Annotated in this window: 108 protein-coding genes, 1 tRNA gene and 5 pseudogenes (1 of these 114 cut by a window edge); 38 read left to right on the forward strand and 76 right to left on the reverse strand. The window is 72.0% G+C overall.

Features of this window, described 5'->3' with window-relative positions; all coding sequences use genetic code 11:
- The 4 genes and pseudogenes from HHL19_RS33910 to HHL19_RS36920 all read right to left on the reverse strand — a co-directional run.
- Window positions 1-199: pseudogene (locus HHL19_RS33910) on the reverse strand (MFS transporter); the annotation flags it as partial.
- Between the two features lie 153 nt (window positions 200-352).
- On the reverse strand, window positions 353-1,432 hold the full coding sequence (locus HHL19_RS33915) for a ParB N-terminal domain-containing protein (RefSeq protein WP_169094242.1): 1,080 nt from the start codon (window positions 1,430-1,432) through the stop codon (window positions 353-355).
- A gap of 198 nt (window positions 1,433-1,630) precedes the next feature.
- Entirely contained in the window at window positions 1,631-2,536 is a 906-nt protein-coding gene (galU, locus tag HHL19_RS33920; protein ID WP_169094243.1) for a UTP--glucose-1-phosphate uridylyltransferase GalU, read from the reverse strand.
- A gap of 305 nt (window positions 2,537-2,841) precedes the next feature.
- Window positions 2,842-3,507, reverse strand: a complete 666-nt coding sequence (locus HHL19_RS36920) for a TetR/AcrR family transcriptional regulator (RefSeq protein ID WP_206325969.1) — start codon at window positions 3,505-3,507, stop codon at window positions 2,842-2,844.
- A gap of 376 nt (window positions 3,508-3,883) precedes the next feature.
- On the opposite strand from HHL19_RS36920, the gene HHL19_RS33930 reads away from it, so the two are divergent.
- Window positions 3,884-5,080 (forward strand): transposase, encoded by a 1,197-nt coding sequence (locus tag HHL19_RS33930; RefSeq protein ID WP_240982047.1) that lies wholly within the window; start codon window positions 3,884-3,886, stop codon window positions 5,078-5,080.
- Window positions 5,081-5,117: 37 nt separating this feature from the next.
- Here the strand turns inward: HHL19_RS33930 and HHL19_RS33935 are convergent, their stop codons facing one another.
- Together HHL19_RS33935 and HHL19_RS33940 are read right to left on the reverse strand one after the other, a co-directional pair.
- Window positions 5,118-6,500: a phosphomannomutase/phosphoglucomutase gene (locus HHL19_RS33935; protein WP_346768558.1), complete on the reverse strand. Its 1,383-nt coding sequence runs from the start codon at window positions 6,498-6,500 to the stop codon at window positions 5,118-5,120.
- A gap of 92 nt (window positions 6,501-6,592) precedes the next feature.
- Window positions 6,593-7,270 carry a ScbR family autoregulator-binding transcription factor gene (locus tag HHL19_RS33940; protein ID WP_169094244.1) on the reverse strand — a complete coding sequence of 226 codons (678 nt, stop codon included), beginning with the start codon at window positions 7,268-7,270 and terminating at the stop codon, window positions 6,593-6,595.
- A 101-nt stretch (window positions 7,271-7,371) separates the two neighbouring features.
- Between HHL19_RS33940 and HHL19_RS33945 the strand changes: the two genes are divergently transcribed.
- Window positions 7,372-8,304 carry a ScbA/BarX family gamma-butyrolactone biosynthesis protein gene (locus HHL19_RS33945; RefSeq protein WP_169094245.1) on the forward strand — a complete coding sequence of 311 codons (933 nt, stop codon included), beginning with the start codon at window positions 7,372-7,374 and terminating at the stop codon, window positions 8,302-8,304.
- Window positions 8,305-8,372: 68 nt separating this feature from the next.
- A tRNA-Arg gene (locus tag HHL19_RS33950) sits at window positions 8,373-8,445 on the forward strand.
- Window positions 8,446-8,516: 71 nt separating this feature from the next.
- On the opposite strand, the gene HHL19_RS33955 is transcribed toward HHL19_RS33950, so the two are convergent.
- The 12 genes from HHL19_RS33955 to HHL19_RS34005 all read right to left on the reverse strand — a co-directional run bounded on the left by HHL19_RS33955 (window position 8,517) and on the right by HHL19_RS34005 (window position 15,292).
- Window positions 8,517-9,512 (reverse strand): tyrosine-type recombinase/integrase, encoded by a 996-nt coding sequence (locus HHL19_RS33955; RefSeq protein ID WP_346768566.1) that lies wholly within the window; start codon window positions 9,510-9,512, stop codon window positions 8,517-8,519.
- Entirely contained in the window at window positions 9,509-9,661 is a 153-nt protein-coding gene (locus tag HHL19_RS38630; protein ID WP_346768569.1) for a hypothetical protein, read from the reverse strand. The genes HHL19_RS33955 and HHL19_RS38630 overlap by 4 nt, the downstream gene beginning before the upstream one ends.
- On the reverse strand, window positions 9,661-9,864 hold the full coding sequence (locus HHL19_RS33960) for a helix-turn-helix domain-containing protein (RefSeq protein ID WP_169094246.1): 204 nt from the start codon (window positions 9,862-9,864) through the stop codon (window positions 9,661-9,663). Before HHL19_RS33960 ends, HHL19_RS38630 begins: the two co-directional genes overlap by 1 nt.
- A 2-nt stretch (window positions 9,865-9,866) precedes the next feature.
- Window positions 9,867-11,270 carry a replication initiator protein RepSA gene (repSA, locus tag HHL19_RS33965; RefSeq protein WP_169094247.1) on the reverse strand — a complete coding sequence of 468 codons (1,404 nt, stop codon included), beginning with the start codon at window positions 11,268-11,270 and terminating at the stop codon, window positions 9,867-9,869.
- Between the two features lie 5 nt (window positions 11,271-11,275).
- A complete protein-coding gene (locus HHL19_RS33970; protein WP_169094239.1) occupies window positions 11,276-11,455 on the reverse strand; it encodes a hypothetical protein in 180 nt (59 codons plus the stop codon).
- 91 nt (window positions 11,456-11,546) lie between these two features.
- The gene (locus HHL19_RS33975) at window positions 11,547-12,095 is read right to left on the reverse strand and encodes a GGDEF domain-containing protein (protein ID WP_169094248.1); all 549 of its coding nucleotides are present in this window, start codon (window positions 12,093-12,095) and stop codon (window positions 11,547-11,549) included.
- Between the two features lie 5 nt (window positions 12,096-12,100).
- Window positions 12,101-12,418 (reverse strand): SpdD-like protein, encoded by a 318-nt coding sequence (locus HHL19_RS33980; protein WP_169094249.1) that lies wholly within the window; start codon window positions 12,416-12,418, stop codon window positions 12,101-12,103.
- Window positions 12,419-12,430: 12 nt separating this feature from the next.
- Complete coding sequence (locus HHL19_RS33985) at window positions 12,431-12,586, reverse strand: hypothetical protein (protein WP_169094250.1); 156 nt, start codon at window positions 12,584-12,586, stop codon at window positions 12,431-12,433.
- 19 nt (window positions 12,587-12,605) lie between these two features.
- The gene (locus HHL19_RS33990) at window positions 12,606-12,794 is read right to left on the reverse strand and encodes a mobile element transfer protein (RefSeq protein ID WP_169094251.1); all 189 of its coding nucleotides are present in this window, start codon (window positions 12,792-12,794) and stop codon (window positions 12,606-12,608) included.
- A gap of 21 nt (window positions 12,795-12,815) precedes the next feature.
- On the reverse strand, window positions 12,816-13,517 hold the full coding sequence (locus HHL19_RS33995; RefSeq protein WP_169094252.1) for a DUF2637 domain-containing protein: 702 nt from the start codon (window positions 13,515-13,517) through the stop codon (window positions 12,816-12,818).
- Between the two features lie 78 nt (window positions 13,518-13,595).
- Complete coding sequence (locus HHL19_RS34000; protein WP_169094253.1) at window positions 13,596-14,957, reverse strand: FtsK/SpoIIIE domain-containing protein; 1,362 nt, start codon at window positions 14,955-14,957, stop codon at window positions 13,596-13,598.
- Window positions 14,958-14,959: 2 nt separating this feature from the next.
- Window positions 14,960-15,292 carry a hypothetical protein gene (locus tag HHL19_RS34005; protein ID WP_169094254.1) on the reverse strand — a complete coding sequence of 111 codons (333 nt, stop codon included), beginning with the start codon at window positions 15,290-15,292 and terminating at the stop codon, window positions 14,960-14,962.
- Between the two features lie 152 nt (window positions 15,293-15,444).
- Here HHL19_RS34005 and HHL19_RS34010 point away from each other — a divergent pair, with 152 nt between their 5' ends.
- Together HHL19_RS34010 and HHL19_RS34015 are read left to right on the forward strand one after the other, a co-directional pair.
- The gene (locus HHL19_RS34010; RefSeq protein WP_169094255.1) at window positions 15,445-16,239 is read left to right on the forward strand and encodes a GntR family transcriptional regulator; all 795 of its coding nucleotides are present in this window, start codon (window positions 15,445-15,447) and stop codon (window positions 16,237-16,239) included.
- On the forward strand, window positions 16,236-16,919 hold the full coding sequence (locus HHL19_RS34015; RefSeq protein ID WP_169094256.1) for a YdcF family protein: 684 nt from the start codon (window positions 16,236-16,238) through the stop codon (window positions 16,917-16,919). Before HHL19_RS34010 ends, HHL19_RS34015 begins: the two co-directional genes overlap by 4 nt.
- Here HHL19_RS34015 and HHL19_RS37925 read toward each other — a convergent pair.
- The 9 genes from HHL19_RS37925 to HHL19_RS34060 form a co-directional block, all read right to left on the reverse strand.
- Entirely contained in the window at window positions 16,892-17,431 is a 540-nt protein-coding gene (locus HHL19_RS37925; protein WP_240982048.1) for a nuclease-related domain-containing protein, read from the reverse strand. The two genes, HHL19_RS34015 and HHL19_RS37925, sit on opposite strands and share 28 nt — an antisense overlap.
- 1,024 nt (window positions 17,432-18,455) lie before the next feature.
- Window positions 18,456-18,698, reverse strand: a complete 243-nt coding sequence (locus HHL19_RS34025; RefSeq protein ID WP_169094258.1) for a hypothetical protein — start codon at window positions 18,696-18,698, stop codon at window positions 18,456-18,458.
- Window positions 18,695-19,453: a RelA/SpoT domain-containing protein gene (locus HHL19_RS34030; protein ID WP_169094259.1), complete on the reverse strand. Its 759-nt coding sequence runs from the start codon at window positions 19,451-19,453 to the stop codon at window positions 18,695-18,697. Before HHL19_RS34030 ends, HHL19_RS34025 begins: the two co-directional genes overlap by 4 nt.
- Window positions 19,454-19,619: 166 nt before the next feature.
- The gene (locus HHL19_RS34035; protein WP_240982049.1) at window positions 19,620-20,486 is read right to left on the reverse strand and encodes a hypothetical protein; all 867 of its coding nucleotides are present in this window, start codon (window positions 20,484-20,486) and stop codon (window positions 19,620-19,622) included.
- A gap of 1,007 nt (window positions 20,487-21,493) precedes the next feature.
- On the reverse strand, window positions 21,494-22,453 hold the full coding sequence (locus HHL19_RS34040) for a D-2-hydroxyacid dehydrogenase family protein (protein ID WP_169094260.1): 960 nt from the start codon (window positions 22,451-22,453) through the stop codon (window positions 21,494-21,496).
- Between the two features lies 1 nt (window position 22,454).
- Window positions 22,455-23,087 (reverse strand): hypothetical protein, encoded by a 633-nt coding sequence (locus tag HHL19_RS34045; RefSeq protein WP_169094261.1) that lies wholly within the window; start codon window positions 23,085-23,087, stop codon window positions 22,455-22,457.
- A gap of 125 nt (window positions 23,088-23,212) precedes the next feature.
- Entirely contained in the window at window positions 23,213-23,956 is a 744-nt protein-coding gene (gene lepB, locus HHL19_RS34050; RefSeq protein WP_206325826.1) for a signal peptidase I, read from the reverse strand.
- A gap of 122 nt (window positions 23,957-24,078) precedes the next feature.
- The gene (locus HHL19_RS34055) at window positions 24,079-25,767 is read right to left on the reverse strand and encodes an MFS transporter (protein ID WP_169094362.1); all 1,689 of its coding nucleotides are present in this window, start codon (window positions 25,765-25,767) and stop codon (window positions 24,079-24,081) included.
- Between the two features lie 456 nt (window positions 25,768-26,223).
- Window positions 26,224-28,560, reverse strand: a complete 2,337-nt coding sequence (locus HHL19_RS34060) for a serine hydrolase (RefSeq protein ID WP_169094363.1) — start codon at window positions 28,558-28,560, stop codon at window positions 26,224-26,226.
- Window positions 28,561-28,743: 183 nt separating this feature from the next.
- Here HHL19_RS34060 and HHL19_RS34065 point away from each other — a divergent pair, with 183 nt between their 5' ends.
- From HHL19_RS34065 to HHL19_RS34075, 3 genes are all read left to right on the forward strand, one after another.
- Entirely contained in the window at window positions 28,744-29,442 is a 699-nt protein-coding gene (locus HHL19_RS34065) for a GPP34 family phosphoprotein (protein ID WP_169094262.1), read from the forward strand.
- Between the two features lie 228 nt (window positions 29,443-29,670).
- Window positions 29,671-30,531, forward strand: coding sequence for a Scr1 family TA system antitoxin-like transcriptional regulator (locus HHL19_RS34070; protein ID WP_169094263.1), 861 nt, complete (start codon window positions 29,671-29,673; stop codon window positions 30,529-30,531).
- A 284-nt stretch (window positions 30,532-30,815) separates the two neighbouring features.
- Window positions 30,816-31,016: a DUF397 domain-containing protein gene (locus HHL19_RS34075; RefSeq protein WP_169094264.1), complete on the forward strand. Its 201-nt coding sequence runs from the start codon at window positions 30,816-30,818 to the stop codon at window positions 31,014-31,016.
- Window positions 31,017-31,113: 97 nt separating this feature from the next.
- On the opposite strand, the gene HHL19_RS34080 is transcribed toward HHL19_RS34075, so the two are convergent.
- The gene (locus tag HHL19_RS34080) at window positions 31,114-31,941 is read right to left on the reverse strand and encodes a hypothetical protein (RefSeq protein ID WP_346768560.1); all 828 of its coding nucleotides are present in this window, start codon (window positions 31,939-31,941) and stop codon (window positions 31,114-31,116) included.
- An 83-nt stretch (window positions 31,942-32,024) separates the two neighbouring features.
- Here HHL19_RS34080 and HHL19_RS34085 point away from each other — a divergent pair, with 83 nt between their 5' ends.
- A complete protein-coding gene (locus HHL19_RS34085) occupies window positions 32,025-32,813 on the forward strand; it encodes an SDR family oxidoreductase (protein WP_169094364.1) in 789 nt (262 codons plus the stop codon).
- Window positions 32,814-32,823: 10 nt separating this feature from the next.
- Here HHL19_RS34085 and HHL19_RS34090 read toward each other — a convergent pair whose 3' ends face one another.
- From HHL19_RS34090 to HHL19_RS34100, 3 genes are all read right to left on the reverse strand, one after another.
- Window positions 32,824-33,918 carry an ADP-ribosylglycohydrolase family protein gene (locus tag HHL19_RS34090; RefSeq protein WP_169094266.1) on the reverse strand — a complete coding sequence of 365 codons (1,095 nt, stop codon included), beginning with the start codon at window positions 33,916-33,918 and terminating at the stop codon, window positions 32,824-32,826.
- A gap of 141 nt (window positions 33,919-34,059) precedes the next feature.
- Complete coding sequence (locus HHL19_RS34095) at window positions 34,060-36,690, reverse strand: bifunctional FO biosynthesis protein CofGH (protein WP_169094267.1); 2,631 nt, start codon at window positions 36,688-36,690, stop codon at window positions 34,060-34,062.
- Between the two features lie 53 nt (window positions 36,691-36,743).
- Window positions 36,744-37,577, reverse strand: coding sequence for a TIGR03619 family F420-dependent LLM class oxidoreductase (locus HHL19_RS34100; RefSeq protein ID WP_169094268.1), 834 nt, complete (start codon window positions 37,575-37,577; stop codon window positions 36,744-36,746).
- A 91-nt stretch (window positions 37,578-37,668) separates the two neighbouring features.
- On the opposite strand from HHL19_RS34100, the gene HHL19_RS34105 reads away from it, so the two are divergent.
- The 3 genes from HHL19_RS34105 (at window position 37,669) to HHL19_RS34115 (ending at window position 40,801) form a co-directional block, all read left to right on the forward strand.
- Window positions 37,669-38,424: a GNAT family N-acetyltransferase gene (locus HHL19_RS34105; RefSeq protein ID WP_169094269.1), complete on the forward strand. Its 756-nt coding sequence runs from the start codon at window positions 37,669-37,671 to the stop codon at window positions 38,422-38,424.
- A gap of 232 nt (window positions 38,425-38,656) precedes the next feature.
- Window positions 38,657-40,456 (forward strand): FG-GAP-like repeat-containing protein, encoded by a 1,800-nt coding sequence (locus HHL19_RS34110; RefSeq protein ID WP_169094270.1) that lies wholly within the window; start codon window positions 38,657-38,659, stop codon window positions 40,454-40,456.
- A gap of 129 nt (window positions 40,457-40,585) precedes the next feature.
- A complete protein-coding gene (locus HHL19_RS34115; protein ID WP_169094271.1) occupies window positions 40,586-40,801 on the forward strand; it encodes a hypothetical protein in 216 nt (71 codons plus the stop codon).
- Window positions 40,802-40,922: 121 nt separating this feature from the next.
- Here the strand turns inward: HHL19_RS34115 and HHL19_RS34120 are convergent, their stop codons facing one another.
- The 7 genes from HHL19_RS34120 to HHL19_RS34150 all read right to left on the reverse strand — a co-directional run bounded on the left by HHL19_RS34120 (window position 40,923) and on the right by HHL19_RS34150 (window position 49,731).
- Window positions 40,923-41,114 carry a hypothetical protein gene (locus HHL19_RS34120; RefSeq protein ID WP_169094240.1) on the reverse strand — a complete coding sequence of 64 codons (192 nt, stop codon included), beginning with the start codon at window positions 41,112-41,114 and terminating at the stop codon, window positions 40,923-40,925.
- Window positions 41,115-41,319: 205 nt separating this feature from the next.
- Window positions 41,320-42,885, reverse strand: a complete 1,566-nt coding sequence (locus tag HHL19_RS34125; RefSeq protein ID WP_169094272.1) for an APC family permease — start codon at window positions 42,883-42,885, stop codon at window positions 41,320-41,322.
- A 292-nt stretch (window positions 42,886-43,177) separates the two neighbouring features.
- Window positions 43,178-44,635 carry an aldehyde dehydrogenase family protein gene (locus tag HHL19_RS34130; protein WP_169094273.1) on the reverse strand — a complete coding sequence of 486 codons (1,458 nt, stop codon included), beginning with the start codon at window positions 44,633-44,635 and terminating at the stop codon, window positions 43,178-43,180.
- Entirely contained in the window at window positions 44,632-46,359 is a 1,728-nt protein-coding gene (locus HHL19_RS34135) for a D-aminoacylase (RefSeq protein ID WP_169094274.1), read from the reverse strand. The genes HHL19_RS34130 and HHL19_RS34135 overlap by 4 nt, the downstream gene beginning before the upstream one ends.
- A gap of 432 nt (window positions 46,360-46,791) precedes the next feature.
- The gene (locus HHL19_RS34140) at window positions 46,792-47,916 is read right to left on the reverse strand and encodes an LLM class flavin-dependent oxidoreductase (RefSeq protein WP_169094275.1); all 1,125 of its coding nucleotides are present in this window, start codon (window positions 47,914-47,916) and stop codon (window positions 46,792-46,794) included.
- 120 nt (window positions 47,917-48,036) lie between these two features.
- Window positions 48,037-48,798 (reverse strand): SDR family NAD(P)-dependent oxidoreductase, encoded by a 762-nt coding sequence (locus HHL19_RS34145; protein ID WP_169094276.1) that lies wholly within the window; start codon window positions 48,796-48,798, stop codon window positions 48,037-48,039.
- Between the two features lie 15 nt (window positions 48,799-48,813).
- A complete protein-coding gene (locus HHL19_RS34150) occupies window positions 48,814-49,731 on the reverse strand; it encodes a TIGR03619 family F420-dependent LLM class oxidoreductase (protein WP_169094365.1) in 918 nt (305 codons plus the stop codon).
- A gap of 251 nt (window positions 49,732-49,982) precedes the next feature.
- On the opposite strand from HHL19_RS34150, the gene HHL19_RS34155 reads away from it, so the two are divergent.
- Window positions 49,983-50,288 (forward strand): hypothetical protein, encoded by a 306-nt coding sequence (locus tag HHL19_RS34155; protein WP_169094277.1) that lies wholly within the window; start codon window positions 49,983-49,985, stop codon window positions 50,286-50,288.
- Window positions 50,285-50,602, forward strand: coding sequence for a type II toxin-antitoxin system PemK/MazF family toxin (locus HHL19_RS34160; protein WP_169094278.1), 318 nt, complete (start codon window positions 50,285-50,287; stop codon window positions 50,600-50,602). The genes HHL19_RS34155 and HHL19_RS34160 overlap by 4 nt, the downstream gene beginning before the upstream one ends.
- Before the next feature lie 53 nt (window positions 50,603-50,655).
- Here the strand turns inward: HHL19_RS34160 and HHL19_RS34165 are convergent, their stop codons facing one another.
- Window positions 50,656-51,882 (reverse strand): amidohydrolase family protein, encoded by a 1,227-nt coding sequence (locus tag HHL19_RS34165; RefSeq protein WP_169094279.1) that lies wholly within the window; start codon window positions 51,880-51,882, stop codon window positions 50,656-50,658.
- Window positions 51,883-52,369: 487 nt separating this feature from the next.
- Between HHL19_RS34165 and HHL19_RS34170 the strand changes: the two genes are divergently transcribed.
- Together HHL19_RS34170 and HHL19_RS34175 are read left to right on the forward strand one after the other, a co-directional pair.
- Window positions 52,370-55,240, forward strand: a complete 2,871-nt coding sequence (locus tag HHL19_RS34170) for a BTAD domain-containing putative transcriptional regulator (RefSeq protein ID WP_346768567.1) — start codon at window positions 52,370-52,372, stop codon at window positions 55,238-55,240.
- 220 nt (window positions 55,241-55,460) lie between these two features.
- Complete coding sequence (locus HHL19_RS34175; RefSeq protein WP_169094281.1) at window positions 55,461-55,670, forward strand: hypothetical protein; 210 nt, start codon at window positions 55,461-55,463, stop codon at window positions 55,668-55,670.
- Window positions 55,671-55,924: 254 nt separating this feature from the next.
- Here HHL19_RS34175 and HHL19_RS37930 read toward each other — a convergent pair.
- Window positions 55,925-56,047, reverse strand: a pseudogene (locus tag HHL19_RS37930) (hydroxymethylbilane synthase); the annotation flags it as partial.
- A 14-nt stretch (window positions 56,048-56,061) separates the two neighbouring features.
- Entirely contained in the window at window positions 56,062-56,514 is a 453-nt protein-coding gene (locus tag HHL19_RS34180; RefSeq protein ID WP_346768561.1) for a class I SAM-dependent methyltransferase, read from the reverse strand.
- 311 nt (window positions 56,515-56,825) lie between these two features.
- Here HHL19_RS34180 and HHL19_RS34185 point away from each other — a divergent pair.
- Window positions 56,826-57,053: pseudogene (locus HHL19_RS34185) on the forward strand (IS5/IS1182 family transposase); the annotation flags it as partial.
- A 54-nt stretch (window positions 57,054-57,107) separates the two neighbouring features.
- Here HHL19_RS34185 and HHL19_RS34190 read toward each other — a convergent pair.
- From HHL19_RS34190 to HHL19_RS34200, 3 genes are all read right to left on the reverse strand, one after another.
- Window positions 57,108-57,368, reverse strand: a complete 261-nt coding sequence (locus HHL19_RS34190; RefSeq protein ID WP_169094282.1) for a hypothetical protein — start codon at window positions 57,366-57,368, stop codon at window positions 57,108-57,110.
- A 458-nt stretch (window positions 57,369-57,826) separates the two neighbouring features.
- Window positions 57,827-58,048: a hypothetical protein gene (locus HHL19_RS34195; RefSeq protein WP_169094283.1), complete on the reverse strand. Its 222-nt coding sequence runs from the start codon at window positions 58,046-58,048 to the stop codon at window positions 57,827-57,829.
- 813 nt (window positions 58,049-58,861) lie between these two features.
- Complete coding sequence (locus HHL19_RS34200) at window positions 58,862-59,320, reverse strand: hypothetical protein (RefSeq protein ID WP_169094284.1); 459 nt, start codon at window positions 59,318-59,320, stop codon at window positions 58,862-58,864.
- 281 nt (window positions 59,321-59,601) lie between these two features.
- Between HHL19_RS34200 and HHL19_RS34205 the strand changes: the two are divergent.
- A pseudogene (locus HHL19_RS34205) lies at window positions 59,602-60,261 on the forward strand (LuxR C-terminal-related transcriptional regulator); the annotation flags it as partial.
- Here the strand turns inward: HHL19_RS34205 and HHL19_RS37935 are convergent.
- Together HHL19_RS37935 and HHL19_RS34215 are read right to left on the reverse strand one after the other, a co-directional pair.
- Window positions 60,251-61,714 (reverse strand): HAMP domain-containing sensor histidine kinase, encoded by a 1,464-nt coding sequence (locus HHL19_RS37935; RefSeq protein WP_346768562.1) that lies wholly within the window; start codon window positions 61,712-61,714, stop codon window positions 60,251-60,253. The pseudogene HHL19_RS34205 and the gene HHL19_RS37935 sit on opposite strands and share 11 nt — an antisense overlap.
- Window positions 61,715-61,745: 31 nt before the next feature.
- Window positions 61,746-62,420 (reverse strand): response regulator transcription factor, encoded by a 675-nt coding sequence (locus tag HHL19_RS34215; RefSeq protein WP_169094286.1) that lies wholly within the window; start codon window positions 62,418-62,420, stop codon window positions 61,746-61,748.
- A 96-nt stretch (window positions 62,421-62,516) separates the two neighbouring features.
- Between HHL19_RS34215 and HHL19_RS34220 the strand changes: the two genes are divergently transcribed.
- A complete protein-coding gene (locus HHL19_RS34220; RefSeq protein WP_169094287.1) occupies window positions 62,517-63,917 on the forward strand; it encodes a DUF2079 domain-containing protein in 1,401 nt (466 codons plus the stop codon).
- A 6-nt stretch (window positions 63,918-63,923) separates the two neighbouring features.
- Here the strand turns inward: HHL19_RS34220 and HHL19_RS34225 are convergent, their stop codons facing one another.
- Window positions 63,924-64,601, reverse strand: coding sequence for a hypothetical protein (locus HHL19_RS34225; protein ID WP_169094288.1), 678 nt, complete (start codon window positions 64,599-64,601; stop codon window positions 63,924-63,926).
- 132 nt (window positions 64,602-64,733) lie between these two features.
- The gene (locus HHL19_RS34230; protein ID WP_169094368.1) at window positions 64,734-66,284 is read right to left on the reverse strand and encodes a FadD3 family acyl-CoA ligase; all 1,551 of its coding nucleotides are present in this window, start codon (window positions 66,282-66,284) and stop codon (window positions 64,734-64,736) included.
- 113 nt (window positions 66,285-66,397) lie between these two features.
- Here HHL19_RS34230 and HHL19_RS34235 point away from each other — a divergent pair, with 113 nt between their 5' ends.
- Genes HHL19_RS34235 through HHL19_RS34245 form a run of 3 tightly spaced genes read left to right on the forward strand, consistent with a single transcriptional unit; the run spans window position 66,398 to window position 68,758 of the window.
- Entirely contained in the window at window positions 66,398-67,540 is a 1,143-nt protein-coding gene (locus HHL19_RS34235; RefSeq protein ID WP_169094289.1) for a lipid-transfer protein, read from the forward strand.
- Window positions 67,541-67,544: 4 nt separating this feature from the next.
- Window positions 67,545-67,970, forward strand: coding sequence for an OB-fold domain-containing protein (locus HHL19_RS34240; RefSeq protein ID WP_169094290.1), 426 nt, complete (start codon window positions 67,545-67,547; stop codon window positions 67,968-67,970).
- Window positions 67,967-68,758, forward strand: coding sequence for an enoyl-CoA hydratase/isomerase family protein (locus HHL19_RS34245; protein WP_169094291.1), 792 nt, complete (start codon window positions 67,967-67,969; stop codon window positions 68,756-68,758). Before HHL19_RS34240 ends, HHL19_RS34245 begins: the two co-directional genes overlap by 4 nt.
- Here HHL19_RS34245 and HHL19_RS34250 read toward each other — a convergent pair.
- The gene (locus tag HHL19_RS34250; RefSeq protein WP_346768563.1) at window positions 68,724-69,350 is read right to left on the reverse strand and encodes a hypothetical protein; all 627 of its coding nucleotides are present in this window, start codon (window positions 69,348-69,350) and stop codon (window positions 68,724-68,726) included. The two genes, HHL19_RS34245 and HHL19_RS34250, sit on opposite strands and share 35 nt — an antisense overlap.
- 135 nt (window positions 69,351-69,485) lie before the next feature.
- On the opposite strand from HHL19_RS34250, the gene HHL19_RS34255 reads away from it, so the two are divergent.
- On the forward strand, window positions 69,486-70,118 hold the full coding sequence (locus HHL19_RS34255) for a hypothetical protein (RefSeq protein ID WP_169094292.1): 633 nt from the start codon (window positions 69,486-69,488) through the stop codon (window positions 70,116-70,118).
- Here the strand turns inward: HHL19_RS34255 and HHL19_RS34260 are convergent.
- Both HHL19_RS34260 and HHL19_RS34265 read right to left on the reverse strand, forming a co-directional pair.
- The gene (locus HHL19_RS34260; protein WP_169094293.1) at window positions 70,115-72,487 is read right to left on the reverse strand and encodes a PQQ-binding-like beta-propeller repeat protein; all 2,373 of its coding nucleotides are present in this window, start codon (window positions 72,485-72,487) and stop codon (window positions 70,115-70,117) included. The two genes, HHL19_RS34255 and HHL19_RS34260, sit on opposite strands and share 4 nt — an antisense overlap.
- Before the next feature lie 125 nt (window positions 72,488-72,612).
- Window positions 72,613-73,503, reverse strand: a complete 891-nt coding sequence (locus HHL19_RS34265) for a VOC family protein (RefSeq protein WP_169094294.1) — start codon at window positions 73,501-73,503, stop codon at window positions 72,613-72,615.
- Between the two features lie 187 nt (window positions 73,504-73,690).
- Between HHL19_RS34265 and HHL19_RS34270 the strand changes: the two genes are divergently transcribed.
- Window positions 73,691-74,338 carry a TetR family transcriptional regulator gene (locus HHL19_RS34270; RefSeq protein WP_169094295.1) on the forward strand — a complete coding sequence of 216 codons (648 nt, stop codon included), beginning with the start codon at window positions 73,691-73,693 and terminating at the stop codon, window positions 74,336-74,338.
- Window positions 74,339-74,496: 158 nt separating this feature from the next.
- On the opposite strand, the gene HHL19_RS34275 is transcribed toward HHL19_RS34270, so the two are convergent.
- Together HHL19_RS34275 and HHL19_RS34280 are read right to left on the reverse strand one after the other, a co-directional pair.
- Window positions 74,497-74,982, reverse strand: a complete 486-nt coding sequence (locus tag HHL19_RS34275; RefSeq protein WP_169094296.1) for a nitroreductase/quinone reductase family protein — start codon at window positions 74,980-74,982, stop codon at window positions 74,497-74,499.
- The gene (locus tag HHL19_RS34280; protein WP_169094297.1) at window positions 74,982-76,064 is read right to left on the reverse strand and encodes an acyl-CoA dehydrogenase family protein; all 1,083 of its coding nucleotides are present in this window, start codon (window positions 76,062-76,064) and stop codon (window positions 74,982-74,984) included. The genes HHL19_RS34275 and HHL19_RS34280 overlap by 1 nt, the downstream gene beginning before the upstream one ends.
- Before the next feature lie 105 nt (window positions 76,065-76,169).
- Here HHL19_RS34280 and HHL19_RS34285 point away from each other — a divergent pair, with 105 nt between their 5' ends.
- On the forward strand, window positions 76,170-77,357 hold the full coding sequence (locus tag HHL19_RS34285) for an acetyl-CoA acetyltransferase (RefSeq protein ID WP_169094298.1): 1,188 nt from the start codon (window positions 76,170-76,172) through the stop codon (window positions 77,355-77,357).
- A gap of 24 nt (window positions 77,358-77,381) precedes the next feature.
- Window positions 77,382-78,044 (forward strand): pyridoxal 5'-phosphate synthase, encoded by a 663-nt coding sequence (locus HHL19_RS34290; RefSeq protein ID WP_169094299.1) that lies wholly within the window; start codon window positions 77,382-77,384, stop codon window positions 78,042-78,044.
- Between the two features lie 19 nt (window positions 78,045-78,063).
- Here HHL19_RS34290 and HHL19_RS34295 read toward each other — a convergent pair whose 3' ends face one another.
- The 5 genes from HHL19_RS34295 to HHL19_RS34315 form a co-directional block, all read right to left on the reverse strand.
- On the reverse strand, window positions 78,064-79,851 hold the full coding sequence (locus tag HHL19_RS34295; RefSeq protein ID WP_346768568.1) for an AMP-dependent synthetase/ligase: 1,788 nt from the start codon (window positions 79,849-79,851) through the stop codon (window positions 78,064-78,066).
- Window positions 79,852-80,091: 240 nt separating this feature from the next.
- The gene (locus HHL19_RS34300) at window positions 80,092-80,709 is read right to left on the reverse strand and encodes a TetR/AcrR family transcriptional regulator (RefSeq protein WP_169094371.1); all 618 of its coding nucleotides are present in this window, start codon (window positions 80,707-80,709) and stop codon (window positions 80,092-80,094) included.
- A gap of 130 nt (window positions 80,710-80,839) precedes the next feature.
- Complete coding sequence (locus tag HHL19_RS34305) at window positions 80,840-82,165, reverse strand: dicarboxylate/amino acid:cation symporter (RefSeq protein ID WP_169094300.1); 1,326 nt, start codon at window positions 82,163-82,165, stop codon at window positions 80,840-80,842.
- 348 nt (window positions 82,166-82,513) lie between these two features.
- Entirely contained in the window at window positions 82,514-83,053 is a 540-nt protein-coding gene (locus tag HHL19_RS34310; RefSeq protein ID WP_169094301.1) for a UTRA domain-containing protein, read from the reverse strand.
- Between the two features lie 12 nt (window positions 83,054-83,065).
- A complete protein-coding gene (locus tag HHL19_RS34315; RefSeq protein WP_169094302.1) occupies window positions 83,066-83,332 on the reverse strand; it encodes a DUF4229 domain-containing protein in 267 nt (88 codons plus the stop codon).
- A gap of 189 nt (window positions 83,333-83,521) precedes the next feature.
- Between HHL19_RS34315 and HHL19_RS34320 the strand changes: the two genes are divergently transcribed.
- Complete coding sequence (locus HHL19_RS34320; protein ID WP_169094303.1) at window positions 83,522-84,055, forward strand: GNAT family N-acetyltransferase; 534 nt, start codon at window positions 83,522-83,524, stop codon at window positions 84,053-84,055.
- A gap of 117 nt (window positions 84,056-84,172) precedes the next feature.
- Window positions 84,173-85,036 carry an AraC family transcriptional regulator gene (locus HHL19_RS34325; protein ID WP_169094304.1) on the forward strand — a complete coding sequence of 288 codons (864 nt, stop codon included), beginning with the start codon at window positions 84,173-84,175 and terminating at the stop codon, window positions 85,034-85,036.
- Between the two features lie 112 nt (window positions 85,037-85,148).
- On the opposite strand, the gene mqnE is transcribed toward HHL19_RS34325, so the two are convergent.
- From mqnE to HHL19_RS34340, 3 genes are all read right to left on the reverse strand, one after another.
- Window positions 85,149-86,312, reverse strand: a complete 1,164-nt coding sequence (gene mqnE / locus HHL19_RS34330; RefSeq protein WP_169094372.1) for an aminofutalosine synthase MqnE — start codon at window positions 86,310-86,312, stop codon at window positions 85,149-85,151.
- A gap of 50 nt (window positions 86,313-86,362) precedes the next feature.
- A complete protein-coding gene (locus HHL19_RS34335; protein ID WP_169094305.1) occupies window positions 86,363-86,818 on the reverse strand; it encodes an Lrp/AsnC family transcriptional regulator in 456 nt (151 codons plus the stop codon).
- 277 nt (window positions 86,819-87,095) lie between these two features.
- Window positions 87,096-87,794, reverse strand: coding sequence for a UbiX family flavin prenyltransferase (locus HHL19_RS34340; RefSeq protein ID WP_169094306.1), 699 nt, complete (start codon window positions 87,792-87,794; stop codon window positions 87,096-87,098).
- A 95-nt stretch (window positions 87,795-87,889) separates the two neighbouring features.
- Here HHL19_RS34340 and HHL19_RS34345 point away from each other — a divergent pair, with 95 nt between their 5' ends.
- A complete protein-coding gene (locus tag HHL19_RS34345; protein WP_169094307.1) occupies window positions 87,890-88,516 on the forward strand; it encodes a rhomboid family intramembrane serine protease in 627 nt (208 codons plus the stop codon).
- A 12-nt stretch (window positions 88,517-88,528) separates the two neighbouring features.
- On the opposite strand, the gene mqnP is transcribed toward HHL19_RS34345, so the two are convergent.
- Window positions 88,529-89,431: a menaquinone biosynthesis prenyltransferase MqnP gene (gene mqnP / locus HHL19_RS34350; RefSeq protein ID WP_169094308.1), complete on the reverse strand. Its 903-nt coding sequence runs from the start codon at window positions 89,429-89,431 to the stop codon at window positions 88,529-88,531.
- On the reverse strand, window positions 89,431-90,888 hold the full coding sequence (locus HHL19_RS34355; RefSeq protein WP_169094309.1) for a menaquinone biosynthesis decarboxylase: 1,458 nt from the start codon (window positions 90,886-90,888) through the stop codon (window positions 89,431-89,433). The genes mqnP and HHL19_RS34355 overlap by 1 nt, the downstream gene beginning before the upstream one ends.
- Window positions 90,889-90,978: 90 nt before the next feature.
- On the opposite strand from HHL19_RS34355, the gene HHL19_RS34360 reads away from it, so the two are divergent.
- Together HHL19_RS34360 and HHL19_RS34365 are read left to right on the forward strand one after the other, a co-directional pair.
- Window positions 90,979-91,389, forward strand: coding sequence for a PLD nuclease N-terminal domain-containing protein (locus HHL19_RS34360; protein ID WP_169094310.1), 411 nt, complete (start codon window positions 90,979-90,981; stop codon window positions 91,387-91,389).
- The gene (locus tag HHL19_RS34365; protein ID WP_169094311.1) at window positions 91,389-92,276 is read left to right on the forward strand and encodes a LysR family transcriptional regulator; all 888 of its coding nucleotides are present in this window, start codon (window positions 91,389-91,391) and stop codon (window positions 92,274-92,276) included. The genes HHL19_RS34360 and HHL19_RS34365 overlap by 1 nt, the downstream gene beginning before the upstream one ends.
- On the opposite strand, the gene HHL19_RS34370 is transcribed toward HHL19_RS34365, so the two are convergent.
- The 3 genes from HHL19_RS34370 to HHL19_RS34380 form a co-directional block, all read right to left on the reverse strand.
- Window positions 92,188-93,108: a DMT family transporter gene (locus tag HHL19_RS34370; RefSeq protein ID WP_169094312.1), complete on the reverse strand. Its 921-nt coding sequence runs from the start codon at window positions 93,106-93,108 to the stop codon at window positions 92,188-92,190. The genes HHL19_RS34365 and HHL19_RS34370 overlap by 89 nt on opposite strands.
- 131 nt (window positions 93,109-93,239) lie before the next feature.
- The gene (locus HHL19_RS34375; protein ID WP_169094313.1) at window positions 93,240-94,358 is read right to left on the reverse strand and encodes a hypothetical protein; all 1,119 of its coding nucleotides are present in this window, start codon (window positions 94,356-94,358) and stop codon (window positions 93,240-93,242) included.
- 47 nt (window positions 94,359-94,405) lie between these two features.
- Entirely contained in the window at window positions 94,406-95,593 is a 1,188-nt protein-coding gene (locus tag HHL19_RS34380) for a hypothetical protein (protein WP_169094314.1), read from the reverse strand.
- Window positions 95,594-95,736: 143 nt separating this feature from the next.
- Here HHL19_RS34380 and HHL19_RS34385 point away from each other — a divergent pair, with 143 nt between their 5' ends.
- Window positions 95,737-96,360: an NAD(P)H-dependent oxidoreductase gene (locus HHL19_RS34385; RefSeq protein WP_169094315.1), complete on the forward strand. Its 624-nt coding sequence runs from the start codon at window positions 95,737-95,739 to the stop codon at window positions 96,358-96,360.
- A 59-nt stretch (window positions 96,361-96,419) separates the two neighbouring features.
- Here the strand turns inward: HHL19_RS34385 and HHL19_RS34390 are convergent, their stop codons facing one another.
- On the reverse strand, window positions 96,420-96,737 hold the full coding sequence (locus tag HHL19_RS34390; RefSeq protein WP_346768564.1) for a hypothetical protein: 318 nt from the start codon (window positions 96,735-96,737) through the stop codon (window positions 96,420-96,422).
- 23 nt (window positions 96,738-96,760) lie between these two features.
- Complete coding sequence (locus tag HHL19_RS34395; RefSeq protein WP_169094241.1) at window positions 96,761-96,919, reverse strand: hypothetical protein; 159 nt, start codon at window positions 96,917-96,919, stop codon at window positions 96,761-96,763.
- Window positions 96,920-97,118: 199 nt separating this feature from the next.
- Between HHL19_RS34395 and HHL19_RS37940 the strand changes: the two are divergent.
- From HHL19_RS37940 to HHL19_RS34420, 5 genes and pseudogenes are all read left to right on the forward strand, one after another.
- Window positions 97,119-97,292: pseudogene (locus tag HHL19_RS37940) on the forward strand (winged helix-turn-helix domain-containing protein); the annotation flags it as partial.
- A 78-nt stretch (window positions 97,293-97,370) separates the two neighbouring features.
- Window positions 97,371-97,823 carry a nucleoside deaminase gene (locus HHL19_RS34405; RefSeq protein ID WP_169094373.1) on the forward strand — a complete coding sequence of 151 codons (453 nt, stop codon included), beginning with the start codon at window positions 97,371-97,373 and terminating at the stop codon, window positions 97,821-97,823.
- Window positions 97,816-98,724: an isopenicillin N synthase family oxygenase gene (locus HHL19_RS34410; protein WP_169094317.1), complete on the forward strand. Its 909-nt coding sequence runs from the start codon at window positions 97,816-97,818 to the stop codon at window positions 98,722-98,724. The genes HHL19_RS34405 and HHL19_RS34410 overlap by 8 nt, the downstream gene beginning before the upstream one ends.
- 105 nt (window positions 98,725-98,829) lie before the next feature.
- Window positions 98,830-100,890 (forward strand): hypothetical protein, encoded by a 2,061-nt coding sequence (locus HHL19_RS34415; RefSeq protein ID WP_169094318.1) that lies wholly within the window; start codon window positions 98,830-98,832, stop codon window positions 100,888-100,890.
- A 4-nt stretch (window positions 100,891-100,894) separates the two neighbouring features.
- Window positions 100,895-102,427 (forward strand): hypothetical protein, encoded by a 1,533-nt coding sequence (locus HHL19_RS34420; RefSeq protein WP_169094319.1) that lies wholly within the window; start codon window positions 100,895-100,897, stop codon window positions 102,425-102,427.
- Window positions 102,428-102,439: 12 nt separating this feature from the next.
- Here the strand turns inward: HHL19_RS34420 and HHL19_RS34425 are convergent, their stop codons facing one another.
- From HHL19_RS34425 to hemL, 8 genes are all read right to left on the reverse strand, one after another.
- The gene (locus HHL19_RS34425; protein ID WP_169094320.1) at window positions 102,440-102,967 is read right to left on the reverse strand and encodes an SRPBCC family protein; all 528 of its coding nucleotides are present in this window, start codon (window positions 102,965-102,967) and stop codon (window positions 102,440-102,442) included.
- A 53-nt stretch (window positions 102,968-103,020) separates the two neighbouring features.
- Window positions 103,021-104,097 (reverse strand): c-type cytochrome biogenesis protein CcsB, encoded by a 1,077-nt coding sequence (gene ccsB, locus HHL19_RS34430; protein WP_169094321.1) that lies wholly within the window; start codon window positions 104,095-104,097, stop codon window positions 103,021-103,023.
- Window positions 104,094-105,800: a cytochrome c biogenesis protein ResB gene (locus HHL19_RS34435; RefSeq protein WP_240982056.1), complete on the reverse strand. Its 1,707-nt coding sequence runs from the start codon at window positions 105,798-105,800 to the stop codon at window positions 104,094-104,096. Before HHL19_RS34435 ends, ccsB begins: the two co-directional genes overlap by 4 nt.
- Window positions 105,801-105,818: 18 nt before the next feature.
- Entirely contained in the window at window positions 105,819-106,556 is a 738-nt protein-coding gene (locus tag HHL19_RS34440; protein ID WP_169094323.1) for a cytochrome c biogenesis protein CcdA, read from the reverse strand.
- 4 nt (window positions 106,557-106,560) lie between these two features.
- A complete protein-coding gene (locus tag HHL19_RS34445; protein WP_169094324.1) occupies window positions 106,561-107,175 on the reverse strand; it encodes a TlpA disulfide reductase family protein in 615 nt (204 codons plus the stop codon).
- 77 nt (window positions 107,176-107,252) lie between these two features.
- Entirely contained in the window at window positions 107,253-108,509 is a 1,257-nt protein-coding gene (locus HHL19_RS34450; protein ID WP_169094325.1) for a hypothetical protein, read from the reverse strand.
- Between the two features lie 206 nt (window positions 108,510-108,715).
- Window positions 108,716-109,417 carry a histidine phosphatase family protein gene (locus HHL19_RS34455; RefSeq protein ID WP_169094326.1) on the reverse strand — a complete coding sequence of 234 codons (702 nt, stop codon included), beginning with the start codon at window positions 109,415-109,417 and terminating at the stop codon, window positions 108,716-108,718.
- Window positions 109,414-110,721, reverse strand: coding sequence for a glutamate-1-semialdehyde 2,1-aminomutase (hemL, locus tag HHL19_RS34460; RefSeq protein WP_346768565.1), 1,308 nt, complete (start codon window positions 110,719-110,721; stop codon window positions 109,414-109,416). The genes HHL19_RS34455 and hemL overlap by 4 nt, the downstream gene beginning before the upstream one ends.
- Before the next feature lie 266 nt (window positions 110,722-110,987).
- Between hemL and HHL19_RS34465 the strand changes: the two genes are divergently transcribed.
- Window positions 110,988-111,550: the 5' portion of a hypothetical protein gene (locus HHL19_RS34465; RefSeq protein ID WP_169094327.1), read on the forward strand. It continues 37 nt past the right edge of the window; the window shows 563 of its 600 coding nt (coding positions 1-563); its start codon is at window positions 110,988-110,990; its stop codon lies off the right edge, out of view.

Genomic DNA, 111,550 nt, shown 5'->3' on the forward strand with positions numbered 1-111,550 from the left:
CGAGGCCTTCGCCGATGACGGGCAGGGCGACGTTGAGGATGGAGAAGTCCACCGCGAGCATGAACTGCGCGACGAGCAGGACGACCAGGACGAGCTTGAGCCGGCCGTCCAGCCTCTCCGGTACCGGCCCACCGGCCGCACCACCACTCGCCGACGCGCTCGCACCCGAACCCGGACGCGCACTCTCGACAACCGACATGACCAACCAGTCCTTTCACACGAACACGGAGAAGCAGGGGATGGGGGGAACGGGGAACGTGGGGGGGGTGAGGGGGTGAGGGGGTGAGGGGGTGAGGGGGTGAGGGGGTGAGGGGGTGAGGGGTAACTCGGGGTGGTGCGGCGCGCGTTCAGTTCAGGCGGAGGACTCGGCGGAGCCCCGGCGGCGGAGCTCGTCCGACAGTTCCTGCCAGACCTGTGCGCACTGGGCGGCTGCGGCGGCCGCCGTCTCTGCGCGGTACGGGGGGACCGCGGCGACGATCCGTTCCCGCTGGCGCAGGGCGCTGACCTGGAGGTCCAGCATCCGCAGCAGGAGCCGGCCCGCCTCGCTGAGGCGGAGCAGGGGGTCCTTGCAGAGGGCGGGCACCAGGGCGGCGAGCCGCTGGCCGGCACCGCCGTCGGACGTACTGGACGAGCCGGTTGCCCTGCCCGTCGATCCGGGTCCACCGGATCCACCGGATCCACCGGGTACGCCGGACAGGCCGCCGCTCGCGTCGTGGAGCGGGGGGCGGGCGCGGCGCTGGCCGGCGGGCACGGGGTCGGCGCCTTCGCCGATCCGGCGCCGGACGTCCCGTACGGTCGACGGGGCGATGCCGGCCGCGCGGGCGATCTCCCGGAGCGACGCCTGGGGGTGGTCGGCGAGGAGCCGGGCCGCGGCCTCCCGGCCGCGTGCCGGGTCCAGGGGCCGGATGCGGCCGTCGCGGCCGATCCTGCCGTCCACCGCTGTCGGCCCGGTCGCCCGGACGCGCAGTGCGGCGACGGTCCGAGCGGACAGCCCGGTGCGGTCGGCCAGGAAGCGGTCGGACCAGTCCGGGTGGGTCCGGAGGATCCGCAGGGCGGCGGTGGTGCGCTCCCTGCGGGTGAGGGGGCGTCCGTGGCGGATGTTGGCCTCCACGGAGAGGACGAAGGCGTCCTCGGCGCTGCCGTCGAAGAACACGACGTCGACGGTGTGCTGCCCGCGGAGCCGTGCGGCGCGCAGCCGGTGGGTGCCGTCGATGACCCGCATGGTGGCGCGGTGGACGAGGAGCGGCCGGTAGGGACCTTCGGCGGTGGCCAGGGTGCGTGCGTACTCCTCGTCGAGTCCGACGGTCCGCGGCGAGTCGGCGGTCCGCAGGGTCGCGGTCGGCACCCTGACCACCGCGCCGGCGGCGTCGGCGATCGGGGTGGTGCGCGCGAGGGGGGTGGGGAGCTTTCTGAGGTTCAGGTTCAGGTTCATGGGTTCACCTCCTTCCGGGAGTGGCCCGGGCGCCGGGTTCGTTCGGCGTATCCAGAAGGACAGTAAGTAACTACCGTTCGGTAACCTGCATCGGGCGCGGGCTCCCGGCGCGACTCTGGCAACTCACCGCCACGGGGCGGCCGGTGGTGGGCGACCGCGGGTCTTGCGCAGTCGCCCACCACCGGAACAACGTGCCGGTCAGACACCCACGAGCTCCTGGGCGCCGACGAAGTCCCGCAGCCAGGACCGGAATCCGGGCCCGAGGTCGTCGCGCTCGCAGGCGAGACGGACGGTGGCCTGGAGGTACTCGGCGCGGTCGCCGGTGTCGTAACGGCGGCCGCCGAAGACGACGCCGTGCACGGGCCGGCCGCGCTCGACGAGCCCGCGCAGCGCGTCGGTCAGCTGGATCTCGCCGCCCCGCCCCGGACGGGTGCGGCGCAGCTCGGCGAAGATCTCCGGGTCGAGCAGATAGCGCCCGATCACGGCGAGGTTGCTGGGCGCGGTGCCGGGGGCGGGCTTCTCCACCAGGTCGGTGACGCGGACGCCGTCGCTGCCGGCCAGGGGGCGTACGGCGGCGCATCCGTACTGGTGGATGCGGTCGGGCCCGACCTCCATGAGGGCCACGACGCTGCCGCCGTGGCGCTCGCGGACCTCGGTCATCCGGGCGAGGAGGGGGTCGCGGGGGTCGATGAGGTCGTCGGCCAGGAGCACGGCGAAGGGCTCGTCGCCGACGTGCGGGGCGGCGCACAGGACGGCGTGCCCGAGGCCGAGCGGGTCACGCTGGCGCACGTAGTGGATGTCGGCCAGTTCGGTGGAGGCGCAGACGCTGTCCAGCTTGTCCTGGTCGCCCCGGCGGGCCAGGGCCTCCTCCAACTCGTGGTTGCGGTCGAAGTGGTCCTCCAGGGCCCGCTTGTTGCGGCCGGTGACCATGAGGATGTCCGGCATGCCGGCGGCGACCGCCTCCTCGACGACGTACTGGATGGCGGGCTTGTCGACGACCGGCAGCATCTCCTTCGGCGTGGCCTTGGTGACCGGCAGGAACCGGGTGCCGAGACCGGCCGCGGGAATGACCGCCTTGGTGATGGGGGAAGGTGTGTTCGACATGGTGGCGAGGCTAGGGAATCAGGCCCGGAAAAAGCACTTCCCGCCGTTCCCCCGGACCCCACTTCGGCATTTCGTCAAAGTCGCCCCGGCCGCCGTGAGTCGAATTCCGTAAATGCGGTACGAGGCATTCCGGGCATTCCGATGGCGTTTCCCGCGCTCATACGCAAAGCCCCGACCGCGATAGAGCGACGGCCGGGGCGGGGTACGGGTCGGGGGTACGGGTCGGGGTATGGGGCGGGCGGGCGAGGCCCAGGGAGGCAGGGGGTCCGGGGGCCAGGGGGTCCGGGGGGCCAGGGGGCAGGGGGTCAGGGACCGGCCTGCGGCGGGACGGACGGCGCCCGACCGCCGCCGTACGGGACGGTGGCCCGGAGCTCGCCGTGCGGGCCGGCTGCGTGGGGTTCCGCGTACGGCTCCGCGACCACCCCCCGGCAGACGAGCCGCCACAGCTCGCGCAGCTCCTCCAGCGCGCGGCCGGGCAGGGCGGTGGGCCGCCGCCGGACGCGCCAGGCGGTGCCGGACAGCAGGTGACAGGCGAGCCCGGCGACCGGGCGGGGCTCGACGCCCGGCGCCAGCTCCCCCCTCGCGGCGGCCTGTTCGAGTAACGCCTGGAAGGACGGGAGCCAGGCGCCGCACCACGACGGCCCCGGCCGCCCGCCCTCCTGGCCGAGCCGGATCGCGGCCCGGACGGCCGCCTCGCGCTCGACGAGCGCGCCGAGGGAGAGCAGCAGGACGGAGGCGGCGTCGACCGCCCGGCCGCCGCGCCGCGCGGCATCGCCGGCGACGCCCCGGGTCAGGGCCGTTCCGCGCTGCACCACGGCGGCGGCGAGATCGGCCTTCGCCTCGAAATGGAAGGTGACCGCACCCACGGAAATGCCCGCGCGCCGACTCAACCGGGAGAACGAGGTCCCCTCGTAACCGTGCAGGTCGAATTCGACCGCGGCCGCGGAGAGGAGCTGCTGGCGGGTGCGCACGGCGCGCGTTTGTTTCACCACGTATTCATCACTGCTTCATCACTGCCATTCGGATCGTCACTGCCCCGCCGATACGCGTCGATACACGCGTCGACCACGTCGGCGCGCGTCGTCGCGCGCCGTCCCCGAAGGGTCAGCGGCACCGCAGCCTGCCCGCACGCGCACCCCGACGCGAGGGCTACTTGGCGAAGACGTCACCCACCCCGGGTGCTCCGCCGGGCGCCCTCCCCCAACCTGCCCAAGTCGCCCCTCGAAGACCAGAGGAACACTCGAAAAAAAACGATCGTTCTGTATTCTGCAAGGACGGATCGATCGACGGACCGATGGATCCCGCCCGGCCGACGCACCCGTCGGCCGTTACCGAGGAGGCGGAGAGATGACGGCACTGACCCTGCCCCTGGCTCCCAGAGCAGCCACGGAGAGGCCGCACAAGGAGTTACCCCAGCCCACGCCCGAGCCCACGCCCGAGCCCACGTCCCGGCCCACGACCCGGCCCACGCCACTACCCACCGACGACCTGGCCCTGACCGGCTTCACCGAGCGGCTCTTCGGCCATCTGTCCCGCGCCGACCAGCGGCGCTGGGCGCGGGTCTACCTCCAGGGGCTGCTGACCGCACCCGGCAAGAAGTCCGTACGGGAGCTCGCCGCCTCGGTCACGGACTCCCCCACCGCGTACCAGTCGCTCCAGCAGTTCATCAACGCGAGCCCCTGGGAGTGGGAGCCCGCCCGCCGCGAGCTCCTGCGCTGGGTCGGCGAGCGCCACACCCCCGCCGCCTGGACCGTGGGGCAGGCGGTCCTGCCCAAGCGCGGCTCCCACTCCGTCGGCGTGCACCGCCGGTTCGACCCGGCCGCCGGACGGACCCTCAACTGCCAGCTCGGCCTCGGGATCTTCGCCTGCCTCGACGAGACCACCGGCATCCCGGTCGACTGGCGGCTGCTGCTCCCGGAGGCCTGGGTCACCGACGCCGACCGGCGCCGCCGCGCCCGGATAGACCCCGCGACCTCCTACCGCTCCCCCGCCTCGCTGATCCTGGACCTCGCGGACGCCGTCCGGGACGCGCCCCGCGCACCCCTGGTCGCGGACCTGAGCCGGACCGCGCGGGCGGGAGAGCTGGTCGCCGCGCTGGCGTCCCGCGGCTGGGACCTGCTCGTCGCCGTCCCGCCGACGCTCACGCTCACCCCCGCCGGCCTCCCCACCGGCACCGAACTCACGGCCGCCGGCGTCGCCACCCTCGGCCGGCTACGCCACCCCCAGGCGATGCGGGTCCACTCGACCCTCGTCCGCCTCCCCGACCTTCCGCAGCCCTGCCGTCTGTTCAGCCAGCGCCGCAACGGCCCCTTCTGGCTCACGACCCTCACCCGCCACCGGATGGACGACCTCCTCCACCTGACCCTCCACCAGGGCGCACCCGCCGCGACGACCCGCCGCCTCGCCGACGCGTACGGCCTCCTGGACTTCGAGGGGCGCTCGTACCCCGGCTGGCACCACCACATGACGCTGGTCTCGGCGGCGTACGCCTACGACGTCGCCCCCGTGCCCGTGCGCCGCCACCGCCTCCCCGGCGCGGCATGACCGCCACGGCCGGGAAGGCGCGCCGGGAGCTCCGGGATCAGGCCCGGAGCAGGGCGAGGACCTCGTCGCGGACCTTGCCCATGATCACGGCGTCCCGCGCCTCGACGTTGAGGCGGAGGAGGGGTTCGGTGTTGGAGGCGCGGAGGTTGAACCACCAGTCGGCCGAGGTGACGGTGAGACCGTCGAGCTCGTCGAGGACGACGCCGTCCTCGCCCTCGTACGCGGCCTTGATCTCGGCGGCCTTGGCGGTCTGGTCGGCGACGGTGGAGTTGATCTCGCCGGAGCCGGCGTACCGGTCGTACGAGGCGACCAGCTCCGACAGCGGCCCCTCCTGGCCTCCGAGGGCGGCGAGCACGTGGAGGGCGGCGAGCATGCCCGTATCGGCGTTCCAGAAGTCCTTGAAGTAGTAGTGCGCCGAGTGCTCGCCGCCGAAGACCGCCCCGGTCTTCGCCATCTCCTCCTTGATGAAGGAGTGGCCGACGCGGGTGCGGACGGGCACGCCGCCGTTCTCGCGGACGACCTCGGGGACCGACCAGGAGGTGATCAGGTTGTGGATGACTGTCCCACCGGGATGCTTGGCGAGTTCGCGGGCGGCGACGAGGGCGGTGATCGCGGAGGGGGAGACGGGCTCGCCTCGCTCGTCGACGACGAAGCACCGGTCGGCGTCCCCGTCGAAGGCGAGACCGAGGTCGGCACCCTCCGCCCGGACACGGGCCTGGAGGTCGACGATGTTCTTCGGGTCGAGGGGGTTCGCCTCGTGGTTCGGGAAGGTGCCGTCGAGCTCGAAGTACATCGGAACGGTGTCCAGCGGGAGGCCGTCGAAGACGGTGGGGACGGTGTGGCCGCCCATGCCGTTGCCGGCGTCGACGACGACCTTGAGGGGGCGGATCGCGGTGAGGTCGACGAGCGCCTTGAGGTGGGCGGCGTAGTCGGCGAGGGTGTCCCGCTCGGTGACGGTCCCGGGCGTGGCGGCGGCCTCGGGGGCACCCTCCACGAGCCAGCGCTCCGCGAGGGCGCGGATGTCGGAGAGGCCGGTGTCCTGCCCGACGGGCGCGGCGCCGGCACGGCACATCTTGATGCCGTTGTACCGGGCCGGATTGTGCGAGGCGGTGAACATCGCACCGGGCAGACCCAGACTCCCGGAGGCGAAGTACAACTGATCGGTGGAACACAGCCCGATGAGGGTGACGTCGGCGCCGAGGCGGGCGGCACCGCGGGCGAAGGCGTCGGAGAGGCCGGGCGAGGAGGGGCGCATGTCGTGGCCGACGACGATGGCGTCGGCCTCGGTGACGCGGACGAAGGCGGCGCCGAAGAGCCCGGCGACCTCCTCGTCCCACTGGTCGGGCACGATCCCGCGGACGTCGTACGCCTTCACGATCGCGGCCAGCGAGACAGCGGGGGACGGCAAGACCTTCGACACGTCGAGCTCCTTCAGGCGGAGGGGAGGGACGCCGCCGGACGCTACCCGCGCTTCCATCCCACCCGCCCGCAGACCGCCGATTCACACGACGGCTATGGCACCTCGACGCCCTGAACGCCCTCGTCCACCCCCAACTCCGCCCCCGCATCAGGCAGATCGAACCGCAGCGAGTCCCGGATCTCGGGCACGGCCACTGCGGGCAGCAGGTAGCGCCACAGGGAGACGACCCGCTGGGGCAGGTCGCGGCGCTCGGACGACACCTGGGAGAACAGCTGCGCACCGGTGAAGGAGCTCACGAGCACCCAGGCGAAGTCCTCGTCGTCGAGCCCGGGCAGGAGCTCGCCCCTGGCGCGGGCGAACCGCAGTTGCTGCCGGAACTCCAGCACCCAGGCCTGGTACGCCACATCGTCACGCAGCCCGAACTCGCCCTGCTCGACGGCGAGTCGGACCCCGGCGCGGAGCAGCGGATTGCGCCGCAGCTCGACGGCCAGGTACAGGGTGATGTCGATGAGCCGCTGAAGCCCGTCCTCCCCCTTGGGGAAGTCGAGGCCCTCTCCCTGGCTGACCATCACGGAGTAGGCGAGCTCCTCCTTGGAGCCGAAGTGGAAGTACATGCCCCCCTGGGTGACGCCGGCCCGCTTCATGATCTTGCTGATGCTGGCCCCGCTGAACCCGAACTCGTCGAACACCTCGGCCGCGGCGCGCAGGATCACCGCCCTGGTCTGCACCGCCCTCGGTTGCGGCGTCCTCTGTCGGTTCCGATCTGCCACCGTCCCGCTCCCCTCTCGACAAAAAAAACGAACATCCTCTATTTTAGAGCGTGTGCCCGGTCAGGGCCATCCACACTGCGCACGACACCTGGGGGAATCCGATGACTCCATACGTCGACCACACCGCCACCGTGAACCACGCGGGTCTGAGCAGCGCGTTACCGAGGGAGTACGTGCACAAGAGCGCGCACTCCGAAGTCCTCCTCACCGGCTGGAAGACGGAAGGTCCCGACACCTTCACCGTCACCGCCCAGTGGCCCCGCACCCACGCGTTCTACGCGCCCACCGACGGCCGCCACGACCCGCTGCTGCTCGCCGAGACCGTCCGCCAGGCCGTCCCGCTGCTGAGCCACGTCGCCTACGACGTGCCCTTCGGCCACCGCCAGATCTGGAACACCTTCTCCTTCACGCTCGACCCCGACGCCCTCGCCGTCGGCGCCACCCCGGCCGAGGTCGACATGCACGTCCGGTGCACCGACGTCACCCGCCGCGCCCGCCGCCTGCACGGCCTCACGATGCACGTCGAGCTCACCCGCGACGGCACCCCCCTCGGCACCGCCCAGGCCGCCTTCACCAACCAGCCGCCCCACCTCTACCAGCGGCTCCGCGGCCCGTACGCCGACACCGCCCGCGCCCTCTCCACGGCCCTCCCCGCGCCGTCCCCACTGCCTCCCCACCACGTGGACCGCGACCGCCGCACCGACGTCGTCCTGGCCCCCACCCCGGCCCCCCACCGGACCCAGCTGCGCATCGACCCCACGCACCCGGTGCTCTTCGACCACCCCGTCGACCACGCCCCCGGCATGCTCCTCATCGAAGCCGCCCGCCAGGCCGCCCACCACACCACCTCCGACGGCCACCCCACCGCCGTCCTCACCGGCCTCCACACCACGTTCCACCGCTACATCGAGCTGGACGCCCCCTGCTACATCACGACCCTCCCCACCCCCACCCGCACGGTCGAGATCCAGGCCACCCAGAACGACCACCTCTCCTTCACCGCGGCCGCCACCCTCACCCCCCGCACCCCGTAATCACCCCCACACACAAACCGAGGCGCCCCCACCACCCCCCATCCGCTAGGCTGTGACCCGCCATCCCCGCCTCCGTAGCTCAGGGGATAGAGCACCGCTCTCCTAAAGCGGGTGTCGCAGGTTCGAATCCTGCCGGGGGCACAAGCCGAAGGGCCAGCTCACAGGGGTTTTTCCCCGGAGCTGGCCCTTTCGCATGATCACGCCCGTGCCACCTACGTGCCAGAAGGCGGCGAATCACCCTCCCCACGGGACCGGCGGATCATCTCCCCGAGCTTCCCCGCGATGTGCTGATCACGGTCGCTCGTCATGTGCTGATAGATCAGCGCGGCCCGGGTCGTGCTGTGCCCCATCCGCGTCATCAGCTCACGCGTGCTCGCGCCGGCGCTGGAGGCGAGCGTGTTCCCGGTGTGGCGAAGATCGTGAAAGTGCACGTCACCGGAGACGCCGGCCTCTGCGCGCGCGGCCGTCCAGTCGTCGCGGAAGTTGCTCCGCCGAAGCAGACCGCCACGGGGCCCCTGGAAGAGGTGACCGTCCTGCCCGGCCGCGGCGAAGCACTCCAGGTGGTGAGTCAGCTCGGGGACGAGTTCAGCGGGGAAGGCGACCGGCCGGACGCCGGCGGCGGACTTCGGCGCCTTGTCGGCGAGCTTCCCGTTCTGAAGCTCCGACTGGGCCCGGCGGACGAGGACCACACAGCGGCTCAGGTCGAGGTCCCGGCGTCGCAGCGAGGCCAGCTCACCGAACCGGAGCGTGGTGAAGGCCGCGAGGAGGACGAGCGCCCGGTATCGAGCCTGGATGGCGTCGGCCACGGCGTACACCTCAGCGACCGTGAGGACGGGACGCTCTGGCACGTCGTAATGATCGGCTCCCTTGATGCGGCACGGGTTGCGGCGGATCAGCTCGTCGTCGACCGCCGTGTTGAGGATCGCTCTCAGGAGCTGGTACGCCTTGACCACGGTGGGCTCGCCCACGCCGGCTTCCAGCAGGGCGGTACGCCAGGCCCGGACGCGGGGTGTGGTGATGGCGGCAAGGGTTCCGGTGCCGAAGGTCGGCTTGATGTGCAACCGGAGCACGCCCTCGTTCCGCTCCCGGGAACGGTCCTCCAGCTTGCGGTGCTTCAGCCAGTCATCGGCGTACGGGCCGAAGGCGATCTTGCCCGCGTCGGGTGCCTGATAAGTGCCCCGGACGATCTCCGCCTCGATGGTGGTCAGCCCACATCCGCGTCGGTCTTCGTCGCGAAGGTCTGCGGCGCGGCCTTCGTCTCGCCGGACAGAGGGTCGCGATAGCGGGCCTGCCAACGGCCAGACGCGAGCTGCCGCACGGTCCCGAACCGGCGGCGCCGGCCTTTGCGGTTCGCCATCACGCCACCTTCCCGAAACGCCGGACGATGGGCTGCACGGTGTGGGTCTCGATGTACGCCTGCACCGCGGGCTCCGGGATGCGGACGTGCCGCCCGACCTTGACGAAGGTGATGCGCCGTTCCTCGATCAGGCGCCGAGGGAACCGGACGGAGGTGCCGAGGAGTTCGGCGACCTGGTCCACGGTGAGCAGACGGACGGACATGGTCACCACTCCCCTTCAGGGGTTGCTTCGACTTCGGTTCGGATCTCTTTCGCGTGTTCGCGGTTGTGCTGGATGTCGCGGCGGATGTTGGCGGCGAGCCAGGATTCGCCGGGGGTGCGGCCGTGGCCGGCGTAGGCCCAGTGGGCGACGACGAGGAGGGTGGACTCCGGGTGCTCGTCGGGGTCGGGCAGGCCGAGGGCGGTGCGTTGCTGCTGTGCGCGGTAGTTGGCGCGGACCTGGCGTAAGGCGCCGAGGGTGGTGGAGTAGGCGCGGGACTTGGTGGAGAAGTGGCCGCGGAAGCCGAGCATGTGGGCCCAGGCGCGGAGCCGCCGGTCCGGGTAAGCGGTGTCGAGGTCCATGCAGGCTTCCATCAGGCGCCGGGGGTGATCCGGGACGCCGAGGAGGACGAGGGCTTCCTTGTTGCCGACCGGGTGGTCGACGGTGCCCGTGGTCTCGGCGGCCTTGGTGGCGTACTTCGCGACGTAGGCGGCCACGGCCTGCTCGGTCAGTTCCTCACCCTGGCCGAAGGCACCGATGGGCTGCACATCGAGCTGGGTGCCCCAGGTGAGCGTCAGGTCCTGGCCGATGCCGTGAGCGGGGGCAGCGTCAACGACCACGCGCACGCGGGCGGCGGCTGCGTGGATGGCGTCGGTGAGAAGGTCGAGGGTGGCCCAGTGCGGAGGCGGGGTGTCCGGTCCGTCGGGGCCGTCGAAGCGGATGACGGCGTGGAAGTGGACGGCCCCGCGCTTCTGGTACTCGGCGACCTTGCCGAAGGAGACGCGGGACTGTTCGCGGGCGGCTTTCTGGGTGAGGCCGGCGCGGGCGGCGATCTCGCGACGGAGGTAGATCGTGAAGTAGCGCCACAGCTCGGAGGCGTGGTTGTTCCACAGCACAGCGCCCGTGTAGTCGTACGTGTCCGGGTCGAGCGGAGTGCCCAGCGCGGGGGCGTCCTCGGGGTGACGGGTGCCGCAGCGGCAGGGGCGGGTGCCGGGGCGGTTGTGGACGGGGCCGAAGGACGGGGCGGTGAGGGTGGCGAAAACCCGCGGGTGTTCCCGGATGGTCTCCGGGGTGCCCTTGCCAAGGTCGCCGACGAGGCCGGCGCGGATGAGGTGGTAGGTGTCGCCGGCGTAGGTCCAGGCGCAGGCCGGGCAGCGGGAGGCGCGGCGGTTGCCGCAGGCGACGCGGAGGATGCCGCCGGGTTCGGCGTCGGTGGTGTAGGCGTGGATCACGGTGCGGGTGGCGGGGTCGAGGAGCTTGGTGCCGCCGGTGAGACGGATGGGGGCGGTGCAGCCGCCGGTGCGGCGGAGTTGTTCGGTGAGGCGGTCGAAGCCGGGGGACCCGGCCACCCGGAGCAGGTCGCTCAGGGTCGCCGGGTCCAGGCCCGCCGCGAGGGCGGTGTCGGTCAAGGCCGTCACTTCCCGGCGCGGGCGAGGGCGGTGGGGGCGGTGCGGGTGCCGGTGCCCTTGCAGGCGGGGCAGGTGGCGGCGAGGGTGCGGCGCTGGCCGTCCTGGGTGGTGCCGGTGGTGATGTGGACTACGGGGAAGCCGTCGCAGTGGGAGCAGACGCGGGCGGGCGGGGTCTGGGGCATCATGAGGTTTCCCTTTCGGGTCCGGTGGATCTGGAATGGGGTGAAGGCGCCCGGGGCGGCGGAAGTTTGGCGACCGAGGCCGCCCCGGGGGCCGCTAGCGGGTGTTGCGCCTGCCGTGGCCCTTGACCGCGTACATCGACGCGTCGGCGGCCGAGAGGGCGTCGGTGAGGACCGGGACCGGCAGCTGGTCGCGGTGGCAGTGCCCGACCGAAGCGGAGACCGGCAGGGCGTGCCCGCGGTGGGTGATCGGCTCGTCCAGCGCGGCCCGGAGCTCGGCGAGGCCGGGGGTGCGAGCGGGGTCGGTGACGATGGCGGCGAACTCGTCTCCGCCGAGGCGGGCGGCGATGCCGTGACGGCCGCACCAGTCAGCGAGCCTGTCGGCGGTGGTGGTGAGGACGGTGTCGCCGGCGGCGTGGCCGTGGGTGTCGTTGATGGCCTTGAAGTCGTCCAGGTCGACCAGGACCACGAGCGCGTTCGGGTGCTTGCTCATGAGGTGGTCGGCGCGGGCGGTCCATCCGGCGCGGGTGTGCAGGCCGGTGAGCGGGTCGCGGCGGGCGGTGGCCAGGCGGCGCCAGAGCAGCCCGCCGTGCAGGGCCCAGCCCAGAGCCGGTAAGCCCGCCGCCGCGATCGTCTGCGTGTCCACGGCAGCTACCGACCCTTCTGCATGTCGCGGACCAGGAGCCGGAGCACGACCGCGACGACGGCGATGGACGCGGCGCTGATGGCGACGGCGAGGAGCATGGAGACCAGGACGGCGCCGACGACCAGGACGACGGCGCCACCACCCGCGGCGAGGGCGACCGCGCTGCCGGGGGTGAGCTGGACCGAGCCGCGGGGCGTGGTGGACGGGGCGGGGGCGGGGGCCGGGACCACGATCGGGGTCGGGGTGGTCACCGGTTCGGTTCGGGTCGGGGGGATGGGGTGGACGGGCGGGAGCGGGTTGACCGGGATGCGGGGCTGGAGCATGGCGGGGTCTCCCTACTTGGCGATGGGGTCGATGACCGGGGTGAGGAGGCTGTCGGCGAGGAGGTAGCCGCCGAGGAGAAGGGCGGCGACGAGCCACCAGGGCGGGCGGATGAGTTTGATTCCGAGGCCACCGACGACGATCAGGGCGAGCCAGAGCGGGACGTCCATGGGACGGGCTCCTTCGGGTTCAGCGGGGCTGGCAGCGGTGGGTGCGGGCGGCGAGTTCGGCGGCGGCGCGGGTGTTGTAGTCGGCGGAGAAGTCGCAGCCGGGGGCCGTGCACACGGCGGTGTGCTTGGTCCGGCCGCGGCCGTCGCGGTGGGTGCCGACCTGCACCGGGCCGATCTTGATGACGTTGTGGAAGCGGTTGGGTCGCACGGGACGTACCTCCTTCCTGGGTCAGGCGAGCTGAAGGGCGATGGAGTCGGCGAGGGCAGAGGGCATGCCGTGGCGGGTGCGGAGGGTTTCCGCGTCGATCGGCCGCCCGGTCTGAGCCCGGTGCGCGTCCGCGATCTTCTGGGCGTGAGCCATCAGCGCGGGCGGCACCGCCACAGCTGGCACCGCAGGAACGGGCGCGGGTCCGAGCTGTTCTTCCTGCGCGGCAGGTTCCGGCTGGATCCCCACCGGTTCGGGTTCGGCCGGCGGAAGTTCGGGCGCCGGTTCCGGCGCCCGTTCCACGGTCACTTCGGCCACCGGCTCCGGGACCGGTGCGGGTTCCGGGGCCGAGGTGGGTTCGGAGGTGGGATGGGCGTGGGCGAGGAGGGTGCCGCCGAGGAAGGCGATGGCGGGCCATCCGGCGACGAGGATCCGCAGCCAGGCCGGGACGTCGTTCATGTCGAGGAGTCCGGCGGTGGCGACGTTGGCGCCGAGGGACGCGATGAGGGCGATGGCGAACCAGAGCCAGGCGTCCCGGTTGCCGCTGTCGGTGCGCATCCGGCGCCAGGCGGCGACCAGGAGGAGGTCGACGGAGACCGGGTAGGCCCACGCCTTCCATCCGTCCTGCCCGGCCGCCTCGGCCAGGTCGTGCAGGTGAGCGAAGGACAGGGCCCCGGCGATGACGGCCTGGATCAGGACGGCGTCGAGACGGAAGGGGCGGAACACGCGGCCGCCTCCTTTCGGGCATGGGTCGGGTAGGGACCTGGCGTGAGACGGTCACGCCGACCGAGGGAGCAGGGGGTGTTACGAGGTGGCCGGGGCGGGCTTGACCAGCGGGTCGGACTCCACGACGTCGAGGGCGATGCCGTCGGTCTGGGCCGGGCGGTAGGCGGCGAGGGCGGGAAGGTCCGGGGTGAGGTCAGCGTGCTGGGCGCAGATGTCGGCGACCTCGGCGGCGGACAGTTCGGGGGTACGGATGCGGGTCCAGCCGCCGGAGGTGTCACCGGCCACCGCGACGCCGGGCCGGTCCGGCGGGATCGCGGTCACGGCCACGACCGCGTCCGGGGCGATGTCCCCGAGTCCCATGTCGGCGGTCTGCTTGTCGTTGACCCGGTGCACGACCCGGCCGGTGAGCTGGGCCCGCAGGGTGGTCGCGCCGCGGCCGAGGTCCGAGCCGAAGCGCTGCCCGCACACCTCCAGGTAGATGCCGGCCGCGCGGGCCATCTGCCCGAGCCGGATCATCTGCATGACCATCCGGTCCCGGCGTTCCTCGTCCTTCTTCCCCGCGACGAGGAACAGCTCCGCGACCTCGTCCACCAGGACCACGACCGGGACCGGACGTGCGGTCTCGGGCAGGGCCCAGATGTCGGCGACCCCGGCGAAGCTCAGCAGGTCGAAGCGGTCTTCCATCTCCCCGACCAGGACGTCGAGCAGGCCGGACGCTTCCTCGGGGGTGGTGGCGAACCCCGACAGGCGGGGCGCGTACCCGCGCTGTTCCACACCCCGTTTGCAGTCGATGCCGACCAGGGCCACGTCGAGGCGGGCGAGCTGGGCGATGAGGTTGCGCTGATACATCGACTTGCCGGACTGGTTCGCACCGAGGGTCAGCGCGTGCGGGACCTTCAGGTAGTCCCGTACGAACGCCGACCCGTCCTCCCGCAGCGCCACCGGCACCGCCAACGAACCCGACAGACGCCGCCGGGAGCGCGGCATCCGGACCCGGCGCAGAACGTCGTAGCCGGTCATCCGCAGTTCCACGAACCCGGGCTTGGTCTCCACGACGTGCACGGAGTGGACGCCCCAGGCGTGCCGGAGGCGTTCGGAGGCCGCCATCACGTCGGCGGGCTCCAGACCGGCCGGGAGCCGCAGGGTGACCCGCATCCCGGTCGAAGTGCCCCGTACGCGGCGGACCTTCGGCGGCACAGGCTGGACCTCGGAGCGGCGGGCGACGTTGCGGACCATGAACGCCCGCAGGCGGGACGGCTGCACCGTCAGCCCGCACACGTCCATCGTCGCGTGATACGTCATCGCGAACCGCACCCGCGTAACCGGCAGACCGATCAGCGACCAGAACACCCGGGGCGCTCGGACCTTGGCGTAGCCAAGGCCGCCGGCGGTTGTGGCGAGCGGGAGGCCGACCTCCCATAAGGTCGAGATGTCAGCCATGGTCAGGCGCCCATCGGGGTGACCGCGACGGCGCGGAAGGAGATGCCGTGGCGGGTCTGGCCGTTGAACGTGTTCTCCCAGTCCCGGGCCTTCAGCCCGATGACCGACACCGGCATACCCGGCATCAGCCCGTCGGGGAGACCGGTCTCCGGGACCGTCACCTGGTAGAGGTTGCCCTCCCCCTCGTCCGAGATCAGCAGGCCCACCGTGGAGAGACCGGCACCGGTCTCCCGGTCCGTGGCACGCTCACCGGTCTGCTTGCTCACGAGCTTCGGCGTGGGAGCGGTCGCGACGAACACGACAGCGCTAGAAAGGTCGATCTTGAAGGACGGCATCAGCACTCCTACGTTGTGGGGCAGCCCAAATGAGACCGCGGCACTCGCTGTCCTAGGACTGCGAGCGCTTGAGTAGATAGTGCCCAGCAGTCCTAGGACTGTCAACAGTCCTAGGGCTGTGTTTGACTGGTTCCTGTTGAAAGGGGTTCGAGATGGCGCCCAAGTGGCGGGAGCTGGCAGACAAGCTGGCTGAGCAGATCCGGAGGGGTGAGTACGAGCCTGGTCAGCGGTTGCCGCAGATCAGAGAGCTGGTCGAGGCGGGAGAGGGCTCGAAGGCCACGGTTCACGCCGCCTACAAGGCGCTGGAAGCCGAAGGGCTGGTCACCTCTTCCCGGGGCCACGGGACCGTCGTCCGCGAACGCGTACCGCTCAAGCGGCTCGGCATCGCCCGGTACGACAAGGCGAAGTGGCGCGACGGTGACGAGGTCGCCTTCATCGCGGATCGTGTCGCCTCAGGCCGGGCGTACCGCCGGAACGAGCAGACTCAGACCGTCAGCCTTGTCGAGGCACCGTCCGCTGTGGCGGCAGCCCACGGCCTGGAGGCGGGGGCACCGGTCTACGCGCGGGCCCGACTCGTCAAGGAAGGCGACCAGCCGACTCATTCGCTGACCAGCTACTACCGCCCCGAGCACGTGGAGGGCACTCGCTTGGTCGACCCGACTCCCGGACCGGCCGGCAGGGGCGGCGGATTCCGCGTCCTCTACGACGCTGGATACGAGATCGACCACATGAAGGAATCCCTGTTCGCCCGCACCCCGACGGCAGAGGAAGTGCGGATGCTCCAGCTTCCCCCTGGCGAACCCGTGGTCGAGCTCCACCGCACGACGTACACGGCCGCCGGCACCGTGGTCGAGTTCGCGATCGGGGTACACGCGGCGTCGCGCTTCGCGTGGGAGTACGACTTCAAGGTCCCCGACTCGGCACAGCCTCAGGAAGGCCAGCAGTGATCTCGACGCAGGACTGGGCCGACACGCGACTCCTCTGGGAGTACCACCAGATGGGGCACGCCCCCCGGCCCTGCTCGGTGGCGATCGGTCTCGGGAGCCACGACCTTGGCGTAGCCGACACCGCAGTCGACCTGTACCGGCGCGGCCTGGCTCCCCTTCTCGTCTTCACTGGAGCCACCAGCCCCACGACACGGGAACGCATGCCCCGCGGCGAAGCTGTCCACTACCACGAGCGGGCCCTCGAACTCGGCGTCCCGGCATCGGCCGTGCTCGTGGAACCGCGTGCCCGGAACACCGGGGAGAACATTCGGTTCTCCCGAGACCTGCTCGCCGAGGCCGGCGTCGAGGTGACCTCCGTCCTGCTGATCAGCAAGCCGTACGAGGAACGCCGCGCGTACGCCACAGCCAGGAAGTTGTGGCCCGAGGTCGAGATCGTGAGCGCCTCAAGCCCGATGACGCTCCACGACTACGTCGGCTCGATCGGTGATCCCCGCTTGGTAATCGACATGCTGGTAGGCGCCCTGCAGCGGCTCCTCGTCTATCCGGAGCAGGGCTTCATGATCAGCCAGCCGATGCCGGCAGAAGTGACCGCGGCGTACGAGCGTCTGCGCGACGCCGGATTCACCAGCCGCCTTCTCCGCAACGATCAGGGTCAGCCCCTCAGCCAGACCCGGCGGTGACGAGCCACCGCGTAGACGGCCTCGACCTGTTCGGCGGTGAGACGCCCAGTGAGTGGCCCCAGTGCTGCTATCTCCCGCTCTTGGCAGACGCGGACCGCGCCCTGAGGGTTGGACTGGCGTAGGGACTCCACGCCCACGAAGACCAGCATGGGTTCGACCGGCACGTCGAAGTCGCAGTACCGCTGAAGGGCTCGTCGAACGAAGTCCGCCTCAGTCTTGCTCGCGGCGGCGTAGGGGCGAGGGGGACCCCCGTTGACCTTGACCATGGTGTCCCCTACCCAGACCGCCGCCCCGCGGTGGGTCTTGGTGTTGATCGTGAACACCCCGCCCGGCCCGATCAGCAAATGATCGATGTCGCCGCCGTTGCCCTTCTGGATCCCGTGGAGCGCGTGCCAGCCGGAACGGGATAAGCGAGCCAGCTCCCGCCCGACCTTCCTCTCCCCCTTGAGCCCGGTGTAGAAGCTGTCCCACTCCGAAGGCTGCCTCAGCAGTTTCGAACGGAGTCGCTGCATTGAGGATGGCCCCCGCTCAGCCATGGGTCCGATGAGCCGAGCGCCTGGTGGATTCCTGGCGAGATCTTCGCTGGGGGTGAGGGGCGGGAGGGATGCCGGCGGCGTCGCACCGTTGGGAGGAGGTAGCGTCTGACGAGGAGGAGCGTCGGCAGGCGAAGCCGAGCTTGCCGAACCAGCCGTATCGACAGTGAGCCCATCGCCGAGATGCGCACGAAGCAGGACCAGTGCTTCCCCCTGATACTGCCTCACCTTGATCGTTACGGTTCCGGTTGCGCGATCCGCCCATGCGACCGCAGTCCCGTCCGGGAGATTCACGTACAGCCGATCCCTGCCGTGCCGCTTCCACGACTTCACCGTGAGACCACTCATCCGTCGCCCCCCCTGCAGACAGATCCCCACACCTATGGCAGCACCTGCCGACTACGCCCACAAGAGCGCCCGTTCCGGGGAAGCTGTTACAGGTTTCTCTACCTCATCAAGCACCCGGCTGCGCTCCGCTCCGCCGGGCGGGCTTCCCGGCTCCGCTCGGGGCGCCGCTCCTGCCTTCGGCCCGCTCCGCCCCCGCTGCGCCGACGCCCGCCCCTGCAAGACGGGATAGGCCCAAGAGCATGAGTCCGAGCCCCAACGGCCGCCGGTTCCTCAGGTCACCGACATGCCTCCGGCGGGGGCGCTCAGACTCCGGGATGGGAGGGGCCCGCGGGCGGGTGCCGGCCGGTGGGGTGTAGCGGTGGGGAACTCCCATCCCGCCCGCCGTCGACCCAGGCAGAGCCGAGCAGACACGGCACCGGGCGTGCTCCACGGTGTGTGGGTCGACGGCAGACGGGATGGGAGTTAAGGGTGGGCAGCCAGGTAGGGCGGGAATCCGCCTCCGCCATGGTAAAGGTCAGGTAAAAACAACCTGCCACTTAGCCCCCCGGGTTACGCTCTGCGACCGGAGGTCAGCGTAGCGGCAGAGCGTAACCCGGGGGGCTAAGTGGCATTAAGCCTTGGATACAGAGTGTGACCCTTCGCCCTTACTGCCTGCTCAGGCAGCCGTCAGCACTCGGCCTGTCGAGGAGCCGAAGTAACGCGAGTGCGTCTTCCTGAGTGCAGCCAGCGAAGAACCGGTGAGTACGACGACCTCGGTGTCCTGGCCCCGAAACTCTCGCTCCAGCTGGAACCGAGCCCTGAGTGCCGCACGCCCCTCAGAGGAAGGGAACTCCTGGCGAACGTCAGTCTCGCCGCTCTGGCGGTTGTAGACGAGCAGGAAGTGCTTGAGCGACTTCATCTAGGCAGCCCTCCCTTGATCGTCTCGATCTGCTCTAGCACGCTGCGGAGTGCGTCGAGCAGAGGCTTCTGAGCCTCCAGAGTAGCTTCCCGCCCTCCATGGGTGCCAACTCCTTCGTAAGCCATCTTTTCCAGTCCGTACAGCCGCTCCGAGATGCCCTCCATGCTGGCGATGACGTCTTTGGCAGCCTCACCGCCAACCTCTGGGTCCTTCCCGTACCTGATCTCGCGGCCGAAGATGTCGGCGATCCGCTCGAAGACGTTGGCCCAGAGGTCTTGGCCGGTGGTGCGGATCTGAACCTCGACGTAACGGTCCCCAAGCGCTACAACCACGTGAACCGCACGGTAGCCCACCATCGGATCCTCGCGGCGGTCCTTGGCTGTGCACTTGTGTCCCTGACGCTCGAAGGCGTCAATGATCATGTCGCGTAGGTCATCCTGCTCCACGAGAGTTATGCCCCCAGACACCCGGATGCCGGCGATGTCCTGGACACGAGCCAGGTTCGTGCTTTGCCCCTTCTCCTTGGCTCGGCGAAGCTTCTGGATCAAGGTATCCGTCGTCTTGAGCCTGTGGGTCACCCCGATGGGCCACTCCAGGGCATCGCAGAGGTTGTCGATCACCCCGCGCGCGGCAGATAGCAGCTCGTCGTAGTCGATGAGCAGATCCTCTAGCAGTTGGAGAGCTTCATCCGTCGCTCCATCAGGGACCTCTAGGCGCTTGCCGAGCTTCTGGATCGCCGACTTGGACATTGACATCGCACTAACATATGCGGCCAACCAGCCTCGCGACTGCGGCTTCGCCGACATGCCACCGGACGGTGCCAAGCTCTAGGCCAGAGCACACAGCCGCTCTCCTAGAGAGGCGTACGTGGACATCGGTCACAGAGTCCGGACCAGGCGAGGTAGGTCCGGGGCTCACCGGTCAGCTGTCGGCAGCCGTGCCGCCCCCACTGACCTCCCGAGCGATCTTGAAGATTGCCACCCTCCCCAAGAGCGGCGACGGGCCGCCAACAAAGGGGAATCTGTCTCTGCTGCCAGCGTAGAGAACGAGTCCCTTCTCCTGAAGCTCATTGATGATGGCGGTGATGCCGCGTTGGGCGTCGCGCACTGAAGCACGGGAGTGCTCTATGTCAGATGAGATGTCGCTCCAGTCCCGGAAGGTCTGAACAGCGTCATCAATGAGGTCCTGCTCGTCCTCAGTGCAGTCGTCCGGCTCAACGTGTTCGAGCCACCCGAGGCAACCGGAGAGGATCGGCCAGAGGTCGCGTCCCGTCCTCATGTGACTGAGCGGTACGACTTCAAACGCGGGCTCTTCGGTCGAGACGATGTCGATGATCCGGTCGACCTGCTCCCGCCTGAGCTTGCAGATCTCTAGGGCGAGCGTCTTGAGACCCCACACCTCGATAGCGACAGCGGGGTAAAACGGGCGTAGCTCATTGTCGATGAACTGATCGACCTCGCCCGGCACCGTGTCATTCGTGAGGAAGCGCCACACTTTCACATCGCGGTGCTCCCGTAGGCATCCTTCCAGGTCCCCGCGAATCTTGGCCTTGGTCTTGTCGAGGCGCTCCTTGCGCGTCGCATGCGCCGCGAAGAACACCCTGGCCTTTGGGCAGTAGCCGTCATTCTTTGTGTCACCTCTCGGCCCCGCAGCCCGCACCGGTTGGTAGTCACCGGGGTGCAGCTCCAGGCCCAGCCGGTCCATGCAGTCCTGAAACGCGTTTCCCTCCAAGCGGACGAGCTGGCCTTCAACGACCTTCCGCAGCGAGTTCTGATCCACGAGGATCATTACCCCACGGGCCCACCCCTCGGCGCAGCCAGGTCGGATTGGTCACGCAGCCCGATCAGCGCAGAGCCCTATAGACCTGCATCGAGCACGGTCCAACCGTTCGAGGACCGCGGCCACGAGCCGGCGCACGAAGCTTGAGCCGCCACCGGTGCGCGGCCTATGCGTGGACGGTGAGGCCGCACGAAGGCCCTAACTGCGCCCTGACCAGTGTCGATACACGAAACGACGCGCCCTCCGGAGCCGTGGCCGCATGCGACCAGCTAGGAAGGTTCGCGCGCGGCCAGCGCTGGCAGGGCACTCTTGGCCATCGGCGGAGCCTGCCCGTCGGTTGGGTCCCGGGCTTGCACCGGGCCGCCCCCGGACAGAACCAGGGATGCAGCTGCACTACAGAGCTGGAGACCTCGGAAGCCGACCGCGCGCAGGTGGACGTTATACCGAGGCACTGACAGGTGCCGGCGAGGACCGTGCCACATCCGTGCCAGATCAAGCGGGGAACCACGGGGAACGAGGGGCGTGTTCGGGCTCTGGGGTGTCGACCAGCTCTCGCAGCGTCTGTGCAGGTCAGGCCGAGGTTCGCCCTCCCGCTCTCCTAAAGCGGGTGTCGCAGGTTCGAATCCTGCCGGGGGCACAAGGCAGAAGGGCACCTACTGATTCAGTAGGTGCCCTTCCGGCATCCCCGAGGGCGAGGTCGCGCGCCTCGGCGTCGGTCGCGGAGGGCACGACGTTCCAGTCCGAGCGGTCGGCGCCGAGGTGGTCGAGGGGGGCGAACTGCCGGGCCAGGGTGAGGGGTTCGTTGTACGTGTGGTGGACGCGGTCGCGGTGAGGCCGGTGTGCCGGGTGTGCACGGCGAGCGCGGGCAGCAGGGTCGGCGGCTCGAAGCGGACCATGCGGCCCTGGCGGCTCAGCTCGTCGGCGTCCTTGTAGCGGGTCCGGACCCCGCCCCGTCGGACAGGAAGACCATGTCGCCGCCAGGCGGCTCTGTGGCGCCCGGGCGCGGGAAGGAAGGCTCAGCCGAGGAGGCGGACCGGCGCGCCCGCCAGGTACGCCTCGATGTCCTCGACGGCGTGCGTGTAGTAGGTGCGGTAGTTGTTCTGGGAGACGTAGCCCAGGTGCGGGGTGGCCAGGAGGCGGGGCGTGGTGCGCACCGGGTGGTCGGCGGGCAGCGGTTCGACGTCGTACACGTCGAGGCCGGCGCCGGCGATGCGGCCCTCGCGCAGGGCCTCCAGGAGGGCGTCCTGGTCGATGAGGCCGGCCCGGGAGGTGTTGACGAGGTACGCGGTCGGCTTCAGGAGCGCCAGTTCGGCGGGGCCGAGGAGGCCGCGGGTGCGGTCGCCGAGGACGAGGTGGAGGGAGACGAAGTCGCTGGTGGCGAGGAGTTCCTCCTTGGAGGCGGCCCGCCGGACGCCGACCTCGGCGGCGCGCTCGTCGGTGAGGTTCTGGCTCCAGGCCTGGACGTCCATGCCGAAGGCGAGCGCGACCTGGGCGACCCGGCTGCCGATCTTGCCGAGGCCGAGGAGGCCGAGGGTGCGGCCGTGGAGGTCGGCGCCGACGGTGGACTGCCAGGGGCCGCCGGTGCGCAGCGCCGTGTTCTCGGTGACGATGCCCCGGGCGAGGCCGAGGAGGAGGGCCCAGGTCAGTTCGACGGGCGGGGTGGAGGTGCTGGCGGTGCCGCAGACGGTGACGCCGTTGCGGGCGGCGGCGGCGTGGTCGATGACGCTGTTGCGCATGCCGGAGGCGACGAGGAGGCGCAGGCGGGGCAGCCGGTCGAGGAGGGAGGCGGGGAAGGGGACGCGTTCGCGGAGGGTCACGACGATGTCGAAGTCGGCCAGCGCGGCGGCGAGTTCGTCCTCGGTGGCGAAGTGTTCGGGGAAGCTGACGACCTCCACCCGGTCCTTGAGGGGGCTCCAGTCGGCGGCGGTGGTGGCCACCTGCTGGAAGTCGTCGAGTACGGCGCAGCGAAGGCTCATGTCAGTCCTTGTCCCAGGTGATCGGGGTCGGATGGAGGGTAGCGGCGCCGATGCCCGGGCCGGCGGGAAGGGTGAGGGTGCCGGCCTCGACGCGCACCCCGGTGAAGGGGTCGTCGCGCAGGCCGACGGGGCCGGGGGTGGTCTGCGGGCCCGCCATGCGCAGTTCCCCCGGTCGTACCGGAGCGCGACCTCCACGCGGGGCTCCGGTCGGCCGGGTGTTGGCGACGAGGTTGCCGGGGACGGCGCCTGTCTCCCCGGCAACCTCCAGGGCGTCGGGCAGCCGGGGGGCGGAACGGGGCCGGAGGTCGACGCCGCGTTCGGCCGCGGCGATGAGCCGGCCCACCGCCTGGGCGCGGACCAGGGGGTCACCGGTCCGGCCGGGGATCGCCTCGACGGTGGCGAGCGGCACCCCGAGGGGGGCGGCGAAGGCGTCCGCCCGCTCCTCCGCGAACCGGGCGAGCGCCTGCGGGCCCCTCGGGGTGTGCGGCGCGTCGCGCCGTTCGTGCCGGCGCCCCTCGGCGTCGACCGGATGGCGGGCGCTCTGGAGACCGGCGAGCCAGGCGCGCTCCGCCGCCGTGGGAGGCGCGACCCTGGCCTGCGACACGTGCGCGTACAACTGGCCGGGGTGGGTCATGACGGACTTTCCGTGGTCCTCGCACCTGGTGAAGGTGATCCATTGGACCCGACCCCGCCGGGCGCTTCAACGCATATGGCGTGAATAGATCACCTTGCCGACCACCTTGCCGGTCACCTTGCCGATCACCTTGCTCGGTTCTCCGGTGCGAAGGCGTCCGGGACCGGCAGGGTCGACCAGTGGGGCAGCGGCCAGGCCACGACGATGGCGCGGCCCACGACGTCGTCGAGGGGGACCATGCCGGCGTGCGGGTCGTCCTGGTGGTAGCGGGAGTCCTGGGAGAACTGGCGGTGGTCGCCCATGACCCAGAGGTGGCCGGCGGGGACGGTGACCTTGAAGCGGCCGCCCTCGTCGTCGCTGCACGGGGTGTTGCCGGCGTACACGTACGGCTCCGTGAGCGGGGTGCCGTTCAGCTTGAGCGGGCCGGTACCGGTGCATTCGACGGTGTCGCCGGCCACGCCGATGACCCGCTTGATCAGGTGCTGTTCGCCGGCCGCGGGCATCAGGCCGACGAAGCCGAGGGCCTTCTGGACGGTGCTCGGGGGCTTCATCTCGTGGCCGGCGAGCCAGTCGGCGGGGTCGCGGAAGACGACGACCTCGCCCCGGTCGGGCTCCGAGCCGAACCACGGGGTGAGCTTGTCGACGAGGACCCGGTCGTCCTTCTGGAGCGTGTTCTGCATGGAGCCCGAGGGGATCAGGAAGGCCTGCACCAGGAAGGTCTTGATCAGGAAGGCGAGGCCCAGGGCGATGACGGCGAGGAGGGGGTACTCCAGCCACGGGGAGAGGGTGCGGCGCCTGCCCTTCCGGGGGGCCTCCTCCGCTTCCGGGGCCGGCCTCGGCTCCGTCGACACGTCCGTGCTGTCCGTCATGTCCGCCCGCCCCGATTCAGTTGGTTCCTGCCGCATGGGTCGACCCTAGGGCCCGTACCGCCCGGCGAGCAGTCCCCCGACGGGTTCGCCCTCCTTACGGGTGACCCGCCCGGGGCACGGGGTCAGCGCAGTTCCTCCGGGCAGGCCGTGCCGCGCGGGAACAGCTTGTACGGGGCGGCCAGACGGTACGTGCCCGCCTTGGGCGCGACCAGTTCCGTCCACTCGTCGCCCTGCTCGTCCGGCTCGGCCCTCACCAGGCAGCCGTGCTCGTTGGCGAAGACCCTCGGGAGTTCCGTCTCGGACTCCTCGCGCGCCAGCTTGGACTCCTCCGTCTCCTGCGGGGGCTCCAGCTTGCCGCCGTTCTCGTCCATGAGCGCCAGCCACGGGGAGTAGGGGACGCGGATCCTCACCCGGGCCGGGCGGTCCAGGCGGAGGACGACCTCGTTCTCGGCGGCGCGCTGGACCTGCGCCGGGGCGTCGGCGAGCGGGGTCGCGCCGGCGACCTCGTACAGCCGCCAGTTCGCGTCGGACCAGACCTGCTTCAGGTACGGCAGGCCCTCGCCGACCAGCTCGGCCTCCCGCTCGGCGCCCGAGTCGGGAGCGCCGGTCGGGAGGACGACGTACCGGACGGCCCAGCGGTGGAGCCACTCGCGGTAGTTCACGGCGCTGAGGGTGTCGTCGTAGAAGAGCGGGTTGCGCTCCATGTCCGCCTGGCGGTTCCAGCCGCGCGCGAGGTTGATGTACGGGCTGAGCGCCGCGGACTCGCGGTGGCTCGACGCCGGGACGACCTCGACGCGCGCCTTGCGCGCCTCCCGCACCTGGAGCTGGTTGATCAGCGGCGCCACCTCGAAGGCCCAGGAGGCGTCCGGGCGGGTGCGGATCACGTCGTCGACGCCCTTGAAGCCGATCCAGAAGTTGAGGCCGAGGAAGGCGACGACGAGCGCGTACCAGCGGCGCGAGCGCGGGCGCGTGTACGGCAGCGCCGCGAGCAGCGCCACGCCCGCGAAGAGCATCGGGAGCCGCGAGATGTTCGACCCGATCTGGGAGTCGATCAGCCAGGTCAGAAAGGTGCCGACGGTGTAGCAGGCGGCGGCCGTGCGGACGGTGCGCCAGTCCCTCGGTACGAGGACGAGGACGAGGATCCCGAAGAGCAGCGGCAGCGACGTCGACCCGAAGGACATCGGCTGCGTGCCGGAGAAGGGGAAGAGCCAGGCGGAGAGCGCGACGACCGCGACCGGGGCGAGGCCGATGGCGTACGCGCCCGGCCTCCGCTTGTTCAGGAAGAGCGCCGCCGCCACCACGCCGAGGAAGAGGCCCGCGACCGGGGAGCACGCCGTGGCGAGCCCGGCGAGCGGCGCCGCGACCGCGGCCTTCGCCCACCGTTTGCGGCGCCAGCGGTGCGGCCAGCAGAAGACGGCGGCGACCGCGCCGAGCGCGAACATCATGCCGAGGCCGAAGGTCACCCGGCCCGACAGCGCGTTGCAGAGGAAGGCGAAGACGCCCGCGAGCGAGCAGGCCATCGGGTTCCGGACGGCCGGCACCCGCACCAGGATCAGCGCGGTCAGGGCGGCGGAGAGCGTCCCCGCGATCATCATCGTGGAGCGGACGCCGAGCACCGACATCACGTACGGCGACACCACGCTGTACGAGACCGGGTGCATGCCCCCGTACCAGGCGAGGTTGTACGCCGAGTCGGGGTGCCGTCCGACGAACTCGGCCCAGGCGTCCTGCGCCGCGAGGTCGCCGCCGCCGTTCGCGAACCAGAAGAACCAGAGGACGTGGAGCAGCGCGGCGACGCCCGTCGCCACCATCACGGGGTAGCGGCGCTTGCGGCGCCGCGGCGGGGCGACGGACACGGCCGGAGCCGGGGCCGGAGTCCGCTCCGGGGCGGAGCGCTGGTTCGGGAGCACTATTCGCGACGGTGAACCGGGGGTGGGGGGCGGGACGGTGCCGGAGGCCGGGGCGGCCTCCTGGATGCCATCCTGCGCGACGGACGGCGCGGCGTCCTGCGGAGAGCGCGGCCGGAGGTCCGGGCGCGCGGCGGTCAGGTCCGTGGCGGCCCCGTCCGCGGCGGCCTCGCCGCGGCCCGTGCGTGTCGGCTCGACGGTGGTCACTGCGGCCCTTTCCCGTGCTGATTCCGGTGCTGTTTCCCGTGCTGTCCTGTGCGGGTCGCCCTTCTCGCGGGGGCACGGCCGACACCCCGAAGACGCTAACAGCAGGGCGCCCCGGCCGTCCGGGGCGTCCTGCCGTCCGCGCTACCGAAGGGGTCAGCCCACGCGGGTCAGCTTCTTGTCGAAACCGGGCTCCACCAGGTCGGACTTCAGCGCCACCGGGGCGCTGATCCGGCCCGCGCCCTCGCCGATCGAGACGGTGCCGACGACGTCCCCGGCCCTGCCGGAGTGGGGGACGGACTTGCCGCCGTCGGTCAGCTCCACCTCGACCTTCAGGCCCGGCCAGCCGACGGCCTTGATCTCCTTCGTCGCCACGACGGGGGTCTGCCCGCCGAGCCCGTCGTCGACGTACCCGACGACCTGGCCCTTCTTCACGACGGCGGCGGAGGTGACGTCGTCCTGCGCCTTCTTGATCAGCTCGTAGCTGTAGTCGAGCGACAGCTCCAGCTTCTTGTTGAGGGTGGCGGCGTTCTGCGCGCCCATCACGATGCCCAGGACGCGGTGGATCCTGCCGTCGACGACCGTGTTCGCCGACCAGAGCAGGTTGCCGCCGGCGGGGGTGGAGGAGCCGGTCTTGATGCCGGTCACACCGGCCTTGAGCAGGAGGCGGCTGTTGTTGTTCTCGATGTAGCCGACGCCTTCGATGGTGGCGTTCGGCATGTCCACGATCTCGCGGAAGACGTCGAACTTCATGACCGCCTTCGCCAGCTTCAGCTGGTCCTGCGGCGTCGAGATGGTGGAGTCGAGCAGCCCCGACGGGTCCGTGTACCGGGACTGGGTCATGCCCAGCTCCTTGGCGGCGGCGTTCATCTTGTCGACGAACGCCTGCTCCGAGCCGGCGTCCCAGCGCGCGAGCAGCCGGGCGACGTTGTTGGCCGACGGGATCATCAGGAGCTGAAGCAGCTCCTTCTCCGTGTAGACCTGGCCCTTCTTCACCGGCGCCGTCGACTCGTGGGCCGCCTTCGCCTGGTCGGCGGCCTTCTGGTCGACGGTGATCTCCGGACCCTTCTGCTTCCCCTTGAGCGGGTGGTCGCGGAGGATCACGTACGCGGTCATCGTCTTCGTCACGGACGCGATCGGGGCCGGCTTCTGCGCCCCGTACGTACCCATGGAGCCGACGCCCTCGACCTCCACCGCGCCCTGCCCCTCACCGGGCCACGGCATCTTCAGCGGGCCGCCCGCGAAGGTGTACGTCGGCGGCCCGGAGAGCTTCAGGGCGGGCGCCGGCAGCGGGCGGGCCATCTGCACGATCGCGAAGACGATCAGGAGGAGCAGGACCAGCGGGGTCCAGATCCGGAACCGGCGCAAGGTCGTGCGCCAGGCGTTCGGCGGCGGGGGCGGGGTGTTCGTCAGCTCGGCGAGCAGATCGAGCGGCGGCAGCGGAGGCAGCGGCTGCTGCCGCGTCCGCTCGGCCTCGGCGAGAGCGGGGGTCGGGGCCGGGGCGGGGGCCGGGGCGGGGGCCTGCGCCTTCGGCTGGGGCTTGGAGGTGGCGGCGGCCTGAGGCTTCTCGGCCTTCTGCTCGGCCGGAACGTCCGGACGCAGCGGTACGAAGGTGCTCGTCCGCTCGCTGTCGGAGCCGAGGCCCGGGACGTCGCGCGGCAGCTTGAGCGCGGTCGTCGGCTGGTCCACGACCGGCGGCCGTACGGCCCGGAACATGGTGGTGGGCTGGTCGACGGGCCCCTCGGAGGCGACGGGCTTCGCCACGGCGGCCTTCGGCGCCCCGGGCTCCGGGGAGGCGGGCTTGGGCACCTCGGCCTTGGGCGCGTCGGCCTTGGGCGCGTCGGACGTCGGCGCGTCGGACGTCGGCGCGTCAGGCTTCGGCGCCTCGGGCGCGGCCGGCGCGGGCTTCGACGCCTCGGGCCCGGCGGCCCCGGAGGTCGCCGGCGCGGACCCGAAGGCCTGGGCCTCCGGCTCCGCGGGCTTCTTGGCGAACCACGACGGCGCCTCCGCCTTCGGCACCCGGGGGGCCGCCCCGGGGGCCTCCACGGGCTCGTCGGCGGCCTCTGCGGCCCCGGCGACGTCGGCGGCCTCCGAGGGCTCCTCGGCCCCGGACGGCGCGGACGCGGACTCCTCGGCCTCTGCGGACGCCTCGGCGGCCTCCCCGCCCTTCGACGCCGTGGCGACCCACGCCGCGACGGCCTGCTTCAGACGGTCGCCCTCGGGCGCGGCGGCCACATCGGCGTCCGCCTCGGAAGCGGCCTTCGCCTCGGGAGCGGTCTCCGCCTCGGTCTCCGGAATCGATTCCTCAGCCGCGTGGTCCTCCGGGACGCGCGGCGCCAGGGTCTTGAAGACCGCCGTCGGCTGGTCCACCGGAGCCGGCGCGGGCACCGCGGGCGCCGGGGACTCCGAGGAGGCAACCGTCGACGACACCGACGGCGTCCTCCCCTCCGACGACCCCTGCTGCTCCGCCCTGTCGGGGGACTCGCCCGCCACCGTGCCTCCTCCATGCGTCATGCGTACGTCCGAACCGTCTACCAGTGTCCTGTGTGAACCCCTTGGCTCCCGTGCTAGACGAGAACGACATACCTACCGGTTCCCGGACGAACCACACAGGCACTCTCGACAGATGAATGTGAGAGGGGTCACCCTGTCATTCATCCACGCGGGGAGGCATGGATGGGCAGGAGCCGCAGAACCATTCCGGAGGAGCTTCTGCTGCTCGCTCTGGACCCGACCACGGGTACCACAGCGCAGCCGCAGTCGCTCGATCTGGGCCTGGCCGGAGCACAGCTAGTAGAGCTGGCCCTGGCAGGACGGATAGCCCCTGACGGGGATCGTATCGCCGTGGTGATGCCACGGCCGACCGGAGATCCGACTCTGGACTCCGCACTGGAACTGCTGCGCAGGCGCGGCAGTCCGGTCCGGGCCGTCCACTGGATCGGCGGACCCCGACTGGGGCTCCGCCAGACGTATCTCTCGCATCTGGAGCGATGCGGCATGGTGCATGCCGTGGAGGGCCAGATGTGCGGGGTGCTGCCGACGACTCGCTACCAGGCGACGGACACGGCGATCAGCCGGGAGATCAGGGCCCGGCTGGACAGTGCGATCCGCACCGGGGTACCCCCGGACCCGCGGACCGCGGCGCTCGCCGCACTGGCCCACGCGGTCGGTCTCGGCAAGCACCTGTACCCCGGCAACGAAGGACGGTCGTCGCGGTCCCGGCTGCGCGACCTGATCCGGCACGACCCCATGGGCGGTCTCGTGGCGCACGCCGTGATGGACGTCCAGAACGGCGCGGCCGCACAGCCGCGCCGGAGCGGTCAGGGCGTACCCGCCCAGCCGCGCGGCAGCATGGCCCGCGCCGCCGCCCACTGACGGCGCGCGCACGGCCGGGCTCGCGAACAGCTCACGCACCACCGCACCAAACCCCCTTCCGGGAGCCGCACCAGGTGTGCGGGGCGCCTCCGGGCGTCCCGCACATCGGTGTCCCCGGCCCCGGGTTGTCGGGGTTTCCCAGCGCACCCGGCACCTTTGGTGGCAGTCTGCCAAGCAGTAGATACTCACAGCTACGCATCGCAGACAGCAGCCGGAGGTGCAGTTTCCGTGGCGTCCAGTGTCAACCCCACCGTCAGGCGACGCCGATTGGGGCAGGAGCTGCGCAAGCTCCGCGAGGGCAAGGGCATGACGGCCGAGCAGGTCGCCGAGCGCCTCCTCGTCTCCCAGTCCAAGATCAGCCGGCTCGAGAACGGCCGCCGCTCCATCAGCCAGCGCGACGTGCGCGACCTGTGCGGGGTGTACGAGGTCGAGGACGAGGCGATGGTCAACTCCCTCATGCAGATGGCCAAGGACTCGCGGCAGCAGGGCTGGTGGCACGCCTTCGGCGACATCCCGTACAGCGTCTACATCGGTCTGGAGACGGACGCGCAGAGCCTGCGCGTCTACGAGCCGCAGATCATCCCGGGACTGCTGCAGACCCGCGCGTACGCCACCGCCGTCATCTCCGGCGCGCTGCCCGAGTCGACGGCGGCCGACATCGAGAAGCGGACCAACGTCCGCACCCGCCGCCAGGAGCGGATCCGCGACGAGGAGGGCCCGCTGCGGCTCTGGGCGGTCATCGACGAGGCCGCGCTGCGCCGGATCGTCGGCAGCCGGCAGGTGATGGCCGAGCAGCTGGAGCACCTCGTCGAGCAGTCGTACCTGCCGCACGTGACGGTGCAGGTGCTGCCCTTCGACACGGGCGCGCACCCCGGCATCAGCGGCCAGTACTCGATCCTGGAGTTCCCGGACGCCTCCGACTCCAGCGTCGTCTACATCGAGGGCGTGACGAGCGACCTGTACCTGGAGAAGGGGCCGGACGTCGCGAAGTACAGCTACATGTACGAGCACCTGCGGGCGCAGGCGCTCGGCGTGGAGCAGACGCGGGAGTTCGTGGCCGGCATCGCGAAGCGGTACGCGGAGGGCTGAGCGGGCCGGAGGCCGCGGCTCGGGCAGGCCGGAAACGGCCGTCAGGCGCCGACGGATGCGACGGATCCGGTACGTCCCGCGGGCCTGACAGGTCCGAACCAGAGGGGGGCGGGCACGGTACACCCGTGACTCGGCCCGACGGAAGCCTGGTTGGAATATGCCACCCGGTCGTGTGAACGCCGGTCCCGCCGCTCGGGACCGGCGAGTAGCGTCGATCAGGCCGGTGGAGACCACGCCGGCATCGACTCTCACGCCCCTCGGGCAGAACCGGAGCTGAGCACATCATGGCCATCATCCAGGGTGCCACCGACAACTGGACCAAGTCCTCCTACTCCGGCGGCAACGGCGCCTGCGTCGAGGTGAAGTCGCCGGCCGTCGCCGCGATCGCCGTCCGCGACTCGAAGGCCCCCGAGGGTCCGTCCCTCTCTTTCGGACCGGGCTCGTGGAACGCCTTCGTCGGCCAGGTGAGCGACGGGGCCCTCTGAGTCCCGCAGCACCGCGCGCAGTACCCGCAGAGCGCCCTCTCGTCCGGTCCGCCGTCCTGGCCGAGAGGGCACGCTCATGTCCGGGTCCGGAAGCCCGTCACCTCAGCAGGTCCACGTACCGGTCCGTCCCCGGCACGGTCGGGACGAACGGCGCCACCAGCTCCACCCTCCCGCCGTCACCGGCGAGCTCGCCCAGGTCGGCGAAGTGCTCGCTCCAGCAGTCGCGCGGGTCCCGCTCCAGGAACCAGAGCAGGGTGAGTCGGGTGTCGACGCCCTCCACCTGCTTCACGTACGTCATGCGGTCGCCGGGCAGCGGCGTCGGACGGAAGACCGTCACCATCGCCGCGGGCGAACCCGCGAGCCGGCGCGGGAGTTCGCGGGCGGCGAGCCGTTCGAGGAGGGCCGCGCGCTCCTCGGCTCCCGCGCAGTCCACGACCTGGAGGACGAGCCCCGCGTAGGGGTGGTCGAGGGCGTGGACGTCGCGCGGGCCGGCCGCCCCGTCGCGGTACACCGTCGCCGCGTGGTCCTGGAAGGACGTGAAGACGTGGGTGCGGGCGTGGTGGACGCGGGCGTCGCGGTCGAGCCGCTTGTTGATGGCGACCGTCCACTTCATGTGCTCGTCGTAGCGGCCGTCGGTGATCCAGTACGTGGAGAGGTAGCAGCCCGCCGTGACCGGCTGCGCGACGGCGGACTCCTCGGGCGTCCGCAGCTCCTGGAGGTCGCGGGTGGCGACCCAGCGGCGGCCCGCGAACATCCAGGGCATCGCCATCGCGCCGGCGTAGTAGTGGTCGTCCTCGTACCAGCGGTTGTACGCGTACTCGTGCCCCGGGTGCGGCTCCACCATGGTGATCAGCGCATGCCCGGCCCGCACCCCGTACGGCCCCCGCGCCGCCAGCTCTCCATAGACCTCGACGTCACTCGCCACCACCGTCTCCCTTCCCACCACGGTTCAGGGCCCCTACTCTGACGCACCGTCAGATGACTTCACCAGAGGCGGGAGGCACCCGGATGCCGCTGCTCCAGGGAAAGACGGTCGTCGTGTCGGGCGTCGGGACCGGTCTCGGCCACCGGGTCGCGGAGGCGGTGGTACGCGACGGGGGCAACGCGGTGCTCGGCGCGCGGACCGAGGCGAACCTCGTCAGGACCGCGACCGCGATCGACCCGGCCGGCGGGCACACCGCGCACCGGGCGACCGACATCACCGACGAGGCGCAGTGCGAGGCGCTCGCCGCGCTCGCCGTCGAACGGTTCGGCGGCATCGACGCGGTCGTGCACGTCGCCGCCTGGGACTCGTACTTCGGCGGCCTCGCCGACGCGGACTTCGCGACCTGGCAGGGCGTCCTCGACGTCAACCTCCTCGGAACGCTGCGGATGACCCGGGCGTGCCTGCCCGCGCTGCGGGCGGGCGGGGGCGGCTCGGTCGTCTTCATCGGCACGCAGTCGGCCGTCGCCGCGCCGACGCAGGTCCAGCAGGCGGCGTACGCGGCGTCCAAAGGCGCCCTGACCTCGGCGATGTACTCGCTGGCGCGCGAGCTGGGCCCGGACCGGATCCGGGTCAACACGGTGCTGCCCGGGTGGATGTGGGGGCCGCCGGTCGAGGCGTTCGTCCGCTACACGGCGGCGACGGAGTCGGTCGCGGAGACCGAGGTCCTGACCCGCCTGACCTCCCGCATGGCCCTCCCGGACCTGGCCACGGACACCGACGTCGCCCACGCGGTCGCCTTCCTCGCCTCCCCCCGCTCCCGCGCCATCACCGGCCAGTCCCTCCTGGTCAACGCCGGCGAACTCATGCGCTGACCCCCGCCGTTCACGGCGTCGGGTAGCGGGTGTGCCAGGTGGGGGTGTGGAGGGTGGGGGACTGGGTGAGTTCCATGGCGAAGTCGTCGGCGAGTTCGAGGATCGTGCCGCGGCCTTCCACCGCCGCCAGCCACGCCGGCGGCAACGCCGTCTCCCCGTGCTGCGCACCGAGCAGCGCCCCGGCGACTGCCCCCGTGACCGCCGACGGCCCGTCGTGGTTGACCGCCAGCCGCAGCCCGTGCCGGACGTCCTCGCCGACGAGCGCGCAGTAGACGGCCGCCGCCAGCTGCCCCTCCGCCCGGTCCTCGTCCGCGCCGAGGGCGGTGACGCGGTCCGCGTCCGGGACGCCCTCGCGGACCGCCGCCAGGGCGCGCGTCAGCGCCTCCGTCACCGGCTCGTGGCCGGGGCGCGCGGCCAGCAGGCCCAGGGCCGTAGCGGCGGCGGCTTCGACGGAGGCGCCGCGGGCCACGCCGTGGACGGTGACGGCGAGCGCGCCGGCCGCGAGCGTCGCGGCCGGCGCGCCGTGCGTCTGGGCGGCGCACTCGACGGCCAGCTGGCAGACGAGCTGCGGCTCCCAGCCGACGAGCAGCCCGATGGCCGCGGAGCGGGCGAGGGCCCCGGAGTCGCCGGCGTCGGGGTTCTTGGGCCGGTCGAGGGTGCCGAGGCGTTCGTCGGCGAGGCCGCTGAGGCAGGCGCGGGACGCGTCGCGGCGGGCGTACAGCCACTCCTGGCGGCCGAGCCAGCCGTTGTCGCGGCGCCGTTCGTCGGGCCCCCAGTCGCGCTGGGTGGCCGCCCAGCGCAGATGGGCGCGGTGGATCTCGGTGGGCGGGTGCCAGACGCCGCCGTCGCGCCGGACGTGCGCGCGGATGAGGCCGTCGACGGTGAAGAGGCTCATCTGGGTGGCGGCGGTGACGGGCAGGGTGCCGTCGGGCGGCTCGGCGAGGCCCGCCTCGCCGTGCGCCGTACGGATCTCCTTGAGCGTCCGCGTGTGGACGCCCGCCCCGAGCGCGTCGCCGACGGCCGCGCCGAGCAGGCATCCGCGGACGCGCGCACGGAAGTCCTGTTGTTCGGTGCGGCCCCACACGGCCGCGGCAGTGGTGGTCACGACGTGCCCTCCCCGTCCGAGGTCCTGCTCTCTCGCCGTTCTGGCACCGGTCTGCCCAGCACTCTAATCGACGGGGTGTGTCCGTTCGGGGGTCGATTCCTTATGTGATCGGACGCCCTTCAGGCCGCTTTTGACCACAGTTCAGCCATCGATCACCGGCAGCAGTTCCGGCAGGTGGCCGTCCGAGGCGCGGGCGGTGTCCTGCCGCTCGGCGGGCACCCGCCCGTACAGGGTGGTGCGGGGGCGGGACGGCCGGCCTGCGGCCTCCGCGATCGCCTCCAGGTCGCGGATCGACCGGTAGGAGCCGTAACCCGACCCGGCCATCCGGGAGATCGTCTCCTCCATCAGCGTCCCGCCGAGGTCGTTCGCGCCGGAGCGCAGCATCTCCGCCGCGCCCTCCGCGCCCAGCTTCACCCAGCTGGTCTGGATGTTCGGGATGTGGGGGTGGAGGAGGAGGCGGGCCATCGCCGTCACCGCCCGGTTGTCGCGGACGGTCGGCCCGGGGCGGGCGATGCCGGCGAGGTAGACGGGCGCGTTGGTGTGGATGAAGGGCAGCGTCACGAACTCCGTGAAGCCGCCCGTCCGCTGCTGGAGGGAGGCGAGCGTGCGGAGGTGGCCGAGCCAGTGCCGGGGCTGGTCCACGTGCCCGTACATCATCGTCGAGGACGAGCGCAGGCCCAGCTCGTGCGCGGTGGTGATCACCTCGATCCAGGTGGCGGTGGGCAGCTTGCCCTTCGTCAGCACCCAGCGGACCTCGTCGTCGAGGATCTCGGCGGCCGTGCCGGGGATCGAGTCGAGCCCGGCCTCCTTCGCCGCCGTCAGCCACTCGCGGATCGACAGGCCGGTGCGGGTCGCGCCGTTGACGACCTCCATCGGGGAGAAGGCGTGCACGTGCATGCCGGGGACGCGTTCCTTCACGGCCCGGGCGATGTCGAAGTACGCGGTGCCGGGCAGGTCCGGGTGGATGCCGCCCTGCATGCACACCTCGACCGCGCCGACCTCCCACGCCTGCTGCGCCCGGTCGGCGACCTGGTCGAGGGAGAGGGTGTACGCGTCGGCGTCGGTGCGGCGCTGGGCGAAGGCGCAGAAGCGGCAGCCGGTGTAGCAGACGTTGGTGAAGTTGATGTTCCGGGTGACGATGTACGTCACCTCGTCGCCGACCGCCGACTTCCGCACGTCGTCCGCGACCGCGCACAGCGCGTCGAGCGCGGGCCCGTCGGCGTGGAAGAGGGCGAGGGCCTGCGCGTCGGTGAGCCGCGTCGGATCGTCGGCGGCGACCCCGAGCGCCTCCCGCAGGCCACCGTCGATCCGCTCGGGCACGGCGTCGGGCACCAGACCCGGCGCGGCGGCCTCCCGCAGCGCCTCCCAGTCGCCGTACACCTCGTCGAAGTCCTCGCGCCGGTCGCCGGTGCGCCCCTCGGTGTCGATGGTCGCGTGCAGGTCGGTACGCCCCGAGGCGGTGAAGGACTCGTCCGGCTCCTGCCACGGCAGCCCGCGGACGACGGCGTCCGGGTCGGCGAGCCCGGTCTCCGGATCGGCGAGGGCGCGCACGTGCGGCACGATCCGCGGGTCGAGCCAGGGCTCACCGCGCCGGACGAACTCCGGGTAGACGCAGAGCCGCTCGCGCAGCTCGAAGCCGGCGGCACGGGACCGCGCGGCGAGCTCGTCGATCCGCGGCCAGGGCCGCTCGGGGTTGACGTGGTCGATGGTGATCGGGGAGACCCCGCCCCAGTCGTCGATGCCGGCCGCGATCAGCCGCTCGTACGCGGCGTCCACGAGGTTCGGCGGCGCCTGCAGGCAGGCGGAGGGGCCCATGATGAGCCGGGCGACGGCCACGGCCGCGACCAGGTCGTCGAGTTCGGCGTCGGGCGCCGCGCGCATCGCCGTGTCCAGCTTGGCGCGGAAGTTCTGGATGATGAGTTCCTGGATGCCGTGGTACGCCCGCGCGATCCGGCGCAGCGCGAACAGCGACTCGGCCCGCTCCTCGTAGGTCTCCCCGATCCCGAGGAGCAGCCCCGACGTGAAGGGCACGGACGACCGCCCGGCGTCCTCCAACACCCGCAGCCGCACGGCCGGTTCCTTGTCCGGCGAACCGTGGTGGGGACCGCCGGGCTCGGACCACAGCCGGGTGGCGGTCGTCTCCAGCATCATCCCCATGGACGGGGCGACGGGCTTGAGCCGCTGGAAATCCGTCCACGACATGACACCGGGGTTCAGGTGCGGCAGGAGCCCGGTCTCCTCCAGGATCCGCACCGACATGGCCCGTACGTACGCGAGGGTGTCGTCGTACCCGTGCGCGTCCAGCCACTCGCGCGCCTCCGGCCACCGGTCCTCCGGCTTGTCGCCGAGCGTGATCAGCGCTTCCTTGCAGCCGAGGGCGGCGCCGCGGCGGGCGATGTCCAGTACCTCGTCCGGCGACAGGAACATGCCGTGCCCGTCGCGCCGCAGCTTCCCCGGCACGGTGACGAAGGTGCAGTAGTGGCACTTGTCCCGGCACAGCCGGGTCAGCGGTATGAACACGCTCTTCGAGTACGTGATCACCCCCGGCCGCCCCGCCGCCTGAAGGCCGGCGTCCCGCACCCGCCCCGCGACCGCCACCAGCTCGTCCAGGTCCTCGCCCCGCGCCCGCAGCAGCACCGCCGCCTCACCGACGTCGAGCGCGACCCCGTCCCGCGCCCGCCGCAACGCCCGCCGCATCGCGTTCCGCGTCGGGATCCCCGTCGAGCCCTCAACCTGCTGCTCGGCCTCCCGGCCGGCCTGGTGGTCCGTCATGCCCCGAGCATACGAGCGGCGGCGGCGCGCGGAGGACGGGTCCCCGCGGCCGGTCACCGCACGTACTCCGCGTACGCGTCGAGGACCCGCAGGACCTCGTCCTCTCCGGCCGGGGGGAGCTGGAGGACGGTCTCGGTGCAGCCGAGGTCGGCGTAGTGGGCGAGTTTGCCGGGGTTCGGGAGGACGGCGTAGGGGACGACCTGGAGGGTCTTCGGGTCGCGGCCGGCGTCTTCCCAGGCGCGGCGGAGCACCGGGAGGTTGTCGGTGAGGCCGCGGCCGCCGATCGGCATCCAGCCGTCGGCCCGCCCGGCGACCGCCGCGAACAGCTTCGGTCCCGCCGCGCCGCCCAGCAGGACGCGGGGCGCCCCGCCGGCGGGCTTCGGCCAGGCCTCGGAGGCGCGTACGGAGTAGCCGGACCCGCCCTCGTACGCCGTCGGTTCCGGCGCCCACAGGGCCCGCATGAGGGCGAGCCGGTCGTGTACGAGGTCCCGGCGGCCGGCCCAGGCGACGTTGTGGTCGGCGGCCTCCTCGCGGTTCCAGCCGTAGCCGACCCCGAGGGTGAAGCGGCCGCCGGAGAGGTGGTCGAGGGTCGCGATCTGCTTGGCGAGGGCGATCGGGTCGTGCTCCGCGAGCAGGGAGATGCCGGTGCCGAGCGCGAGCCGCTCGGTGACGGCGGCGGCCTGCGCGAGCGCGACGTAGGGGTCCAGGGTCCGCCCGTACTCCCGGGCGGCCTCGCCGCCCGCCGGGTGCGCGGTGTCCCGGGACACCGGGAGGTGGGTGTGCTCCGGCAGGTAGAGCCCGTCGAAGCCGCGCGCCTCCAGCTCGCGGGCGAGCCGCACGGGCGAGATGGTCTCGTCGGTCAGGAAGATCGTGGTCGAGATCCGCATGACCGCACGGTAGGGGGTGCGGCCCGGGATTCCGAGGGGCACGACACCGGCCGGGAAATTCGCCCGCCGCCGCCGCGGCCGGCCTGCTTGGATGGCCCGCGTGCTGACGCGAATCGAGACGTACTACGACGCCGTGCCCCGCTCCTCCGCCCGCGCGGAGGACTTCGGCCCGCTGACCTTCTTCGTGCGGGAGGGCGCCGACGGCTGGCCGTTCTACGCCCGGCCGACCCTCGGGCACCCTGGCGGGGTGTCGCCGGCGGACGTGGAGAAGGTACGGGCCCGGCAGCGCGAGCTGGGGCTGCCGGAGGCGTTCGAGTGGGTGGCGGAGACGGCGCCGGCGCTGCGGGCGGCCGTGGAGGCGAGCGGCCTCGTCGTGCACGAGCACCCGCTGATGGTCCTGGACGGCGCGCCGCTGCCCGTCCCGGAGCCGGCGGGCGCGGCCGTCCGGACGCTCGCCGCGGACGACCCGGACCTCCCGGCCGCCGTCGCCGCCCCGTACGCCGCCTTCGGCGCGACCCCGGGCCCCGCCGACGCGGCCCGCGTCGCCTCCCGTATCGCCTCCGGCCTCACCGTCCTCGCCGCCGCCTTCGACACGACGACCGGGGAGGCGCTGGCGGGCGGCCAGGTCCAGCCCGTCGGGGACGTGGCCGAGGTCGTCGGCGTGGGCACCCGCCCGGAGGCCCGCCGCCGCGGCCTCGGCCTCGCGGTGACCGCCGAACTGGTGGCGCGGGCCCGCGCGGCGGGCACCGAGGTGGTCTTCCTGACGGCCTCGGACGCGACCGTGGAACGCCTCTACGCCCGCCTCGGCTTCCGCACGATCGCCACCGCCCTCATCGCGGAGGTGTAACCGCCACGAGCTCACGACGCATCCACACGTCCACGGCGTCCTCGGCCTCGACGGTGGAGCGGACACGTCCAGTGGCCGGGCATCGCCCCATCGCCTTCGCCCTGGGCGCGGTATCCGCGATCTTATGATCTGGGGACCAATCAGGAGTACCAGGGGATCGGCGGCCGCGGAGAAGCTTCTCCGCCGGCGGCCGGAAGGGTGTGGGGGGCTGTTGTTCAGAAGAGGGAAGAGGGTGTTCGCCACCCTGCTGGCGGCGGCGGCCCTGACCGCAGGGATGCCCGCGTCCGCGCAGGCCGTCGCGGGGGAGCCCGAGCCGGTCAGACGTCAGCTGACCGTGCTGACGTGGAACATCTGTGGTGAGACGCTCGTGCTCCGCGGCGGAAAGGGCTACTGCCCACGCCGGGACGACGCCCTGGGCAAGGCGAACAAGGTCGCCGAGCTGGTGCGCACGTACAACGCGGATGTCGTCATGCTCCAGGAGGTGTGCGGCTACGAGGGCGACGTGAACGCGACCCCGGTCCCCGGGCAGACACCCAGCCCCAATCTGTTCCCGGGGCCGAACTCCAAGAGCCACATGGCCTTCCTGGAGGGGTTGCTCGGCGAGGGGTGGACCGTGCGGCACGCGGCAGGCAATCGCCCGACCCCGACCGACAAGGAGTCCTACTGCCGCAACTCCACCCTGCCCGGCTACGGCGAGACTGGCGGCAGTCTCGGCGTGCTGATCGCCGTCAAGGGGACGATGCACGACGTCCGGCGCTTCGAGACGGTGCCCGCAGGCTCCGCCTCGGGCCGCTCGCTGCCCGCGATCTGCGCGCGGCTCGTCGGCTGGCCGGACCAGCTGTGCACCACGCATCTGATCGCGGGCGACAACACGGTCCAGCGGGCCCAGATGACCGAGATCAAGAAGCAGCTCGGGGCGTCGTGGACTCAGGGCACGGTGATCGGCGGAGACTTCAACGGCAACCTCGGCGACCCGGACCTGACCGCCGCGACCCAGGAGCTGGACGCCTGCGAGACAGGCAAGCACACCGCGCAGACCTGGGCGGCGACCGATCCGGCCCCCCGCACCTGGAGCCTGGACCACCTCTTCGCGAGCAAGCTCACCGACGGCACGCGCTGGTCCTCCTGCCTCGTCGACCACGAGGCGATGGACCTGACACAGAACGTGGCGGGCACAGAGCCCTCGGGGTGGTCCGACCACGCACCGGTCATCGGCACCCTGCGCCAGGTCCCCGTCCCCGGCGACATGACCGGCGACGGCAAGCCCGACCTCGTCGCCGTCGACAGCACGGGCAAGCTGCGCCTCTACCCAGGCACCGGCACCGGCCGACTCGTCTACCCGCACCTCACGATCGGTCTCAGCGGATGGGCCGGCGCCTCCGTCTCCCACCGGGGCGACTGGACCGGCGACGGCACCGAGGACCTGGTCGCCCGCGTGAACGGGGAGCTGCGCGTCTACCCGAACAAGGGCGACGGCACCCTCGGTCCCCCGTTCACCCCCCTGCTCTCCGGACTCCCGGCGACCGCCCGGGTCGTCAGCGTCGGGGACCTCGACCTCGACGGCGCTCCTGACGTGGTGGTCTCGTACGACGACAAGCTGTACCGCTACAACGGCGTGCGCGGTGCCCAGCCCAAGCTGGGGGCCTCGGTGGAGTTCGGCTCCCAGGGGTGGGCGACCATGGACGTCACCGGCGTGGGCGACGCCGACCGGGACGGCCGGCCGGATCTCCTCGCCCGGCAGCGCGGCGGCACTCAGGACGGCAAGCTCTGGTTCCACCGGGGTCTTCCGGACGGCACCTTCGCCACTCCCACCCAGTACGGCTTCGGCTACACCGCTGCGGTTCGCCCCCTGATCGCCGGAGCCGCGGACGCGGACGGCGACGGTGTCGCGGACCTGTGGGCGACGACCGGCGACGGAACCGGGCGGCTGCTGTTCTACAAGGGCGGCACGAACGGCTCCGGGAACCCGGTCGACGGCCCCTCCACCGAAGTGGGAGCGAGCGGCTGGTCCTCGATCAGCTCGCTCGGCTGAACCACCCGCCCGGGCGTGGTGGTCCACCCGCCACGCCCGGCCGCGGCCGCCGGCCCCGTGTCCCTCCTCCGTGCCGCGATCGTGAGGAGCCGTCGTAACCGGTCCCGCCCGAGTCGCGTTGGGACGGGCATGAAGAGGATCCTCACCGCCGCCGCCCTGACCGCCTTCGCCGCCACCGGCGGCCTCGCCGCCGCCGGAAGCGCGGCGGCCGACACGGGCGGCATGAACCTGCCGTCGGTCGTCCCGCTCAGCGGCGTCCTGAACCCGAAGCCCCTCCCGCCCGCCGCCGCCGACATGCCCGCCCCCAACAAGGCCGTGGAGAAGCTGCTGCCCGGCCGGCACTGATACCTCTCCGTACTGCTTCAAGCCCTCCCCGCCTCCTGCGGTCCGTCCTGGTCCGCAGGAGGCGTTCTGGTTCTGTCGTCGAGGGCGACCGAACAGTCGCACTCCGTCGAAGCCGACGGAGTCAGCCGGGACAGGGCTGCTCGCGGCGGGCCAGATCCCCCGAGGCGAGACGTCCCATGTGCGCGCCCACGGCACGCAGCACCCGCTCGTCCTCGGCCGTCAGGGCTTTGAGCCGGTCCCGGACACACACCCCGGACGGGCCGCCAACGACGAACGGGCGCGCGATCTGCCGTAACCGCTGCTGCCCGACCATGCCCGTTCACCCCCGCTCCTACCGAACACCGGCACCAGGGAATCCAGCCGACATCACCGACAGTTCATTCGGAATACGAGAAGGGGATCGAACAAGATCACTTCGGATTTCTCGGTTTCGTTTCACGGCAAAAGCGAAGGCGGCGGCACCCCCCACGGGGCCGCCACTTTCGCGTTCTCGGTGACTCAGGCGTGTGTGCGTGCGGTCAGTCGGGGACCACCAGGGACGGGGTCTCCTTCGTCAGGATCTCGCCGCGGAAGAAGGCGGGGCTGCGGCGCTGCATGACCAGCATGAGGACCACGCCGAGGAGGAGCAGGCCGACGCCGATGACGAAGACCGAGCCGACGCCGAGGACGGCGGAGCCGGAGCCGTAGGCCGGGTCCCACATGTCGTAGAGCGTCTTGCCGAAGACCGCCGTGAGCATCAGGCCGCCGAGGCCGGGCAGGACGCCCTTGACCATCAGGTTCGCGAGGGAGGAGGTCAGCTCCTTGCGGAAGAACCAGACGCAGGCGAAGGCGGTGATCGAGTAGTAGAAGCAGATCATCAGGCCGAGCGCGTAGATGGTGTCGACCAGGACGTTCTCGCTGACCAGGCTCATCACCGCGTAGAAGACGCCCGTCGCGACGCCCGCGACGACCGTGGCGCGGCCCGGGGTCTTGAAGCGGGGGTGGACCTTCGCGAACGCCGGCGGGAAGGCTTCGTAGGTGCTCATGGCGAGGGCCGTGCGGGCGACCGGGATGAAGGTGGTCTGGAGGCTGGCCGCCGCCGAGGCGAGGACCGCGACGAAGAGCAGGATGCCGAGGCCGGAGCCCATGATCGGGCCGGCGAGGACGGCGAAGACGTTGTCGGCGGTGTCCGGGTTGCCGAGACCGGTGCCGGTCTCGCCGATGCCCGCGTACATCTGCACGGCGATGGCGACCACGAGGTACGAGGCGACGATGACGACCATCGCGAGGAAGGCGGAGCGGCCGGGGGTGCGGGCGCTGCCGGTGCTCTCCTCGTTGATGGACAGGCAGGCGTCCCAGCCCCAGTAGATGAAGATCGACAGGGAGAGGCCGGCGGTGAAGGCGGAGAAGGACTCGACGCCGAAGGGGTTCAGCCAGCTGAACGAGAAGTCGAGGGAGCCGGCGACCTGGTCGGCCTTGCTGATGGCCATGAAGGCGAAGATCGCTATGACGGCGAGCTGGAGGCCGACGAGGGCGTACTGGACCCACTTGGTGGCCGTGATGCCGCGGTAGCTGATCGCGGTCGCGACGGCGATGAAGGCCAGGGTGGTGGCGATGTGGACGGCCTTGTTGCCGTCGAGGGCGGCGACGGAGTCGCTGCCGGTGATCTCTCCGGCGGTGAGCCAGAAGAAGGAGGTCGCCACGCCGGCGAGGTTGGAGAGGACGACGACGGTGGCGATCAGGAGGCCCCAGCCGCACATCCAGCCGATCCTGGGGCCGAACGCCTTCACCGTCCAGGTGAAGGAGGTGCCGCAGTCGGGCAGGGCCCGGTTCAGCTCCCGGTACGCGAAGGCGACGAGGAGCATCGGCAGGAAGCCCATGAGGAAGATCGCGGGCATCTGGAGCCCGACCTCGCCGACCGTGGGGCCGAGCGTGGAGGTCAGACAGTAGACGGGGGCGACGGTCGAGACGCCGATGACGGCGCCGCCCATCAGTCCGACGGAGTTGCCGCCGAGTCCCTTGTCGCGCACGCCCTGCGTGTCGCCCGGGGCGGTGACGCCCCTTACCGTGTCTCCGGCCTGGGGCCGGGCTTCCACCTGAGTCATGAACAGGACGTTAGGTGCTGCGGTTTCCTTATCCGGAGGCTCGAACTCCGCTCAGCTGATCGATCAATGCCTTGCATTGCGAGGTCAGACCGGGACACTCGCCAATGATTGAAAGATCGACCAACCCGGTGGACCGACCAACTGACAGGTCGCCCGCCGGGCGTCCGATATGCGGGAACCGCAGCGAAGGGTGAAATGTCCGTTTCCAAATTTTCCCGAGGAATTTTCCCCGGCGTCCACCGGAGGGCCGGAACCCTTGGGAGGACTGGGTTCCGGCCTTTGTACCGACCGGTCAGCCCGGCCAGACGAGCGCCTGCGTCTCGCTGTAGGCGTGCAGGGCGTAGGACCCCACGTCCCGCCCCACCCCGCTCTTCTTGAAGCCGCCGAAGGGCGCCTCCATGTTCCGGCCGATCGTGTTGATCCCGACCCCGCCGGCCCGCAGCCGCGCCGCGACGCGGAAGGCGCGGGCGACGTCGCCGGACCACACGTAGTCGATCAGGCCGTAGTCGCTGTCGTTCGCCAGGGCGACCCCCTCCTCCTCGTCGTCGAAGGGGACGACCACGACGACCGGACCGAAGATCTCCTCCCGCACGACCCGCATCTCGCTCGTGCAGTCGGCGAGCAGCGTCGGGGCCACGTAGAAGCCCTTCGCGAGGTCCGGGCGCTCGCCGCCCGCCACGACCCGGGCGCCCTCCTTCCGCCCCAGTTCCACGTACGCCTCCACCCGGTCGCGGTGGGCCGCCGAGATCACCGGCCCGACCACCGTGCCCCTCGCCGCCGGGTCCCCGACCGTCAGGTGCCCGGCGTACGCGGCGAGCTTCCCGACGAGCCGCTCGTAGATCCCGCGCTGGGCGAGGACCCGCGTCGGGGCGGTGCAGATCTGGCCGCTGTAGAAGGAGAAGGTCGTCCCGATCCCGCTCACCGCCGCGTCGAGGTCGGCGTCGTCGAACACGAGCGCGGCACCCTTCCCCCCGAGCTCCATCAGCTGCCGCTTCATCGCACGGCCGCAGACCTCGCCGATCGCCTGCCCCACCGCCGTCGAGCCGGTGAAGGAGACCATGTCGACGTCCGGCGAGTCGACGGCCGCCTCCCCCACGGCGGGCGCGGAGCCGGTGACGAGGTTGACGACCCCGGCCGGGACGCCCGCCTCCTCCAGGGCGCGGACCAGCGCGAAGACCGACAGCGGGTCCTGCGGAGCCGGCTTCACCACCACCGTGTTGCCCATGGCCAGCGCGGGGGCGATCTTCCCGGCCGGGTTGGCCCAGGGGTTGTTGTACGACGTGATGCAGGTGACGACGCCGACCGGGCGGCGCACCGCGACGGCCCCGAAGACCCCCGCCCGCCCCATCGGCCCGGCCTCGTTGATCTGCGGCGGCAGGGCCTCCTCGACCGGCTCCAGGGCGCCCCGCGCGTACCGCCGGAAGCGGGCGGAGCCGACCGCGACCTGCATGGACCGGGCGGTGGCGGTGGTGGCGCCGGTCTCGGCACGGGCGAGGGCGGTGTGCGCCTCGGCGTCCCTGGCCATGATCGCGGCGGCCCGGTCGAGGAGCGCGGCCCGCTCCTCGGGCTTCGTCCGCGACCAGGACGCGAAGGCCTCACGGGCGGCGGCGGCCGCCTCGTACACCTGCGCACGCGAGGCCTCGGGCGCGAGCCCGACGAGGCCCTCGCCGGCGGGGTCGATCACCTCGTAGTGCCCGCCGTCGGGCTCGGTCCACTCGCCGCCGATGTAGAGCCGTTCCGTGATCGTCATCGGGTGCTCACCGTCCTCGTGTCGCGGCCGGAGCGCAGGACGCGTCCGGGTATCGCTCCGGTCACCTCGTCGTCGCGGACGGTCTCCACGCCGTTGACCCGTACGGAGACGATGCCGACGGCCCGCGAGTCCAGGCGGGGGCTGCCGCCGGGCAGGTCGTGGACGAGGGTCGCCGGGCCCGCGTCGATCCGCTCGGGGTCGAAGAGGACCAGGTCGGCGTGGTGGCCCTCGGCGATCCTGCCCCGCTCGCGGAGCCCGAAGAGGCGGGCCGGGTCGTCGCTGAGCATCTTCACGGCCCGCTCCAGGGGCACCAGCTTCCGGCCGCGCAGGCAGTCGCCGAGGAAGCGGGTGGTGTACGGGGCTCCGCACATCCGGTCCAGGTGGGCTCCGGCGTCGGAGCCGCCGAGGAGCACGTCCTCGTGGTCCCAGGTCTCGCGGCGCAGCGCCCAGGAGGCGGGGTCGTTGTCGGTGGGCATGGGCCACAGGACGGTCTTCAGGTCGTCGTTGGCGCAGATCTCGACGAGGCACTGGAAGGCGTCCTGGCCGCGCTCGGCGGCGACGTCCTTCACGACCCGCCCGGTGAGGCCCTCGTTCTCCCTGCTGTACGTGTCGCCGATGACGTACCGGCCGAAGTCCGCGAGCCGCCGGAAGACGCCGGCCTCCTTGGAGTCGGCGCGGCGCAGCATCCCGGCGCGGACCTCGGGGTCGCGGAGCTTCGCGATCCGCTCGTGGAGGGGGAGGGAGAGGACCTCTCCCCATCCGGGGATGAGGTTGAGCGCGCAGAAGGTGCCGAGGGACATGTTCATGGGCGTGAGGATCGGCATGGTGAGGGCGACGATCCGGCCGCCGGACTTGCGGGCCCGTTCGGAGGCGGTGAGCTGGCGGGGGACGCGTTCGGGGACGGCGGCGTCGATGGTGAGGACGTTCCAGTTCAGGGGGCGTCCGGCGACGGCGGTCATCTCGACGAACAGCTCGATCTCGGCGTCCGAGAACCGGTCGAGGCAGCCCGCGAGGATCGCCTCGATCTGCGTGCCCTCGTGCTCGCCGACGGCCTGGGAGAGGGCGAGGAGTTCGGCGGGGGCGGCGTGCCGGGAGGCGACGGGGGCGCCGTCGCCGTCGGAGTGGGTGGACGACTGGGTGGTGGACAGGCCCCAGGCGCCGGCGCGCATGGCGTCGCGCAGGAGCTCGACCATCCGGTCCAGCTGCTCGGGCGTCGGCTGCCCGCCGACGGCGTCCTCGCCCATCACGTACCGGCGCAGGGCGCAGTGCCCCACCATGAACCCGGCGTTGACGGCGATCCGTCCCTCCAGGGCGTCGAGGTACTCGCCGAAGGAGGACCAGCTCCACTCCACGCCCTCTTCGAGCGCGGCGAGCGCCATGCCCTCGACCTTGGACATCATGCGGCGGGTGTAGTCGGCGTCCTCGGGACGGTCGGGGTGCAGCGGGGCGAGGGTGAACCCGCAGTTGCCGCCGGCGACGGTCGTCACCCCGTGGTTCATGGACGGGGTGGCGTACGGGTCCCAGAAGAGCTGGGCGTCGTAGTGGGTGTGCGGGTCGACGAAGCCTGGCGCGAGGACGAGCCCGGTGGCGTCCTCGGTGGTACGGGCCTCCTCGCCGGGCTGCGGGAACACGATCCGGCCGTCGCGGATGCCGATGTCGGCGACGCGGGCGGGGGCGCCGGTGCCGTCCACGACGGTGGCGCCCTTGATGAGGTGGTCGAGCATGGCGATCCCTTTCTGTACGTGGCCGCGCGTGTGCCCCGGCCGGGGCCGCCGCGGAACGGCCGCCGGCCGGGGCGGATGACGAGACACCGGCCCGGGAAGCCGACACCTCGCGCTTTCGGTCGCCGCCGCCGTGCCCGGGGGGGCGGAACGGGAGGACACAACGGACGGCGCCCCCCCGTTGTGGGCATGCGTTCCGCCGGGGCGGAACGGGTGGGCACAACGGGACGGCGCCCGTTGCCGGCGCCAGAGGCTTCCGGGCCTGAACCCGCACCCCTTGGTGCACCGCGATCGTGGTGCGGGTCCAGGCGCGGGACGCGGAGGCGCCGCGAAGGGCGCCGTCCCGTGTGCCCACCCGTCCCGCCCTGCGGGACGCCTGCCCACACGGGGTGGGCCGGGCGAGGCCCGCCGCAGGCGCTCCGTCCCGCCGGCGCGCTACGCCCCCGCCGCCCCCCGGAACCGGGTCGTGCGGTGGACCGGGTCCGTGTCGATCTCGGGGATCACGTGCTCGCCGATCAGCTTGATCGAGTTCATCGTGTCCTCGTACGAGATCCCGATCGGAAGGCCGAAGGAGAGCTGGTCGGCGCCGGCCTGCTCCCAGCGCCTGCACTGGGCGAGGACCTCGCCCGGGTCGCCGCAGATCATCAGCTCCTCGGCGATGAGGAGTTCGATGATCTCGGCGGAGTACTCGGGGAGGAGCTCGGGCCACTCGGGGATGCCCTCGGGCCGCGGGAAGGTGTCGTGGTAGCGGAAGAGCAGCGACTGGAGGTAGTTGAGCCCGCCGCCGACCGCGATCTCGACGGCCTTCTCGTGGGTCTCGGCGCAGATCGCCGTGGACGTCACCATGACGTTGTCGTTGACGAAGTCCCCGACCGCCTTGGCCTCCTTGATCGCGTTCTTGTAGGACTCGACGACCCATTCCATGTCGGAGACCTTCTGGACGCTGAAGCCGAGCACGCCGAGTCCCATCTTCCCGGCCATGGCGTACGAGGCCGGGGAGCCGGCCGCGTACCACATGGCGGGGTGGGACTTCCCGTACGGCTTGGGGAGGACCTTGCGGGGCGGCAGGGACCAGTGCTTGCCCTGGAAGCCCGCGTACTCGTCCTGGAGCCACATCTTGGGGAACTCCGCGATGGTCTCCTCCCAGATCTCCTTGGTGTGGTTCATGTCCGTGATGCCCGGGAAGAAGCCGAGGATCTCGTGGGAACCGGCACCGCGCCCGGAGCCGAACTCGAAGCGCCCGCCGGAGAGGTGGTCGAGCATGGCGACCTTCTCGGCGACCTTCACCGGGTGGTTGACCTGGGCGAGCGGGTTGAAGATGCCGGAGCCGAGGTGGATGCGCTCGGTGGCGTGGGCGAGGTAGCCCAGGTAGACGTCGTTGGCCGAGAGGTGCGAGTACTCCTCCAGGAAGTGGTGTTCGGAGGCCCAGGCGTACTTGAAGTTGTGCCTGTCCGCCTGGATGACGTACTCGGTCTCCTCCATGAGGGCCTTGTGCTCGGCTTCGGGATCGGTCTCGGCGCGCTTGCCGACGTATCCCTGTACGAAGATCCCGAATTCCACGGAAGTCACCGTCCTCGTGAGTTTCTGACGTGTCGTCAGATTCTTGGATGCACTGCGCCGTGTCAATACCTGACGGACCGTCAGAGAGGCTCGGGGGTGCCCGGGGATGGCCGGGGACACTCAGAACAGGGAGACGCCCGCCAGCCAGCCCCCGTCGATCACGAACGGCTGCCCCGTCACGTACGAGGAGTCGTCCGAGGTCAGGAAGAGGGCGAGGGCCGCCACCTCCTCCGGGCGGCCGATCCGGCCGAGCGGCACGAGCCTGCGGTACAGCTCGCCGGTGGCCGCCGGGTCCACCCCCTCCGGGTTGCTCATGGCGGTGTCGATCGCGCCGGGGCAGACCGCGTTCACCCGGATCCCCTTCGGGGCGAGCTCCAGCGCCGCCACCCGGGTCAGCCCGAGCACCGCGTGCTTGGAGGCCGCGTAGGCGCCGACCCCGGCCATGCCCGTCACGCCGGTGTACGAGGCGGTGTTGACGATCGTGCCGCCACCGGCCGCCGCGATCTCCGGCGCGACCGCCCGGATCCCGAGGAAGCAGCCGGTCTGGTTGACGGACACGATCGCCTGGAACTCCTCCAGGGGCGTGGCGAGCAGCTCGTTGAAGCGGAGGATGCCGGCGTTGTTCACCAGCCCGTCGATCCTCCCGAACCGCTCCTTCGCGGCGGCGACCGCGCCCGCCCACTCCTCCTCGCGGGTCACGTCCAGGTGGACGTACGCGGCCCGCTCCTCCCCCAGCTCCTTGGCGAGGGCCTCCCCGGGCCCGTCGAGCACGTCGGCGAGGACGACCCGCGCCCCCTCGGCGGCGAAGAGCCGCGCCTCCTGCTCGCCCTGGCCCCGCGCGGCCCCCGTGACGAGGACGACCCGTCCGTCCAGCTTGCCCATGCCCACCCACACTCCCTACAGCTGCGGGGCGACCTCCGACCCGAAGGCCGCCATCTGGTCGATGAGTTCGGTACGGCTCCGACTGCGGAACCGCACCTGGATCTGGCCGACGCCCATCGCGCCGTACTCCCGGAGCGAGGCCGCCAGTTCCTCCGGCGCGCCGGAGAGCGTGCGCCGCCCGACGTCCCAGCCGGGGGCGCCGACGTACAGCGGCTCGGCGATCGCGCCGAAGACGAAGGGTTCCGCGAGCCCGGCCTCCTCGCGCAGCCGCCGGATCCGCCCGATCCGGCGGGCGAGCACGTCCCGGGGGTCGCCCTGGGGCAGCCAGCCGTCGCCCTTGAGCGCGGCGCGGCGCACGGCCGCCGGGGAGGAGCCGCCGACCCAGACCGGGACGCGCTCCTGCGCGGGCCGGGGCCGCTGCCCGAGGTCCTTGAAGGCGAACCGCTCGCCGAGGTGCTCCGGGTACTCCTCCGGGCCGAGCGCCGCCCGCAGCGCGTCGAGGGTCTCGTCGAGGACGGCGCCGCGCCCCGCGAAGTCCGCCCCGACCGCCTCGAACTCCTCCCGCACGTGCCCGGCGCCCACGCCGAGGACCAGCCGGCCGCCGGAGAGGTGGTCGACGGTCGCGTACGCCTTGGCGGTGACCAGCGGATGCCGCAGCCCGACGACGGCGACGTGCGAGAGCAGCCGGACCCGCTCGGTGGCGGCGGCCAGGAAGGAGAGGGTGGCGACGGGGTCGTACCAGACGGTGGACATCCCGGCGGCGAGCCGGCGCGGGATGGCCACGTGGTCGCAGCAGGCGACGTAGTCGAAGCCGTGCGCGTCGGCGGCGCGGGCGACGGCGAGCAGATCGGCGGGCCCGGCGGCGGCCTCCCAGGGCTCGGCGTAGATCACGGACTGGGACTGGACCGGCAGCTGCATCCCGTAGACCACCATGGGGACTCCCCTCATCTGACGTTCCGTCAGTTACGGCGACGGGGCCATGCTGGTGGCTGACGGGTCATCAGGCAAGGGGCAGGGGAGAGTCACCCGACCCTTCGATGCGCGACGAGTCGAGAGCACCCGTCCATAGCCGCGGACGGAAGGCGACGAGCTACGGGCTACGGGCTACGGGCTACGGGTGCCCGACGATGCGCCGCATCCCCTCCCACTTGATATGCTGCATGATCTGCAGCACACTGTGAAGCATGGCCACCATGACCCGAAAAAGCGTCCCCCTCGACGCACTCGTCGAAGAGGCGATGGAACGCGTACGCCGCCATGACAGCCCGGAGAACGCGGCCCTGCGTCAAGTGACCGGCATAAGCGTGAGCGACGACACCTCGGATGCCGAGGTCCTCCGCGCACTGCTCAATGCCGGCCGGGTCGCCGTCCAGGAAAAAGCCCTGGAGAACGGCTACGCAGCACTGGCCGCAGCTCAGGACGACGAAGACCGCGCCTACGCCGCCGCGCGTCGCGCTCGCAGGCGAAACGGCACCGGAGCGGACGAGTGACGGAGATCATTCCCGTACGCGGACGGCTTTACCGTGCCGATCTGGGGTTCGGCCTCAAACCCTGGCTCGTCGTCTCCAACAATGCGCGCAACCAGAAGCTGGACGAATGCCTGGTGGTCCGCATCACCACGAGCGACAAGCCCGACATCGCGAGCATCGTCAAACTGGGCCCGAACGATCCAGTGGTCGGCCGGATTCTCTGCGACGACCTCGGTCCCATGTACCGGGACGACATCAAAGCCGACCTCGGCGCCCTCTCGGCGCAGACGATGATGCAGGTGGCCACAGCACTGCGACACGTCCTGGCCATCTAGCGAAAGCCCCCGCGCGGGCGCAACCGGCGGAGGCCGTTCCCACGCGTCCTACCTCACGGCCGCCACAGGCCCTCCGGGGTCAGTCCCAGCAGGTCGACGGCGTTGCCGCGGACGATCCGCTCGACGACGTCCGGGGCCAGGTGGCCCATCTGCGCCTCCCCCACCTCCTTGGACTTCGGCCAGGTGGAGTCGGAGTGCGGGTAGTCCGTCTCGTAGAGGACGTTCCCCGCGCCGATCGCGTCGAGGTTCCGCAGCCCGAAGGCGTCGTCGAAGAAGCAGCCGAACACGTGCCCGGCGAAGAGCTCCGACGGTGGCCGGGTCACCTTGTCGGCGACCCCGCCCCACGCGCGGTTCTCCTCCCAGACGACGTCCGCCCGCTCCAGGATGTACGGGATCCAGCCGATCTGGCCCTCCGCGTACATGATCCGCAGGTTCGGGAAGCGCTCGAACTTGCCGCTCATCAGCCAGTCGACCATCGAGAAGCAGCAGTTGGCGAAGGTGATGGTGGAGCCGACCGCCGGCGGGGCGTCCGCCGAGGTGGACGGCATCCGGCTGGACGAGCCGATGTGCATCGCGACGACCGTGCCGGTCTCGTCGCACGCCCGGAAGAACGGGTCCCAGTGGTCCGTGTGGACCGACGGCAGCCCCAGGTGCGGCGGGATCTCGGAGAAGGCGACGGCCCGCACGCCCCGGGCGGCGTTCCGCCGCACCTCGGCGGCGGCGAGCTCCGGGTCCCACAGCGGGATGAGGGTGAGCGGGATCAGCCGCCCCCGCGCCTCGGGCCCGCACCACTCCTCGACCATCCAGTCGTTGTACGCGCGCACGCAGAGCAGCCCGAGCTCCCGGTCGGACGCCTCGGTGAAGGTCTGGCCGCAGAAGCGCGGGAAGGTCGGGAAGCAGAGCGCGGACTGGACGTGGTTGACGTCCATGTCGGCGAGCCGGTCCGGCACGGAGAAGGAACCCGGACGCATCTGCTCGTACGTGATCACTTCGAGCCGTATCTCGTCCCGGTCGCAGCCGACGGCCGTGTCGAGCCGGGTGAGGGGCCGGTGAAGGTCCTCGTAGACCCACCAGTCGCCGACGGGCCCGTCGTCGCCCCGCGCGCCCATGACGGGCGCGAACTTGCCGCCCAGGAAGGTCATCTCCTTCAGCGGGGCCCGGACGATCCGCGGGCCGGTGTCGCGGTACCGCGACGGGAGCCGGTCCCGCCAGACGCGCGGGGGCTCCACGGTGTGGTCGTCCACCGAGATGATCCTGGGAAAGGTCTCCTGGGTCTCCATGTCCTTCACGGTAGCGCCGATCTGACGAACCGTCAGCTACCGTGACGCCCGGCCCCGGTCACAGCTCCTCCACAAGGGCGCCCCGATGCTGACGCGCTCCCTCCGGACAAGGCAGACTGTCCGGGGCGATACCACCGGTAGGGCAGGGGGAGCCATGGGTCAGGACAGAGGGCCGCGCGTCCCGGCGCAGGCCCCCGGCACACACGAGGCCGGGGCCACCCTCGGCGTACCCCGACAGCGCCCGGGCAGGGCTTCGGGGACGGGCGCGGCTGCGGGAACGGGCGCGACTTCCGGAACGGACAAGGCTGCGGGAACGAGCGCGGCTGCAGGGGCGGGCCTGGCCCCAGGGACGGACGCGGCTTCCGAAACGGACAAGGCTGCGGGGACGGGCGCGGCTGCCGGAACGGGCGTGGCTTCCGGCGACGCCGATACGGCCTCCGGCGAGGCGACTCCCCCGACACTCCCCGCCCCCGGCCTCCGCTTCGGCGTGCTCGGTCCCGTGCGGGCCTGGCGGGGCGAGGAGCCGGTGGCCACCGGGTCGCCGCAGCAGCGGGCGGTGCTGGCCGCGCTGCTGCTGCGCGGCGGGCGGACGGCGACCGCGGCCGAGCTGATCGACGCGCTCTGGGGCGAGGAGCCCCCCTCGCAGGCGCTCGCCGCGCTGCGCACGTACGCCTCCCGGCTGCGCAAGGCGCTCGGCGCCGAGGTGCTGGTCAGCGTGGACGGCGGGTACGCGCTGCGGACCACCGCCCTCGACCTCACCCGGGCGCGGGAGCTCGCCGCCGAGGCCGAGCGGCTGCGGACGGGCGGCGACCGGGCCGGCGCGCGGGCGCGGCTCGCGGAGGCGCTCGACCTGTGGGACGGCGAGGTGCTGGCCGCCGTACCGGGGCCGTACGCCGAGAACCAGCGGACCCGCCTGGAGGAGTGGCGGCTCACCCTCCTGGAGACCCGGCTCGACATCGACCTGGAGGTCGGCGCGCACGCCGAGGCCGTCTCCGAACTGACCGCGCTCACCGCCGCGCACCCGCTGCGCGAGCGGCTGCGCGAACTCCTCATGCTCGCGCTCTACCGCGGCGGCCGGCAGGCCGAGGCGCTCGCCGTGTACGCCGACACCCGCCGTCTCCTCGCCGACGAGCTCGGCGTCGACCCGACCCCGGAACTCTCCCGCCTCCAGCAGCGCATCCTCCAGGGCGACACGGAGCTGGCCCGCCCCGTCGAGGAGCAGACCCCGGCGGTCGCACCGGTGGCCCGCCCGGCCCAACTCCCCGCGACCGTCCCGGACTTCACCGGCCGCGCGGCCTTCGTACGGGAGCTGGGCGACCGGCTCGCGACCGCCGAGGGCTCGGTCATGGCGGTGTCGGCGCTCGCCGGCATCGGCGGAGTCGGCAAGACGACGCTCGCCGTGCACGTGGCGCACGAGGCGCGCCCGCACTTCCCGGACGGGCAGCTGTACGTCGACCTCCAGGGCGCGGGCGCGCAGTCCGCGGCGCCGGAGACGGTCCTCGGCTCCTTCCTCCGCGCGCTCGGCACCCCGGACTCGGCGATCCCGGACTCCCTCGACGAGCGCGCCGCCCTCTACCGCTCGACGCTGGACGGCCGGCGCGTCCTGGTCCTCCTGGACAACGCCCGGGACGCCGCCCAGATCCGCCCGCTGCTCCCCGGCACGGCGGGCTGCGCGGCCCTCGTCACCAGCCGGATCCGGATGCTCGACCTGGCGGGAGCGCACCTGGTGGACCTGGACGTGATGTCCCCGGAGGAGGCTCTGCAACTCTTCACCCGGATCGTCGGGACGGAGCGCGTCCAGGCGGAACGCGAAGCGGCCCTCGACGTCGTCGCGGCCTGCGGCTTCCTGCCCCTGGCGATCCGCATCGCCGCCTCGCGCCTGGCGGCCCGCCGCACCTGGACGGTCTCGGTGCTGGCCGCGAAGCTCGCGGACGAACGCCGCCGCCTCGACGAGCTCCAGGCCGGCGACCTCGCCGTCAAGGCCACCTTCGAACTGGGCTACGGCCAGCTGGAACCGGCGCAGGCGCGCGCCTTCCGCCTCCTGGGCCTCGCGGACGGCCCCGACATCTCCCTCGCCGCGGCGGCGGCCGTCCTCGACCTCCCCCTCTGGGACACGGAGGACCTCCTGGAGGCCCTGGTCGACACCTCCCTCCTCGAATCGGCCGCCCCCGGCCGCTACCGCTACCACGACCTGGTCCGCCTCTACGCCCGCGCCTGCGCCGACCGCGACGAGCACCCGCCGACGGAGAAGGCCGCGGCGCTCTCCCGGCTCCTCGACTTCTACCTCTCGACGGCGGCGAGGGTGTACGCCATCGAACGCCCCGGCGACCGCCTCGTCGACCACCTGGAGCCCACCGACTACGAAGGCCTCACCTTCACCGACCGCCACCAGGCCCAGGACTGGCTCTACGCCGAATCCCACTGCCTCCTCGCCTGCGTCCGCCACTCCGCCACCACCCCCTCGACCCTCCGCCGAGCGGTGGACCTCCTGTGGGCGTCCCTCGACCTCGGCGAATCCGGGGCCGATTCGAGGGAGTTCGAGGCGACGGGCGCCGTCGTCCGGGACGCCGCCCGCGCCTTCGGGGACAACAAGGCCGAGGGCCGCGCCCTCATGGTCCTGGCGGGAGTCCACCACACGGCGGGCCGCTTCCAGGAGGCGGACCGCGACGCCGAGCTCGCGCTCCCTTGCGCGCAGAAGGCCGGCGACCCGGTACCGGCGTGCTGGTCCGCCAACGCCCGGGGCATCATCGCGCTCTACCAGAACCGCTTCGCGGAGGGCGAGCAACACCTCACCGAGGCCATCGACCGGTTCCGGGAGATCGGCGACGACCCCGGCGAGGCGAGCGCCCTCTGCAACCTGTCCCGTATGCACCTGGCCATGGGGCGGACGTCCAGCGCGATCGGACTGGCCCTCCGCGGCACGGAGATATACGACTCCATGGGCCACGCCCTCCGCGGCGCGAACGGGAGGTACGCGCTGGGGCTGGCGCTCACCCAGGACAACCAGCTCGCCGCGGCGAGCGAGCGCCTGCAGGAGGCGCTGACCGTCTTCGCCGACAGCAGGCAGCGACTGTGGGAGGGCATGACGCTGTTCCGCCTCTCCGAGGTGGACCTCGCCGCCCGCCGGTACGCCCAAGCGGCGTCCAACGCCGAGCTGGCACTCACGGTGCTCCGGGGCATCGGGGGCGAGTGGCGGCGGGCCAACGTGCTCACCGTCCTCGGGCGCGCCCTCTACCACCTCGGCCAGAGCGGCCGGGCGCAGGCGTGCTGGCACGAGGCTCTGGGCGTCTTCGACGCGCTGGAGTCTCCGGAGGCGGCGCAGGTGCGCGCGCTCCTGGCGCCGGCCGCGGCCGCCTAGACCGGCCCCCGCCAGCACGTTCATCGTTCGTTTATCGCCACCCGACATGCTGGTTCTCACAACAGGCCACCGCGTCCGGGGGGACGGGCGGCCCTGTGACAAGGCCGAGAACCCTGGGGTTAGGGTGGTCGGCCCTGGGTGATCCGGCCGGTTTTCCATGGGGGAAAGGCCGGCCGGATCTCCTCCTCTCTTCTTATTCCACACGCAGGAGTTGACGAGCATGACCGACCCGCTGAAGCAGGACCCGATCATCAAGCCCCTCGACATGCACGCCACTTCGACGCCGGCCGTCGACGCCATCACCGAGAAGATCACGGGTTCGGCCGAGGCGGACATCACCACCAAGGACATGCACGCCACCTCCGAGCCGGCCGTCGACGCCATCACGGAGAAGGTCGTCGGCGAGGGCAACTCCGCCCCGGCCAAGTAAGCCACCCCCCACGGGGATGACGGCACCGGCGGCGACTTCGGGGGAGCTGCCGGTGTCATCCGCAGGGGGCCGGTCGACGGGGGAGCGCGCGGTCCGGGGGACGTCCGGCGGAACCAGGGGGATCCGTCCGGGCAGCGACCGCGCGCAACGCGACAGGCCACCGCACAGGAGGGGCCGGGCTGATGCCCGGCCCCTCCTGCCGTTCACGTACTGAACGTGTCCCACACCAAGCGCGCCTCTCACCGCCGCCGCCCTATGCCGACGACGTGGGTCTTCAGTCCGGAGTGAGCGGCGGCCAGCTTCCGCCGGAGCCGCTCGACCTGGGCGAGTGCCATCGGCGAGGAGCGGCTACCGATGCGCATGACTACCAGTGACATGAGGGACGGTAGCGCTACGCGCCGTAAGGCGGATCGTCGAGGCGCGCCGCGACGACGAGGCCGGAGGCCCAGTCCATCAGGGTCCACCGCATCCTCTCGTGCCGGGGCAGTTCACGGACGAAGCGGTCGACGCGGTCCTGATGGTCGTCGAGCCAGGTGGGCTGGGGGTTGAGGTCGTCCCCGACGTACAGGGCGCCCGGGCGCAGGAGCCGTACGAGCCGGTCCAGGCCGGTGAACTTCCCGGGCCGGCAGTCCACGAAGGCGAGGTCGAAGCGCGGCCCCGCGTACGAGCGCAGCCAGCGCTCCGCGTCGGCGTACACGAAGCACACCCGGGGGTCGTCCCCGAGGTGGCGGCGGGCCACCTCCTGGTGGGCGGCGGAGTTCTCCACCGTGATGAGCCGTGTGGCCGCGTCCATGCCGTCGAGCAGCCAGGCCGTCCCCACGCCGACGCCCGTTCCGAGTTCCACGAGGATCCCCCCTCTCTTGGAGGCCGCGAGGGTCGACAGGAACGCTCCCGTGCGGGGTTGCCCTGGGGGCGACCGCCGGCGCGCTCATCGGCGCGGGCGTCATCATGGCGGTCGCCCCCTCGGCCGCCGCTGGCGTGATGCTCGTTCTCGGACTCGCCGCACCGCTGCTGGCTCGCCGGTACGGGCGCGAACCACAGCCTGAGAAATACCGCCGTCTAATGGAGTGAAGCAACGAGCAGCCGGGCACCAGTTGCAGCACCCGAGCCAATTCCCAGGAGCGCCGCCTCCTCCGTGATGCCAGCCCCCAATGGGGTGCCGGCGGCACGGTCCGTACCCCGTACCGGGGGCGGTGGGAGACCCTCTCCACCGGGCAGCAGACGGTGAACCGGTCCCACGCGAAGATCCGCGCCCTCGTCGAGCAGGCCCTGGCCGCCCTCAAGCCATGACGGCTCCCCCGACAGCTCCGCTGCTCGACCAGCCGGATCACCGCTCTCGCCCAAGCCGTCTTCACCCTGCATCTGGCCAGCTCAGACCGATGACGGAAAAGCCTCACTGAAGGTGGTCGGGCATCCGGAGATCACACGGGCCCAGGGTCAGAGAATAGTACCGGCGATCCCCAAAATCGCACCAACAACAAGGATCCAGCCTATTATTCGCTGGAACTCGAAGGAAGAAGAGAATCCTTTTCCACTGGTTCCCCCCAAGCGTTCATGGAGACGTCGAGGGACTCCCTTGAAATCCAATGCGACAAAAAGGCCGACGAGAGCCACCGCCGCACACAATGGAATGATCACCTCGACGGGAGGCAGTTCGCGGTCTACCGCCGAAGTCAACATGCCGGCCAGACGAATCACATCAATTCCTTCTTTCGCCACATAAAACACGAGGCGCCGTCAGAGCGGGCGGCCTGCCCATCCTGGACGGGCCGCCCGCCCCTCAGCGAAGGGGTACCGCGACGTTCACGCCCACGAGGAATCCCACCCCCGGGGCGACAGCGCCCCCCACCACCAATAATCACGGGTACTTGCCTGGTCGGAGTCCCAGGTACCCAGGTTCGGATCCGACCGTGTGCCCATGGCAACACAGCCACCAGGCCCCAGGCCGGTGCAGCCCTGGACGCTGAACCAAGGGCCCCGCCCCCAGGAGGACCAGAACGGAGGACACCAGCACCGACCCGGGAGGCGTGGAACCCCGGCACGGCCGCAGCGACAGGCGAAGATCCCGCCCGGCACCGGCCGGAACATAAAGGAATCAAACATAAAGGAATCAACGGATCACCTCTCCGAGCAGCGACCGCCGCTGACGAATGGGGTCAGGACAGGAAGAAGTACATGACGCCGAACAGCGTCACAAGAGCGCCGAGCCCGACGACGCACGCGCCAATAACCTGGAACATCATCTGGATTCCCGCGCCGCCCGGCCGCAGGTTCACCCGTGACGCCAGGACCCTCTGACGAAATCCCCGGTAGTCCGTCACCACAGCGAGCCCGAGCGCCAGAGCACCCATGCCCAACAACAAGGGAATCACCGCCACGCCATTCACTCCTTTCACACATGAAAGCCACCCAGCCCCCGTCGGAGTCCCGCAGGCCCACCGACTCACGCACCCTCGACGCGGCCCCGAGGGCTACATGAGCGGAACAAGAGCGCTGATCCCAAAACCGCATATGACCAACCCAATCAGAATCCACCCAGCACCCACCGCCCGGGGCGGAGCGGGCGACTTGCCAGAGATCCACGCCCTCTCGGCGCGCCCACAGAGAACAAGAAAGCCCTTCACGGCGGTCGCCGCACCGAAAAGGACGAACACACTTCCGAAGATCCATGTCATCATCGACACAGTCTTTCACTTCCAACATCGACGGAGATCGGCAGCACGCACGCACCACTGAAGCATTCCCCAGCCCAGCCGCCCCCTCGATTACACCTCCACGCCACTCAGGAAGGCCACTCAGGCACACTATCCAAGAATTCCCTTTATCGACACAATGAGTTCTATCGCAACAACAACCCCGAGGATCGCCCCCAGGACCCTGATAAACGTTGGACTAAAACCGAACGCGGGACCAAATGGTCCGCGATCAACGGCGAACCGATAAATCCTGTATGCGACATCTTGGACATTGAATGCAATTCCGATACAGATCGCCGCGAAGACTCCGGACCATACAGCACTCAGGAAATCTGCCGCACCGCCGGAGACTGCAATAGGTTCACTGGCATTCATTAAGTCGACTCCCATCGAATACAGGCAAGATGAGGATACCCTCACGGGTCCCGCCCGCCTGGGCGACGGTGACCAATCCCTGAAAGAGACGGGGCCGGTGAGGGTCGGAGGCTGGGGCCATCAGTCCCAGAAGGTGACAAAACCCCAAACCTCTCCTGCGACCGTTTCCACAGTAGCGATATGCGTGAAGCCGGTACCGAAACTGGCACCCAGACCGACCTGGGGGCCCGCACTGAAGCTGACGCTATGGACGATGTCACCCTCGCTGTTCCTGGTCCCAAAGGTTCCGCGATGTCCGAGGGAAAGCGGCCCGAAGGTTCCGTTGATCCCAGATGCCTCGCCTCGGACTTGGGCAAGCGTTTCCGCGTTGCTCCACACCACATCAAGGGTGCCTCCTATGGTCGCCTCCCCACCGACCTGGTTCTCCTCCGTCCATGACAGCGCGTAGTCGTCTCCGACCCGCACGAAACAGCCAGCCCTTCCCTTTCCTGCACCAGCCATGATGCCGACGCTGAAGCAGACCCCGACCGTGTTGCTGTACGACAACACGTGGTCGAGACCGTCCGAGACGGTGTCCACGGTGCTTTCCCAGGCCGTTCCGAATTCGCCGTCGACGAGGCTGTCCAGGATGCCTTTCTCCCTACGCTCCTTTTCCGATGCTGCTTGGTTCTGGTCGTCAGCGTCTCTCTGCCTCTGGTCCCCCGCTCCCGAAGAGCTGGCCGTTCCCGAGGAGCCATAGGTTCCCGTGCAGCCAGTCGAGCGTATGCAGTCGGGATCGTTGTGGCATTCGGCGCCACCAGTCGTCCTGCGGTCCAGGTCGTTGTTGTCGCTACCGTCGTAGTTGTAGTCCTGCTCTCAGTGGACCCGGCGTCGAACAGCTCATCGGCCTCGACCGGATCCGCGACCGTCTCGCCACCCTGACCCGGGAGGTACGGGAGGAACTGCTGGGTCTGAACACCGACGGCGCCCAGACCGTCGACGCCATGGAAGCGTCCCGTCCCTTGGACCAGGAACTCCTCGATCGCGGCGTCCGCATGCGTACCGTCTACCTCGACAGCGTGCGCAACGACGAACCGACGCTCGCCTACGCGGACTGGCTGACGACGGGCGGCGCTCAGGTGCGTACGGCTCCGGTGCTGCCGACCCGGATGATCGTGGTCGACCGCAAGACCGCCGTCATCCCGCTCACCAGCCAGGACACGGCGGCCGGAGCCGTGGTCCTGACGAGCGACGGCCTCGTCACCGCGCTCTGCGCGCTCTTCGAGACCATCTGGGCCACGGCCCAGCCACTCGGCAGTGGATCCGCACCGGACGACCACGGGCTCACCGCCCAGCAGAACGCGACGCTCCAGCTCCTCGCCGCGGGCCACACCGACGACGCCATCGCCAAACGTCTGGGAGTCTCGTCCCGCACGGCCCGACGCATCGCCACCGACCTCATGGACCGGCTCGGCGCCCGCAGCCGCTTCGAGGCGGGGGCCCGCGCGGCCCAGCAGGGCTGGCTCGCGCCTACCCCCTGACGCGGAAGCGGGCCACCAGCAGCGCTCCGTTCTTCTCCGTGTCCTCGATGGTGAGGGTGCCGGCGTGGGAGGCGGCCAGGTCGCGGGCGATGGGGAGGCCGAGGCCCGCGCCGCCGTGGGCGCGGGTGCGGGACGCGTCGAGGCGGGTGAAACGGTCGAAGACGCGGGCGCGGTCGGCGGGCGGGATGCCGGGGCCGTCGTCGTGGACCGTGAGGAGCAGGTCCCGGCCGGCGCGGGCCACCGTCACCGTGACTTCCGTGCGTGCGTGGCGGCAGGCGTTCGTCAGGAGGTTGCGGAGCAGGCGGTCCAGGTGGATCGGGTTGCCGGGGAGGACCGCCGGGGCGGGGGCCTCGCAGCGGAGGCGGAGCGCGGCCGACTCCGGGAGGTGCTGGTGTTCGCGGACCAGGTCCTCCGCGAGGGCCGCCAGGTCCACCGGTTCGCGGACCCGGGGCGCCGCGCCCTGGCCGGCCAGGAGCAGCAGGTCGTCGGCGAGGTGCTGGAGGCGGACGACGTCCGTGGTCGCCTCCCGCACCACCTCGCGCCAGTCCTCGACCGACTCCGGATGGCGGAGGGACGATTCGAGCTGGGCGCGCAGCGCCGCGAGCGGGCTGCGGAGTTCGTGCGCCGCGTCCGCCGTGAACTCCCGCTGCCGGGTGGCCGCGGCCTCCACCCGGTCGAGCGTGGCGTTCGTCGTGCGGGCCAGGTCCGCGATGACGTCCTCCGTCGACGGGACAGGGACGCGGCGGTCGAGCGACTGCCCGGTGATGTCGGCGAGTTCGCGGCGGATCGCCTCGACGGGGCGCAGCGCGCGGGCGACCATGGCGTGGACGAGGAGGCCGGTGAGGAGGGCCGCGAGGGGGACGCCGGTGGTGAGGGCGATCCAGTAGACCTTGTCGAGGGACTCCTGCTCCTCCTCCAGGGTCTGGAAGGTGTGGACGGCCGCCAGGAACAGCGCCCCCGCCGCGCCCGCCGCCGTCAGCGCCACCCGGCCCCGGAAGGAGATCCGGGCGCCGCCCCGGCCGACCGCGACCGCGACGGCCGCGGCGGTGATGAGGCCGGCGGAGGGGCCGATGCAGGCGACGGCCCAGCGCAGCGCCTTCTCGGCGACGTCGACCTTGTGGAGTTCGTTCTCGCGGAGGAGCCAGGCGCCGTAGGTGGCGTACAGGCAGGCGGTGACGGCGGCGGCGACGGCCGCGCCGCGGATCCGCACCCACCACGGGCCGCCGCGGCCCGCGAGGAGGCAGACTCCGGCCACGTACAGGGCGCCCGCCCAGGTGCCCCACGTGGTGATCTGCTCGATCTGCGGGCCGACGCGGTCGTGGTTGAGGTGGACGGCGGGCCAGGTGGAGCGGAGGCCTGCGGCCCGGTCCGCGTACTGCAGCCAGGCCACCGCGGTGCCGACGACGAACGCGGCGGCGAGCCCGGACGCCCAGACGGGACGCGTCGCCCACACGGGACGCCTCGCCCACACGGGACGCGCGGCGTCACGCACGGCCGCTCACCCGGTACCCCGCGCCCCGCACCGTCTCGATCGTGTCGCGGCCGAAGGGCGCGTCGATCTTCTTGCGGACGGCCCTGATGTAGACGTGCACGATGTTCGGGTCGCCGGTGAAGTCCGCCGACCACACCTCGTCGAGGACGTCGAGCACGGGAACAACCTCGTCGGTCCTCCGCAGCAAACAGTGCAGGACGGCGAACTCCTTCGGGGTGAGGGCGATCCGCTCGCTCCCCCGGCCGCAGGTGCGGCGGGTCGGGTCGAGCCAGAGGTCGCCGGTCTCCAGGAGCGCGGGCACGCGGGCGCCGCCGCGGCGGACGAGGGCGCGGAGCCGGGCCTCCAGGACGACGTACGAGAAGGGCTTCGCGAGGTAGTCGTCGGCGCCGGTGTCGAGCCCCTCGGCCTCGTCGTACTCGCCGTTCTTCGCGGTCAGCATCAGCACCGGCACCGTGTTCCCCTCGGCGCGCAGCCGGGCGCACACCTGGTAGCCGCTGAGGCCGGGCAGCATGAGGTCCAACAGGACGGCCGCATACCGGTGTTCGCGGGCCATGTGGAGTCCAGTGACGCCGTCGTGGGTCACGTCGACGGTGTAGCCGACGGCGGTGAGGCCGCGCCGCAGGGACGCCGCTATCCGCTCCTCGTCCTCGATCACCAAGATGCGCATGGGCCCGAGTATCGCCCGTCCGCCCGCCGGAGCCTCCTGAGGAAATCCTCAGGAGGCTTCAGGGGCCTCTCAGGTGCCTCCGCCGAGGCTGCCCCCATGATCACGACCCTCGCCACCGCGGCTCCGCGCGTACCCGCGGTCGCCCCGCGCCCCCGCACCGGCCCCGCGCTCGTCGCCGCCACGCTGTTCGTCCTGCACTGCGCCTTCGCGCTGCGCAACCACGCGCGGTTCCGGACGACCGGGTACGACCTGGGGATCTTCGGGCAGGCGGTCCGCTCGTACGCGGAGGGGCGGCTGCCGGCGTCGGAGATCCGGACGGCGACCGCACCGGCCGGGTTCGAGGGGGAGGCGCTGCCGCTGCTCGGGGACCACTTCCACCCGGTGCTCGCGCTCCTCGGGCCGGTGTACCGGCTGGTGCCGCACGTGGAGGTGCTGCTCGTGGCGCAGGCGGCGCTCGTCTCGGCGGCGGTGTACGTGACGGGGCGGACGGCGCAGCGGCACCTGCCGGGGCGGCCGTACGCCGGAGTGGTGATCGGTGCCGCGTGCGGGCTCGCGTGGGGTGTCCAGACGCTGGTCGGCTTCGACTTCCACGAGGTGGCGTTCGCGCTGCCGCCGCTCGCGCTGGCCTGCCGGGCGTATCTCGACGGGCGGCTGCGGGCGGCGGTCTGGTGGGCGGCGGGGCTGCTGCTCGTGAAGGAGGACCTGGGGGCGACGGCGGCCGTCCTCGGGCTGCTCGTCGCCCACCGGGCGCGGGACCGGCGGGACCGGCGGGCGGGGCTGCTGCTCGCCGGTGGATCGGTGCTCGCCGCCCTGCTCGTGCTGAAGGTGGTGGTCCCGGGGTTCGCGCCGGACGGGCGGTACCTGTACGCGGAGGGGGTCGGGGGCGCGTACGGGATCCTCGACGGCTGGTCCGTGAAGGTCCTCACGGTGCTCGCGCTGCCGGCCGTCACGGGCGGGCTCGTGGTGCGCAGCCCGCTGGCGTGGCTGCTGGTGCCCACGCTGGGGTGGAGGTTCGTGTCGTCGGTGCCGTCGCACTGGGAGCCGGGCCTGCACTATTCGGCGGTCCTCGTGCCGGTGGCGTTCGCGGCGCTGGTGGACGCCCTGCGGCGCGGGGCGCGGCTGCCGCTCGCCGTGCCGCTCGGGGTCGTCCTGCTGCTCCTGCCCCTCCAGCCGACGGCTCAGCTGGCGACCCCCGGTTTCTGGCGGGAGGGGGAGCGGGAGGCGGCGGCGCGGGCGGCGGTGGGGCTGGTGCCGGACGGGGTGCGGGTGGCGGCGAGCAACACGCTCGCGCCGCACCTGACGGACCGGACGGTGGTACGCCTCGCGGTGCCGGGGCTGCTCGACCGGGCGCCGGTCGTGGAGTGGCTGGTCCTCGACCGGGCCGACGGGTTTCCGGCGGGCGCGACGGAGGGCGTGCTGCGGGAGGCGGCCGGGGAGCCGTCGTGGCGGGTGGTGCGGGAGGAGGCCGGGATCGTCCTCCTCCGCCGCGAGCGGTGACCGACCCTAGCCACGGGCGTAGGAGCCGAGGCCGACGAGGCAGTAGACGTACTCGCTGATGGTGGCGCCGTTCAGGGTGTAGCGGTGGGAGAAGGCGTACTCCGTCTTGGGGTTGGCGTTGCACCTGTCCATGTCGGAGGTCATGGGGAAGGTCTGGATGACCTTGTAGTGGGCGTCCGAGGCCGAGCAGGAGACCTCTTCGACGCCGCTGACGGACTGGGCGGTCTCCGAGTTCGGGAGGGAGCCGTTGAGGCAGGTGCCCTTCTCGTACGGGTCGGGCTCCTCCTCGGTGGGGGTGGCCTCGGCGGTGGGGGTCGGGTCCGGGTCCAGGTCCAGGGTGGGGAAGGGGGAGAACGAGAAGGTGGGGATGGTGGGGCGGGAGTCGGCCGGTTCCTTCTCGTCGTTGCTGCCGAGGAGGTACGAGCCGCCGATGATCGCGCCGATGACGAGGAGCGGGACGAGGCAGCCGGCGACGCCGGACCTGCGCTGCCGCGGGGCCTGGCCGCCGGCGACGGTGATGCGGAGGAGGACGGTGCCGCCGGCCAGCTGGACCGGGACGAGGTCGCCGCGGCGGCAGGGCGGGACACGGAGCTCGGTGGGGCCGGTCGGCAGGGTGACCGGGATGACGACTCCGGTGGCGGCCTGCGCAGGGGTGAGGGTGAGGGGGATCTCCTGGGTGGACACCTGCTGCTCCTCGGATCGGAGGGGGACGGGGAGTGCGCGCTTCTATGACGTGGACACGCGACGGACTGGTTGCGCCCGCAGAGGGTTTTCTATAAACGGATTCCAATTCTCCGGAAGACGCCCCCCTCCGCCTCAACCCCGCTTCCGCAGCTCCCCCTTGACCACCTTCCCGCTCGCGTTCCTCGGCAGTTCCGCCACGAACTCGACCTGCCTGGGCACCTTGTAGTTGGCCATCTCGCGCCGCGACCAGGCGATCAGGTCGTCGGCGGTGACCCGCGCGCCCGGGCGCCGTACCGCGAAGGCCTTGCCGACCTCGCCCAGGCGGGCGTCGGGGACGCCGATGACGGCGACGTCGGCGATGTCCGGGTGCAGGCCCAGGAGTTGCTCGATCTCGGCGGGGTAGGCGTTGAAGCCGCCGACGATGAACATGTCCTTGAGCCGGTCGGTGATCCGGAGGTTGCCCGCCTCGTCGAGGACGCCGATGTCGCCGGTGCGGAGCCAGCCGTCGGGGTCGATCGCGGCGGCCGTCGCCTCCTCGTCCTCGAAGTAGCCGCGCATCACGTTGTGCCCCCTGACCAGGACCTCACCCGCGTCGGAGAGGCGGACCTCGGTGCCGGGGACGGGACGGCCTGAGGTGGTGGCGACGGTCTCGTCCGGGTCGTCGCGGTGGCACATCGTGACGAGGCCGCTCGCCTCGGAGAGGCCGTACGCGGTGAGGACGGTAGCGACGCCCAGGTCGGCACGGAGGCGTTCGACGAGCCGCAGCGGGACGACGGCGGCGCCGGTGACGACCAGGCGGAGGCTGGACAGGTCGTGGGCGGCGCGGGCCGGGTGGTCGAGGAGCGACTGGTGGAGGGTGGGCGGTCCGGGCAGCACGCTGATCCGCTCGGCGGCGATGTTGGCGAGGACGGTGTCGACGGTGAAGACGGGCTGCGGCACGATCACCGCCCCGCGCATCAGACAGGCGAGGACGCCCGCCTTGTAGCCGAAGGTGTGGAAGAAGGGGTTCACGACCAGGTACCGGTCCCCCTCCGCCAGGCCCGCGAGGTCGGCCCACTGCGCGTAGCAGCGCAGGGTCTGGGCGTGGCTGATGACGGCGCCCTTGGGGCGGCCGGTGGTGCCGGAGGTGTAGACGATGTCGGAGGGGTCGTCGGGGTCGACGGCGTCGGCGCGGGCCCGGACGCGCTCGGCGGAGATCCGGTCGCCCTCGGCGAGGAAGGCCTTCCAGGTGGTCCACTCGGCCTCGTCGGGCGCGGTGTCGCCGAGGACGACGACCCGCTCCAGGTGCGGCAGCGGCACCCCGGCGCGGCGCAGCGAGGCGACGTACGAGGTGCCGAGGAAGGTGCCGGTGACGAAGAGGAGCCGGGCGCGGGAGCGGGCGAGGACGTCGGCGGCCTCGGTGCCCTTGAAGCGGGTGTTGAGGGGGACGAGGACGGCGCCGGCGGTGACCGCGCCGAGGGCGGCGACGATCCAGTCGAGGCTGTTGGGCGCCCAGACCGCGACCCGGTCGCCGGCGCGTATCCCGGTGGCCAGGCAGGCGGCGGCGGACCGCTCGACGCGGGCGGCGAGTTCGGCGTACGTGATCCGGACGCGGCCGTCGGCGACGGCCTCCCGTCCGCCGTACCGCTCCCCCGCCGACCGGACGAGTGCCGGGATCGTGCCCCATTCCAGGTCGCCGCGCACGTCCATACCCAACCTCCCGGTAGCCGATCCGTAGTCCGACCCATAGCTGACTATCCGTCAGATTAGTTGTAGCCTGACGCGCTGTCAGCAGTGCTGCCCCAGAAGGAGGTCCGGTGCTCAAGGACGCCACAGCCATCGTCGGGATCGGCCAGACGGCCTTCGCGAAACACCTCCCCGAGTCCGAGAAGGCCCTCGCCTGCCGGGCGGTCCTCGCCGCCCTCGACGACGCCGGCATCGCCCCGTCCGAGGTCGACGCCTTCGCCTCCTACACCATGGAGGAGACCGACGAGGTCGAGGTCGCCAAGGCCATCGGCGCCGGCGACGTCACCTTCTTCTCCAAGGTCGGCTACGGCGGCGGCGGCTCCTGCGCCACCGTCGGCCACCTCGCCGCCGCCGTCGCCACCGGCCAGGCGAGCGTCGGCGTCGCCTGGCGGTCCCGCAAGCGCGGCTCCGGCCCCCGCCCCTGGAAGAACACCGCCGTCCAGCTCCCCACCCCCGGCCAGTGGACCCGCCCCTACGGGCTGCTCCGCCCCGCCGACGAGATCGGCATGCTCGCCCGCCGCTACATGCACGAGTACGGCGCCACCCGCGACCACCTCTTCAACGTCGCCCTCGCCTGCCGCAACCGCGCCAACCAGAACCCGGACGCGATCATGTACGAGCGCCCGCTGACCCGCGAGATGTACATGACCTCCCGCTGGATCAGCGAACCCCTCTGCCTCTTCGACAACTGCCTGGAGACCGACGGCGCGCTCGCCTGCGTCGTCGTCTCCGCCGAACGCGCCCGCGACTGCCGCCGGAAGCCCGTCTACGTCCACGCCGCCGCCCAGGGCCTGCCCGCCCAGCACCACGGCATGGTCAACTACTGGAACGACGACCCGCTCACCGGCCCCGCCTGGACCGCCGCCCGCCACCTGTGGAAGCGCGCCGACTTCGGCCCCGACGACGTGGACGTCGCCCAGATCTACGACGCCTTCACCCCGCTCGTCCCGCTCTCCCTGGAGGGCTACGGCTTCTGCGGCCGCGGCGAGGGCGCCGCCTTCACCGAGGGCGGCGCCCTCGAAGTCGGCGGCCGGCTCCCCCTCAACACCGGCGGCGGCGGCCTCTCCGAGGCGTACGTCCACGGCTTCAACCTCATCACCGAGGGCGTGAAACAGCTCCGCGGCACCTCCACCGCCCAGGTCCCGTCCGCCGCCACCTGCCTCGTCACCGCCGGCGAGGGCGTCCCCACGTCCGCCCTACTCCTCAGGAGCTGAACCGATGCTGACCCCTGTCGTCGACGAGGACGGCGCGCCCTTCTGGGAGTACGCCGCCCGCGGCGAACTCCGCGTCCAGAGCTGCGCGACCTGCGGCGAGCTCCGCTTCCCGCCCCGCCCCTGCTGCCCGCACTGCCAGTCCTTCGCCACCGAGTGGCGGCTGATGTCCGGCCGCGGCCGGATCTGGTCGTACGTGCTCCCCCACCCGCCGCTCCTCCCCGACTACGCCGAGCAGGCCCCGTACAACGCGGTCCTCGTCGAACTCGCCGACGCCCCCCGCATCCGCCTCGCCGGCAACGTCGTCACCGCCCCCGACGCGCCCCTGAACTCGCTCGACCCGGCCCGGCTGCGGATCGGCGCCCCCGTCCGCGTCGCCTTCACCGAGAGCGACGGCATCGCCATCCCCCGCTGGCTCCTGGAGCGCGGATGAGCACCCCCGGCGCCGGGATCTCGGTGGAACGCGACAAGGAGACCGGCGTCGCCGTCGTCACCCTCGACCGGCCCGAGCGGCTCAACGCGCTCACCCTCGCCATGGCCCGCGAACTCGCCTCCGTCTGGCGGGGGTTCCGGTACGAGGACGAGATCCGGGCGATCGTCCTCACCGGCGCCGGCGGGCGGGCCTTCTGCACCGGCATCGACCGCGACGACGCCGGCCGGGTGCCGCAGCCCTCCTCCCCGTACGCGATCGACGACCCGCTGCTCACGATCGGCCCCAAGGCCAACGACCTGTGGAAACCGGTGGTCGCCGCGGTGGAGGGGATGGCCTGCGGCGGCGCGTTCTACCTGCTCGGCGAGGCCGAGTTCCTGATCGCCGGCGAGACCGCCGCCTTCTTCGACCCGCACACCACCTACGGCATGGTCAGCGCCTTCGAGACCGTCCACATGGCACAGCGGATGCCCTTCGGGGAGGTCGCCCGGATGGCCCTCATGGGCTCCGCCGAACGCGTCTCCGCCCGCCGCGGGTACGAGCTCGGACTTGTCAGCGAGGTGACGGAACCCGGCGGGGCGCTCGCCGCGGCCCGCGAGGCGGCGGCCGTCATCGCCTCGTACCCGACCGAAGCCGTGCAGGGCACCGTCCGCGCCCTCTGGTCCGCCAAGGAGGCCGACAGGTCCCAGGCCCTCGCCCAGGCCCCGCACCTCGTCTCCCTCGGCAACCTGCCGGCGGAGCGGCAGGCGGAGCTGTTCAGGAGGAGGGGGACGGGGTACCGGACGCGGTAGGCGTCGCGCCGGTCTCGACCGCCTCGCGGATCACGCACTTCCTCACCTTGTCGACGAGGCGGGGCTTCGTCATCTTCACCTCGAAGTCCTTCCGCTGCCCGCCCTCCACCGTCACGACCGTCTTCGCCGTGTCCACGACCCCGCCGGTGCCGTTCCTGAACTCCAGGGTCACCCGGTAGGTCTCGGTGGTGCTGTACAGCCCTTCGTCGACGATCCGCAGCGTCGCCGTGGTGTCCGCCTTGCGGGCTGGCTTGCCCTTGCGCTTCTTCTGCTCGGGCTTCACGCAGTCGACGACGCGCACGTCGACTGCGGGGCCGTACGTGGCGGTGGCGGTGGCCGTCGGCTCGGCGGTGTACTCGCTGCCGCCGCCGGACCCGGAACCGGAGCCGGAGCCCTCGTAGTCGTCGTTGTCCTTCTTGTCGCTGGAGCAGCCGCCCCCGCCGCCGCTCTTACTGCTCTTGCTCTTGCTCTTGCCGCTGCCGCCCTTGCCGCCGCCGCTGCCGCCGCTACTGCTCGTCTGGAAGCCGGTCAGCGCCAGCACCACCACCGTCAGCGTGGCCGCCATCTTCAGCCGGGTCCGTAGCACCGTCACCGTCTCCCCGTCCGTCGGTCGCCTGCGCGCCACACCCTAGCGGGGGCCGGGATCCCCGCATGGCGGGCCCTCGGGACCGGGCGTAGCGTCGGGAGCGAGAGAGCCGGACCGCGCAGCCCCCGAGGAGGCCGATCGATGATCCGCAACATCGCCGGCTCGGTCCTGGCCCTCGCCGGAGCGACGGCCGCCGTCTGGAGCCCCTTCCGTGCCTGGTACGACGGCCGTCACGGCAGCGACTACGCGATCGGGGACCTCTTCACCGGCATCACCGGCTCCGACCCCGCGGTCATCGGCTCGATCCTGCTGCCGTTCGCCTTCGCCGCGCTCGTCACCCTGCTCGGGGTGGTGCTGCGCTCGCGGCTGCTCGTCGCGGTCGCCGGGGTGATCGTCCTCGGCTTCACGGTCCTGTGGATGGTGCGGGTCGGGCAGGCCGAGGACGGCCTGGTGGTCTCCGGGGACGGCCGCGGCCTCGGCGACGGCGTCGCGAACGCCCTCGGCGGCGGGCTGCTGCTCCTGCTCGGCGCGCTCGTCATGTCGGGCCGCCCGAAGCGCCACCGCCTGGAGCCGGCCGCGGCACGGCCGCGCACCCACCCGACGCTCGACGAGGGCCCGCCACCGGAGCCGTACGGGACCGGGGACGGGACGACGGACCAGGGGACCGGGGACCCGTACGACACCGGGACCCGGTCCATGCCCTACGCCGCCCCCGACCGCTTCGACGTCCCCGCCGAGCCGCCGCGCGACCCGAACGGAAACCCGAAGACCTAGGGCCGGGCCGCCGCGCCCCGGCCCGCCGTCGCCGTGCCCTTCGCCGCGTCGAGCGCGTACACGCACCGGTCCTTGCTGCACGCGTACACGACCCCGCCCTTCGCCACCGGCGAGCCGGTGATCTCGCCGCCCGTGGCGAGCTTCCAGCGGAGCTGGCCGCCGGTCGCGTCCAGGGTGTAGAGGACGTGGTCGGCGGAGCCGAAGTGGACCCGGCCGTCGGCGACGACGGGCGTGCCGACCAGCTCGGCGCCGGCCGCGAACCGCCACCGGGGGGTGCCGGTGACCGCGTCCAGGGTGTAGAGCGCGCTGCCGCTGCCCACGTGCACGTTGCCGTCCGCGACGAGCACCGGTTCGGACGACTGGCGCTGCTCGGTCGCGATCCGCCAGCGGTCCTGGCCGGTCGTGGCGTCGAGGGCGTACACCGTGCCGAGGTGGTCGGCGAGGTAGACGCCGCCGCCGGTGACGGCCGGGCCGGGCGCGAAGGCCGGCGGGGAGAGGAAGACGGCGGGCGCCTCGAAGTGCCAGCGGACGTGCCCGGCGGCGATGTCGATCGACAGGACGCGGGTGCCGGCGGAGACGTACACGCAGCCGTCCTCGGCCGGGGCGACCCGGACCGGCACGTGCCCGCAGGAGGCGGCGTCGCCGATCGGGTACGACCAGCGCTCGACTCCGGTCCGGGCGTCGAGCGCCTTCAGCCGGGCGTCCTGCCACACGTACACGGTGTCGCCGTGGACCGCCGGGCCGGCCTCCGGGGTCTCGAAGTCCGTCTGGCAGCCGGTGATCTCCCACAGCTTGGCGCCGTTGGACGCCTCCCAGCCCTGCGCGCCGCCCCCGCGGGTGCCGGTGACGACGGTGCCCCGGTCGACCTTGAGGGAGTACACCCAGGCGTCGGTGCGCAGCCGCCAGCGCTCGCCGCCGTCGGTGGCGTCGAGCGCGTACAGGGTCGGCCCGTCGGAGGCGTGGATACGGCCCTGGGCCACCGCCATCGACCAGGCGACGTCCCGCGTCTTGAACTGGCGCCGGCCGGTGCCGGTGTCCAGGGCGTGCACCTCGAAGGAGGTCACGTAGAGCAGGTCGCCGTCGACGACCGGCGTCCCCCACACGTCGTTCGACATGCGGAAGCGCCACGGCCGCCAGGGCCCGGGCTCGGGCGGCGCGGGCTGCTGCGGTACGGGGGCGGGCGCGGGCGGCGGGGCCGCCTCGCCGCCCGGCGGGCGGACCCAGCCGGTGGCGTGCGGGTCGACGGCCTGGCCGAGGCGGAGCGCCGCCCGGGTGTCGGCGACCCGGGGGCCGGGACCGATCGGCACGGTGGCGCCGCCGAGCCGTACCGGACCGCCGGACTCCGCCGCGGGCCCGGCGTGCCGGCCACCGCCGCCCGCGTGGGCGGGCTCGGGCGAGCGCGGGTCGCCGCCCTCGTACGGGACGGGCGGGTTCGGCGGCATCGGCGGCGGGGCGACCGGGGGCTGCGGGGTCGTGCGGCCGCCGCGCCGGGTCTCGATCATGGTGACGGCGGACTCGGGCAGCCACGCGGAGGCGGTGCCGCTGTCGTCGCTGCCCGGGCCGAAAAGGTGCGGCGCGAGCATGGCCTGGAGGTCGGCGGGCGTGGGCCGCTGGGCCACGTCCATCTGCATGCACGCGTCGATGAGCGGCCGCAGCTCGTCCGGCAGGCCCTCCAGGTCCGGCCCGTCCCTGAGCAGCATGAAGACGGTCTCGACCGGGTTGGCGCCGTGGAAGGGCGCGTGTCCGGTCGCGGCGAAGACGAGCATGGAGCCGAGCGAGAAGACGTCGCTGGCGCCGGTGACGCTGCGCGAGTCGCGGGCCTGCTCGGGCGACATGTAGGCGGGGGTGCCCACGGCGACGTTGGTCATCGTCAGCCGTGTGTTGGAGACGCCGGACGCGATGCCGAAGTCGATCACCCGGGGCCCGTCCTCGACGACGAGCACGTTGGACGGCTTGAGGTCGCGGTGGACGAGCCCGGCGCCGTGGATGGACTGCAGCGCCTCGGCGACGCCGGCGGCGAGCCACCGGACGGCCTGGGCCGGGAGCGGCCCGCACTCGTTCACTATCTCTTCCAGCGAGGGCGCCGGGACGTACGCGGTCGCCAGCCACGGCACGGCGGCCCGCGGGTCGGCGTCGACCACGGCGGCCGTGTAGAAGCCGGACACCGCCCGGGCGGCCTCCACCTCACGGGTGAACCGCACCCGGAACAGCTGGTCCTCCGCGAGCTCGGTGCGCACGGTCTTGATCGCCACGCGCCGGCCGGACGCCGACCGCGCGAGATAGACCAGACCCATACCGCCCGCGCCGAGCCGGCCCAGCACCTCGAAGGGCCCGATGCGTCTCGGGTCGTGCTGCGTCAGCTGTTCCACTTGCCTGCCACCTCCCCGTACGGGCCACGACGATACGGCCCCGGGCCCTGATTCTTCCTGTCCGGAGCCCCAGTTGCGAACCCGGGGGCGGATCGGGGTGTCACAGGTCATACGGAGCGGATCGCTCACGGCGCGGCGGGGGGCTCCGAGAGGGTGGACGGCGTGGGGGCGGGGGTGCCGAGCGGGGCGGTGTCGGTGGAGAGGGCGGCGGTTTCGCCGGGGGCGAGGAGGGGGTCGGCGGGGATGGGTTCGGCGAGGACGGCGAAGCGGGCGCCCTGGTTGTCGTGGAGGACGGCGATGCGGCCGTAGGGGGTGTCGACGGGGGGTTCGGCGATCCGGCCGCCGAGGCGGACGGTGGTGGCGCAGGCCTCGTCGCAGTCGCGGACGGCGAAGTAGACGAGGACGTGGCCCGGCATCTCGGCGGGGAAGGCGTCGGTGATGACGGCCCGGCCGCCGAAGGCGGTGTCGTCGCCGGCGCGGGAGCCGGGCGGGGACCAGACGCGGTAGTCGAAGCCGGGCTCCTTGCCCTCCTCGGCGGGGTCGGCCTGGCGGCCGAGCCAGCCGAAGACGGAGGCGTAGAAGGTGTCCACGGGCCCGGGGCGGCGGGTGTACACCTCCATCCAGCAGAAGGAGCCGGGTTCGTTGGTGACCTCGAAGCCGTCGTCGTCGCCGGACTGGCGCAGGCCGAGGACGGCGCCGCCGGGGTCGGCGGCGAGGGCGAGGACGCCGAAGGGGCCGACGGGGTACGGCTCCATGACCATCTGCCCGCCGGCGGCCTTCACCCGGGCGGCGACGGTGCCGGCGTCCTCGGTGGCGAGGTAGACGGTCCAGGTGGTGGGCATGCGGCCGTCCCGCTTGGGGAGGAGCCCGGCGACCCGGCGGCCGTCGAGGAGGGCCTCGTCGCGGTCGTCGTCGAAGGTCCAGCCGAACAGCTCGCCGTAGAAGCGCTTGCCCGCCTCCAGGTCGGGGAGCTGCGCGTCCACCCAGCACGGGGTGCCCTCTGTGTATACGGCCATGGCCCCACGCTAGGGCGGCGGGGCCGGGGGCGCGCTCCGGTGTGCGCCGTCCGGGGCGGGGCGGGCGTCTGGCGCGATCCCGTCGCACGACGCGCCGAGGAGACCCCCGCCGACCTCGGAGAACGGTGTGCACCCCATTTGCAGTCGGCCGAATCGCGCGCTGATCCCCCCTCGGTAAGCTGACGGCATGACAGGACAAGTACGCACCGTCGACGGCCGCGTGGCCGGACGACGCGGCCAGGCGACGCGGCAGAAGCTGCTCGACTGCCTCGGTGAGATGCTCAGCTCCTCGCCGTACCGGGACGTCAAGGTCATCGACGTGGCCCGGAAGGCGGGTACTTCACCCGCGACGTTCTATCAGTACTTCCCGGACGTCGAAGGCGCCGTCCTGGAGATCGCGGAGGAAATGGCGAAGGAGGGCGCCGGGTTGACCGAGCTGGTCTCCGGCCGCTCCTGGGTCGGCAAGGCCGCCTGGCAGACCTCCGAGGAACTCGTCGACGGCTTCCTCGACTTCTGGCGGAAGCACGACGCGATCCTGCGGGTCGTGGACCTCGGCGCCGCGGAGGGAGACAAGCGGTTCTACAAGATCCGCATGAAGATCCTGAACTCGGTCACCAACTCCCTGACGGACGCGGTGAAGGAGCTCCAGGCCAAGGGCAAGGTCGACAAGGAGGTCAGCGCGGCCGCGATGGCCGGCTCGCTGGTGGCGATGCTGGCCTCGGTCGCCGGCCACCAGAAGGGCTTCACCACCTGGGGTGTGAAGCAGGCCGAACTCAGGCCGAACCTCGCCCTGTTGGTGCATCTGGGCATCACCGGCAAGAAGCCGGTCCGATAGCCGGTCGGACAGCCCCGGGGCCGTATCGGGCCCTCTCCTTCCCCCGTCCTGTCGTCGACGCCGACGCCGGCCGCCGCCCCCACGCGGGGCGGGACCGCCGTCGGCGTCGTCGTGTGTACGGGCCGGGTGTACGGGCCGGGTGTGCGGGCCGGGCGGGATCACCTCCGGGTGAGGCGGAAGAGCCGGATCTCGCGCTCGACCCGGGCCTGGTAGGAGGCGTACGGGGGCCAGAAGGCGAGGGCCGCCTCCCAGGCCGCCGCCCGCTCCTCCCCCGTCAGCCGTTCGGCCCGTACGGGGATCGTCTCGCCCTTCCAGCTGATCTCGGCGTCCGGGTGGGCGAGCAGGTTGGCCGTCCAGGCGGGGTGGCCGGGCCGGCCGAAGTTGGAGCCGACGAGCAGCCAGGTCCCCCGCTCGGGCTCCGGCATGCAGGCGAGCGGGGTGGTCCGCCGCCGCCCGCTCCTCGCTCCCGTGGCGGTGAGCACGACGCCGGGCAGCATCTGGGTGCTGAGCAGCGCCTTTCCCCCGCTGAGCCGGTGCACGGCCTTGTCGAGCGCGGGGATGACGCGGGGGGCGATCCTCGCGAAGGTCCGGGTCGAGGACACCTTCTGGACGAGCCTCACTGCCGGTTTCCGTCCTGCGGACATCAGGCGGCCGCCTCTCCGGCGCGTTCCGCCGCGCGGGCGCGGAGGCGTCCGGCGGGCCCGAAGAGGAGCGCGTCGGCGGCGGCGCGGCGCCCGTAGCGGTCGGCGGCGTGCGGCGGTACGGCTTCCCCGGCGGCGTCGCGGAGGACGTCGAGGGCCTGGGCGAGGGCAACGGGCCCGCCCTCGGGCCCCGGCCCTGGCTCGCGGGCGGCGCAGTGGGTCAGCGTGCGGGCGGTCTCGACCCGGACGTGGAGGTCGGCGAGGCGGTACCGCTCCCGGGCACCGGCCCGGCCGAGGGCGTGTTCCAGGGCGCCCCGGGCGGCTCCGGTGGCCTCGGCGGCGAGGAGGACGGCGGCGGTGCGGCCCGCGGCGGCGAGGGCGCGGGTGATGTCGGCGGGGTCGGCGGGGTCCTCGCCGAGGAGCTCGGCCGGGACGTCGCGGAGCTGAACGGTGGCCGGGGAGCGGGTGGGGTCGAGTCCGGCGTGCGGGGTGCGGACGAGTCCGGGGCCGGCGTCCTCCGTACGGACCAGGTAGAGGAGCGTACGGCTGCGGGCGAAGCCTCCGGTGTGGGCGGCGACGAGGAGCAGTCCGGCGCTGTGGCCGTCGAGGACCTGGGCGGCCTCGCCGTAGAGCAGCCGGCCGCCGGGGGACCCCTCGGGCGACGGCCGGGCCTGGATGCCGCCGGCCCGGCCGTCGCCGGACCAGGCGCCGGTGGTGTTGTCGCCGGTGAGGCCGAGGGCGTGGGCGAGGGAGCCGCCGGGCGCGGCGAGCGCGCAGGTGAGCTCGCCGGCGGCGATCCGGGGCAGCAGTTCGGCGCGCTGGGCGGGGGTGCCGAGGGCGGCGACGAGGGGGGCGGTGAGGACGGTGGTGGCGAGCAGCGGGGAGGGGGCGAGGGCGCGGCCGGTCTCCTCGCAGGCGAGGGCGAGTTCGGGGAGGGCGAGGCGGGCGAGCCCGAGTTCGCCGGACATGCGGGCCCAGAGGGCGGGGTCGTACCCCTCGGGTCCTGGGGTGGGGCGGGCGTACCGGTCGAGCAGGTCCCGCAGGGTGCGGCGGATCTCCCGCTGTTCCTCGGTGGCGGTCTCCATGGGACTCCCTCCGTATCTGACGGCCCGTCATGCTAGGGCGGGCGAAGCCCGATTGCCCATACCGACGAGGCCTCCGATCGGGATATCTGATGTACCGTCAGATCCATGAGGACCGCTACCGCCGCCACCCCGCGCACCTCCCCGCCCGGCCGGCGCCGGGTCGCCGTCGCCGGCGTCGCGCTCGCCGACTGCGGCCGGGTCGACGAGGCCACCCCCTACGCGCTCCACGCCCAGGCCGCCCGGCGCGCCCTCGCCGACAGCGGCCTCGACCGCTCCCTCGTCGACGGCCTCGCCTCCGCCGGGCTCGGGACGCTCGCCCCCGTGGAGGTCGCCGAATACCTGGGCCTGCGCCCCACCTGGGTCGACTCCACCTCGGTCGGCGGCGCCACCTGGGAGGTCATGGCCGCCCACGCGGCCGACGCGATCGCCGCGGGCCACGCGAAGGCGGTCCTGCTCGTGTACGGCTCCACCGCGCGCGCCGACATCAGGGCCGGGCGCCGCACCTCGAACCTCTCCTTCGGCGCCCGCGGGCCGCTCCAGTTCGAGGCGCCGTACGGCCACACCCTCGTCGCCAAGTACGCGATGGCCGCGCGCCGCCACATGCACGAGTACGGCACCACCCTGGAGCAGCTCGCCGAGGTCGCGGTCCGGGCGCGGGCGCACGCGGCGCTCAACCCCGAGGCCATGTTCCGCACCCCGATCACCGTCGACGAGGTCCTCGACGGCCCGATGATCGCCGACCCCTTCACCAAGCTCCACTGCTGCATCCGCAGCGACGGAGGCTGCGCGGTGCTCCTCGTCGCCGAGGAGTACGCGAAGGACCTGGCGAAGCCCCCCGTCTGGATCCTCGGAACCGGGGAACACGTCTCGCACACGACGATGTCCGCATGGCAGGACTTCACCGTCTCCCCGGCGGCGGTCAGCGGCCGCCTGGCCTTCGAACGGGCCGGGGTGACGCCCGCGGACATCGACGTGGCGGAGATCTACGACGCCTTCACCTACATGACCCTGGTGACGCTGGAGGACCTCGGCTTCTGCGCCAAGGGCGAAGGCGGCGCGTACGTCACGGACAAGTCCGCCGTCCCCTTCAACACCGACGGAGGCGGCCTCTCCGCCTGCCACCCCGGCATGCGAGGCCTCTTCCTCCTCGTCGAGGCCGTCCGCCAGCTCCGGGGCGAGGCCCCCGGCCTCCAGATCCGCCGCCCCGACGGCACCCTCCCCGAACTGGCCCTCGCCTCCGCCACAGGCGGCTGGTTCTGCTCCTCGGCCACGGTGATCCTGTCCAGAAGCTGACGGCGCGGCGCCTACGCTCGCCCCATGAACGACTTCCACGAGGCACTGCGTTCGCTGCGCGTCTGGGACACCGAGCTGCCCGCCTTCGACCCGGCGACCGCCCCCACCGACCCCCTCGCGCTCTTCCACACCTGGTTCCTGGACGCCGTCGCCGCCGGCCAGAGCGAACCGCACACGCCCTCCCTCGCGACGGCCGGCGCGGACGGCCGCCCCGACGTCCGCACCGTGATGCTGCACGACGCCGACGACCGCGGCTGGCACTTCGCCTCGCACGCCACCAGCGCGAAGGGCCGCCAGCTGGCCGCCAACCCGGAGGCCGCGCTGGGCTTCTACTGGCCGGTCCGAGGACGCCAGGTCCGCGTCCGCGGCCGCGTCACGACCGCGAGCCGCGAGGAGGCGTACGCGGACCTGCACGCCCGCACCACCGGCGCCCTCGCCGCCGCCCTCACCGGCCGCCAGAGCGAACCCCTCGACTCCCCCGAGACCCTCGCCGCCGCGAGCGACGCGGCCTGGCACCGCGCCGAGGCCGAACCGGACGCCGACGCCCCCACCTGGACCCTGTACGTCGTCGAACCCACCGAGGTCGAGTTCTTCCAGGGCGACACCCGCCGCCGCCACCTCCGCCTCCGCTACCGCCGCACCCCCGACGCCCCCGCCGGCTGGACCAGGGAACTGCTCTGGCCCTGAGGGCGCCGCCCCGTACGCGTCACTCGTACTCGGGCCCGTACATCTCCTCGACCTCCCGCGCGAAGTCCCGCAGCACCGCCCCCCGGCGGAGTTTCAGTGAGGGGGTGAGGTGGCCGGAGGTCTCGGAGAACTCGGTGGTCAGGACGCGGAAGGCGCGGATGGACTCGGCGCGGGAGACGAGCCGGTTGGCGTCGTCGACGGCCTTCTGGACGACCGCGAGCAGCTCCGGGTCCCGCGTCAGCTCCCACAGCGCCAGGTGGTCCTTCCGCCGCATCCGCCGCCAGTGGGCGAGCCCCTCGTGGTCGAGGGTGATCAGCGCGGAGACGTACGGGCGGTTGTCGCCGACGACCATGCACTGGGCGACGAGCGGGTGCGCGCGCAGCCAGTCCTCCAGGGGCGCCGGGGCGACGTTCTTGCCGGCGGAGGTGATGAGGAGGTCCTTCTTGCGGCCGGTGATGGTGAGGTAGCCGTCCTCGTCGAGCGCGCCGAGGTCGCCGGTCGGGAACCAGCCGCCGTCGGTGTACGGGACGGCGGTGCCGCGCTGCGCGTCCCAGTACCCGGCGAAGACGTGCGGGCCGCGCAGCCACACCTCCCCGTCGTCGGCGATCCGCACCCCCGTGCCGGGCAGCGGCAGCCCGACCGTGCCGGTGCGCGGCGCGAGCGGCGGGGTGACCGTCGTCGCGGCCGTCGTCTCCGTCAGGCCGTACCCCTCGAAGACCTCGACGCCCGCGCCCCGGAAGAACTCCGCGAGCCGGACGCCCAGCGGCGAGCCGCCGCAGATCACGTACCGTACGCGCCCGCCGAGCGCCGCCCGGATCCGGCGGTAGACCAGCGGGTCGTACAGGGCGCGCGCCGCCCGCACCGAGAGCGAGGGCGCCTCGGTCCGCCCGAAGCGGCGGGCGGCCCGCGCGGCCCGGTCGAAGGCGGCGCCCTTCCCGGAGCGTTCGGCGGTGGCCCGGGCCCGGTTGTAGACCTTCTCCATCACGTACGGGATCGCGAGGAGGAACGTCGGCCGGAAGCCCGCCAGGTCGTCGAGGAGGTCCTCGCCCTCCACCGACGGCGCGTGCCCGACGCGTACCCGCGCCCGGACGCACCCCACCGCCACCATCCGCCCGAAGACGTGCGACAGCGGCAGGAAGAGCAGGGTGGACGGCGGCTCGCCGCCCTCGGGGGCGAAGACCGGGTGGAGGAGCCTGACCGCGTTGTCGACCTCGGCGAAGAAGTTGGCGTGGGTGAGGGCGCAGCCCTTGGGCCGGCCGGTGGTGCCGGAGGTGTAGACGAGGGTGGCGAGGGTGTCCGGGGTGAGCAGCCCCCGCCGGGCCGTCACCGTCTCGTCCGGGACCCGCGCCCCGGCCTGCCGCAGCTGCTCGACGGCGCCCGCGTCGAGGACCCAGAGGTGGCGGAGGTCGGGCAGCCGGCCGCGCTCGGCGGAGACGAGCCGCGCCTGCCCGGCGTCCTCGACGACACAGGCGACGGCGCCGGAGTCCTGGAGGATCCAGCGGGTCTGGAAGGCGGAGGAGGTCGGATAGACGGGGACGGTGACGAGCCCGGCGGCCCAGGCGGCGAAGTCGAGCAGTGTCCACTCGTAGGTGGTGCGGGCCATCAGCGCGAGCCGGTCGCCGGGGCGCAGCCCGTGGGCGATGAGCCCCTTGGCGACGGAGTGCACGTCGGCGGCGAAGCGCCCGGCGGTGACGTCCCGCCAGCTCCCGTCGGCCGGGTCCTTCCGGGAGAAGACGACGGCGTCGGGTTCCTGCCGGGCGTTGTCGTACGGCAGGTCGGCGAGCGAACCGCGCTCGACCCGGGGCACGAGCGCGGGCGCGGAGACCTCCCGTACCCGTCCGTCGACGCGGATGAAGGCGAGCTCGGTCGACACGGGCGGCTCCTCGGTCTGCGCGATGAACGAAGGTCGTACGTCGTGGAGCAGAAGTGCGTGGAGCGGAGGTGCGTCGAGCGGAGGTGCGTCGAGCGGAGGTGCGTCGAGCGGAGGTGCGTCGAGCAGCAGGGGGACAGTCCCTGACTAGCCGGTAACCTTACTGCGCGGTAAGGCTCAACGGGGAGACCAGCGCTCGTTTTTCATGAGGTTTCCGAGCCCGGACCAGGCGAAGTTCATCAGGGTGGCCGCCGCCTCCCGCGCCGTCGCCCCCGGCGTCTCGTTGACCCAGGTCGCCAGCGACTCGGCGGACCCCACGAGCGCCTGCGCCAGCGCCGCCACGTCGCGCTCGCCGATCGCGACCGGCCCGTGCGCGGCCCGCGCGGCCTCGCCGATCAGCCCGGTCACGAAGGCCGCGATCTCCTCCCGCATCCGCGCCGCCTCGGTCGCGAACGGCTCGCCCTGGGTGCGCGCGTGCCGGCTGAGCACGGCCCACGCGTCGGGGTGGTCGGCGGCGTGCCCGAAGAAGGCGAGGAGCCCCGCCCACAGCCGCTCGTCCGGCGGCGCGGACCCGTCGGCCACGGCCTCGGCGACGGCCGCGAGCAGCGCTTGGGCCTCCCGCCGGATGCAGGCGGTGAAGAGCTCCTCCTTGGAGTTCAGGTACAGGTAGACGAGCGGCTTGGACACACCGGCCAGTTCGGCGATCTCGTCCATCGAGGCCGCCTGGTACCCGTGCCGCGCGAAGCACGCCACGGCGGCGTCCATCATCTGCCGCTCGCGCACGGCCCGAGGCAGCCTCCTGGTCCCCGCCACGCGTCTCTCCGCCCTGCTTCCAAGATCGATTGCTTCGCCCGCGAAGCCTACGTGCCCCCCGCCCGGACGGGGGCGAGGGGCACGTAGGCGTACCGGGGTACGGGGGACGGGGTCAGGCCGCGACCGCGACCTTCTCCGGGGCGGCCTCCGGGGCGTCGATCGGGGACGCCGAGGCGTTCTCGTACGCGGTGAGGTCGAGGATCTTCTCGCGGGCGGAGACGATCACCGGGACGAGCGCCTGGCCGGCGACGTTGGTGGCGGTCCGGATCATGTCGAGGATCGGGTCGATCGCCAGGAGCAGGCCGACGCCCTCCAGCGGGAGGCCCAGGGTGGAGAGGGTCAGCGTCAGCATGACCGTGGCGCCGGTGAGGCCGGCGGTGGCGGCGGAGCCGATCACCGAGACGAAGGCGATGAGCAGGTACTCCTTGACGCCGAGCTGGACGTCGAAGATCTGCGCGATGAAGATTGCGGCGAGCGCCGGGTAGATCGCGGCGCAGCCGTCCATCTTGGTGGTGGCGCCGAACGGGACGGCGAAGGAGGCGTACTCCTTCGGGACGCCGAGGCGCTCGGTGACCCTCTGGGTGACCGGCATGGTGCCGACCGAGGAGCGGGAGACGAAGGCCAGCTGGATGGCGGGCCAGGCGCCCTTGAAGAACTGGAGCGGGTTCACCTTGGCGACGGTCGCGAGGAGCAGCGGGTAGACGCCGAAGAGGACCAGGGCGCAGCCGATGTAGACGTCGGCGGTGAAGGTCGCGTACTTGCCGAGGAGGTCCCAGCCGTAGTTGACGATCGCCTTGCCGATGAGGCCGGCGGTGCCGATCGGGGCGAGGCGGATGACCCACCACAGGGCCTTCTGGAGCAGCTCCAGGATCGACTCGGAGAGGTTGAGGATCGGCTGGGCCTTCTCGCCGAGCTGGAGGGCGGCGATGCCGGCGACGGCGGCCATGAAGACGATCTGGAGGACGTTCAGCTCGGTGAAGGGCGTGATGACGTCCGTCGGGATGATGCCGGTGAGGAAGTCGATCCAGCTGCCCTGGCCCTCGGGGGCCTTGCCGTCGGCCGGGGTGAGGCCGGTGCCGGCGCCGGGGTTGGTGACCAGGCCGATCGTGATGCCGATGGCGACCGCGACGAGCGAGGTGATCATGAACCAGAGGAGGGTCTGGGCGGCGAGGCGGGCCGCGTTGTTGACCTTCCGGAGGTTGGTGATCGAGACGAGGATCGCGAAGAACACGAGCGGGGCGACGGCCAGCTTCAGCAGCTGGACGAAGATGCCGCCGACCTGGATCAGGGTCTCCTTCAGCCAGGCGACGTCCTGGCTCCGGGCGATCCAGCCGAGCAGGACGCCGAGGACGAGACCGGCGACGATCTGGGCCCAGAAGGGGACCTTGGGTATCCGGGACGAGGGCTTGGCCTCGGTGGCGGACGCGGATGCGGACACGGGCACTCCACAGGTACGTATCGGGGTAATACGGGGACGGGGGTGCGGCACACACGCGTTTTCACGCGGGCCGCTGCATGATGCCGGATCAGAGCACGCGACAACAGGCCGCGGACATACAGCGGCAGAGATCGACGTGCAGGCGCGCCACGAGCGGACTGCCCGGGGCGTGAGAGAGGCGCACTGCTGTCGTCATGGCCGACACGTTAACACTTGAACTTTGAGAACCTCAAAGCCCTTCTTTGAGACAAGAAACCGGCCACCCCCGACCGAAACACAAGCACCCCTGGTGAGAGCCATCCAGCTCACACCAGGGGTGCTTGTCCTGTGAGGAACCTTACGCAGTCCCTACATCCCCGCGAGCCGGTACGTGAGGTGCCTGCCGGCCGGCATGACCATCAGGGACGCCTCCACGGGCGCCCCGTCGGCGGTCCGCGTGAGCCGCAGCAGCCGGAGTACGGCACTCCCCTCGGCGAGACCGAGGTGTACGCGTTCCTCCTCGGCGGCCAGGCCCGCACTCACGTCCTCGACCACGTCGGCACCGACGTACCCCAGCTCCTTGAGGAGCGTGACGGCCCCGCCGGGCACCTTGCGCGGCTCGGCCAGGGGCGTGCCGGCGGCGACGGAGAGCGGGTAGTAGGAGTCCGCCAGCTCGACGGGGAGGTCGTCCAGCAGGATCAGCCGGCGCCTGACGATCACCTGGGCGCCGGCGGGGAGTCCGAGCGCGGCACGGACGGCGTCGGGTGCCGTCACCTCACCGGCCTGGAGCAGCCGCTGCCCGCCCCGCCGCCCACGGCGAGCGGCCTCGCCGGTCCACGCGTCGCCCTGCCCCGGCTCGCGTGGGGCCAGGTACGGCGCGGTCTCACTGATCCAGGCGTCGCCCGCCACGACCGGTCCGGCTCAGACCGCGTCCTCGCGGGTGCGGTTCTCGTGGAGGCGGCCCTTGGCGCGGTCGACCTTCTCGACGATCTCGGCGCTCAGGGCGTCGCGCTGCTTGCGGAGCAGGACGAAGCTCAGGGGGGCCGAGACGACGATGGAGAGGAGCAGGACCCACAGGAGGTTGGAGTCGCCGAGGCCGCGCGGGAGCGCGCCGACGTAGACGAGGCCCCACAGGGCGAAGAAGCAGCCGGCGAAGATGCCGAGCCGCATCAGCGAGTAGCGGAGCATGACCCACTCTTTCGTTCCGAGGTGCCGAGAGTGCCGAACCTTCCCAATACGGGACGAGCGCCCCCCAGTGAAGCACGAGGAGGGGTGCCCGCCGAAGGCGGGGGGCCGGTACGCACCCCGCCGCGGAGGCCGCGCCCGAGGGGCGGAATCCTCTTGAGGGTCAGGGGGCGTAATAGATACAGTCCAGCTATGACCCTTACTTTTGAGGTTGATCCGGCTGTCGACCAGTCCCTGACCGACGGTGTGCTCGCCCTCTGGGCCGATGTCTCCAACGCGGGCGGCGCCGTCGGCTTCGTCCCGCCCGTCACCGCCGACGAGATCCGCCCCTCCCTCCTCAAGCACCTCGCCGCCGTGGTCCAGGGCACCACCCGGCTCCTCGTCGGGCGGGACGAGGACGGGGAGGTCGCCGCCACCGCCTTCTTCGCCTTCAACACCCACCGGCTGATGACCCACTGGGTGTGGCTGTACACCGTGATGGTCCACCCGAAGCACCAGGGCAAGGGGTACGGTCTCGACCTCATGGCGGCCGTCGAGCGCGCCGCCCGCACCGCCCCCGGCTTCGAGGGCGTCGAGGCGATCCGGCTCGGCGTCCGGGGCGGGACCGGCGTCGACTCGTTCTACGCCCGGGCCGGGTACAAGGAGGTCGGGCGCGTCCCCGGCGCCATCCGGGTCGCCCCGGGCGACGACCGCGACGACATCACGATGCTGCTGCGCCTGACCTGACCGGGCCCCGGACCACGCGGGCGGCGAGCCGACCCGACCGCACCGGGCAGAGGATGTCGGGTCCGGCACAGTGGGACCTCCCTAGCGTGGAGATCAGTGAGGGAAGGACGGCCAGGAGTGCTGGAGCGGCTGAATCAGGCCATGGACCACATCGAGGACCACCTCGACGAGCCCCTCGACGCGGCCGAGCTGGCCCGAGTCGCCATGACGTCGGAGTACCACTTCCGGCGGATGTTCTCCGCGCTGGCGGGCATGCCGCTCTCCGCGTACGTCCGCCGTCGCCGGCTGACGCTCGCCGGGGCCGAAGTGCTCGCCGGGGAGCGGACTCTGCTCGATGTCGCGGTGCGGTACGGGTACGGCTCGGGCGAGGCGTTCGCACGTGCCTTCCGCGCCATGCACGGGGTCGGTCCCGGCGAGGCGCGGCGGACAGGCGCGGCGCTGCACTCCCAGCCACGGATGTCCTTCCGGCTGATCGTCGAAGGGAGCAGCAGCATGCGGTACCGGGTGGTGGAGAAGGACGGGTTCAGGCTCATGGGCAGGGGGACACAGGTCCCGCTGGTCTACGAGGGGATGAACCCGGCCATCGTGGAGTTCGTCAAGAGCATCGGCAAGGAGGCGCTGGGGCGCTGGGAGGAGTACGCGGACGGGGAGCCCGGCGGTGTCGTGGCCGCCGTCAGCAACCACTCCGCGGACGACGCGGAGGGCACCGAGATCGACTACTTCCACGGGGTGGTGAGCGACGCGGAGGTGCCCGGGGCTTCGGACAGCCTCGACGTCGCGCCGGGGACGTGGGCGGTGTTCGAGTCCTCGGGCCCGTTCCCGCAGGCGGTGCAGTACCTCTGGCGGGACGTGTACACGCAGTGGTTCCCGTCGAACCCGTACCGGAGCCGGCCCGGACCGTCGCTCTCGCGCACGCGGGTGTCCGAGGACGGCACCCACGCGGACGCGGAGGTGTGGATTCCGGTGGAGCGGGTCAGCTGACCGAGGAGTGCCTCTCCGCCGTCGTCCGCCTCGCCGACACGGGGGGTGCGGGAGAGGCGGTACGGGGGAAGGGCCGGTGGATCCCCACCGGCCCTTCCCCCGTGCGCGAACGTCAGACCCGCATCGGCTGCGGCGACTCCCGCCGCCCCGCGTCCGGGCCCGGGTACTCGCGGATGATCTCGTACCGGGTGTTCCGCTCGACCGGCCGGAAGCCGGCGTCGCGGATCAGTTCGAGCAGGTCGTCGCGGGTGAGCTTGTTCGGCGTGCCGTAGTTGTCGGCGTCGTGCGTGATCTTGTACTCGACCACCGAGCCGTCCATGTCGTCGGCGCCGTGCTGGAGCGCGAGCTGGGCGGTCTGCACGCCGTGCATGACCCAGAAGACCTTGACGTGCGGCACGTTGTCGAAGAGGAGCCGGGAGACCGCGAAGGTCTTCAGGGCCTCCGCGCCGGTCGCCATCGTCGTGCGCGCCTGCAGCTTGTTGCGGACCTTGCCGTCCTGCATGTCCACGAAGTCGTGCTGGTAGCGCAGCGGGATGAAGACCTGGAAGCCGCCGGTCTCGTCCTGGAGCTCCCGCAGCCGCAGCACGTGGTCGACGCGGTGGCGCGGCTCCTCGATGTGCCCGTACAGCATCGTCGAGGGGGTCTTCAGACCCTTCTCGTGGGCGAGGCGGTGGATCCGGGACCAGTCCTCCCAGTGGGTGCGGTGGTCCACGATGTGCTGCCGGACCTCCCAGTCGAAGATCTCGGCGCCGCCGCCGGTCAGCGACTCCAGGCCCGCCTCGATGAGTTCGTCGAGGATGTCGGAGGCCGACATGCCGGAGATCGTCTCGAAGTGGTGGATCTCGGTGGCGGTGAAGGCCTTGAGGGAGACGTTCGGCAGGGCCTTCTTCAGCTCGCTCAGCGAGCGGGGGTAGTACCGCCAGGGCAGGTTGGGGTGGAGCCCGTTGACGATGTGGAGCTCGGTGAGGTTCTCGTTCTCCATCGCCTTGGCGAGGCGGACGGCCTCCTCGATGCGCATCGTGTACGCGTCCTTCTCGCCCGGCTTGCGCTGGAAGGAGCAGTAGGCGCAGGAGGCGGTGCAGACGTTGGTCATGTTCAGATGCCGGTTGACATTGAAGTGGACCACGTCGCCGTTCTTGCGGGTCCTGACCTCGTGGGCCAGTCCGCCGAGCCAGGCGAGGTCGTCGGAGTCGTAGAGGGCGATGCCGTCCTCACGGCTCAGCCGCTCACCGGCGAGCACCTTCTGCTCCAGCTCACGCTTGAGCCCCGCGTCCATGCGGCCGCCTCCCATGTATCCGACGAAATCAGGCTTCACCCACCGTACTCTCAGGCCTCTTCGGGCAGGTCCCCGACCCGGTTCTCCCACTTGGTGGAGAGCACGATCGTCGTCCGGGTGCGGGACACGCCCTTGGTGCCGGAGAGGCGGCGGATGGTCTTCTCCAGGCCGTCGACGTCGCTGGCGCGGACCTTGAGCATGAAGGAGTCGTCGCCGGCGATGAACCAGCAGTCCTCGATCTCGGCGAGGTCCTTCAGGCGGCGGGCCACGTCCTCGTGGTCGGCGGCGTCGGAGAGGGAGATGCCGATGAGGGCGGTGACGCCGAGGCCGAGCGAGGCGGCGTCGACGGTGGCGCGGTAGCCGGTGATGACCCCGGCCGCCTCCAGGCGGTTGATCCGGTCGGTGACGGAGGGGCCGGAGAGCCCGACGAGCCGGCCCAGCTCGGCGTACGAGGCGCGGCCGTTCTCGCGCAGGGCCTGGATGAGCTGCCTGTCCACGGCGTCCATAGGTATACGACCTTCCATTGTCCAGCGATACCGCAAGTTTATGTGTAGAATCTAAGGCATGCAGGGCCAACACCCTGCGAATCTTTCAGTGGATCTGCGATTTTTTCAGTGGATCAAAGACGGATCAACGACGATCTTTCAGGAGTGAGAACACCGTGTACACGATCGAGATGGCCTACGCCCGAATGCGCGAGCTGCAGGACCTGGCCAACCGCTCGCGTGCCCACAAGCCCACCGCCGCTTCGAAGCGGGCCGCGAAGAAGGCCGCGAAGAAGCGCTAACCGGCACGGGGAACCCCCGGAGCTCCGCTTCCGAGTTCCCCCCGCCACCGGCGGTACAGCCCGTGCGGCACCCCTGCCGCGTCGAGCACCCGCCCGGCGACGAAGTCCACCAGGTCCTGGATGTGCGTCGCCCCCGCGTAGAACGCCGGAGAGGCGGGCAGCACCACGGCGCCCGCCTCGTCCAGCGCCACCATCTGCTTCAGCGTCTGCCCGCTCAGCGGGGTCTCCCGCACCGCGACGACCAGCGGACGCCGCTCCTTGAGCGTCACGCTCGCCCCCCGCTGCAAGAGGTCCTTCGACAGACCGAGCGCCACTCCCGCCACCGCGGCGGTCGAGGCCGGCACGATCAGCATCCCCTTCGCCGGGTACGACCCCGAGGACGGCCCCGCCGCCAGGTCGCCGGCCGCCCAGTACCGCACGTCGTCCAGCGACTCCACCGGCACCTCGAACGCGTCCGGCTTCCCGTCCGCGCCCCGCGCCAGCCACGCCGCCAGGTCCTCGCGCCAGTGCGCGTCCCGGAAGCCGATCCCCGTCTCGTCGAGCAGCGTCAGCCGCGAGGCCCGCGAGACGATCAGGTCGACGCTCTCCCCCGCCGCGAGCAGCCCCCGCAGCACGGAGGCCGCGTACGGCGTCCCCGACGCCCCGGACACCCCGACCACCCAGGGACGACGCTGCTTGCTGTTGTTCGGCTCCACGCCGACGAGCCTATCCGGCGGGGCGTGCCGGGCCGTCGGTAAGGTGCCCCCGACGTTCACCGCGCGGGGGACGCGCACGACGCAGGGGGGCTGCGATGAGCTGGAACGGAACCGCCGCAGGGGGCGGCACGGGGATCCCGGAGTGGAGTCGGGCCGACCGGGCGAAGGCCGCGGCGAAACTGATGGCCGGCTGGGTCGCGCTGCTGTGGGCCCTGGAGGGCCTCGACCTCGCGACCGGGCACGCCCTGGACGCGTACGGCATCGTCCCGCGCGAGACCTCGGAGCTCCCGCACCTCGTGTCCGCCGCCTTCCTCCACTTCGGCTTCGGTCACGTCGCCTCGAACAGCGTCCCGCTCCTCGTCCTCGGCTTCCTCGCCGCGCTCGGCGGGATCCGGCGGTTCCTCGGCGTCGTCGCGGTCATCGTGGTCGCCGACGGGCTCGGGGTCTGGCTGTTCTCCCCGTCGGGCACCAACACCGCCGGCGCCTCCGGCGTCGTCTTCGGCCTCTTCGGGTACCTGGTGGTCCGCGGCTTCGTGAACCGGCGCCCGCTGGAGGTGCTCGTCGGCCTGGCGGTCGCCGCGCTCTGGGGCGGCAGCATGATCGCCGGCGTCGTCCCCCAGGCCGGCATCAGCTGGCAGGGCCACTTCTTCGGGCTCCTCGCGGGCGCGGGTGCGGCCTTCCTGCTGCGCCGCCGGCCGGGACCGGCGGCGCTCGAGGCGTGACGAACGGTCGGATCAGACCGTCAGACCCCGGACCAGCAGGTCGAGGAGGGCGCAGACGAAGAGGGAGATCCCGATGAAGCCGTTCGTCGTGAAGAAGGCCCGGTTGAGCCGGGACAGGTCGTGCGGCTTCACGATGGAGTGCTCGTAGCAGAAGGCCGCGGCGACGATCACCAGGCCGGCCCAGAAGAAGATCCCCGCGTCCGTGGCGAGCGCGTACCAGACCAGCAGGCCGGTGGTGACGACGGCGGAGGCGCGGGCGCCCCACAGCGCCGCCGGGATCCCGAAGCGGGCCGGCACCGACATCACGCCGTGCGCCCGGTCCGCCTGCACGTCCTGGCAGGCGAAGATCAGGTCGAAGCCGCCGATCCAGATGCCGACCGCGAGGCCCAGGATGACGGCGTCCCACGACCACTCGCCGGTCACCGCGAGCCAGGCGCCGATCGGGCCGATCGCCTGCGCGAGGCCGAGGATCGCGTGCGGGAAGTTCGTGAACCGCTTGCCGTACGGGTAGACGACCATCGGGATCACGGCCAGCGGCGCGAGCGCCAGACAGAGCGGGTTGAGCAGCGCGGCCGCGCCGAGGAAGACGACGACCGCGATCCCGGCCCCGGTCCACGCGGACCGCACCGACACGGCGCCGGTGACGAGCTCGCGGTTGGCGGTGCGCGGATTACGGGCGTCGATCTCGCGGTCGATGATCCGGTTGCAGGCCATGGCGAAGGTCCGGAGCCCCACCATGCACACCGTCACCAGGAACAGCGTCCACCAGTGGACCTTCCTGTCCAGCTGGAACATCGCCGTGAGGGAGGCGATGTAGGCGAAGGGCAGCGCGAAGACCGAGTGCTCGATCATGACGAGCCGGAGGAACGCCTTGGTACGCCCCGGCTGCGCGCCCGGGACGGCGGCCGTCGCCATCACAGGCCGTACTCCTTCCAGCGGCGGTCCACCAGGGCGGCCGTCGCCGGGTCCGACTCCACCATGTCCGGCCAGCCGCCGTCCCGGGTGTAGCCCTCCTCGGGCAGCTTCTTCGTGGCGTCGATACCGGCCTTGCCGCCCCAGAACTGCTGGTAGGAGGCGTGGTCCAGGTGGTCCACCGGGCCCTCGACGACGGTCAGGTCGCGGGCGTAGTCCGTGTTGCCGAGGGCCCGCCAGGACACCTCGTGCAGGTCGTGCACGTCGCAGTCCTTGTCGACCACGATGATCAGCTTGGTCAGCGACATCATGTGGGCGCCCCAGATGGCGTGCATGACCTTCTGCGCGTGCTTCGGGTACTTCTTGTCGATCGAGACGATCGCGCAGTTGTGGAAGCCGCCCGACTCCGGCAGGTGGTAGTCGACGATGTCCGGCACGATGATCTTGAGGAGCGGGAGGAAGAAGCGCTCCGTCGCCCGGCCGAGCGGCCCGTCCTCGGTCGGCGGCCGGCCGACGACGATCGACTGGAGCAGCGGACGCTTCCGCATCGTGACGCAGTCGATCTTCAGCGCGGGGAACGGTTCCTGCGGGGTGTAGAAGCCGGTGTGGTCGCCGAAGGGCCCCTCCGGCAGCATCTCGCCGGGCTCCAGCCAGCCCTCGACGACGACCTCGGCGTTCGCCGGGACCTGGAGCGGGACGGTCTTGCAGTCGACCATCTCGATCCGCTTGCCCTGTACGAAGCCGGCGAAGAGGTACTCGTCGATGTCGCCGGGGAGCGGCGCGGTGGAGGCGTACGTGACGGCCGGCGGGCAGCCGAAGGCGATCGCGACCGGCAGCCGCTCGCCGCGCTCGGCGGCGACCGCGTAGTGGTTCCGGCTGTCCTTGTGGATCTGCCAGTGCATGCCGATGGTGCGCTTGTCGTGCCGCTGGAGCCGGTAGAGGCCCAGGTTCCGCACACCGGTCTCGGGGTGCTTGGTGTGGGTGAGGCCCAGGTTGAAGAAGGAGCCGCCGTCCTTGGGCCAGGTGAAGAGCGCGGGCAGCTGGTCGAGGTCGACGTCGTCGCCGGTCAGGACCACCTCCTGCACGGGCGCGTCCACGGACTTCACCTTCTTCGGCGGCACGTGGACCATCGAGCCCAGCTTGCCGAAGGCCTCCCGGACGCCGACGAAGCCGTGCGGCAGCTCCGGCTTGAGCAGCCCGCCGATCTTCTCGCTGATCTCCCCGTACGACGTGAGGCCGAGCGCCTTGAGGAGCCGCCGGTCCGTGCCGAACACGTTCATCGCGAGCGGCATGGCGGAGCCCTTCACGTTCTCGAAGAGAAGCGCGGGCCCTCCGGCCTTGTTCACCCGGTCGACGATCTCCCCGACCTCCAGGTACGGGTCGACTTCGGCCTTGATGCGCTTGAGGTCGCCTTCACGCTCCAGGGCCCTGAGCAGCGAGCGGAGATCGTCGTAAGCCATACGGGCAAGTATCGGTCACCGGCTACGCTGGACTTGTCACCGGGGCCGATTCGACGCGCCCCCGCCACCGCTTCCAGGGGGCCGCACCACATGCTCAGGGCCTTGATGTTCATCCTGCCGCTGGCGCTGACGATCTATGCCTTCATCGACTGTCTGAACACCCCCGAGGACGAGGTCAAGCACCTGCCCAAGGTGGTCTGGGTGATCATCATCCTGCTGTTCTGGATCGTCGGCCCGATCGTGTGGATCGTCGCGGGCAAGGCCCGGCGGGCGGCGGCCGGCGGCGCCCGCGGAAGCGGCCGGGGCGGTCGGGGCGGTCGCGGCGCCTGGGTGGCGCCGGACGACAACCCCGAATTCCTGAAGTCCCTCTCCGAGGACTCGGAGGAGAAGAAGCGGCAGGACGACGCCCTGTTCAAGGACTGGGAGGCGGACCTGCGCCGCCGCGAGGACGAGCTGAAGCGCCAGGAGGGTCGCGAAGAGGGCGACGACAAGGAGAGCTGATGGAACTGCGCCTCCTCGCCACCTTCGAGAAGGTCGCGGAAGTCCTCTCCTTCACCCGCGCCGCCGCCGAGCTCGGCTACGCCCAGTCCAGCGTGACCTCGCAGGTCAAGGCGCTGGAGACGGCCCTCGGCACCGAACTCTTCGAGCGGCTCGGCGGCCGCATCCGGCTGACCGGGGCCGGCGAGCGGCTGCTGCCGTACGCGCGCCGCATGGCCGAGCTCGCCGAGGAGGCGCGGGCCGCGGTCGCCGCCGGGGAGGCGGCGGGGACGATCACCATCGGCACCATGGAGTCCCTCACCACGTACCGGCTCCCGCCGCTCCTGGAGTACGTCCACCACCGGCACCCGGCCGTCCGCCTCTCCCTGCGCCCCACGCTCGGCGACGCGACACGGCGGGCGCTGCGGCAGGGCACGTACGACCTGGGCTTCCTCATGGAGGCGGAGACCGCGCACGAGGGCCTGGAGACGGAGGTCCTGGCCCCGGAGCCGCTGACCCTGGTGGCCGCCCCGGGCCACGCCCTCGCATCCCGTACGGAACTGGCCACGGCGGACCTCGCGGCCACCGCCCTGGTGGGCACCGAGCCGGGCTGCGCGTACCGCGACCTCTTCGAGGCGGAGCTGGCGGGGGCGGCGACGGGCCCGTCGGGGCCGGAGTTCCTGGAGTTCGGCACGATCGAGGCGAGCAAGCGGGCGGTGGCGTCCGGGCTCGGGATCGCCCTGCTGCCCCGGATCACCGTCCAGGAGGAACTGGCGTCCGGGGCGCTGGTGGCGCTCGGCTGGGACCCGCCGTTCACGCTCTTCACGCAGCTCGCGTGGCGGCGGGGGAAGCGGCTTCCGGCCCACGTGCGACTGTTCGTGGAGCAGGCGCGGCGGCTCGCGCGAGAGTGACCTTCAGGCTGGCGAGGACGATGAGCGGGACGCCGAGCGCCTGGACGAGCCCGATGTGGTGCCCGTACACCGCCCAGTCGACGACCATCGCGACGGCCGGGTAGGTGAAGGCGAGCACCGCGATCTTCGCGGTGGGCAGCTTGGCGTAGGCGGCGTACATCAGCACGTACATCAGCCCCGTGTGGACGATCCCCAGCCCGACCAGCCACCCCCACCCGCCGCCGAGCCCGGCGACGGCCCCGAAGTCGGCGAACGGCAGCAGCAGCGGCACGCCGGCCACCACCTGCACGAGGGCGATGAGATGCGGCCGCACGCCGCCGATCCGCTTGGTGACGAAGGTGGCGAGCGCGTACAGCACGGCGGCGGCGAGCGCGTACCCGAGCCCCTTGAGGGAGGCGGTGTCCCCCGGCCGCACCCCGGAGACGAGGATCAGCCCGACGAAGGCGACGGCGAGCCACCCCACCTTCCCGGCGGGAATCCGCTCCCGCAGGAAGAACGAGCTGAGCAGCACGAGGAAGAACGGCTGCGTGTGGTAGACGACGGTGGCGAGCGAAATGGAAGAGGCGGCATAGGCCTCGAAGAGGAAAACCCAGTTGAAGACGATGAACACCCCGCCGAGCAGCGCGAGCCCGAAGGACCGCGCGGTGAAGCCGTGCCCGGTGAAGTAGCCCCGCGCCAGGCTGTAGAGCCCGAGCGCGACCGCCCCGAAGAGGCACCGGAAGAACACGACCTCGAAGGGCGAGGCGCCCGACTCCACGACGAAGACGCCGAGCGTGCCCGACAGCACCATGGCGAGGGTCAGTTCGAGGGTTCCCCTGGTCTCGTTTCTCATACGACAGACGCTACGGACAGGGTCCGGGAGCGGTCCACGAGCCAGTGGGGCGTCCTTCCGATGGGGCCCATCGGCAGAACCGATGGGCCCCGGCTCAGCGGGGCGCCGGCACCGTCACTTCGCCGCCGCCGTCACTTCGCCGCCACCGTCACGTCGCCGCACCCGATCCGCTTGGCCTCGGACTTCACGTAGGCGGGGAGGAGCCGGCGCGACCAGTCGACCGCGCGCGAGTCGAACGCGCGGACCACGAAGACGACGTCACCTGTCTGGCACCGGGTCGTGTAGACGGAGAGGTCGCCGCCCACCCGGCCGTAGCCGTCGCCCTTGAGCGGCTCGCCGCCGCCCTTGAACGCACGGGTCATGAAGATCTGCGCCAGATCCGGGTCCTCGATCGTCATGAACCGGATGTCGGGGCGTTCGGTGCGCATACCTATGTCGCAGGCACGCACGCCTTCACCCGACCCCGGGGTGACGCGTTCGCGGTACGAGTACTCGCTCTTCTTCCCCGGCCGGTCCGCCGCGGGCAGACGCATCCCCTTCACGCCGCACAGCTCGTCCAGTCCCGCGTCCCGCGTCTCGGCGAGCGGCGCCAGGTCCCCGGGTTCGGCGTACCGTCCCGAGCAACCGTACTTCTCCATCAGCCCGTTGACCATGTGGACGACGGTGCGCGCCAGGGCGGCCCGGCGGCTCTCGTCGTCGTCGCGCTCGATCCACTCGACGCCCGCGGACACGTCCACCACCCTCGGCGCGTGGGCGTTGCCGGACGAGCTCAGGCAGCCCTTGGGCAGCGCGGCCCAGGCGCGGTTCGGCGAGACCATGCCGGTGATCTCGCCGCCCAGCGGGGCCATCCGGGGGGAGAGGAACGCGTCCGGCCACTCCCTCATGTCGAGCCCGTGCAGCTCGTCGAGATCGCGTACGGTCGCGGTCACCTCCCAGCGCCGCTCGTCGTCCTCGATGCGTGTGATCCGGCACTCGCCGCGGACCCGGGCGTCGTTCCCCCGGGCGTGTTCGAGGGGGAGTTCCCGCGCCTCCAGGCGCCCTTCCCGGCTGAACATGCCGAACGCGACGTCCTCCGACAGCGTCCCCCAGCACAGCTCCCTCGGCACGAGCGGCAGCGTGTCCGTCCGCCAGGCCACGGTGCCCGCGCCGAGCAGCGCACCGACGAGCAGACCGGCGAGCGCCGCTCCCCGCTTGCCGCGCAGCAGCCGCGGCCCACGGCCCCCGGTCGTCGTCCCACTGTCCTCGGTCATCGCACCGCTCCCGTTCTCCCTCTCCGTCTCCCTCTCCAGGTGCGGGCTCATCGCCGCGGCGCCACGTCGGAGCAGCCGATACGGTCGCCCACGGCGTTCACGGCCCGGGCGAACGCGCCGTCCACGTCCGGGACGGCGACCTTCTGGAGGTGGCCGGAACCGAGGACGAGCATGAAGACCGCCGGCTCCTTGCCGCAGTCCGCCTGGACGATGTTGTACGAGCCGGACAGCCGTCCCTTGCCGCGCCAGCCGGGACCGGGCGACCGGTCACCGGCGAGGCCCTGGAACAGCGCGACCAGGCGCGGCTGCGCCACCATCGTGAACTGCCCCGCGAAGACGGGGTTCCTGACGTTGTCCGTGTTGGTCAGCGTGCACAGCTGGACGTCGTCCGCCACGGCACCGGGCCGCGCCTCGTAGTGGTCGCCCTTGCCCGTGGCGAAGCCGAGTCCCCGGATGCCGCAGGTGTCCTTCGCGTCGACGCCGCCGATCTCCCGCTCGCGGGCGGGCCGCACCGGAGAGGTGACCCGCAGCGGACCGGCGCCCTCGGCACAGCCGGTCCGCCGCATGCCCTCGTCGGCCACGTCGAGCAGCAGCCGGGCCACGTCTCCCGGGCTGCCGATCGACACCGGCATGCGCACCAGCCCCAGATGGCCGTCCCCGGTCTCGCCGCCGGTGACGGTCACCACGGTCGGCCGCCCGTCGACGTCGCAGCTCTCGGGCAGCACGACCATGCCCTTGGAGCTGCCGACCAGTCCGGGAACGCCGTCGGGCAGCGGCGCCACGGAACCGTCGAGGAACTCCCGCAGCCAGCCCAGCCGTTCCTCCTCCGCGGCGGGAACGGCCCCGTACCGAACGTTGACCGTCTTCTTGAACTCGATGGTCCCGCCGCCACCCGAGGACCCGTGGCTGTCCGGCACGCTGGACGTCACCCGCAGCGTGCAGGTGCCCTCCGGGCGGTCGGCCGACGGCGCGGCGGACTCCTCGGCACGCCGCTCACTCCCGGACCGCCCGAGTTCCTCGTCCCCGAGCAGCCGGGGCCCGCTGTCCTGCTCCCAAGCGCCCCAGCAGTACCGGTCCTTGGCGAACGGTCCGACTTCCGCCGCCCATCCACCGACCCCGGCGAGGGCGAGCGCCCCCACGGTCACCGCGACGACGGTCCCGCGCCTGCGCCGCAGCCACGACCCGCGTATGCCGTCGCCGCCGCCCGCGCCCTGCGGCGCCACCTGTGCTTCCATGCCCGATCCCCCGTACCTCACGACCGCCCGATCCTAACCAGGGCCGTGCCCGCCCTCGGAGGAGGACCGGGGGAGAACCGGAGGAGGAATAGTTCCAGGTGAGCCCGAGTTCACGACGACGACCCCACGAGACCGGAGCAGACATGACCCTCGCCGCCGAACCCGGAGCCGGCCGCTCGTTCCTCTTCGTCCTCGGCAGCTCCCGCGCCGACGGCAACTCGGAGATCCTGGCCCGCGAAGCCGCCGCCCACCTGCCCGCCGGAATCCCGCAGCGCTGGGTGGACCTGAACCGCCTCGACCTCCCGGACTTCCAGGACGGCCGCCACGAGACCACCGCCCACCAGATGGGCGACGTCGAGGCGGACCTCCTGAAGGCCACCCGGGAGGCCACGGACATCGTCATCGTCTCCCCGCTGTACTGGTACACCCTCTCCGCCCAGACCAAGCGCTACCTGGACTACTGGTCCGGCTGGCTGAACCTCCCGGACTCCGACTTCAAGCAGCGCATGGCGGGCGGCACCCTGTGGGGCGTCACGGCCCTGTCCCACGAGCACCACGTCGTCGCGGACGGCCTCACCACCGCCCTCCACAACTCCGCCGCCTACCTCCGCATGCGCTTCGGCGGCGTCCTCCTGGGCACCGCCTCCCGCCCCGGCCGCATCCGCGCCGACGAACAGGCCCTCATCCGCGCGAAGACCTTCTTCGAGAACGAGCCCCGCCCGGCCCTGTTCGCGTACGAGGAGGCGAACGCGAACACGACGGCGTGAGCAGCCGACCGGAGGACAGCCGGCGGCCGGGGTCTGCTCGGGCCGGAGGGAGTCGCCGCTCATGCCTGGCCGCCGGAATGGCAGGCGCACCCGCACACGAGGTACCTCACCCCCGGCACTCCGCTGTCGCGGCGCGCGTGGTCGCGGCAGCGGTCGTGGCGGCCGACGATGCAGCGCGGGGAGCGGAACTCCGGCTCCGGTTCCGGCTCCGCGGCCAGGGCGCGGGCCAGGAGGGACACGCTCACCGCGTCGGCGACCTCCGGCGTCACCCACCAGCCGTCGCCCGCGCGGTCGCGGTGCAGGCCGTCGTGGCCCGCGTCGAGGACGCAGACGGACCCGCCCCACACGGGCCGGACCACCTCCGCGACGGCGTACACGGACCGCCGCGCCCCGCAGCGGGTCATCGGGTGGCCCCGGCGTGGATGTTCCGGCGGTCGACGTCGACGCCGACCGTGGCCAGCCACAACGTCCACCGGCGCCGCCGTTGCGCCGCCGGCGTGAGCGTCCAGAGGAGGAGCGGGAGGAAGGGGATCAGGGTGTGCGCGATAAGGTTCCGCACGTCATCAACTCCGTTGGCAGTTGGTGGCCATGCCCCGGGGCCGGTAGGACGGTCGCCGGGGTCTTGCACGTGCCCACACGATAGTCCGCGCTACACATTGCTACATAGTGACGTAGCTAGATCCATCCGAACGTGGCTTTGTATGACTATCTAGTGTTGACGTATGAGTCTTGACCCGCAGTCGGGACGCCCGCTGTACATGCAGCTGGCTGACGTGATCGCAGCGAAGATCGCGGCCGGGGAGTACGCGCCCGACCGTATGGTTCCCGCACCGACTCGCCTCGCGGAGGAGTACGGCATCGCCGTACTGACCGCCCGTCGTGCCGTGCGTCAGCTCGCCGAGCACGGGCTGGTCTACACCGTGCCCGGTAAGGGCTCCTACGTCACGCCCGCCGTCGGGGTGACCGCCACCCCAGGTGATCCGGGCACCGCTCCGGGGAAAGCTCCCCGCATGGACCAGGAGCAGGCGCGCCGGTGGCTCGTCGCCGCTCTCGACGAGGCGCGGGCCGGGCGGGACGAGGGCGGGGTGCCGATCGGTGCCGCGCTCTACGGGGCCGACGGCGCGCTGCTCGGGCGGGGGCGGAATCGGCGGGTGCAGGACGGGGATCCTTCCGCGCACGCGGAGACCGCCGCGTTCCGGGACGCCGGGCGGCAGCGCTCGTACCGGGGGACGACGATGGTGACGACGCTGTCGCCGTGCTGGTACTGCTCCGGGCTCGTGCGGCAGTTCGGGATCTCGCGGGTGGTCGTCGGGGAGGACCGGACCTTCCGCGGCGGGCAGGAGTGGCTCGCCGCGCACGGGGTCGAGGTCCTCGTGCTCGACGATCCCGAGTGCGTCGAGCTGATGCGCACCTTCGTCGCCGCCCACCCCGCCCTGTGGAACGAGGACATCGGTCATGGGTGAAGCCCGGCTCCCCACCATCGATCTCGCCCGCGACCCCGGCCCGCAGCTCCCCGCCGTCGACCGGGCGCTGCGCGAGGCCGGTTTCCTGCTGGTCAGCGGGCATGGGGTCGATCCGGGGATCCGGAACGACATCCGGGAGAGCGCTCGGGCCTTCTTCCACCTCCCCGCCGCCGTCAAGGAGCCGTACGCCGTGCGGGTCGGGGGGCGGGGGTGGCTCGGGCCGGGGGCGGAGGCGAACGGGTACGCGGAGGGGACCGCGACCCCGCCCGACCTGAAGGAGTCGCTGTCCTTCGCCGCCGAGGAGCCGACCGGGGATCCCGCCGTGGACGCCGAGTGGTTCCTGCCGAACCTCTGGCCCGCCGAGGTGCCGGAGCTGAAACCGCTGGTGGAGGCGTATCTCGGGCAGATGAAGGCGCTGTCGGACCGGGTGCTCGACCTGCTCGGGGTGGCGCTCGGCGAGGAGCGGGACTTCTTCACGCGGCACACCGGGCACCCCACCTTCGGGTTCAACATCAACTGGTATCCGGGGCAGGAACGGACCGGACCGCCCGAGCCGGGGCAGTTCCGGATCGGGCCGCACACCGACTTCGGGACCGTGACCGTCCTCGACCGGCAGGCCGGCAAGGGCGGGCTGCAGGTCTTCACCGACGCCGACGGCTGGCAGGACGCGCCGTACGACCCCGCCTCCTTCACCGTCAACATCGGGGATCTGATGGCGAGTTGGACGGATGGGCGGTGGCGGTCCGGTCGGCATCGGGTGCTGCCGCCGCCGGGCGACGCGCCCGCGGAGGAGCTGATGTCACTGGTGTACTTCTACGAGTGCACCCCCGGCACCACGATCCACGGCATCGAGTCCCACCGGTATCTGCGGGCGCAGCTCGACGCGATCGCCACGGACTGACGACACTTCAGCAACAGTCCCGAAAAGGCTTTCCGGCCCTCTCCTGTTCCCAACACGCCGTCGTTATCCTGGAGTTCACGGAGTTCACTGCGACGGGGGTGGCGGGTGGACAGAGAGCTGTACGGCCGCGAGGCGGTCCTGGATCCTCGCGGACTGGCGGCGCGGCTCATCGGGCTCGGGCCGTACGGCCAGGGGCGGGTGCCCTTCGAGCACGGCGACGATCCGCCGGTCACGGTCTTCACCGGCGGGCGCGGCATGGGCAAGACCGTGCTGCTCAAGGAGGTCCGCAACCGCTACCGCGACTTCACCCCGCTCGCCCTGCTCGACTGCGCCCGGATCGAGGAGCCGGCCGATCACGGGGCCGGCTGGTCCCCGGTCACCGGCGCGCTCGCGGAGCTGTCCGTGCAGCTCGGGCGGAAGACCGACGCCGTCAGAGCCGTACCGTTTCCGCGGCTTGCGCTCGGGCTCGTCGCCGTCACCTCGGTGGGCTGGACCCGGGAGGACGACGAGCGGGCCCGCCGCGACCTGTTACGCCTCGGGCCGCTGCTCGCCACCGTCGACGCCGGGCGCGCGGCCGCCGCCGCCTGGGTCGGCCGGGTGCTCGCCAAGCTCGCCGGCACCGCCGCCGAGGCCGGCGCCCCCTTCGCCGGGCTCGTCGCCGAGGCCACCGTCGAGACGGTCGTCGAGGAGTTCTTCAGCCGCTTCAAGAAGGCGCCCGAGGAGTGGTTCGGCGGCTACCGCAACGCCGGCGGGCGCGGGCGCGCCGGACTCCAGCAGCTCGCCGTCGACTTCGCGCAGGGCGGGCCGCGCCGCGAGGAGGCCGAGGCCTTCCTCGTCCTCACCCTCACCGAGGACCTGCTCCGCGCCTACACCGGGCTGCGCCGCGGCAGCCGCGTCGGCAGGCCCCTGATCCTCCTCGACAACGCCCAGGAGGCCGTGGGCCGCGCCCTGGTCGAACCGATTCTGCGGGCCCGCTCGGACGGCCGCCGCGACCACACCGTCGTCCTCGCCGCCTCCCGGCTGCGCGAGCACGAGGTACTGCGCCACGCCACCCGCACCCGGCTGCCCGAGACCGCCCACCAGGCGCCCTGCCCGCGCACCGGCCGCGTCGGCTCCGGCCTCCTCGCCGTCGAGCTGACCCCGCTCACCCCCACCCAGACCCGCGCCGCCTTCGACCGCCACGACCCGGCCGGCAGCGCCCCCGCCACCCTCTCCCGGGCCGTCCACCGGCTCACCGGCGGCCGGCCGCTCGGCGTCGACCTGCTCGCCCGCGCCGCCGGCGAGACCCCGCCCGCCGCCCGCCGCGCCCTCACCCCGGCCCGGCTCCTCGACCTCACCGTGGAGCTCCGCGAGGACTCCGCGCCGGTGCCCGTCGCCGCCGCCCTCCTCGCCGCCCTGCTGCCGGTGCCCAGACCGGGGCCGTACGCGGTCCTCGCCGCCGCCCACGACGAGGACTCGGCCCGCCGCCTCGCCCAGGCCCGGCTCGCCGCCGAGTCCCTCGACGGCGACGTCGCCCTCCGCGTCCGCGACCGGCTCCGCGCCGAGCACTGGACCGACCACCCCGGCCACTTCGTCGGCGACCCGCTGCTGCGCTCCCTGCTCCTGCACCGGCTCCGCTTCGAGGACGCCGACCCCCCGCAGTACTCCGCCTGGCGGGCCGTCCACGAGACCCTCCGCCGCCACTACGGGCCCCAGCCGGGCCCGCACCGGCTCCACCACGACCTGGCGCTCGGCGACACCGCCGAGGCCGTCGCCCACCTCCGGCTCACCTTCCCGGGACCCGACGTCCTCGGCTGGCTCGGCGTGCTCCGGTTCGTCGCCGCCGCCCCCTACCCGCGCGAGCGGGGCCGCACCGGGCCCGACCCGCGGCGGGCCGTCGCCCTCGGCCAGGAGCCCGACCCGGCGCTGCCCGACGGCCTCGGCCCCGACGCCGCCGAACTGCACCTCTCCGTACGGCGGCTGCTGCACGCCGTATGGCTGCTCACCGATCCGCTCGCGCTGCCCGACGAGGAGGTCGCCCACCGGCTCGCGTACGAGCTGCGCCGGCTCTCCGGCCGTCACCTCACCGGCAGCGGTCCACTGTGGGACGCGGCCGGGCACTGGCCGCGGGACATCCGCGCCTGGCGGGAGCTGTCGCTGCCGCCGGGGCGCGAGGACGGAGTCTGACGCGATGTTCGACCGGCTGCGCCGCCGCTTCTTCTGGACGCCCCGGCAGAAGCTCCTCACCGTGCTCCTCGCGACCGCCCTCGTCGCCGGCCTCGGCGGCTGGGGCCTGGTGAGGCTCCTCCAACCGGAGGACCGTTCCTGCGCCGCGGGCGTGGAACGGCCCGCCGACAGCGCGGAGTGCGTCGGCGTCAACGGGGACGGCCACGCCTTCGGCGTCCCCGCCCTCGCCGCCATCACCGGCGCCATCGGGCGCGAGAACGCCACCCTCAAGGCCGGCGAGTACGCCACCGTCGCCGTCCTGCTCCCGATCACCGCCACCGACCCCGGCACCCAGGAGAAGATCCTCCGCGAACTCCAGGGCGCGTACGCCTATCAGTACCGGGCCAACCACGAGTCCAACAGCGAGACCCCGAAGATCCGGCTCGTCCTCGCCAACACCGGCAACAAGAACGCCCACTGGCGCACGGTCGTCGACCGGCTCACCGCCATGACCGGCGCCCCCGACCGGCTCCGCGCCGTCTCCGGCGTCGCCACCTCCTCCGCCGAGGTACGGGAGGCGGTCACCACCCTCACCGGCGCGGGGATCGCCGTCGTCGGCACCACCATCACCGCCGACGACCTCGCCAACGGCCCCGGCCGCGACCGCTTCCCCGGCCTCGCCCGGGTCTCCCCCACCAACAGCGACGAGGCCCGGGCCCTCGCCGACTTCGGCCGGGTCGACGCGGCCCGCGCGATCCTCGTCCAGGACTCCCGCACCGGCGACCACTACGTCGACACCCTGCGGACCGCCTTCGCCGAGTCCCTCAAGGGCGCCCCCTACGAGCCGCAGCTCTACACCTCGCCGAAGGACAACACCGAGGAGGGCACCACCGCCAACACCTTCCGCCAGATCACCCACCTGATCTGCGACACCCGCGCCGAGACCGTCTTCTTCGCCGGCCGCCACACCCAGCTGCGCCAGTTCATCAACGCGCTCGGCTCCCGCGGCTGCGCCGACCGCGCCTTCACCGTCCTGACCGGCGACGAGGGCTCGTACCTCGGCGCCGACAAGAAGCTGAACCGCGCCGCCCTCGGCAAGAAGCTGACCGTCCGGTACGCGGCGCTCGCCCACCCCGATGCCTGGAAGCCCGCACCGGGGCGGCCGGTGCCGACGACCGGCGGCTCGGTCGTCGCCTTCGACACCTTCCTCACCGACATCGCCCGCGCCGACCCCAAGCCGATACCGCTCCGCGACGGGCAGGCGATCATCGCGTACGACGCGATGGCGACGGCCGTCCACGCCATCCGCCAGGCCACCCCGGCGAACGCCCCCTACCCGGAGCTCGCCGACGTCGGCACCCAGTGGCCGCAGGTCAAGGGCTCGCTGCGGGTCCAGGGCGCGAGCGGCTGGATCTGCCTCGACAACCACGGCAACCCGTACAACAAGGCCGTCCCCATCGTGGAGCTCGCCGCCGACGGCACCCAGCGCTTCGTCCAGACCGCCTGGCCGGAGGGCGAACCCCCGACGACGAGCTGCCTGCCGCCGAAGAAGGGGTGAGTCCCGCGGTCCCTACGGCACCCACTTGGGCCAGGGCGCCGCGTCCCGCGCGTACAGCTCCCGCAGCTCGCTCCAGCGCCCGGTCGTCCACTGCCGCCAGTCCGTCGGACGGCCGTCCAGCGCGTCCCGCAGCCGCTCGAAGTGGTCGTGCCAGCCGGCCAGGCAGTCGAGCAGCAGGTCCCGGTCGCCGCGGAACTCGTTGGTGAAACGCAGCACGGTCGACGCCCCGCCGGCGTCCGGTTCCAGATGGAACCGGATCCGTCCGTGCGGGGCGCCGACCGTGTACTCGGCCACGTGGTCCGGGTCCCAGGCGGTCACCCGCCCGGAGACCTCGGTGTCGCCGTTCAGCCAGCGGAGGACGACCTTCCCGCCCAGCCTCGGCTCCAGCGGGTCCGCCGCGCAGAGCCAGGAGGGCAGCCCCTCCGGCGAGGCGACCTTCTCCCACACCGCCGCCTGCGGGTGCGGCAGCTCGATCACGTACCGCAGCAGGTGCGTGTCGCCGTCGTGGGTCTCGCTCCTGCCCCGGGGTATCTCGCTCATACCTCCAGCGTGGCCCCGGGAAGGGACGCGTGCCAGCTCAGACGCCGGCGTGCTCAGACTCCGGCGTAGGAGTGCTTGCTGCTGACGAAGATGTTCACGCCGTAGTAGTTGAAGAGGAAGCAGCCGAAGGCGACGAGCGCGATGTACGCGGCCTTGCGCCCCTTCCAGCCAGCCGTGGCCCGCGCGTGCAGGTAGGCGGCGTAACCGACCCACGTGATGAAGGACCAGACCTCCTTGGCGTCCCAGCCCCAGTAGCGGCCCCACGCGTCGCCGGCCCAGATGGCGCCCGCGATGATCGTGAAGGTCCAGAGCGGGAAGACGGCGGCGTTGACCCGGTAGGAGAACTTGTCGAGGGAGGCCGCGGAGGGCAGCCGCTCCAGGACGGAGCGGGCGAAGCCGCTCGGCGTGCCGCCGTTCGCGAGCTTGTTCTCGTACGAGTCGCGGACGAGGTACATCAGGGTGGCGACGGCGCCGAGGTAGAAGACGGCGCCGCAGAAGATCGCGGTGGAGACGTGGATCCACAGCCAGTACGAGTCGAGCGCCGGCACCAGCTGGTCGCTCTCGGTGTACAGCCAGGTGGTGGCGACGCCCAGGTCGAGCAGGACCGTGGTCACCAGCGGCAGGCCGATCCAGCGGACGTTCTTCCCGGCGAGCAGGAAGGCCAGGTAGGTGCCGACCGCCACCGTGGAGAAGGTGGTGGAGAACTCGTACATGTTGCCCCAGGGGGCGCGCTGCACGGCGATCGCGCGGGAGACCACGCCCGCCGCCTCGATCAGGAAGGCGAGGGTGGTGAGCGAGACGGCGATGCGGCCGTACAGGTCGCCCTTGACGGTGCCGCCGGCCGCGCCGGGGCCGTCGGGGACGTCGCGGGCGCCGGCGGCGGCCCGGGTGACGACCTTGGGCCGGTCCAGGACGGTGGTGCCCCCGGCCGCCTTGACCTGCACGGACACGGTGGCCTTGGTCTCCGGCTGGGTGAGCGCGGCGGCGGTGCGGCCGACCTTGCTGCGGCTGCCGAACACCCACTCGGCGATGTGGGCGAGGAAGGCCAGGGTGTAGACGGCCATCGAGGAGTAGACGAGCGTGTTGCTCATCTGCGCCAGGCTCTCGTTGGTCTCGGCGGCGAGGATCACTTCTCAGCCCCTTCGGACTTCGCAGCAGGGTCTTGTGTGGATTCGGGTTCCGGTGCGGCGGGTTCGGGCGCCGGGGGCGCCGTGGCGGTGAGCGCGACCGCGAGGTCGGCGAGCTCCTCGGGCAGCTTGGCGGACTCGCTGCGGCCGAGGCCCGCCATCTCGACGACGGTCGTGCCGTCCTCGCCGCGGACGGCGCGGACCCAGATCCGGCGCCGCTGGATGAAGAGCGAGCCGGTGAGTCCGGCGATCGCGGCGATCGCGCCGGCGAGGGCGAGGCCGTTACCGGGCTGCTGGGAGACCTGGAAGCTCGCCCACTCCTTGATCTCCTTCTCGAAGGTGATCGAGCCGGCGCCGTCGGGCAGCGTCATGGTCTCGCCGGGCAGCATCCGCTTGGCGACCCCGGTGCCCTCGTCGATCTTGTACTGGGTCATCTTGGAGAGGTCCAGCTGGTACACGTTCTGCGGCAGGCCGGAGTTGACGCGCAGGTCGCCGTGGTAGCCGGAGAGGGCCATGGCGGGGAAGTCGAGCGCGGGGAACTGGGAGAACATGTCGCCCTTCCCGTCTCCGGCGAAGGTCGGCACGAAGAACGCGTTGAAGCCCAGCTGCTCCGGCTCGCCGTTCTTGTCGCGGTAGCCGTCCATCACCTTGATCGCGCCGCGGGAGGTGAGGTTGTTGTCGAGGGGCAGCAGCGGGACCGCACCGCGGAAGACGGTCTTCCCCCGGCCGTCCTTGACGGTGACGACCGGCGCGTAGCCGTGGGCGATCAGATAGACCTTGGAGTCGCCGACCTTCAGCGGCTCGTTGACCCGGATGACCGCCTTCTCGTCCTTGCCGTCGCCCCGCGTGTAGGTGACGGCCGCCTCGAAGGTGCGGGGGGTGCCGCGCTGCGGGCCGCTCTTCTCGTACGTACCGGTGAAGCTGTCCAGGGTGAAGCTGAACGGTTCCAGCTCGTCGACGCCGAACCAGGAGCCGGCCTTGAAGTCGTCGTACTGGGTGAGCGTGTTGGAGAAGCCGTCGCCCTCGACGACCAGCTTGCCGCCCTCGGACTTGAGGAGCTGGCCCCAGGCGAAGGCCACCAGCATCACGATCAGCGCGAGGTGGAAGAGGAGGTTGCCGACCTCCCGGAGGTAGCCCTTCTCGGCGGCGACCGCGTCACCGGCCTCACGGGCCCGGAAGCGGCGGCCCTTGAGGACGGCGAGGGCCGCCTCGCGGACCTCCTCGGGGTCCGCCTCGGTGCGCCAGGTGGTGTACGCGGGGAGGCGGGTGAGCCGCTTGGGGGCGCCCGGCGGCAGGCCGCGGAGCTGGCCGACGAACTGCCAGGTGCGCGGGACGATGCAGCCGATGAGGGAGACGAAGAGCAGGATGTAGATCGCGGAGAACCACACCGAGCTGTAGACGTCGAAGAGCTGGAGCTTCTCGTACAGCGGCGTGAGGGTCTCGTGCGCCTTCTTGAAGTCGGCGACCTTCATCTCGTCCGCGCTGGTCTGCGGGATGAGGGAGCCGGGGACGGCGCCGAGGGAGAGCAGGAAGAGCAGGATCAGCGCCACCCGCATGGAGGTGAGCTGGCGCCAGAACCAGCGGATCCAGCCGACGACCCCGAGGGTGGGGCCGCCGATCGCCTCCTCCCGGGGGGCGGTGGAGAGGTCGGCGCCCGCGGTGTCAGCCGTATCCGCCGTATCCGCCGTATCCGCCGTGTCGGTCATGTCGCTCTTGCTCATGGATCAGATTCCCACCGTGAAACCGCTGGACCAGCCCTGCATCGTGGAGACCATGCTGTCCCAGACGCCTGTGAGGAGGAGGACACCGGTGACGATCATCATGCCGCCGCCGACCCTCATGACCCACACGTAGTGCTTCTTGACCCAGCCGAACGCGCCGAGCGCCTTGCGGAAGGCGATGGCGGCGAGGACGAAGGGGACGCCGAGGCCGAGGCAGTACGCGAGGGCCAGTATGGCCCCGCGTCCGGCGCTGGCCTGTTCGAGGGCGAGCGCGTTGACCGAGGCGAGCGTCGGGCCGATGCACGGGGTCCAGCCGATGCCGAAGAGCGCGCCGAGGACCGGGGCTCCGACGAGGCCGGCGACGGGCTTCCGGTGGAAGCGGAACTCGCGCTGGGTGAACCAGGGCATCAGGCCGGCGAAGAAGAGCCCCATGACGATCATGAAGATGCCGAGGATCGTGCTCAGCGCGGAGCTGTACTCCTGGAGCGTGGCGCCGAAGTAGCCGAAGAGGGCGCCGCCGGAGACGAAGACGGCGGTGAAGCCGAGGACGAAGAGGAGGGCGCCGGCGGTCATCCGGCCGCGGCGGCTCTCGGCGAGGTCGGTGCCGGAGACGCCGGTGACGTACGAGAGGTAGCCGGGGACGAGCGGGAGCACGCACGGCGAGAAGAAGGAGACCAGGCCGGCCAGGAGGGCGACGGGCACGGCGAGCAGGAGGGCTCCGCTGGTGACGGTCTCGTTCACCGGCTCACTTCTCCTTGAGAAGCGGGTCGATCATGGACCGCAGCTTGGCCTCGTCGACGGCCATGAGCGCGCGGGCGGCGATCTTGCCCTCCTTGTCGAGCACGACGGTGGAGGGGATGCCCTTGGGGCTGAGGGTGCCCTTGGGGAAGCCGAAGAGGATCAGCTTGCCGTCCCGGTCGTAGAGGCTCGGGTAGGGGATCTTGTACTCGTCCTCGAAGGCGAGCGCCTGCTGCTTGTTGGCGTCGCGGGTGTTGAGGCCGACGAAGGCGACGTCCTCGCCCTTCAGGTCGGTGGCGGCCTTGGCGAAGTGCGGGGCCTCGGCGCGGCAGGGGCCGCACCAGGAGCCCCACACGTTGAGGACGACGACCTTGCCCTTGAGCTCGGCGACGTCGAGCTTCTCGCCCTCCAGGGTCTCGCCGGCGATCTGGTTGATCCCGGTGCGCTCGCCCCTGGGGACGGTGGAGATGCCGCCCTTGCTGGTGACGAAGTTGGTGTTGCCGCCACCGGAGGTGCCGTTGTCGTCGCCACCGCAGGCGGAGAGCGCGAGGGCGGCGGACAGCGCGCCGACGGCGGCGAGGGCGCGTCGGGAGGCAGGACGGAGGCCACGGCTAAGGCTCATGTGAAAAGTTTCGCATGGGCGTTTGGGGGATCTTGGGCACCCCCCTACGTGCCCGTAACGCCCCTTGTCAAGATCGCCTAAGCGGCTTTGAGATAGCCGGCCCATCCGCCGGCCGGCTTCTGGCCCACGTCGAGGGTACGCAGCCGGGCCAGGATCGCCGGGTCCTGGACGTCCATCCAGTCGGTGAACTGGCGGAACGACACCAGCCGCACGTCCTTCTTGCCGGCCATCGTCTTGAGCGCCTCCTCGACGGCGTCCATGTAGATGCCGCCGTTCCACTGCTCGAAGTGGTTGCCGACGAAGAAGGGGGCGCGGTTGGACTCGTACGCGCGCGTGAAGCCGGCGATCAGCGCGTCGGTGGCCTGCTTGCGCCAGCCGGGATAGCGGGAGGGCATGCCCTTGGTCGAGTTCTTCGACTGGTTGGCGAGGATGTTGTAGTCCATGGAGAGGACCTCGAAGGAGTGCCCGGGGAAGGGCACGGCCTGGAGCGGGAAGTCCCAGATGCCCTTGCGCTTGACGGGCCAGGTCTGGCGGCCGCCGGGGGAGCTGGCGTCGTAGCGCCAGCCGAGGCGCTTGGCGGTGGGCAGCAGGTTGTCCTGGCCGAGGAGGCAGGGGGTGCGGCCGCCGACGAGCTCCTTGGAGTAGTCGAAGGGCAGCGGGTCGAGGTCGGTCCAGCCGCTGTTGGTCTTCCACTCGGTGACGAACTTCATGGCCTGGTCGATCTCGCTCTGCCACTGGGCCGGGGTCCAGTTGCCGACGGAGCCGGAGCCGCCGCAGAAGTGGCCGTTGAAGTGGGTGCCGATCTCGTGTCCGTCGAGCCAGGCCTGGCGGACGTTCTTGAGGGTGTCCTTGATGTGCTCGTCGGTGAGGTAGCCGATGTCGGAGGCGCCGACGCGGTTGTTCGGCGGGCGGTAGAGGTTCTTCTTGGACTCGGGCAGCAGGTAGATGCCGGAGAGGAAGAAGGTCATGGCCGCGTCGTGGTTGCGGGCCAGTTCGAGGAAGCGGGGGAAGAGGCCGTTGCCGACCTCGCCGGCGCCGTCCCAGGAGAAGACCACGAACTGCGGCGGGGTCTGGCCGGGTTCGAGCGGGACGGGGGCGTCGGGCTGGTGGGGCTGCTTGCCGGTGTCGGCGGTGGAACCGTCGCCGATGAGCCGGGCGTCGTCCTTGGTCGGGGCGGGGGTGGTGGCGTCGCCGCCGGTCGCGGGGGCGCCGCCCTTGTCCGGTCCGGAACTTCCCTTGCCGCCCTGCCCCTTGTCATTGCACCCGGCGATCCCGACCGCGGCCGCCGCTCCGACACCCGCCCCGAGAAGGCCCCTTCGACTGATCCCGCGCATGTCATCCCCATTCGCGCTGTTGCGTGACCGAAACATCATCCAAACCGACAATGAGTGAGATGCAGGGAGGAACACGGAGGTTCCGGTCAATCGCACAAAAATTTCAGGGCGGCCGGAGAGAAACCTCTCTCCGGCCGCCCTGACGATGTCACCTCGACGATGTCGCTTTGACGATGTCTCGTCAAGAAGGTGGGGGTGGGTGCGGGCTACGCCCCGAAGGCCTTCTGCTTGCCCTTCACCGGCTTGGCGCCGGCCCGCAGGTGCACCGGGACCAGGTCGATCGCCGGCTCGCTGTACCCGACCGAGACGATCCGGTCGCCCTTGTACGTGAACGAGGTCAGCGAGGCCAGCGTGCACTGCCGGCGCCGCGGGTCGTGCCACAGCCGGCGCCGCTCCACGAAGGACCGCACGATCCAGATCGGCAGCTGGTGACTGACCAGCACCGCCTCGTGCCCGCGCGCCGCGTCCTTCGCCGCGTCCAGCGCGCCCATCATCCGCACGACCTGCTCGATGTACGGCTCGCCCCAGGACGGCTGGAACGGGTTCGTGAGGTGCTTCCAGTTCGCCGGGCGGCGCAGCGCCCCGTCACCGACGCCGAAGGTCTTGCCCTCGAAGACGTTCGCCGCCTCGATGAGCCGCTCGTCGGTCGCCAGGTCCAGGCCGTGCGACGCGGCGATCGGGGCGGCCGTCTCCTGCGCCCGCTCCAGCGGGGAGGCGACGACATGGGTGATGTCCCGCTCGGCCAGCGACTCGGCCACCCGGTCGGCCATCCGCCGGCCCAGCTCGGACAGGTGGTAGCCGGCCCGGCGCCCGTACAGCACGCCGTCCGGGTTGTGCACCTCGCCGTGGCGCATGAGATGGACGACGGTGATGTCCTCCGCGCCCTTCACGTCCTCGCTCGCGCTCATGCCGTGGCCTCCGCGGCGGCGCGGGCGGCGGCGGGCAGCGCCGCCGCGATCCGCTCGATCGCGCGCTCGTCGTGCGCGGCGGAGACGAACCAGGACTCGAAGGCCGACGGCGGCAGGTAGACGCCGTCCGCGAGCATCGAGTGGAAGAAGGCGTTGAAGCGGAACGCCTCCTGCTTCTTCGCCTCGTCGTAGTTCCGCACCTCGTCGGCGGTGAAGAAGACCGAGAACATGTTGGACGCGGTCTGCAGCCGGTGCGCCACGCCCTCCTTGGCGAGCGCGCCGGTGACCAGGCCCTGGATCTCCTTCGAGACCGCGTTCACCTTCTCGTACGCGGCCTCGTCGAGCAGCCGCAGCTGCGCGAGCCCGGCGGCGGTGGCGATCGGGTTACCGGAGAGCGTGCCCGCCTGGTAGACCGGGCCGGCCGGGGCGAGGTGCGCCATGACGTCGGCGCGGCCGCCGAAGGCCGCGGCCGGGAAGCCGCCGCCCATGACCTTGCCGAAGGTCAGCAGGTCGGCCTTGACGCCGTCCACGCCGTACCAGCCGGCGCGGCTGGTACGGAAGCCGGTCATGACCTCGTCGGAGATGTACAGCGCGCCGTTCTCCCGGCACAGGTCCGCGAGCCCCTGGTTAAAGCCGGGCAGCGGCGGGACGACGCCCATGTTGCCCGGCGACGCCTCGGTGATCACACAGGCGATCTCGCCCGGGTGCGCGGCGAACGCGGCCCGCACGGCCTCCAGGTCGTTGTACGGCAGCACGATCGTGTCGCCGGCCTGGGCGCCGGTCACGCCGGGCGTGTCGGGCAGGCCGAGGGTGGCGACGCCGGAGCCGGCGGCGGCGAGCAGCGCGTCCACGTGCCCGTGGTAGCAGCCCGCGAACTTGACGACCTTCGCGCGTCCGGTGAACCCGCGGGCGAGCCGGATCGCGGACATCGTCGCCTCGGTGCCGGAGGAGACCAGGCGCACCTGCTCGACCGGCTCGACGCGGGCCACGATCTCCTCGGCGAGCGCCACCTCGCCCTCGCCGGGCGTGCCGAAGGAGGTGCCGCGGGCCACCGCGGCCTGCACGGCGGCGGTCACCTCGGGGTGCGCGTGGCCGAGAATCATCGGCCCCCAGGAGCAGACGAGGTCGACGTACTCGCGACCGTCCGCATCCGTGAGGTACGGACCGGTACCGGACACCATGAACCGGGGCGTACCGCCCACAGCCCGGAAGGCCCGCACCGGTGAGTTCACGCCGCCGGGCGTCACAAGGGACGCGCGGTCGAAAAGCGTCTGTGAGACTGGGGCTTCGTATGAATACGACACAACGATCCTGACCTGCGAGTACGACGTCTGGTACGGAGGGACGGTGTGGGCACCCTGTGCGTCACGCCGGGGCGGCCTGCCGCCGCGTCTGCGAAACTGTGGCGGCAGGGACCTCATGGGGTTGGCTCACGGAACCATGGTGTCAGAGGCGGCGGCGTTTCTTGCGGACAGGTGTTTCACCGCAGTGACGCGGGGGAGGTCACTGACACGATGATCGGGTTGCGCGGCGGGGTCGTGTTGCCGAGAAAAAGCAGTCGGGTGGAGATATGCATCGCGGTGGCGGACCGGGCGAGGGGACGGACGACCTGGGTCCGGAGCCTGTCCGGCGGGGGAGGCACCGGCGCCGGCGGGCGGAGGACCCCGCCGCGCCGGACGATCGCGCGTCCCCCGAGCAGCCCGCGGCGGACCCGCCCCTCGGGAGCCGCAGCTTGGCGGTGACCTACAAGTACTTCGGCGCGCCCGACGGCGCCACGGCGGCCCGCGTCCCGATCTCGATGCGCCCGGAGGAGCTCGGCGGCGACGAGCTGGGCATGGGCGGCATGTTCTCCAAGATCAAGCCCGAGACGATAGCGGCGATGGTCCTCACCGGTATCCAGGGCCTGCCGCTGCACAAGGTCCCCCCGCTGGAACTGGTCGTCCTGCACCCCGACTACGCGGTGGTGAAGCTCCCGACGACCGTGGTCGACCCGCTGCGCGCGATCGGCGAGGAGTCGGTCGGCGCCGCCGCCTTCATCTGGTCCACCGTCCCCGACCGCGGCGGCCCGCGCGACGCCTTCGACGTCTACCAGCTCCTCCACGAGTGGCAGGACTTCTCCGTCCGCCTCCACGA

This window comes from Streptomyces sp. R302 (assembly GCF_012927245.1).
In the GTDB taxonomy this organism is placed as follows: Bacteria; Actinomycetota; Actinomycetes; order Streptomycetales; family Streptomycetaceae; genus Streptomyces.

Excerpts from the sequence above, each read along its gene's own strand:
- HHL19_RS33915 (WP_169094242.1), bottom strand. The coding sequence starts at position 1,432 with ATGAACCTGAACCTGAACCTCAGAAAGCTCCCCACCCCCCTCGCGCGC.
- HHL19_RS34055 (WP_169094362.1), bottom strand. The coding sequence starts at position 25,767 with ATGGTGGCGACGGGCGTCGCCGCGCTGCTCCACGTCCTCTGGTTCTTC.
- HHL19_RS34290 (WP_169094299.1), top strand. The coding sequence starts at position 77,382 with ATGAACGACTTCCACGAGGCACTGCGTTCGCTGCGCGTCTGGGACACC.
- HHL19_RS33960 (WP_169094246.1), bottom strand. The coding sequence starts at position 9,864 with ATGTCCGTCCGTCTGCTCACCGTGGACCAGGTCGCCGAACTCCTCGGC.
- HHL19_RS34255 (WP_169094292.1), top strand. The coding sequence starts at position 69,486 with ATGATCCGCAACATCGCCGGCTCGGTCCTGGCCCTCGCCGGAGCGACG.
- HHL19_RS34215 (WP_169094286.1), bottom strand. The coding sequence starts at position 62,420 with ATGCGCATCTTGGTGATCGAGGACGAGGAGCGGATAGCGGCGTCCCTG.
- HHL19_RS34130 (WP_169094273.1), bottom strand. The coding sequence starts at position 44,635 with ATGACGATCACGGAACGGCTCTACATCGGCGGCGAGTGGACCGAGCCC.
- HHL19_RS34380 (WP_169094314.1), bottom strand. The coding sequence starts at position 95,593 with ATGGAAGCACAGGTGGCGCCGCAGGGCGCGGGCGGCGGCGACGGCATA.
- HHL19_RS34270 (WP_169094295.1), top strand. The coding sequence starts at position 73,691 with ATGACAGGACAAGTACGCACCGTCGACGGCCGCGTGGCCGGACGACGC.
- HHL19_RS34320 (WP_169094303.1), top strand. The coding sequence starts at position 83,522 with ATGACCCTTACTTTTGAGGTTGATCCGGCTGTCGACCAGTCCCTGACC.
- HHL19_RS34360 (WP_169094310.1), top strand. The coding sequence starts at position 90,979 with ATGCTCAGGGCCTTGATGTTCATCCTGCCGCTGGCGCTGACGATCTAT.
- HHL19_RS34145 (WP_169094276.1), bottom strand. The coding sequence starts at position 48,798 with ATGGGCAAGCTGGACGGACGGGTCGTCCTCGTCACGGGGGCCGCGCGG.
- HHL19_RS34025 (WP_169094258.1), bottom strand. The coding sequence starts at position 18,698 with ATGAAGTCGCTCAAGCACTTCCTGCTCGTCTACAACCGCCAGAGCGGC.
- HHL19_RS34285 (WP_169094298.1), top strand. The coding sequence starts at position 76,170 with ATGAGGACCGCTACCGCCGCCACCCCGCGCACCTCCCCGCCCGGCCGG.
- HHL19_RS34000 (WP_169094253.1), bottom strand. The coding sequence starts at position 14,957 with ATGGCTGACATCTCGACCTTATGGGAGGTCGGCCTCCCGCTCGCCACA.
- HHL19_RS34405 (WP_169094373.1), top strand. The coding sequence starts at position 97,371 with ATGGACCAGGAGCAGGCGCGCCGGTGGCTCGTCGCCGCTCTCGACGAG.
- HHL19_RS34425 (WP_169094320.1), bottom strand. The coding sequence starts at position 102,967 with ATGAGCGAGATACCCCGGGGCAGGAGCGAGACCCACGACGGCGACACG.
- HHL19_RS34155 (WP_169094277.1), top strand. The coding sequence starts at position 49,983 with ATGGCCACCATGACCCGAAAAAGCGTCCCCCTCGACGCACTCGTCGAA.
- HHL19_RS33945 (WP_169094245.1), top strand. The coding sequence starts at position 7,372 with ATGACTCCATACGTCGACCACACCGCCACCGTGAACCACGCGGGTCTG.
- HHL19_RS34150 (WP_169094365.1), bottom strand. The coding sequence starts at position 49,731 with ATGGTGGTCTACGGGATGCAGCTGCCGGTCCAGTCCCAGTCCGTGATC.
- HHL19_RS33980 (WP_169094249.1), bottom strand. The coding sequence starts at position 12,418 with ATGCTCCAGCCCCGCATCCCGGTCAACCCGCTCCCGCCCGTCCACCCC.
- HHL19_RS34115 (WP_169094271.1), top strand. The coding sequence starts at position 40,586 with ATGAAGAGGATCCTCACCGCCGCCGCCCTGACCGCCTTCGCCGCCACC.
- HHL19_RS34175 (WP_169094281.1), top strand. The coding sequence starts at position 55,461 with ATGACCGACCCGCTGAAGCAGGACCCGATCATCAAGCCCCTCGACATG.
- HHL19_RS34045 (WP_169094261.1), bottom strand. The coding sequence starts at position 23,087 with ATGACCCACCCCGGCCAGTTGTACGCGCACGTGTCGCAGGCCAGGGTC.
- HHL19_RS34075 (WP_169094264.1), top strand. The coding sequence starts at position 30,816 with ATGGCCATCATCCAGGGTGCCACCGACAACTGGACCAAGTCCTCCTAC.
- HHL19_RS34385 (WP_169094315.1), top strand. The coding sequence starts at position 95,737 with ATGACCCTCGCCGCCGAACCCGGAGCCGGCCGCTCGTTCCTCTTCGTC.
- HHL19_RS34265 (WP_169094294.1), bottom strand. The coding sequence starts at position 73,503 with ATGGCCGTATACACAGAGGGCACCCCGTGCTGGGTGGACGCGCAGCTC.
- HHL19_RS34280 (WP_169094297.1), bottom strand. The coding sequence starts at position 76,064 with ATGGAGACCGCCACCGAGGAACAGCGGGAGATCCGCCGCACCCTGCGG.
- HHL19_RS34010 (WP_169094255.1), top strand. The coding sequence starts at position 15,445 with ATGGCGCCCAAGTGGCGGGAGCTGGCAGACAAGCTGGCTGAGCAGATC.
- HHL19_RS33985 (WP_169094250.1), bottom strand. The coding sequence starts at position 12,586 with ATGGACGTCCCGCTCTGGCTCGCCCTGATCGTCGTCGGTGGCCTCGGA.
- HHL19_RS34370 (WP_169094312.1), bottom strand. The coding sequence starts at position 93,108 with ATGAGAAACGAGACCAGGGGAACCCTCGAACTGACCCTCGCCATGGTG.
- HHL19_RS34095 (WP_169094267.1), bottom strand. The coding sequence starts at position 36,690 with ATGACGGACCACCAGGCCGGCCGGGAGGCCGAGCAGCAGGTTGAGGGC.
- mqnP (WP_169094308.1), bottom strand. The coding sequence starts at position 89,431 with ATGGCGACGGCCGCCGTCCCGGGCGCGCAGCCGGGGCGTACCAAGGCG.
- HHL19_RS34220 (WP_169094287.1), top strand. The coding sequence starts at position 62,517 with ATGATCACGACCCTCGCCACCGCGGCTCCGCGCGTACCCGCGGTCGCC.
- HHL19_RS34365 (WP_169094311.1), top strand. The coding sequence starts at position 91,389 with ATGGAACTGCGCCTCCTCGCCACCTTCGAGAAGGTCGCGGAAGTCCTC.
- HHL19_RS34455 (WP_169094326.1), bottom strand. The coding sequence starts at position 109,417 with ATGAGCGCGAGCGAGGACGTGAAGGGCGCGGAGGACATCACCGTCGTC.
- HHL19_RS34035 (WP_240982049.1), bottom strand. The coding sequence starts at position 20,486 with ATGATCCTCGTGGATCAGAACTCGCTGCGGAAGGTCGTTGAAGGCCAG.
- HHL19_RS34355 (WP_169094309.1), bottom strand. The coding sequence starts at position 90,888 with ATGGCTTACGACGATCTCCGCTCGCTGCTCAGGGCCCTGGAGCGTGAA.
- HHL19_RS34005 (WP_169094254.1), bottom strand. The coding sequence starts at position 15,292 with ATGCCGTCCTTCAAGATCGACCTTTCTAGCGCTGTCGTGTTCGTCGCG.
- HHL19_RS34335 (WP_169094305.1), bottom strand. The coding sequence starts at position 86,818 with ATGGACGCCGTGGACAGGCAGCTCATCCAGGCCCTGCGCGAGAACGGC.
- HHL19_RS34245 (WP_169094291.1), top strand. The coding sequence starts at position 67,967 with ATGAGCACCCCCGGCGCCGGGATCTCGGTGGAACGCGACAAGGAGACC.
- HHL19_RS33970 (WP_169094239.1), bottom strand. The coding sequence starts at position 11,455 with ATGATGCCCCAGACCCCGCCCGCCCGCGTCTGCTCCCACTGCGACGGC.
- HHL19_RS34450 (WP_169094325.1), bottom strand. The coding sequence starts at position 108,509 with ATGCGCGGGATCAGTCGAAGGGGCCTTCTCGGGGCGGGTGTCGGAGCG.
- HHL19_RS38630 (WP_346768569.1), bottom strand. The coding sequence starts at position 9,661 with ATGGCGAACCGCAAAGGCCGGCGCCGCCGGTTCGGGACCGTGCGGCAG.
- HHL19_RS34085 (WP_169094364.1), top strand. The coding sequence starts at position 32,025 with ATGCCGCTGCTCCAGGGAAAGACGGTCGTCGTGTCGGGCGTCGGGACC.
- HHL19_RS34435 (WP_240982056.1), bottom strand. The coding sequence starts at position 105,800 with ATGACCGACACGGCGGATACGGCGGATACGGCGGATACGGCTGACACC.
- HHL19_RS34040 (WP_169094260.1), bottom strand. The coding sequence starts at position 22,453 with ATGAGCCTTCGCTGCGCCGTACTCGACGACTTCCAGCAGGTGGCCACC.
- HHL19_RS34345 (WP_169094307.1), top strand. The coding sequence starts at position 87,890 with ATGAGCTGGAACGGAACCGCCGCAGGGGGCGGCACGGGGATCCCGGAG.
- mqnE (WP_169094372.1), bottom strand. The coding sequence starts at position 86,312 with ATGGACGCGGGGCTCAAGCGTGAGCTGGAGCAGAAGGTGCTCGCCGGT.
- lepB (WP_206325826.1), bottom strand. The coding sequence starts at position 23,956 with ATGACGGACAGCACGGACGTGTCGACGGAGCCGAGGCCGGCCCCGGAA.
- HHL19_RS34100 (WP_169094268.1), bottom strand. The coding sequence starts at position 37,577 with ATGCGGATCTCGACCACGATCTTCCTGACCGACGAGACCATCTCGCCC.
- HHL19_RS34315 (WP_169094302.1), bottom strand. The coding sequence starts at position 83,332 with ATGCTCCGCTACTCGCTGATGCGGCTCGGCATCTTCGCCGGCTGCTTC.
- HHL19_RS34105 (WP_169094269.1), top strand. The coding sequence starts at position 37,669 with ATGGCCCGCGTGCTGACGCGAATCGAGACGTACTACGACGCCGTGCCC.
- HHL19_RS34165 (WP_169094279.1), bottom strand. The coding sequence starts at position 51,882 with ATGGAGACCCAGGAGACCTTTCCCAGGATCATCTCGGTGGACGACCAC.
- HHL19_RS37925 (WP_240982048.1), bottom strand. The coding sequence starts at position 17,431 with ATGCAGCGACTCCGTTCGAAACTGCTGAGGCAGCCTTCGGAGTGGGAC.
- HHL19_RS34275 (WP_169094296.1), bottom strand. The coding sequence starts at position 74,982 with ATGTCCGCAGGACGGAAACCGGCAGTGAGGCTCGTCCAGAAGGTGTCC.
- HHL19_RS33930 (WP_240982047.1), top strand. The coding sequence starts at position 3,884 with ATGACGGCACTGACCCTGCCCCTGGCTCCCAGAGCAGCCACGGAGAGG.
- HHL19_RS34135 (WP_169094274.1), bottom strand. The coding sequence starts at position 46,359 with ATGCTCGACCACCTCATCAAGGGCGCCACCGTCGTGGACGGCACCGGC.
- HHL19_RS34420 (WP_169094319.1), top strand. The coding sequence starts at position 100,895 with ATGTTCGACCGGCTGCGCCGCCGCTTCTTCTGGACGCCCCGGCAGAAG.
- HHL19_RS34125 (WP_169094272.1), bottom strand. The coding sequence starts at position 42,885 with ATGACTCAGGTGGAAGCCCGGCCCCAGGCCGGAGACACGGTAAGGGGC.
- galU (WP_169094243.1), bottom strand. The coding sequence starts at position 2,536 with ATGTCGAACACACCTTCCCCCATCACCAAGGCGGTCATTCCCGCGGCC.
- HHL19_RS34120 (WP_169094240.1), bottom strand. The coding sequence starts at position 41,114 with ATGGTCGGGCAGCAGCGGTTACGGCAGATCGCGCGCCCGTTCGTCGTT.
- HHL19_RS34375 (WP_169094313.1), bottom strand. The coding sequence starts at position 94,358 with ATGACCGAGGACAGTGGGACGACGACCGGGGGCCGTGGGCCGCGGCTG.
- HHL19_RS34065 (WP_169094262.1), top strand. The coding sequence starts at position 28,744 with ATGGGCAGGAGCCGCAGAACCATTCCGGAGGAGCTTCTGCTGCTCGCT.
- HHL19_RS34240 (WP_169094290.1), top strand. The coding sequence starts at position 67,545 with ATGCTGACCCCTGTCGTCGACGAGGACGGCGCGCCCTTCTGGGAGTAC.
- HHL19_RS34410 (WP_169094317.1), top strand. The coding sequence starts at position 97,816 with ATGGGTGAAGCCCGGCTCCCCACCATCGATCTCGCCCGCGACCCCGGC.
- HHL19_RS34445 (WP_169094324.1), bottom strand. The coding sequence starts at position 107,175 with ATGAGCCTTAGCCGTGGCCTCCGTCCTGCCTCCCGACGCGCCCTCGCC.
- HHL19_RS34030 (WP_169094259.1), bottom strand. The coding sequence starts at position 19,453 with ATGTCAATGTCCAAGTCGGCGATCCAGAAGCTCGGCAAGCGCCTAGAG.